The sequence below is a fragment of the Mesorhizobium jarvisii genome, assembly GCF_003601985.1.
GTDB lineage: Bacteria > Pseudomonadota > Alphaproteobacteria > Rhizobiales > Rhizobiaceae > Mesorhizobium > Mesorhizobium jarvisii.
The window spans coordinates 455,395-569,948 of sequence record NZ_QZXA01000002.1 but is presented as its reverse complement, the minus strand read 5'-3'; the positions used below and the strand labels follow the sequence as shown (position 1 = coordinate 569,948).

The following is a 114,554-nucleotide window of genomic DNA, read 5'->3' as shown; positions in this document are numbered from 1 at the left end:
CCGCCTGCGACCGCCACGGCACCGACGATTGCCGCGATGAACAGGCCACGGCGGCCAGACGACCTTGCCGCTTCCCGCTCGCCGAGACCCGGAACGGACATTGCCTCGTCCAGTTCAGGATCATAGTCGAGCTCATCGACGGTGAAATCGTCCGCCTGCGAGACCGGCTGGCTGCCGGGCAGACTGTCGAGGTCGAAGCCGTCGGCGGCGTCTGCATAGCCTGTGTTCGCTGCAGCACGGGCGGGCATTTCCGCCGGCCGCGCCGCATAGGTCCGCGCTTCCGGCTGAAGGGCCGGTTTGACCCCGCCATAACCCGGTTTGACCCCGTCATAACCCGGTTTGGGTTCTTCATATGCCGGCGCCTGATAGGCCGATTTGAATCCGCCATCAAAGGATTCATCGGCATAGGCAGCGCTGCTTGCGGGCGCGGCTGGAGCTGGCGCGACCTCCACCGAATTCATTTCCGTCAGCAGGCTGGCGAACTCTGCGTCGAGATCGTCATAGCCTGATGCGGCCGGTTCATCTTCCTCGAAATGCAGTTCCGGGATGTCGAGATCGTCCGCCAGCGCCACGACGCGCTCCGGCACATCCACCGTTTCGACATCGGGCATCTCTTCTTCGTAGTGCGAGGACGGTCGCGGCTGCGGCGCCGATACGGGCGCCGCCGCAACCGGCTCGGGCGCGCGATAGGGCGGCACCACAGCCGCCGCCGGGGCCATTTCAGGCGCGGTCGTCCTTGCCGTCATGGAAGCGGCCGGCTGCGCGGCGAATGCAGGCTGCTGGGGAACCGGTGTCACACGGCTCCACGAACGGGTCGGCTCGGTCGGCGCGGAGCGATCGGCCAGCCAATCGACGGAATCGGCCTGATCCTGCCGCCAAGCTGCCTCGTCGCGCGGATCGAGATTCTCGGCCAGGGCCGCGTCGAACGCATCATCGTCGAAATCGATGTCGCCATGATCGGCAGCGTCCGCGCCCAGCTCGTGACCCTGAAGCTCATCGACCAGCGGATCGTCGAGATCGGCATCGGCGGCGTGAGCCGCGCTGGAGGCATGCGTATCCTCGGTCGCATGTTCGTCGAGATCCCAGTCGAGATCGGCAGGCTCCTCGGCGGCCTTTGCCGGCGCGGGAACATACGACCGAACGGGAGCAGCGGCCGGCTGAGCCGCAACGGGTTGAGCGGCGACGGGCTCGGGCTCCTTGACCGACGGCAGCGTGCGCGCCGTCATGGCGCCCAGAAGCGCGTTCAACTCGTCTTCGAGGCTACGTTCGTCCGCCACGGGGGCCGGTGCCGGCTCAGCCATGATGGTTGCCGGAGCTGCCGGAGCTACCGGCTGGACCGCGGCAGCGGCAACCTCGGCGACCGGCTCTTCGGCAGGCTCGGCGAACGCGTTGTCCATGTTCCGATCGAAATCATCTTCCGAAACGGCTTCGGAGCCCGAGAACTCGTCCCTCGCATCCAAGGCATAAGAGGGCACTTCGAGCGCTTCCGCCGCGTCAAAGGCCACGGGCTCGTCCGCCTGGACGTCAAAATCCGTGTCGACATCCGCCATGGCGTCGTCGAAATGCCCCTCGAAATCCTCGTCGGCAATCGCCGGAGCTTCATTCGCGACGGCCAGCACCGGCTCCAGATAGTCGACCGCGGCCGCAGCCGCATGGGGCTGATCCGCCGAATGGTCGTCAAGCATCAGCTCGTCTTCGAGCGAAATCGCCACCGCGTCGTCGAATTCGTGCGCGCCGGCCGGCTCGACAGCCACCGGCATTTCCGCAACCGCATGCTGGGGCTCGACGGCTTCGTCCTCGATCTCAGCGGCATGGTCCTCGACGTGGAAATCCTGGTCAAGCGACGCGGCAAGCTCGTCTTCCATCGGCAGGTCGTCCTCGAAGGGCGAAACGTCTTCGAGCGAACTGGCAACGGCATTGTCGAAATCGGCGTCGAAGGCAGGCTCGACGGACGGCGCGGCTTCGGCATCGCCGGGGTGGGCATGGCTGGCGACGGGCCCATGCTCGTCGGCACCCGTGAGGTCCAGATGGAAATCGTCGTCGAGCGACAGCGCAAGTTCGTCGTCGGCCGCGTGTGTGGGGGCCGTTTCGAATGCCGGCTCATGAGCCTCGACAACCGGAGCGGCGACGCTGTCGCCAGCGTCGAACTCGCCCATCAATTCCTTTTCGAGGTCGATGTCGAAATCGTCCTCTTGCACGGGCTGACTGGTGGCAGCGGCCTGCGGCTCGACCCGCGCCTGCTGCTTGACTGGCTGGCGTGGGTCGAATCCCATGATCCTGGTCAGTTCCGCGAACGGATCATCGTCAGCGATGTCGTTGTTGTCGGCTACTCTCAGCTGGGTTCTGTCTGCCATTATTGTTCCCGAACTCGCACTCATTCGGACGCCATGGACGTCGCGCAGGGTTGGCCCTTACCAGCGCAATGTGGGCAAAAGGTGACAGGTTTTTTAGTCAAACCTAACGCATTTCGGTGGGCGCAGCGGCTCCGATCAACGTCAGGCCGGACGTCAGAACGTCCGAAACAGCCTGCACCAGCCCTAGTCTGGCATGCGTCAATTGTCGGTCGTTAACCTTAACAAAACGTAAGTCCGGATTATCCGTACCCCGGTTCCAGTGTCCGTGGAAACTGGAAGCCAGATCATAAAGGTAAAATGCCAGCCTATGCGGCTCCAGCGCAAGAGCCGCGGATTCGATCAGGCGTGGATATTCGGCGAGCTTGCGGATCAGGCCGATCTCGCCCTCGTCGGTCAGCGAAGCCGCCGCGGCAGCCAGGCTTTTGCGATCGAAATTCGCCTCGCCCAGTTGCTCGCTTGCCTGCCGGAACACCGAATGGCAGCGCGCCGAAGCGTACTGCACGTAAAACACCGGATTGTCCTTGGACTGTTCGGTGACTTTGGCGAAATCGAAATCCAGCGGCGCGTCATTCTTGCGGAACAGCATCATGAACCGCACCGCGTCACGGCCCACCTCTTCAATGACTTCCCGCGCCGTGACGAAATTCCCAGCCCTTTTTCCCATTCGCACCGGCTCGCCGTCGCGAAACAGCTTGACCAGATTGCAAAGCAGGACCGTGAGCTTCACCTTGCCGCCGGTAATCGCCCGCGCCAAGGCCTCGAGCCGCTTGACGTAGCCGCCATGGTCGGCGCCAAGCACGTAGATCAGGTCGACGAAGCCGCGATCGACCTTGTCCTTCAGATACGCCACGTCGGCGGCGAAATAGGTGAACGACCCGTCCGACTTGACCAGCGCCCGGTCCATGTCGTCGCCGACCGCCGTCGAGCGGAACAGCGTCTGCTCGCGATCTTCCCAATCGTCCGGCTTCTCGCCTTTGGGCGGCGGCAGCTTGCCCTTGTAGATATGTCCCTTCAGCGTCAGGTCGTTGATCGCCGAACGGATCTTCCTGGCATTGTCAGCGTGCAGCGTGCGTTCGGAGAAGAACACGTCGTGATGCACGTTGAGCAGCGCCAGGTCATCGCGGATCATCGCCATCATCGCGTCGATCGCGCGGTCCTTGACGATGGCGAGCGCCTCATCCTCCGGCATCTGGAGCAGGCCGCGGCCGAACTCTCTCGCCAGCGCCTGGCCGAGAGGAACCAGATAATCGCCGGGATAAAGGCCGGGCGGAATCTCGCCAATGTCGTCGCCGAGCGCCTCACGGTACCGCAGGATGACCGACCGGCCGAGCACGTCGATCTGTCCGCCGGCATCGTTGATGACATATTCCTTGGTCACGTCGTAACCGGCGAACGCCATCAGATTGGCCAGCGCATCGCCGACAACCGCGCCCCGGCAATGGCCGACATGCATCGGCCCAGTCGGGTTGGCCGAGACATATTCGACATTGGTTTTCCGGCCGGCGCCGATAGTCGAGCGGCCGTAATTGCGCCCCTCGCCCAGAAGCGCCGACAGATGCGCCTGCCAGAAGCCGTCCTTGAGCCGCAGATTGACAAAGCCGGGGCCGGCAACCTCGGCGGCGGCGACATCCTTGTCATCGCGCAACGCCAACGCCAGCCTTTCAGCCAGAGCGCGCGGGTTCTGGCCGGTGGGCTTGGCCAGCACCATCGCCGCATTGGTCGCGAGATCGCCATGGCTGGCGTCGCGCGGCGGTTCGACGGCAATGCGCGACAGGTCGGGCGAAACGCCGTCCTTGTCTTTCAGATCAAGCGCTTCGACAGCCTTTGTGACTCGCGCGGTGAAATCGGCGAAGATGTTCATGGGTACTGCTCTGGCGGTTTTAGGCGAATCCGGCTCGCTGGCCGGCAAAATCGCGCTCGCCCTAGCTCAAATCCGGGGTGCGGTCAAACAAACGCCTGTGTTCCTTGAGCGCATAGGTGTCGGTCATCCCTGCCAGGAAATCGGCGACGCTGCGCGCCTTGATGCGATCCTCGGCCCGGTCCAGCCCCTCGCGCCAGCCGTCCGGCATGGCGCGCGGGTCGGCGAAATAGACGTCGAACAGATCCCTGACGATCTGCTCGGCACCGGCGCGCACCCGCATCACCTCCTCGTGCCGGTAGAGGTGCTTGTAGAGAAACGCCTTCAGTTCCTTCTCGGCCGCGGCCATCCCAGCGGAAAAGCTCACCATCGTCTCGCCCGCCGCCCTCACCGCGTCGGCGCTGCGCGGCCCGACGCGTTCCAGATTTGCCGTCGCGGCAACGATGACATCCTCGACCATGGCGGTGATCTGCCGCCGCATCAGTTCGTGACCGGTGCGCACGTCATCGAGCCTGGGATAGCGTTGGCGCACGCCCTCGAGGATTTTCCCGGGCAGCGAGACGGTTTTCAGCATGTCCAGCGTCAGCAGCCCTGCCCGTAGCCCGTCATCGATGTCATGCGTGTTGTAGGCGATGTCGTCGGCGATCGCCGCGCACTGCGCCTCGATGCCGGCGAACCGGTCGAGTTCGAGATCCTGCAATTGCGAATAATCGCGGATCGCTTGCGGCACCGGCCCTTTCAGGCTTTTGCCAGTGCTGTCCATCAGCGGGCCATTGTGCTTGACTAGGCCCTCCAGCGTCTCCCAGGTCAGGTTCAGCCCGTCGAATTCGGCGTAGCGCGCCTCCAGCCTCGTCACGATGCGCAGCGACTGGGCGTTGTGATCAAAACCGCCCCAGGCCGCCATCTTGTCGTTCAGCGCGTCCTCGCCCGTATGACCGAAGGGCGTGTGGCCGAAATCATGCACCAGCGCCACCGCCTCGGCGAGATCCTCGTCGCCGCGCAGTGCCCGCGCCAGCGCACGCGCGATCTGCGCCACTTCGATCGAATGGGTCAGTCTTGTGCGGTAATGGTCGCCTTCATGGGCGATGAAGACTTGCGTCTTGTGCTTGAGCCGCCGGAACGCCGTGGAGTGGATGATGCGGTCGCGGTCGCGCTGGAACGGCGTGCGGGTCGGGCTCTCGACCTCGTCGAACAGCCGTCCGCGCGACTTCGCCGGATCTGTGGCATAGGCCGCGCGCGGCCGATAACCGAACCCGATGTCGCCCAACTCATTGGTCATGGCTGATGCTGCCGCAGTTGACTTGGCCCCTCGCGCTTCATACCTATCATGTGAAACCGAAAGCAAGGTGACGCCCATGGGCGCTGATGCCAAGACCGCGATGAAAGTCGACATGACCGAGGCCGCCGCCAGGCGGATCGCCAAGATTGTCTCTGGCGAGGCCGGCAAGACGGCGTTGCGCGTTTCCGTCGAAGGCGGCGGCTGCTCCGGATTTTCCTACAAATTCGATCTGGTCGACACGCGCAACGACGACGACGTCGCCGTCGAGAAGGACGGCGCGACCGTGCTGATCGACGATTTGTCGCTGGTCTATATGGGCGGCTCGGTGATCGATTTCGTCGACGATCTGATGGGCCAGTCCTTCCAGATCCGCAATCCGAACGCTGTCGCCTCCTGCGGCTGCGGCACGAGCTTCTCCGTCTAACGGCATGCCTGCCATCGGCGCGGTCCGTCAGGTCGCGCTGTCGGCCGGACGCGATCTTGATTCGACGCTGGCCTTCTGGCGTGACGTGCTCGGCATGGGCGTTCATGCCCGGTACGATCCGCCGGGCATTGCCTTCATCATGGCCGGCAATGTGAGGCTGCTGTTCACCGACGGCGTTCCGGCCGGCATAGTCTATCTCGACATTAGGGGCCTCGAAGCCTTCCACGCCAAGGCGAAAGCCGCGGGCGTCCCCTTCACCGCGCCACCGGGGCTCGTGCATCGCGATACCGAAGGCACCTTCGGACCGCCGGGGGAAAGCGAGTGGATGGCCTTCCTAAAGGACCCGGCAGGCAATACGATCGGCCTGGTCGAACGCCACCCGTCGCAGGAAGAATAAGGCCGCCATGAAAATCGTCACCTGGAACATCAACGGCGTTCGCGCCCGCATCGGCAATCTCACTCATTGGCTGACCGAGAGCGCGCCCGACATCGTCTGCTTGCAGGAGATCAAGACGGTCGACGAGCAGTTCCCGCGCGCCGAGATCGAGGCGCTTGGCTACAACGTCGAAACCCATGGCCAGAAAGGTTTCAACGGCGTGGCGCTGCTATCGAAACTGCGCTTTGACGAGGTCACCAGAGGCCTGCCGGGCGACGAGGCCGACGAACAGGCGCGCTTCATCGAAGGTGTGTTCTCGACCGACAAGGGCGCGTTGCGCGTCGCCTCGCTCTATCTGCCGAACGGCAATCCGATCGATGACGACAAAAAATTCCCCTACAAGCTGAACTGGATGGAGCGGCTGGAGCGCTGGGCCGAAGAGCGGCTGAGGCTGGAAGAGGCGCTTGTGCTGGCCGGCGACTACAACGTCATTCCCGAGCCGATCGACGCACGCTTTCCGGAAAACTGGCTGGGCGACGCGCTGTTCCAGCCGCAGACGCGGCAGGCCTTCCGCCGGCTGCTCAATCTCGGTTTCACCGAAGCGGTGCGCGCGGTCACCGATGCACCCGACACCTACACCTTCTGGGACTATCAGGCCGGCGCCTGGCAGAAGAACAACGGCATCCGCATCGACCATCTGCTGCTGTCGCCGGAAGCCGCCAACCGCTTCTCGTCGGCCTCGATCGAAAAGCATGTGCGCGCCTGGGAAAAACCGTCCGATCACGTGCCGGTGGCGATCGATCTCGCCCTGCAGCCGGCCTGACCGGGGTCCTTCTGCCGTCGATTTGTCTGGACGTTGTATCGCCACAAATCGGGCGCACGATGGACAATCATCATGGCGGCTGGGGTTCCCCATGACCATTCGATTTGTTGCTTGTCCGATCGGCTTGGCATTTGCCACGGCCGCCATGGTGCCTGCTTTCGCCGCCCCGGAATGTCTTGCCAATGGAAAGTCCTATCCGGTCGGCCAGGTCGCCTGCCTGACGGTTGCCGACCAGAGCCATCTGGCGCGCTGCGAGATGGTGCTCAACAACACATCCTGGACGAAGATCGGCGACAGCTGCCCCGGAAACACGATGGCGCCGCACCTGCACGTAACGCCGATCTCGACGCCCGCGCCCAGCATGGTGCCGACGGAGCCAACCGAGAATTGATTTTCTGACTGACTGATCTCCCCCTGTTGGAGGAGAACGGCAGACGACCTTATTGGTCTGCGTTGGTGGTGCCCTTGGTCAGGATGTCATCGGCCAGCGAAATCGCCGTGCGCCGGTCGGCCTCGCCGGCGGCAGCAAAAGCCTCTTCCTGCATGCCACGGATCCAGGGCTGATCGGCAGGGGACGCGCGCTCGAGTGCGGCGGTCATCATCGCCAGGCCGCGAACGATCTTGCCGCTCTGGAACAAGAGATGGCCAAGCGTCGCCTGCGCGCCGGCATGGCCCTTTTCGGCGGCGAGCTGGAACCAGCGCCCGGCCTGCTTGACGCTGGCCTTCACGCCGCCCTCGCCCTTCAGGAACATCTGCCCCATCTCGAACTGGGCGTTCGGGTTGCGGTAGTTGGCGGCGGCGCGCATGTAATATTCCTGTGCCGCCACCTCGTTCTCGGTGACCGGGCTGCCCGGAATGCCCTTGCGCAGATAATCGCCGAGCGCCACCAGCGCGTCGGAGACGTAGCTCTCTTCCGGCGAACCGGGCTCGACATCCTGGTCGACGATCTCGGAGAAGAACTTGAACGCCTCATAGTCGTCGCGCGCCACGCCGTCGCCCTCTGCATACATGCGGGCAAGTTTCCAGGTGGCGCCGATCTGGCCGTTTTCGGCGGCGTATTTATAGGCTTCGGCGGCCTGTTCCTTGTGGCCGTTCTTGTAGGCGGAGAAGCCGAACTGGAACACCGCCCAGGGGCTGGACTGCGGCTTCACGCCGGTCTTGTCGTCGAACACCTTGTCGTCAAAGGCCACAGCCTGGCCCACGGCGCCAAAGATCGCCGCAGCGACCAGTGCCGGAAGGACAGATGACCTCAACAACTCAGATATCCGCATAGCAGTGTGTTTCTTTCGCACCGCCCGGATGGGTGACCGCGCCATCTCTGGCCGACCCGACCGTCTGTGCGTATTTCCATATCGCGCCCGACTGGTAGTCGGTCGTGCGTGCCTTCCATGTCTTGGCCCGCGCCGCCAGTTCGCTATCCGACAGCGCCACTTCGATCGTGCCGTTCACGGCGTCGATCGAAATCACGTCACCATCCCGGATCAGGCCGATCGGGCCGCCCACCGCCGCTTCCGGTCCGACATGGCCGATGCAGAAGCCGCGCGTCGCGCCCGAGAAGCGGCCGTCGGTGATCAGCGCCACCTTGCCGCCCATGCCCTGGCCGTAGAGCGCTGCCGTCGTCGACAGCATCTCGCGCATGCCGGGACCGCCGCGCGGCCCTTCGTAGCGAATGACCAGAACCTCGCCTTCCCTGTAGTTGCGATGCGTCACCGCCTCGAAACATTCCTCTTCCGAATCGAAGCAGCGCGCCGGGCCGGAGAATTTCAACTCCGCCATGCCCGCGACCTTCACGATCGCGCCTTCGGGGGCAAGGTTTCCCTTCAAGCCCACGACGCCGCCGGTTTGGGTAATTGGTCTGTTGGCCGGGCGGACCACATCCTGGTGTTCATTCCAGGCAACGTGCTCCATGTTTTCGGCCAAAGTGCGGCCAGTGACCGTCAGGCAATCGCCGTGCAGATAGCCGTGGTCGAGCAACGTCCTCATCAACAGCGGAATGCCGCCGGCCTCGAACATGTCCTTGGCGACATATTTGCCGCCAGGCTTGAGGTCGGCGATGTAGGGCGTCTTCTCGAAAATCTTCGCGACATCGAAGAGATCGAATTTGATGCCTGCCTCATGTGCGATCGCCGGCAGATGCAGGGCAGCATTGGTCGAGCCGCCGGTGGCGGAAACCACGGTCGCCGCGTTCTCCAGCGCCTTCAGCGTGACGATGTCGCGCGGCCGGATGTTCTTGGCAATCAGCTCCATGATCTTTTCGCCGGAGGCGAAATTGAAGCGGTCGCGCATTTCGTAAGGCGCCGGCGCGCCGCAGGAATATGGCAGCGCCAGGCCGATCGCCTCGGCGACGGTCGCCATGGTGTTGGCGGTGAACTGGGCGCCGCAGGAACCGGCCGACGGACAGGCGGCTTGCTCGATCTCGAGCAGTTCGGCATCGCCGATCGTGCCGACCGAATGCTGGCCGACCGCCTCGAACACATCCTGCACGGTGATCTGGCGGCCGCGATAGCTGCCGGGCAGGATCGAACCGCCATAGATGAAGATCGACGGCACGTTGAGCCGCACCATGGCCATCATCATGCCGGGCAGCGACTTGTCGCAGCCGGCGAGGCCGACCAGCGCATCGTAGCAATGGCCGCGCATGGTGAGTTCGACCGAATCGGCGATGACCTCGCGCGACACCAGCGACGACTTCATGCCCTGGTGGCCCATGGCAATGCCGTCGGTGACGGTGATGGTGCAGAATTCGCGCGGCGTTCCATTGGCAGCGGCGACGCCCTTCTTGACCACTTGCGCCTGGCGCATCAACGAGATGTTGCAGGGGGCGGCTTCGTTCCAGCAGGAGGCAACGCCGACCAGCGGCTGCGCGATCTCGGCGGCGGAAAGCCCCATGGCATAGAGATAGGACCGGTGCGGCGCACGCGCCGGACCGACAGTCACATAGCGGCTAGGGAGCTTAGCCTTTGAAATGACCTTGGCGTCCATTCTCATCCTTGCCGCGGGCGGTGCGGCCTGCCCCATCGCCGAGCCTTTTGGCGCGTGTCCCGAGACAAGTTCGAGGTGCGCCGGGTTTATGGCGGGAAATGGGCAATTTGCCCGGCCTGACTTCTAGCGCAGGGGTTGTTCAGAAAGTGTTGCCAAAACGTCACAATCGCACGAGGCGGTCCCGGTGCGGCTTATATGCAACGCAGCTTGGATACCGGAATCACCGACGATGCCGGCCCAGACGAAAAAGGCCGGGCAATGCCCGGCCTTTTAAAAGGATTTTCAATATCTTAGAACTTGATCTTGAGACCCCCGGAAATCGCCGTGACGAGATCGTTGCCGAAGTCATAGCTGACGTCGGTGCCGGCCGGATAACCGTTCTCATCCGTGAGCACCCCTGAATGGCCGCTGGTCAGCACACCTATCGCGCCAGCCAGGCGAAGTTCGATGTTCGGTCGCGGCGTGTAGGCCACCCCGCCGCCCAACGTCCAGGTATCGCTCTGATCACCGTAACCATGCGACGTACCACGGTCCCATGAAATCTGCACGGCGCCGCTCCATTGCTCATTGAACTGATGACCAATGCCGCCGGTGACCGTCCAGCCATCACGGTACATCAAGTCGAGCGAGGTTAGCCTGACAGGGCTGGGGGAAACTGACGTACAGGGTGCGATACCTTTGCTTGCCGTTGAGCAGATCGGAATACTTTGCAGCACGCTCCAATTGACCCACTTGATCGAACCGAAAGCGAGCCAACCAGGAGCGATGCCTGATTGAAGCTTTAATTCCACGGAATCCGGCATCTTCGCCGAACCGTAAATGTCTGTCACAGCCGAAGAACCAGGAGGCAGGAAAGCCGCGATCGGAGCCAAGGATGTGGTATCGAGCGTGCCCGAAATGTTGTCGAGTTTGACCTGCGAATTGTAAACGAGACTGGCACGCAAAGCGATGTCGGGAATTTCGTAGGCGATACCGGCTCGCCATCCCCAGCCGTCTGCCTTCAGATCGACACGACCGACGAAATTGGCGGGGACAGGGAAGACGCCTGACAGGTCAGGAACACCGCCAATATAGCTTGTCTTGAAGCCGTAGACTTCTTGATAGAACGCGCCGCCGATGAAGCGAAGCTGGCCCTTGCCGACATCCATCTTGTAAGAGCAGGTGCCAGCGTAATTGTTGCTCTTGATGTTGGTTTCGATGTTGGAATACGAGCCGTTCCAAATACCCGGGCTCGAACTCGCCCCCCATGGCTGCGAGTAATCAAGCAGGCAGTCCACGCCGTGGCCGAGTGACGCCTTTACGCCAAAGTAAGGCACCCAATAGTCGTCCGTGTTGCGCGTCGAGCTATTGCCGCTAAGCGGGGCCGGGTTTCCCGACGTGTCGACCGCGTTCTTTAGTTTGCGGTGTGGTGAAACATAGGTCGCGTCAGTGTTCACGGTAAACGGCGCCGGATCGAACAGCAGATCGATGTCGTAGCCACCTCGTTCAATGCCGCCGGCATGCGCCCCGTTTATCGTGGTGCCGACCAAAGCAAGCGAAAAGCACCCCGCCCCCAGCAGTGCTTTCAGACGCAGATTGTACATGAATCGCCTCCCCGAATTCGAGCACGACCCAAGCAAAACCACTTGCACGGCTAACACAACAACGATTTCAAGAGGCGTACACGTACGTATTCAGCGATTGCGTTCTGCGTCGCGGTGTCGGGCGACATGAACCAAGTAAAATTGCCGATTTTCGAGTGCATCCCCATAAAAATCCGGAGAAAATCAGCCAAAACCGCGCAAAAAGGTGTCCTGAAGGCCAATCTGGGCGCTGTAGCATTATGGCAACATCGTGCCAAAAAAGCTTCCGTTTACGTCAAGAGCACCTTAGTTAAGCAACTGCTTTTGGAGCGACGGCGCACCCATGGGAGTCGGAGGCCGAAAAGAAAAGGCCGGGCAATGCCCGGCCTTTTCTCAACAAATCAAAGGCGTTACCACTTGATGCTGTAACCAGCCGAGAGTGCATAGCCCCAATCACCGTCCACGGAACGGTTGAAGCCATTTCGCGGGTCGGGGCTGCCAGGAACATAACTGTTGTTGTATTGGGTCTCGGAAACGGAGGCCAGATAGACTGCCGCTACACCCAGGCGCAATTCGCCACCCAACTTGTCCTTCATCGAAACACCCGTGCCGATCGTATAGCTGTCGCCAGTCAGGTCCCAACCAGTGCTAACGCCGCGGTCATAGGATGCAAAAACAGTCCCTGAGATCTGATCGTTGAACTTATGACCGATGCCGCCGGTGACCGTCCAACCGTCACGCCAGAAATACAGATTGCCGCTGTTCAACGCCAACGCCGGCACGTTCAGCATCAGCGTTTCCGTAACAGACCAATCCGTCCACTTCACGCTACCGTAGGCGAGCCAGCCCGGAGCGATACCAGTTTGCGCCTTGAATTCGACTGATTGGGGAAAGTTGGCTTCCCCCGTTGCTCCGCCGGGAAGAGCCCCTCCCAGAAAGCTTGCCGTACCGGAGGCATTGATGTCGACGCCAGAGCGGTACATCAATTGGGTGCGGAGCGCGATTTCCGGAATTTCATAAGCAATGCCGGCACGCCAACCGATATTGCTGTCATGCAGGCTGACGCCAAGGACGGGTATGCTTGTCCCCAAAGGAGCACCGGCAACGAGCCGGTAGTCGGTGACTTCGTTGTAGACGCCACCAATAAGCCAGATACGGCCTTTGCTGAGATCGAACTTCAACCCGCAAGTCGCACCATATTCATACATGGTGAAGTCTTCATTCAGCTTGCCGAGCGTGCCGCTCGAACGCGACCACGTCGCGTTACCGCCATATGATTGCGTGAGAGTGCCGGCACAGGAGAGACTGTCTGACAGCTTGAACTTAACGGCGGCCGATGGAATGGCGTAACTGTCCGCGTAGTTCTCCCCGACCAGATAGGGATTCATCGGGTTCACCGAATATTTCCGGGTCGGCGCGACATAGGTCACGCTGGTGCGCATATTGAAATTGCCGTCTTCAAAAAGAATATCGGTATCGGCGGTGCCGCGCGAAAAACCGCCAGCGTGCGCCGAGCCCATCAAAGTCAGCGAAAAGCACCCTGCCCCCAGCAGTGCTTTCAGACGCAAATTGTTCATGGATGTCCTCCCCGAATAACTAGTGCGTCAAGCTAGAGCCAATTCAGGTTAACGGTGCAATAACGAATTCGCGGGGCGTACATGTACATGCTCGCCAAAGGCATTTTCGACAAAATGCAGTTAGGTATCGCAAGGCCGAAAAACGGTCCTGCGCGTGCTTATCCGACCGAAAAATGAGGAAGATTCGTTTCAAGAGGCTCAAAAATAGCCATTTTCAGGGGCTTTCGGCCCCATTGTTACATTATGGCAACAATGGGGCTGAAACTTCCGTTTACGTCAAAATTAACGCAACGGAATGCCTACTTTCGAGGCAAAAGGATCGTCATTTTAGAGATGACTAAGGTCCAGCGAATCTATCCTCAACCGGCATCGCGAACCCTGGTCAACGCCACCGAGAGCTTGTCCTGCGCGTCGCGATATTCGGCGAGCTTTTCGCGCTCGGCGTCGACGATCTCGGCCGGGGCGCTGGCGACGAATCTTTCATTCGAAAGCTTCTTGTGCAGGCGCGCGATCTCCTCGGTCACCTTGGCCAGTTCCTTCTGCAGCCGGGCAGCCTCGGCGGAGAGATCGATCAGGCTGCCGAGCGGCAGGCAGATTGTCGCCTCGTTGAGGACGATCTGCGCCGCGCCCTTGGGAGCCGTGTCGGCCAACGAGATGTCGCCGACGCGGGCCAGCCGCTTGATCGCCGAGTCCTCGCGAACCAGCCGCTCGCGCGTCACATCATTGGCGCCGACCACGACCAGCGGCGCGATCGCCGCCGGCGGCACGTTCATCTCGGAACGCACCGAGCGGATGCCGGAGACCAGGTCGACCAGCCAGTTGATGTCGGCGGCGGCATCCGCGTCCTCGAAGTCGGGCGACGGCCAAGCGGCGTGACACAACAGCGAATCGCGCTCCTTGCCCTCGCCCGCCGTCTGCGCCCACAGCTCTTCCGTCATGAACGGCATCATCGGATGCAGGAGCTTGTAGATTTCGTCGAGCACGAAGGCGACGCAGGCGCGGCTCTCGGCCTTGGCCGCCTCGTCCGTGCCCATGAACACCGGCTTCAAGAGTTCCAGATACCAGTCGCAGAACAGGTTCCAGACGAAGCGGTAGGCAGATCCTGCCGCTTCGTTGAAGCGGTATGAAGTGATGCCGTCGGTGATCTCGCGCGCGGCCCGCGTCAACTCAGTCAGGATCCAGCGGTTGACCGCAAGCTTGGCATCATTCAGCCAGAAATCGTCGTTGCGCGCGACTTCGTTCATCTCGGCGAAGCGCGTCGCGTTCCACAGCTTGGTGCCGAAATTGCGGTAGCCGGCGATGCGCGCCGGGTCGAGCTTCACGTCGCGCCCTTGTGCCGCCATCACGGTCAAGGTGAAGCGCAACGCATCGGCGCCATATTCATCGATGAGGTCGAGCGGATCGATGACGTTGCCTTTCGACTTCGACATCTTGGCACCGTTCTTGTCGCGCACCAACGCGTGAACATAGACGGTGTGGAACGGCTCCTCGTCCATGAAATGCAAGCCCATCATCATCATGCGGGCAACCCAGAAGAAGATGATGTCGAAGCCGGTCACCAGCACGTCGGTCTGGTAATATGTCTTCAGCTCCGGCGTCTGGTCCGGCCAGCCCAAAGTCGAGAATGGCCACAGCGCCGAGGAGAACCAGGTGTCGAGCACATCCTCGTCGCGGTTCAGGATCTCGCCCGGCTGGAAGTTTTCCAGCTTGTCCTCGACCCAGGCCTTCCACGGGCCTTCGAGCGCCAGGTAATATTCGATCGCCGCGCTCAGCGCCTCTTCCTCGGTCTTCTCGACGAAGACGCGCCCATCCGGCCCGTACCAGGCCGGAATCTGATGGCCCCACCACAGCTGGCGCGAGATGCACCAGGGCTGGATGTTCTCCATCCAGTCGAAATAGGTCTTTTCCCAATTCTTCGGCACGAAGTTGGTACGGCCTTCGCGCACGGAGGCGATCGCCGGCTTGGCCAGTTCCGCCGCGTTGGCGTACCACTGCTCGGTCAGGAACGGCTCGATCGGCACGCCGCCGCGGTCGCCATGCGGCACGGCATGGCGATGTGGCTCGACCTTTTCCAGGAAGCCGCCTTCTTCCATCAGATCAACGATCTTCTTGCGCGCGACGAAACGGTCGAGCCCGTCAAGCTCGTCCCAGACGGCCTGGCGCTCCGGCGTCGCATCGAGACCGGCGAGGAAGTCTTCATTGTCCTTCAACTTGATGGCGGCTTCGATGGTCAGGATGTTGATCGCCGGCAGCTTGTGGCGCTTGCCGACCTCGAAGTCATTGAAATCATGCGCCGGCGTGATCTTGACCGCGCCCGAGCCCTTTTCGGGGTCTGAATACTCGTCCGCGACCACTGGGATTTTTCTGCCGACGATCGGCAGCACGACGTTCTTGCCGACCAGATGCCGGTACCGCTCGTCATCCGGATGCACCGCCACCGCCGTATCGCCCAGCATCGTTTCCGGGCGCGTGGTCGCGACCGTGATGAAGGTTTTCGGATTTTCCGGATCGAAGGTCTCGCCCTCCAAGGGATAGCGGAAGTGCCAGAGATTGCCGTTGACCTCGTGCTGCTCGACCTCGAGGTCGGAGATCGCGGTTAAAAGTCTCGGGTCCCAGTTCACAAGGCGCTTGTCCTTGTAGATCAGCCCTTCCTTGTAGAGGGTGACGAAGACTTCGAGCACGGCCTTGGACAGGCCTTCATCCATGGTGAAGCGCTCGCGCGACCAGTCGGCAGAGGCGCCGAGCCGCTTCAGCTGGTTGAAGATGGTGCCGCCGGATTCGGCCTTCCACTCCCACACTTTCTCGATGAACTGCTCGCGCGTCAGGTCGCGGCGGTGAATCTGCTTCTCCATCAGCTGCCGCTCGACCACCATCTGCGTGGCGATGCCGGCATGGTCCATGCCCGGCTGCCACAACACGTTCTTGCCGCGCATGCGCTCGAAGCGCACCAGAATGTCCTGCAGCGTGTTGTTGAGCGCATGGCCCATATGCAGCGAGCCGGTGACGTTGGGCGGCGGAATGACGATGGTGAAGGCTTCGGCCCCCTCTTCCGCCCCGGCGCCGGCGCGGAAGGCGTCCGCCTCTTCCCACACTTTGGCGATCTTCGGCTCGACGGTCTTTGCGTCGTAGGTCTTTTCAAGCATGGGGAAACGGTCCGCGCTGTCGGGATTTTGCTGGTTCGGTGTAAATCGGAAGGTCTTGGCCAAGTCAACCGCAAGGGCCGCCTCGGTTCACCAGAAGCAAATAGTCGCTCCCGCCCACATTTCAACGGAGGGTCGTGGCGCTCGGCACTCGCAGCTTGACCGCCGGGCGTCGTAGCCATACCGTGCGGACGCTGCAGTAGGGCGCATCGGCTTCCGGCCGGAGGGGCATTGCCCGCCTACGCCACCTCAACCCCGCAATGCGCCCATGCCGACCCTCGAACACCACAAGAAACAGGCCAAGCTCTATCTCAAATGGCACCGCGAGCGGTACTATCCCGTCGCCGCTGTGATTGGATGGCTCTTGCCGCGTTTTCACGATCTCAGCGACAGCCAGATCCTCGATCACGGCTTCAAGCTTGCCGATGCCCAGGAACTCGTCGCCAGAAAGTCAGGTTTCGAGAGCTGGCAGGCGCTGAAGGAAGGCCTTCAAACCGTGACCGATCATGCAGCAACAGACGCCGCGAAACCGCATCTCGCCTTTGCCGAGCCACAGCTGTTTGTCAGCGACATCGTAGCGGCCTGTAATTTCTATCGGCAAAAGCTCGGCTTCGAGACGCGCTTCACCTATGGCGAGCCGCCCTTCTACGCCCAAATCATCCGCGATGGCGCACGGCTCAACCTGCGCCATGTCGACAAGCCTCCACTCGCCGCCAATTCGACCGATGACCTACTGGCGGCGACGATCGTCGTCGACAACATCAAGGCCCTGTTTCTGGAGTGTCAGGCGGCCACGGCCCCGTTTCACCAGACATTGCGGACCGAACCCTGGGGCGCTCGCACGTTCATCGTCAAGGACCTCGACGGCAACCTCATCTGCTTCGCGACCAGCGCGGGCTGACCTCATCGACAAAAACGCCGCCTCACGGGCGGCGTTTCGAGAGTGATCGTTGGAGGAGATTACTGCGCGCCGCGCGCCACGCGCTCGATCTCCTCGCGCACCAGGCGCTCGACCAGCGTCGGCAGATTGTTGTCCAACCAGTCCTGCAGCATCGGCCGCAGCATCTCCTCGGCCATCTCGTCGAATGTCTTCTTGCTGCGGCTGGCAAAGGCATCGGACAACTCGCCGAAGGCCGCCGCGACCTGCCGGCCCGTGTGTTCGGAGAGGATTGCCGGGCGCGCCGCGGGCGCCTCATTTGCCCCCGCGCGCGCCTGGGCGTCGTCTGCCGGAGCCTCGTTTGAAGACGGCCGTTCGAACGCAGCCTCCACCACCGGTTCACTCGCCGGCGCTTCGGGCTGGGCGACCGGCTTGCGGATGCCCGGTATCGCTTTCGCCTGCTCTCCGACCGCCGCGATCTCGCGCCGCCAATCGGCAACGATGGCATCGCTTGTCGCGCTGGCCTGCGGGGCGGCCGGCGCTTCGGTCGCTGTGACGGGCGCCGGCTCCGCGGCGATCCTGGCGCTGACCTCGGCAAGCGTCATCGACGGCTTGAGCGGCACGGGATCGGCGCGCGTCTGCGATTCCATGCGCGCAATCACCGGCTCGGGCGACGGCGCCTGGACTTCCGCGAGCGCGACCGGCTTCCTGGTTTCGGGGGCAGCATGCAACTCGGCGCGAAAAGCATCGACATCGGCGGCGGGAGCCTCGCCCGGCGACGGCTCAAGATCCTGCCGCAGCTCTTCGGTCTCGCCCGGCTGCTTGCGACCGTTGTCGCTGTCCTCGATGATCCTCCTGATGGAAGCCAGTATCTCTTCCATGGAAGGTTCGCGCTGTGCGCTGCTTGCCGTTGCCATCGTCACATCCGCCGCCCTTGTGACCTGTTACTCTTCCGCTCCGGCAGAAGCCGGATTCGAATCATGGCGACAGCGTAACCGACGGATCGCTGCACGAGAATCCCCAATCTGGGGACATGTGGGATTTCAACAGATTAGAAGCAATTCCGGGAAAAGTGTGAAAACGGCTTTCCCGGGAAAGCGCATAGCGCTTTCCCTCGGGAATTGCGTCAATGCAAAGGAATAGAGCAGGAAACCAGAGCGGAACCGGTTTCAAGCCAGGTTCCGCTCAGACGGGCCCGACACAAGTCGAGCCTCAGGCGTTTAGCGGCCGTCCGGCGTACGCACGCCGATCCACTTGTCCTTGACAGCGTTGTAGTGCTCTTCGGGCTTGTACTTGGTAACCTGCAAGGCAAGCCGGTCGACCGACAGGCGACCCATCGCCGACAGGATGGCATAGCTCGCCACCACCACATCGTGTTCGGAATTGGCCTGGTTGATCTTGGCGGTGATGACGGCGGCCTGCGCGTTGAGGACGTCGAGCGTGGTCCTCTGGCCGACATTGCGCTCTTCGATGACGCCGTTCAGCGCCAGTTGCGCGGCGTCGATCACTTGCTTGTTGGCCGAGACGCTCTGCTGCGCGGCGGTGTATTGCGACCATGCGGTGGCAACGGCCTGGCGAACCTGGTCGCGGCTGACGTCGACCTGGATGCGGGCCTGGCCAAGCGATTCCTTGTTCTGCCGCACGACCGCCGAGGTCCGACCGCCCGAATAGATCGGAATGGTGAGCGTCGCACCGATATTGGCCGAGGTCGAATTGCCGTTGGAACCGGAAAGGTCGGGGATGGCGTTGCGGTAGTTTTCCGAAATGCCGGCCGACGCGGACAGCTGTGGCAACAGCGCGCCCTCCGCTGACTTCACCGAGAACGCCGCCGCGTCGACCAGATGCTGCGTAGCGAGAATGGCCGGGTGTTCATTAGCCCCGATCGCAATCGCCGCATCGAGGCTCGACGGCAGCAGCCTGCCCAACGGCGAAGCGGGCTTGAGCTTGCCCGGCTCGTCGCCGACGACCTGGTGGTAGGTCGCGGCACTGGCCAGCGCCTGCGCGCGGGCGGCACTCAGCGAGGCCACCGCCGAGGCACGCGACGCATCGGCCTGCGCGACATCGGTGCGCGTGCCCTCACCAACCTCGAAACGCGAGCGCGCGGCACGCGCCTGCTCGGTCAGGAACTGCAGGTTCTGCTCCGTCAGCACCGCGATCTGCCGATCCCGGATCACGTCCATATAGGCCGTGGCTGCGCTGAACAGCGTGTTCTCTTCGGTATTGCGCAGGCTCTCGACCGATGCCTTTACCTGGGCTTCAGCCGCCGCCACGTTGTTTTTCGTCTGAAAGCCGTCAAACAGCGACTGGTTGATCTGAATGCCGTAACCGCCACTCGTCAGCTTCGAATTACCGCCGCCATTTGCCTGGCGCGTGTTTGTATAATCGATGGAAGCCGATCCAGTAATCGTTGGGCGCCAGCCTGATTTGGCAATCGCCACGCCTTCGTCGGTGACGCGTACACCGGCGCGGGATGAATTCAGCGTGGAATTGTATTGATAAGCCTTGGCGAGCGCGCCTGTGATGGTTTCCGCCGAAGCGGTTAGTGGGGACAGCGCGGTCGCGGAGACGAGGACGGCGGCAAAAAAGCTCTTGGATACAGACGGCACGGGTATATCCCTCATTCGTTTCCCATGGGAACTACGCCGCTCCAGCTTCTCGTTAGAGCAGCCGGAGTGGCGTGTTTCATTCCCTGTCGCTCGGTCCCAAAGTGCCCCCAGTCTGGGATCGCAACGATTGTTCAAATGCAAGCGACCATGACAAAGCCTCTGCTGCAAGGCAAAATCATTCAGAATTCAAAAGCATGCTCACGTTCGAATCCAGGTAGTGGCTTAATTGCCGCATTAAATGCCCTTCTCCCGGTTACAACCCCCCCGGCCTTGAAAAAAAGTCGCGCAACGCCGGAATTGCCCCGCCCTTCGACCGCGACGAGTCGGCCGCCTTCGGCGAGCTGATCGAGCAACGACGCCGGCACTTTCTCGACGCTGCCGCCGATGAAGATGACGTCATAGGGTGCCTTGGCCGCATGACCCTGCGCCAGCGCGCCCTGGACCACGGTCACATTGCCGCAGCCAAGGCCGGAAAGCGTCGATGCCGCGGTTTGCGCCAGCGTCGAATCGCTTTCGAGCGCCACGACCGACCTCGCCAGCCGCGACAGGATGGCTGAGGCGTATCCGGTGCCACAGCCGACGTCGAGCGCCGAATCGGTCGCATTGATCTCGGCCAGCTGCATCAGCTTGGCCAGCGGCGATGCTTCCATCAGATAGCGCGCACCATCGGCGCCGTCGGCAATGCGGATGTCCTCGTCGATATAGGCGAGATCGCGCTGGCGGTCGGCAACGAAGACCTCGCGCGGCACGGTAAGCATGGCCTCCAGCAGCGGGGCGCTGGTCACGTCGGTGGTGCGAACCTGACCGTCGACCATCTTGACGCGAAGCTCGGAGAAATCAGCGCTCATGTTCCAACCAATCCGCTTGCCGCGCCAGAACCGCGGTTCATTTCGATGAGAACGTCAGGCTCCGGCGCTGAGCGCGCGGGAGCCCGGGTATTGGAGGCCTCGCCCGGAATCGAACCGGGGTGCAAGGATTTGCAGTCCTCTGCGTAACCACTCCGCCACGAGGCCTCGTTGCTCCCGGCGTTCCACCCGGTTCCAATAGGTTGCGGCGAAAATGGCGTCAAGCGGCCACCACGCATTCGGCGCGGTTTCCTCTGCAAGAATCCGACCCTCCACATCGATCGCCGTGGTCACAATGGGTCACGACGCATATTAGACGATCATTAAGTATACCAGGAGATCACGAGAAACTCCACGCCCCCCGCCACCGTTGAGAAACGAGGAGGATTTCGCCATGCGGCCGGCAACGCCCAACACCGGAACGAACGCCTGGGACGGCTTGTCGCGATCAGCATGCGAGGCGTTGCTGCGCCATGCCATCGACTGCCTGGCGATAGATGGCACCGCCAGGCTTTCGCCGCGGGACCGCGCGCGCCTGGCCTCGGCTGCCGCCGTTCTCAGGGAAATCCGCGAGGATTTGGGAAGAGGTGCGAACCGAAAAGCGGATTCGCCAAAATCCGAAACCCGAACAAGGGCATAACGCAGCGGAAGAACGGCATGGTCAAACGCCCGGTTTGGTGCCCGTCGTTCCATCCGGCCGACGCCGCCGCTCCCACCAGACGACGAAGCGACGCCGGTGGCGCCGCACCATGGCGAATTCATAGGAAAGCACCAGCAATCCGATCGGAACCATCCAGAAGCCAAGGATCGGCAGAAAGCCAAGAATGCCGCCGATGGTCAAGAGAATGCCGATCGTGATTCTGAGGCCGCGCGATTGCGGCATGGTGAATTCGCGGCCGAAAATCGAGATCTTTCGTGCCGGTATCCGGTTTTCGTCTGCTGCGGTCATCGCCAATGGCTGTCCATCTGGTCGCTCGAAAAAGCCTGTTTACGAAAGCCGCGACCGCCGTTTCGGTTCCGCGCCCATCGCCAAGACGGCTAATATGAGGGCGGACGCGGCCGATTGCGAGAAACCCGCCGCGCGAAAAAGTCTCGGAAAAAAGCGAAATGCTTCTTTGCAAAGGCGAAAGGTGTTTGCTATAGGCTGCGCCACTTGCTGAAGAGCATCCGTTCCCCGGTAGCTCAGTGGTAGAGCAACCGGCTGTTAACCGGTTGGTCGCTGGTTCGAATCCGGCCCGGGGAGCCAAACATTTTCAAACACTTAGGAATGATGCCTGCCTGAGCGCGAAATTGCGCTTTTGCCTTATGGGGCTACGTCTGGGCTACAATCGCCAATTTCCCCATCCCTTCCGGTCGTGATGTTGCTTTCGCACGCGTTCCTGCGCGACTATCCAACTTTCAATGAAAGGGGCTAGCGCGATGCCGTCCAAGGTTTGGAACGCTGTTGCGTCTGCGGCAGTTGGGGGCGTCGTCGGGATTGGCGGGACCGTCACCACCGGTGCTTTCGGATACCTCGACAATAACCGAGAGCTCGACATCGAGATGGTCAAAGTCGAGCTTTCGATTTTGGCAGGAGAAAACAAGGACACTTCCCTGCCAGGCCGAAAATTCGCCTAGCCGTTCGACTGCTCCGCATCGCGAACGTTCTAGGCGCCGCAGGGGACCGCGTCATAGACCAAGCAAAGCGGGAGATCGCCCAATGACCGCTCACGTCATAACGTTGGGACCTTTCGGTATGCCGGCGCGGATGAACCCGCCCGATGGCGCCAGTCAGTCGAGAAGCGTCTGAACAGCCTCCTAGAACGCGCCATGGGCCTGATTACGTCGTTCGTTCGCATGTTTCTCCTATATTAGCATTGCGGCATATACTTGCCATGCGGCGCCTAGAGCGGAGACCCAAATGGGCGGCTATAAGGCCTGGCATGATATTATTCACGACCATCAGGTCGAAAGTTTCGCTTCAGAGAACGGTTTGACTGCGGACCTGGTCTGGGAGTTGATCCTAAAACACGGTAACAGCCGCAAGGCCGTGATCAAAGCTGCTCAGGGCGCCCTCGAATCGGCCGGCGTCGAGTTCACCACCGAAAATGGCGGCGGCGCTGGGGTGAGGATCAGGAAGCCATGAGGTCTTCTTGATTGGAAACCCGCAATCGCAGAAGGCCCCGTTGGTGCTGTTTGTTGCCGGCCTGCGCGTTCCGCGATCGCACCATAGGCGCCGGCGGCAACCGCATATTAGCATGTCCTTGTGGCGGACATGTTTCCGCCTGGCCGGCGCCTTTTACCCCAACGCCCCCCGCCCAACGAGGCGTCGGCCCCCTTTCATCGTCGCTCGAAAGTCGGTTTCCAGTCGCGGCTCCGCTCCCGTTGCTGTCCCTCGTAGTCAGGAATGCAAGAACACCGGGCGCCGATCGCGGCCCGCGGCCTTGCAGTGCGAGCAGACGAACAGCCCGACAAGATCCTGATGCATTGAGCGGTGGCCGGGTTCAAGGCGGCCTGTGAGCGCTTGTATATCGAGTTTGGCCGATCGGCAGCACATGGAATGGCTGCAGTCGACGTAGACGCTTTCGCGTGCGGCAAGTGTATGGGCGAGAGTCTCGAGAGGCACGGCGATCTCCCTTGGGGGGCGCGGCAACCGGAGGATCATGTTTCTGATCTCGGTGACGATGGAAGCCGGCTTGCGCACGATTTGGAGAATCCCAGCCATCTATGGCATTGTATTTATTAACGCTAATATGAGGGGCGACCGACTTCGTGAGACATTCCGAAACCATCAGTTTTTGAAGCAGGAGCATGGCCGACACCAAACCGTCGCCCCCAACTGTGGAAATCAGCCAATCCCTAGGCGAGTGGGTTGTTAGGATCGTAACAACGGACGGCAACACCTATTCCAGAGCCTTCGAACGTGAGTCCGATGCCGTCGCTTTCGCTGTGAATCAGCGTTTGCATTTGGGATTGCAACTTCCGCCGCCTGACTAGTCGCCCTGAACTGGCACCTTGCTTAGGCCTTTGTCCTCCTGGACTGGCCCGGGTTCAGGAAGCCATCCCTTATCAGGTCCAACGCGTCGAGCGCGTCTTCATCCAACAAGTTTGTCAAGGGCACTCCACCCACGCGTACAACCTTGTTGTTGTCTATGTCGTAGACCTCCCAGAGCCCATCGCTGATTCTTCGGATTGCGTGCCGTCTCTCCATAAGGAGTCTCTAATAAACGAGTCACCGAAGCGCCAGCAAGAAAACTCGATCCAAAGAGTTAACGGTGGAAAACCATGCTCGCTTTGACAAGCTCCTGCGAATGACGCGCAAAGAGGCCGCGTCAGATCAAACTGGCAATCAGACGTTTCCAACAAGGCGAGTTCGCCGGCGCCATCATCTCAAATCGTCAACCACTTCCGAAAGTGAGCAAGGTTGAGTTTGTGGTCGAACGATGCTCGACCTTAAGGGCAAAGAGGATGGCGAAACATGCCGCTGGCCTGGCTACCAGCCCAAGCGAACTATCTGGGAAAGCTCGGCAATGTCGCCATAGATCATCGAACCCTTGACGAGAAAACATTTGTTACCGAGAACTTTGAAGAGTGGGCTCGACGCGGTGCAAGCCGGCCGGTCCTTGTCCTTGGCATCCGCATAGCCGATGCTGATGGCAAGGACAGCGATAGCAATGAGTGTCGTCTTGGTCATATTGGGCCACCCACCAGCGAGCCTCTGCAAAACATAGGACGTGAGCGTCTATTAGCACTTGCTCATATTAGCCTTCATCCATCAATCAAATGAAGCGGACCCGTCTTCGATCGCGCGCTAAAGGTAGATCAAAGCCGGCGGAGACGAGAGGGCAGCCCGGGGCGAGCGCTATAAAAATCGATGTTTCACCATTGCTTCCTAAGGAGCTTGCGATGGATCACGTGGGGGCCTAACAGCGAGGTCAATCTTTGCGTTGAAGTTGTCGAAGCCTGCGGAGCCATCCCACGGTGCCCCCTCACGCCATACCGACAATGCTCTGCGCATGGGCATGGAGATGTTGGGCGGCCCGCCGGTATTCGATCGCGTCGCCGCTGCAAACAACCAGGAACTGCGCCGCGAACTCGCGCGTATTTGTGGCCGGTTTGGCGAGCATGGCCTTCGCAATCTCCGATATGTCTTGATAGACGCGTTTCAGATCGCGGTCGGAAATGTCCAGGGAGATCGAATTCATCATTGCCTCCCAGCGCCGAAAACCCGCCAGGATGGGACTTTCGTTCGAGTTTGCGGCAAAAATCTCTTCCGGTGCAGCGGCCCCTATACGCGGAAAGGAGACCATCGTGCCTACCACCGTGCGTCTTGTCATTGCATCAAACATCAAGCCCGAACTCCTACGACTGAACGCAATTCTGTAGGGCCGGCGATCCGGTGGCACATTGTTCTGCGTCAAATTTCGGCAACGTCGAAAACCGGCATTGCCTCCGCAGAGCTTGAGGGAGGACTTCGGCTGGTGGGTTGAAGGAGCCAATTCATCGCAATGTCGCCCCGCTCCCGCTTGCGCGCGGTTGTCCGCCGCGCGATAGATGCCTCGGTTCAGGGAGGAATCATGCGCAAAATCCTGGTTTCGGTTCTGCTGGCCGCGGTTGCGCTTTACGCGAATTGCGCTCTGGCACTGGACAGCAGCAGCACGCCTGTCGTCGTCACCCCGCTCGCATCACGCACGACCACCGCTTCCGGCCAGCCGATCACGCTGCCGCAGAAGAACGTGCAGGTGCTGGTGTCGACCTATGACATCGCGCCGGGCGCGACCTTGCCGGTGCACCGGCACCCCTTCCCGCGCTATGCCTATGTCGAGGCCGGAACGCTGAAGGTCACCAATGTCGAGTCCGGCAACAGCAACACCTACAAAACAGGCGATTTCATCATCGAGATGATCGGCCAGTGGCATCAGGCCACGAACATCGGCGGTGGCCCGGTCAAGCTCCTTGTGATCGACCAGGTCGAGCAAGGCGCCAAGAACACGGAATTGCGGCAGTAGCCAAGCGTCATGCTCATGTGCCGAAAGGCGAGAGGCAACACGCCGCCCGCCTACCCGCTCCGTATCGGATAACCATCCTGCCCCCAGCGCAGGACCAGTGCTCAGCCCCAGCTGCCGACCATCTGTCGTGTCGTCGCATTCAGCCGGTTGAAGGCGTTGATCAGGGCGATCTGGACAACCAGCGCGGCAAGCGCCTTTTCATCATAGTGGCGGGCGGCTTCGTCCCAGACATCGTCCGGCACGGCGTCGGGCCGGTCGGCGAGCCTCGTGCCGGCCTCGGCCAGCGCCAGGGCCGCCCGTTCGGCGTCGGTGAAGTAGGGCGTCTCGCGCCATGCCGCCAGCGCAAAAATGCGCTCGTCCTTCTCGCCGGCCTTCTTCAGTTCGCGCGCGTGCATGTCGACGCAGAGGCTGCAGGCATTAATCTGGCTGGCGCGCAGATGAATGAGCTTGCGCGTCACATAGGGTATGTCGGCCGCCTCGGTCGACTTGTCCAACGCCAGCAGCGCCTGCAGGGCGCCTGGGATGAGCATCACGGGATTCTTGAGTCTGGCTTGCATGGTCTTCTCCTTTTTAGGCGTTTCGTCAGGACGTGTTTTGCCGAGCCCGGAAGCAGCGCATCCGGGATTTCAGCAGATGGAATTTCGGCTGCCGCCGCACGGCCAACGGTCAATCCATAACCGTATAGCTATGGGTTATTCATAACTACACAGTTATAAGACTGTCAAGCGGGGAAATGTGCGGCTGGTCCAAATGGCGGTGCGCCGTTCACGCTTTCGCGCCAGCCGCCCGGGTGCTAGGGCTTTGCGCAACATCATGGACTGGATCGCCCCTTGACCACGGAAACACACCCACCGCTGATCGAAATATGTGTCGAAGGCATCGATGGCCTGCTCGCCGCGCAGGCCGCCGGCGCCGACCGGGTCGAACTGTGCGCCAGCCTGGTCGAGGGCGGCATCACGCCGAGCCTCGGCACGGTGCGCGCGGCTCTCGACCAGGCGACCGTGCCGTTTCACGTCATGGTGCGGCCGCGCGGCGGCGATTTTCTCTACAGCGAGACCGAATACCGCTCGATGCTCGCCGATGTCGCGGCGCTGCGCGATCTCGGCGTGCCGGGCGTGGTGTTCGGCTGCCTGAACGCCGACGGCACCATCGACGAAGAGCGCATGAGCGAATTGACCGAGGCCGCCGGCTCCCTGAACGTCACCTGCCATCGTGCCTTCGACATGACACGCGATCCGGCCGAGGCGCTGGAAGCGCTGATCCGCTGCAAGGTCGGCCGCGTGCTGACCAGCGGCCAACGCGACACCGCGATCGAAGGCTTGTCGTTACTGGCGGATCTCGTGCGGCAGGCCGGCGACCGCATCATCATCCTCGGTTGCGGCGGGCTCGATCTCGGCAACATCGCCGAGGTGCGCCAAAGGACCGGACTGGCCGAAATGCACTTTGCAGCGCTGAAGGACGTGCCAAGCGCGATGCACTACCGCAATCCCAAGGTTGGCATGGGCGGCTCCGATCTCGATCGCGAATACCGCAACACAGTGACCGACACACCGCAGGTGGCGGCGACGATCGCGGCGGCCAAGGCATGACCGCCCCGATAGACCGCATAGCGCAAGGCGACGAAGGGGACGTACTGGCGCTCAACAACGAGCATGCCGCCGAACTGTCCTGGCTCGAAGCCGAGCGGCTGTCGTTCCTGCTCGGCGAGGCGTTCTACGCACGGCGCATCGGCGATCTCGAAGCCTTCATCATGACCTTCGACCAGGAAGCCAACTACGACAGCCCGAACTTCATCTGGTTCCGCGAACGCTACGAACGCTTCATCTATGTCGACCGCGTCGTCGTGGCGGCGCATGCAAGGGGCCGCGGCCATGCGCGCCGGCTCTATGAGGACCTGTTCGAACATGCCGAACGCGCCGGCCACACGCTGGTCACCTGCGAGGTCAACGCCGATCCGCCCAACCCCGTCTCGGATGCCTTCCACGCCGCGCTGGGCTTTACCGAGGTCGGCGAAGCGGTGATCCACGGTGGCAAGAAAGCGGTGCGTTATTACGTCAAGCAGATCGTCACCTGATTGCTGGCCGAATAAAGAAGATTCTCCTAATATAAGCGTTCCGCCAAAATGGAGGAACCGCGATGCCTAGCAACGTCTTCCGCTTCGACGAAAGCTGGGACATTCCCGAAGGCACGCCGCAGCAAGTGTGGGACGTGCTCTCCGACGCCGAATTGCTCCCGCTCTGGTGGGGCGAGGTCTACAAGGAAGTGGTTCCGCTCGACCGCAAGGGCAAGGCATCAGTCGGCTCGCGGGCAAGGGCACGGGCGCGCGGCGCCCTGCCCTATGAGCTGAACTTCATCATCGAGGCCGCCGAACTCGAGCCTGGCAGGCTGGTCGTCGTGAAAACCTTTGGCGACTTCGACGGGCTATGGCGGGCCGAACTGTCGCCGTCAGGCAGCGGCACCCATGTCCAACTGACCTGGCAGGTCACTGTCGAGAGGCCGATCCTCAAATTCCTGGCACCCCTGCTGCGGCCGGCCTTCGCCTGGAACCATCGCTGGACAACGCCGCGTGGCGAAGCCGGCCTGCGGCGCTATCTCAGGCTCGCAACAACAGTGCCTCGGCGCGATGACGCCTGAATCACCAGTTGCGGTTCAACCATTCACGCACCGGCCGCTCGATGAGGTAATAGCTGCAGAGCGCGCAGGCAAAGACCCCGGCCAGCATCGGCCACGGGCTGATGCCTTGTTCATAGACGAATTTGTAGAAGGGCTGCTGCCACAGATAGAGTGAGTATGACCACAGGCCCAACGTCGCCATGGGCCAGGACGAGAGCAATTTGGAAAAGATTGGCGTGCTGAAATCGAGCGCATTGACAGCCAGCGCCAGCAGCGGCACCGCAAGGAGATAGTGGATCGGCGTCGGCACCGGGTCCATGAACAGCAAAACCGCGACCGCCGCCGCTGCCAGGGCGACATAAGGCCCCTTCAGCACCGCCGGCAGGCGGCCTTCCGCCTTGAGCAGGCAGATCGAAGCCGAAAGCAGGATCGAAGCGATGTGCACATCGGTGCGCCAGTAGGTGGCCTCGTAGTCCAGCCTGAACACCCAGTACGACACCGCGCCATTGGCCATTGCGAGCAAGGCGAGCGTCACCAGCAAAGGAATGACGCGATTGCGTCTGGAGACGAGCGCGCTGATCAACGCCAGGATGATGTAGGCATGCTCCTCGACACAAAGCGACCAGATATGGTCGAGCGCTCCGGCGCGGGTGACGAGAATTCCGGCGTAATTGTAGGTGAATGTCAGCGCCGTCAGCGCGGCCTTCCATTTGAAGGCGATGAACGTGCCGGAGAGCGCGATCATGGTGACGATGACGAAGACCAGAAGCGCCGGGTAGATGCGCGAGAAGCGGCGCTTGAAGAACTTCTTCAGCGGGTAGCGTTCGATGAACAGGATCTCGGCCATCAGCCGGCCGCTGAGCACGAAGAAGAATTCGACGCCAAGCACGCCCAGATTGATTCCGGGCACCGGGAAAAAATGGCCGATCAGCACCAGGGCGATCGACAGGCCGCGCCAGCCGTCGAGATAGGCCAGTCTAGTCCTAGCCGATCGGTCGACGGCGGATCGGGACGGAACCATCTGGGTCGCGGTAATTTCGGACATGCCGATCCTTCGCATTGGCATGCGAAAGGGCACGGCGGTAAATATCCGAACCCGGCTCGCATTCCCGCCCCAACCCATACTGCAGTGCAATATAAGTTTGTGCAAGTGCGAGATTGGCGGCGATGCGGTTCCTTGGGCAGCAAACTGCCGGAAATGCTTCGAGCAAAAGACCAGTCGCGTGGCGAAATTCCTTCACGAGCCGCACGGCTACACACCATCGCGTACGAAAAAGGGGCCAAGATGGCCCCTTTGATGTCGGCAACCGATGCTGTCAGGCGTTGGCTGCCGCCACCGCGCGCTTGGCCATGACCGCGATCAAATTGGCGCGGTAGTCGGCGGAAGCGTGGATGTCGCTCATCAGGTTCTTCGCCGGCACTTTCACGCCGGCGAGAGACGCGGCGTCGAAGTTCTTCGCAAGGGCTGCCTCGATCTCCTTCGCGCGGAACACGCCGTCGTCACCGGCGCCGGTCACCGCAACGCTGACGCCGTCCTTGCCCTTGGCCACGAACACGCCGACGATTGCATAGCGAGAAGCGGGGTTGCGGAACTTTTCATAAGCCGCCTTGGCCGGCGCGGTGAAGGAGACCGCCGTGATGATCTCGCCATCCTTCAAGGCCGTTTCGAACAGCCCTTTGAAGAACTTGTCGGCCGATATCTCGCGCTTGTTGGTGACGATGGTGGCGCCCAATGCCAGAAGGGCCGCCGGATAGTCGGCCGCCGGATCGTTGTTGGCGATCGAACCGCCGATCGTGCCCTTGTAGCGCACCGCCGGGTCACCGATCAGCGACGCCAGATGGGCAATTGCCGGGCAGGCCTTCTTAAGCTTCTCGTCGTTGGAGACGTCGAAATGCGTGGTGGCCGCGCCGATGGTGACCGTCTTTCCCGACACCTTGACGCCCTGCATCTCCTTGATGCGCGACAGATCGACGAGATCGGAAGGAGCCGCCAGCCGCGTCTTCATGGCAGGTATCAGCGTCATGCCGCCGGACAGCAGTTTGGCGTCGCCGCTCTTCACCAGCTTGGCGGCATCCGCGACCGAGGCGGCGCGATGGTAGTTGACCGAATACATGGCTGTTCCTCCTCAGTGCTTCGCGGCGCGGATCGCGGCCCACACGGTGGGCGGCGAGGCGGGCATGGCGATATCGGCGATGCCGATGGCATCGGTGATGGCGTTGATCACCGCCGGCGGCGAGCCGATGGCGCCGGCCTCGCCGCAACCCTTGATGCCGAGCGGATTGCCCGGGCATGGCGTGTTCGAGGTCGAGACCTTGAACGACGGCAGGTCGCCCGCGCGCGGCATGGTGTAATCCATGTAGCTCGCGGTCAGCAGCTGTCCGCTGGCATCGTAGTGGGCGCCTTCCAGCAGCGCCTGGCCAATCCCTTGCGCGATGCCGCCATGCACCTGGCCCTCGACGATCATCGGATTGATGATGTTGCCGAAATCATCGGCGGCCACGAACTGGACGACCTCTGTCGTTCCGGTCTCCGGTTCGATCTCGACCTCGCAGATGTAGCAGCCCGCCGGGAAGGTGAAGTTCGACGGATCGTAGAAGGCCGTTTCCTTCAATCCGGGCTCCATCCCTGCCGGCAGATTGTGGGCGGTATAGGCGGCCAGCGCCACCTGGAACCACGGCACGTTCTTGTCGGTACCGGCAACCTTCAGCGCACCGTTCTCGATGACGATGTCGCCCTCGTCGGCTTCGAGCAAGTGGGCGGCGATCTTCTTGGCCTTGGCCTCGACCTTGTCGAGTGCCTTTGATATCGCCGACATGCCGACCGCGCCCGAGCGCGAACCGTAAGTGCCCATACCCATCTGCACCTTGTCGGTGTCGCCATGGACGATCGAAACCGAATCAATCGGCACGCCGAAACGCTGGTTGACCAGTTGCGCGAAGGTCGTCTCGTGGCCCTGGCCATGGCTGTGCGAGCCGGTCAGCACCTCGATCGTGCCGACGGCGTTGACGCGCACTTCGGCCGATTCCCAAAGGCCGACACCGGCGCCGAGCGAGCCGACCGCCGCCGACGGCGCGATGCCGCAGGCCTCGATGTAACAGCTCATGCCTATCCCGCGCAGCAGGCCCTTCTTGGCGGCCGCCGCCTTGCGTTTGGCAAAGCCGGCATAGTCCGAAGCTTTCATGGCCGCGTCGAGCGAGGCGCCGTAGTCGCCGGCGTCATAGTTCATGATCACCGGTGTCTGGTGCGGGAAGGAGGTGATGAAGTTCTTGCGCCGCAATTCGGCAGGCGACACGCCAAGCTCGCGCGCGGCCGCTTCCATCGTGCGTTCCAGGAGATAGGTGGCTTCCGGCCGCCCTGCCCCGCGATAGGCATCGACAGGCGCCGTGTTGGTATAGACCGTGCGCACATTGGCGTGGATGGCCGGAATGTCGTACTGGCCCGAAAGCAGCGTCGCGTAGAGATAGGTCGGCACGCAGGACGAGAACAGCGACATATAGGCGCCGAGATTGGCGATCGTGTCGACCTTCAGCCCGGTGATCCTGTTGTTCTTGTCGAAAGCCATTTCCACCGTCGAGACATGGTCGCGGCCATGCGCGTCGGAGAGAAAACTCTCGGTGCGGTCGGCGACCCATTTGACCGGCACGCCGGTTTTCTTGGAAGCCCACAGGCAGACGATCTCTTCGGGATAGATGTAGATCTTGGAGCCGAAGCCGCCGCCGACATCCGGCGCGATGACGCGCAGCTTGTTTTCCGGCGCGACATTGTAGAAGGCGCTCATCACCAGCCGCGCGACATGCGGGTTCTGCGAGGTCGTCCAGCAGGTGTAATGGTCCTCGGCCTTGTCGTAGTGGCCGAGAGCCGCGCGCGGCTCCATGGCATTCGGCACCAGCCGGTTGTTGACGATCTTCATGCGGGTGACATGCGCCGCTGCCTTGATCGCCGCGTCGGTCGCCTTGGCATCGCCGATCTCCCAGTCGAATATCAGATTGTTCTCGGCCTCGGCATGGATCTGCGGCGCGCCCTTTTCGAGCGCCTTGGTGGCTTCGACGACGGCCTTCAATTCCTTGTAGGTGATCTCGACCGCCTCTGCCGCATCACGGGCCTGCCCCTTGGTCTCGGCCACGACGACGACGACGGCGTCACCGACATAGCGCACCTTGTCGACGGCCAACGGCGACCAGGCGCCCATCTTCATCGGCGAACCGTCCTTGGAATGGATCATCCAGCCGCAGATGAGGTTGCCGATGCCATCGGCCTTGAGCTCCTTGCCGGTCAGCACGCCGATGACGCCGGGCATGGCTTGCGCTCGCTTGACGTCGATCTTCTTGATCTGCGCATGCGCGTGCGGGCTGCGCACGAAGGCGGCATGCTTCATGCCGGGAACCACCATGTCGTCGACATAGCGGCCGGCGCCGGTGATGAATCTTTTGTCTTCCTTGCGCGCGACCCGAGCGCCAACACCTTCAATGCCCATCAGAAATTCCTCCCGAGATTGTAGGGGAGCAGGTGAGTTGGGCAGTACGGCAAGTAGGGAAAAACTGGTTCCGGTTCCCTACTGCCTTACTGCCTACTGCCTACCGCTCGTTCACGCAGCTTGTTTCGCCTTGCCCTTGGCCCCTTTTGCCATCGTCTTCGATGCGGCGAGGATCGCCTTGACGATGTTGTGGTAGCCGGTGCAGCGGCAGATATTGCCTTCCAGTTCGGCTCGCACCGTCGCCTCGTCGAGGCCTTCGGGATGGCGGTTGATCATGTCGGTTGCCGCCATGATCATGCCAGGCGTGCAGAAACCGCATTGCAGGCCGTGATGTTCCTTGAAGGCGGCCTGCACGGGATGCAGGTCGGCGCCATTGGCGAGACCTTCGATCGTTACAATGCTCGAGCCGGACGCCTGTACCGCGAGCATGGTGCAGGACTTCACCGCCTTGCCGTCGACATGGACGACGCAGGCCCCGCATTGCGAGGTGTCGCAGCCGACATGCGTGCCGGTCAGGCCGAGATTCTCGCGCAGGAAGTGAACCAGCAGCGTTCGGTCCTCGGCGGCCCCGCTGACCCGCCTGCCGTTCACCATCAACGAAACGTCCGACATGAATCCTCCCTGGGTATCAACCTTGGTCATCACGCTGCCGACGCGCCGCTGGCACTTCGGCCATGCGTTATTCGTACACTGCACAACGCACAAAAAACAGCGCGACGGAAAAGGCGGATCATTGTACTTTCGGTCATGGCCAAGGTCGAAGGCGCATTCCCCTCGCCCCATTGCCAAAACGCCGATTGGAAGCAACAATATCCTTCGACGCCCGCGCGCCAGAAGCCTGTAAAAACAGCCGCGTATAAAAACAGCGTCGGAGGAAATGCGGGAGAACGCCGCTGACCAGTTCACGGACGCGCTACGCCTGCGGCTTGTCGGCGCTGACCACGGACGAGCCCGACCTGGATGCTTTCGCTCGCGCGGTGGCCAGCGAGGCCGCGGCAATCGACGCCGGCTTTGCCCTCGTGTTCTTCTCCCAGAGCCTTGTCGAGGCCGGCGCCCTGTCGCGAGCACTCTCGGCGCACGCGCCGGGGCTCCACCATGCCGGCTGCTCCACCGCCGGCGAGATCACGCCGCAGGGGCTAGAGGAAGGTCACATGCTGGCGATGCTGCTTCCCTCGGCGTCGTTCACCGCGGTCAGCGCCATGGTCGACAATCTATCCTCGTCGGGCATGGACAGGATCACCGGCGAGGTCGAGGCCCTGCGGCGCACGCTGCGCGTCCGGGTCGGCGGGGAGCGGACCAGGAACACCTTCGCGCTCTGCTTCATCGATGGGCTGTCCTATGCAGAGGAAGCGGTCAGTTCGGCCATCCACTGGGGCCTTGACGACATACCTCTGCTCGGTGGCTCGGCCGGCGACGATCTGAAATTCGAGACGACGCGGCTGATCTCGAACGGCAGGGTCACCTCGGACAGCGCCATCATCGTGCTGATCGCCACGGAAATTCCGTTCCACGTCTTCAAGACCGACAATTTCGTTCCGACCGACGAAAAACTGGTGGTCACGGCGTCCGATGCCGATCACCGCATCGTACGCGAGTTCAACGCCACCAATGCGGCGGAAGAATATGCCGCTTCCGTCGGTATCGTCCCGCAGACCCTGACGCCGCTGAGCTTCGCCTCGCACCCGGTGGTGGTGAAGGTGGGCGGTGAATATTACTGCCGCTCGATCCAGAGGATGCACGCCGACGGCTCGCTGTCGTTCTTCTGCGCCATAGACGACGGCGTCGTATTGTCGATCGCCCAGCCCAAGGACATGGTGGAATCGACACGCGCGGCCTTGCGCGAGGTCGAGGAGAGGCTTGGCGGCATCGACCTGATCCTCGGCTTCGACTGCGTGCTACGCCGGCTCGATGCGCGCAACCGGCAAGTTTTTCGTGACATTTCGGAACTCTACCGGGTCAACAATGTCGTCGGCTTCGGCACGTATGGCGAACAGTACCGGTCGATGCATTTGAACCAGACCTTCACCGGCATTGCCTTTGGCGAACGGCAAGCGGCGGAATAGGGGCCGCAGAGTAACAAGATGCCGCTCAAGGATATAAACGACCTCGAAAAGCTGAAGAAGATCAACGCCGCCCTGGTCAGCCGCGTCGAGCGCTCGATGGATCAGCAAGGCAATGCCTTCTCGCTGTTCCAGACCGCCATCTCGCTCGAGAACCGGGTGCGCACGCGCACCGAGGAACTGCACTCGACCTTGCGGCGGCTGGAACAGTCCAACATCGACCTCAGCGCCGCCAAGGAAAACGCCGAGTTCGCGAACCTGTCCAAGACGAGGTTCCTTGCCGCCGCCAGCCATGACGTGCTGCAGCCACTGAACGCGGCTCACCTGTCCGTCTCGGCGCTCGCCGAGGTGCAGACCAGCGACGAAGGCAGGAAACTGGTGCGGCAGGTCGAGCGCTCGCTGGAGACGATGGAGGACCTGCTGCGCACCCTGCTCGACATTTCCAAGCTCGATGCCGGCGTGGTGCACCCCGACATCGGCGACGTCAGCCTGGAGGCGCTGTTCTCGTCGCTGCGCTCGGATTTCCAGCCGGTCGCGGAAATGAAACGCCTGTCGCTGAAGTTCCGACCGGTCAACGCCGTGGTCCGCTCCGACCGCACCCTGCTGCGCCGCATCCTGCAGAACATCCTCTCCAACGCGCTGGGCTATACACGCTCGGGCGGCGTGCTCGTCGGCACCAGGCATCGCGGCGATACGATCCGCATCGATGTCGCCGATACCGGCTGCGGCATCCCCGAGGACCAGCGCGAGGCGGTGTTCGAGGAATTCCATCGCGGCACCTTGCCCGCCAATGCCGGGCTCGACGGCGGCGGCCTTGGGCTCGGGCTTGCCATCGTGCGCCGCATGGCCGGCGCGCTCGGCCACCCCGTGACCTTCTCGTCGAAGGTCGGGCGCGGCACGATCTTCCATATCGATGTCCCCGTCGGCATCGGTGCCCCCGCCGACGCGATCGCCAGCGCCACCGCCCTGGAGCGGTCACGCGGCTACGGCCTGTTCGGCACCAAGGTGCTGCTGGTCGAAAACGACGCGGAGGTGCTGCAGGCCATGACCTTCCTGCTCGAGCGCTGGCAGTGCCTGGTGCGGGCCGCGACCTCGACCGACGACGCGCTTGACCTGCTCGGCGACACCGACTGGGTGCCCGACATCGTCATTGCCGACCAGCATCTCGACGGCGGCGACCTCGGCACCGCCACCATATCGGAGGTCCGCGACTATCTCGGCCGCGCAGTGCCAGCGCTGATCGTCACCGCCGACAGTTCCGAAGCCGTCGCCAAGGCAGCGCGCGCCGACGGCATCGAACTGATGCGCAAACCACTGAAGCCGGCGCAACTGCGGGCACTCCTGGCGCATTTGCTGGCTTAGCTCCATACCCTCCCCACGAGGGGGAGGGTAAAAGCTCAAAACCCCGCCTGATCCCTGAAAAGCTCCGCATTGTCCAGCTTCGAGACCTCGATCACCGCTTGCGTGCGGCTGTAGACATTGAGCTTGCGCAATATCTCCGAGACATGCGCCTTGACCGTGGTCTCGCCCACCTGCAGCTCATACGCGATCTGCTTGTTGAGCAGGCCCTGGCGCAGCATTTGCAGCACGCGCAGCTGCTGCGGCGTCAGCTTGGACAGGCGCTGGACCATGTCGGCGCGATCGACGCTGTCGGCGTCGGCCGGCTGGCCTTCATAGGTTTCCGGCACATAGATCGCGCCGTCCATCACCGAGCGGATGGCGGCGGCAAGATCGCTCTTGCGCGCCGATTTCGGGATGAAGCCGGCGGCGCCATAGGACAGCGCCTCGGAAATGATCCGCGGCTCCTCATATCCCGACACGATTACCACCGGCAGGCGCGGATAGCGGGTCCTGAGTTGCAGCAGCCCGTCGAAGCCGTGCACGTCGGGCATGCTGAGGTCCAGCAGCGCAAGGTCGAAAGGCTTGGCGTCGGCCAGCAGATCGAGCGCCTCGGCGATCGAGCGCGCCTCGACCGTGTCGACCTCCGGATAGGCCATCTGCACGGCGCTGTGCAGCGCCTCGCGAAACAGCGGATGGTCGTCGATGATCAGGAACCGGGCGCGATCGTTGGGTACTGTCATGTGGCTCGTTCCGGTTTACCTGCCACACCATAGCCCCGCGACCATGGTCGGATTATTAGCAAATAGTCTATCGCCGGTTGATAGGCCGCTGCAAAGGTGATGGGAACCCTGAATTACTTACACGGCCCCGGCAAAGCCCATGCTTTATGAAAAGCGACGCCTTGCCCGGTTCCCGAAATCGGCCGAAGGTGCCGCCATCATCCCAATAGCCAACGCAGAGACCGCCATGACCGCCTTTGTCCTTCCCGTGCCGCCAACGCCTTCAGTCGCCATCAGCGGGTCGGCCGAGCGCTTTGCCGTGCGGCGGATTTTCTGCGTCGGCCGCAACTATGCGGCGCATGCGCGCGAGTTCGGCAATGACGAGCGCGATCCGCCCTTCTTCTTCACCAAGCCATCCGACGCCGTGGTCGATTCCGGCACCGTGATCCCCTACCCGCCGCTGACGGCCAATCTGCACCACGAAATCGAGCTGGTGGCCGCGATCGGAAAAACAGGCTTCCGCATTGCGCGTGAGCGGGCGCTGGACCACGTCTGGGGTTACGGCGTCGGCATCGACCTCACCCGCCGCGACCTCCAGGATGAGGCCAAGAAGGCGGCGCGGCCCTGGGACTGGTCTAAGGCCTTCGACCATTCCGCCCCTTGCGGCCCGCTGGTGCCCGCGCAGAAATCGGGGCACCCGACGAAGGGGCGTATCTGGCTTGCCGTAAACGGCGCGGTGAAACAGGATGCCGACCTTAGTGAACTGATCTGGCCGATAGCAGACATTGTCTCAATCTGCAGCGAAGCAGTCGAATTGCAAGCCGGCGACCTGATCTTCACCGGCACGCCCGCCGGCGTCGGCGCGGTCAAGCCCGGTGAGACGATGACCGGCGGCGTCGACGGCATCGGCACGATCGAAGTGACGATCGGCCAACCGCGGTCGTGAACGACAAAGCCATGAGCGACATCGTCCTGCACAATTATTACCGTTCCTCCACCTCCTACAGAGTGCGGATCGCGCTGGAGATGAAGGGGCTGAGCTATGACTACGTCCCGCACCATCTGCGCCATGGCGAGCATCTGGAACCGGCCTATCTCGCGGTCAACCCGCAGGGGCTGGTGCCGGCATTGGTGCTCGACGACGGCACGCTTTTGACGCAGTCGCTGGCGATCATCGAATATCTCGACGAGGTCCAGCCCACGCCGCCGCTGCTGCCGAAGGACTCGCTTGGCCGGGCGCGCGTGAGAATGCTGGCGCAGATGATCGCCTGCGACATCCACCCGGTGAACAATCTGCGGGTGCTGACCTCGCTGCGCACCTTGTTCGGCGCCGGCGACCAGGACATCACCAACTGGTTCCGCCACTGGGTGAACGAAGGCTTTCAGCCGCTTGAAAAGATCCTAGCGTCCTCACCTCAGACCGGAACATTCTGCCACGGCGAGGCGCCGGGGCTCGCCGATATTTGCCTGGCGGCACAGATCACCAGCAACGCCCGTTTCGGCGTCGACCTGACGCCCTACCCGACGATCACCCGCATCAACGCCGCCTGCATGGCGCTGCCGGCCTTCCAGAAGGCCGCGCCGCAGAACCAGATCGATGCGGAGTAAGGCCTACTGGCCAACGCGCAGCGTCAGTGCCCAGACCAGCAACGCCAGCAGGCCGATGCTGGCGCCCAGCACACAGACGCCGCTCCAGCCCATGGCGCCATAGGTCATGGTCGAGGCGATGGAGCCGAGCGCGCTGCCGAGCGAATAAAAGATCATGTAGCCGCCCACCAGGCGGCTGCGTGCATGAGGCCGGCGCGAAAAAATCAGGCTCTGATTGGTGACGTGGACGGCCTGGATCGCCAGATCCAGCATGACGATGCCGGCGACAAGCAGCCACAGCGACACGCCCATGAAGGCGATCGGCAGCCAGGCCCCCATCATCAAAAGCAGGCTGAGACCGGTGACTAGCTGGCCGCGCCCGCGATCGACGAGGCCGCCTGTCCAGCGAGCACCGAGAGCGCCGGCGACCCCGGCAAGGCCGAACAGCCCGATCTCGGTATGCGAGAGTGAAAATGGCGCGGCACTCAGCGGCAGCACCAGTGGCGCCCACAGCACGTTGAAGCTGGCGAAGATCAGCATGGCGAGCACCGCGCGCACACGCAGCAGCGGCTCCTGCACAAACAGCAGTACCACCGAGCCGAGCAGGCGCGGATAGGGCGTGCGTGGCCGCTCCGCCTCGTGGCGCGGCAGGATGAGGTAGAGTACCAGCGCCATGATGAGCGTCAGCGCCGCCGAGACCAGATAGACCCAGCGCCAGCCAGCGAAGTCGGCGACAACGCCGGCAACGAAGCGTGCAAGCAGGATGCCAAGGATGACGCCGCTGGTGACGGTGCCGACCGCCCGCCCCCGCTCGGACGGCACGGCGAGGTCGGCGGCGTAGGCCACCAGCACCTGAACCACAACGGCAAGCAGTCCGACGACAGCAAGGCCTGTCAGCAGCATTGCAGCGCTCGGTGCAATCCCGACAGCACTCAGCGCGACGGCGGACAGGACTGCCTGAACCGCGATCAGCTTGCGACGATCGAACAGGTCGCCCAGCGGCACGATGAAGAACAGGCCGAGCGCATAGCCGATCTGCGTGACCGTCACCACGATGCCGACCGAGGCGGGCGCGATGGCGAAATCATGCGCGATGGCATCGAGCAGCGGATGAGCGAAATAGACGTTGGCAACACTCAGGCCACAGGCAATGGCGAAGACCAGCGCCGTCATGCCGGACAGTCCCAGTGGTGACGCTGGTGTTGCCTGCAGCAGCCTGTCGGACCGCTCCGCTCCTGCTGCCACGCCGTTCACCACCTGCAGATTCATGTCGATCTCCACAATAGGTTTCAACTTGAAACCACTTGCTGGATAGGCAGAACAGTTTTATCTTGCAACCAGAATGATCTATCTGGACCAACGATTGCCATGGTGAAACGAACGAGCCACCACGAAGCGGATTGCCTGATCGCGCGGCCGCTAGACGCGATCGGCGACTGGTGGTCGCTGCTCATCGTGCGCGATGCCTTTGACGGCTTGCGCCGCTTCGGCGAGTTCCAGAAGAGCCTCGGCGTCGCCAAGAACATCCTGTCAGCGCGGCTGCGCAATCTGGTCGCACACGACATACTGGAAACGGTTCCCGCGCCCGACGGCAGCGCGCACCACGAATATGTGCTGACGCAAAAAGGGCGCGGCCTGTTCTATGTCCTGGTCGCCTTGCGGCAATGGGGCGAGACCTATTTCTCCGGACCGGGCGAGCCCTACACTTTCATGGTCGATACGCAGAGCGGCAGGCCGATCAGGCGCCTTGAGGTGCATGCCGAGGACGGGCGGCTGCTGGCGCCCGGCGACACAAGGCTCGCCGATTTCCGCGACCAGGAAAACGGCTGACCGCCCTGGCACGTTCGGTGGACTGGCCAGGCTGGCGGAATCGATTTCCGCTTGACCGGCCAGGGAATCGGCTATCGTTTCCCCAGAGCAATTCCAGGAAAAGTGTGATGCGGTTTTCCCACAGGGATTGCGTCAAAACAATGAGATAGATCGGTTCTTCGTTTCCATGAAACGAAGAACCGATCTATCGCGCAGGTGGAGTGACCGATGAAAGCCGTCGTCTTCGAGAAATTCGGCGAAGCGCCGACGATCCAGACCGTTCCCGATCCGAAGCCGGCCGCCGATGGCGTCGTCATCAAGGTCGAGGCGACGGGGCTCTGCCGCAGCGACTGGCATGGCTGGATGGGCCATGATGACGGCATCACCTTGCCGCACGTCCCGGGCCATGAGCTGGCGGGCGTCGTCGTCGCCGCCGGCAAGCAGGTCAGCCGCTGGAAGGCCGGCGACCGCGTGACGGTGCCGTTTGCCGTCGGTTGCGGCCGCTGCTTCGAATGCAGCTCGGGCAATCATCAGGTCTGCGAGCACCAGACGCAGCCCGGCTTCACCGGCTGGGGCTCGTTCGCCGAATATGTCGGCATCGAACATGCCGACACCAACCTCGTGCGCCTGCCCCAGGAGATGGAATACGCCACCGCCGCCAGCCTCGGCTGCCGTTTCGTCACCTCGTTTCGCGCCATTGTCGACCAAGGGCGAGTCAAGCCCGGCGAATGGGTGGCGGTGCATGGTTGTGGCGGCGTCGGCCTGTCGGCAATCATGATCGCCAGTTCGATGGGCGCCAATGTGATCGCCATCGACCTCACCGACGAGAAGCTGGAGTTCGCCAAAAAGATCGGCGCCGTCGCGACCATCAATGCGTCGACGACGCCGAATGTGGTCAAGGCGGTCAAGCAGATCACCAATGGCGGCGCGCATATGTCGATGGACGCGCTCGGCCACCCCACCACCTCGTTCAACTCGATCGCCAATCTGCGCCGGCGCGGCCGCCATGTGCAGGTCGGCCTGATGCTGGGCGAGCACGCCCGCCCGCAAGTGCCGATGGACAAGATCATCGCCTACGAACTCGAAATCCTCGGCAGCCACGGCATGCAGGCCTACCGCTACCAGGCGATGATGGACATGATCCACAACGGCAAGCTCAAGCCCGAACTGCTGGTCGGCAAGAAGATCAGCCTCGACGAGGCGCCCGCAGCGCTGATGGCGATGGGTGGCTTCGAGGGCATTGGTATCGGGGTGGTGACGAAGTTCTAGGCGCGGGGCTCGCTTCCCGAACTACCGCGCGAACTTCTTTGCGCCGAACACGCACGCCACCACGCCGAGCGTAACCACCACCATCAGCGGGCTGACCTGCTCGTGCAGCAGGCCCGCCGCGAGCGCCAGGCCGAAGAAGGGCTGCAGCAACTGCAACTGCCCCACCGCCGCAATGCCGCCTTGCGCCAGGCCGCGGTACCAGAAGACGAAGCCGATCAGCATGCTGAACAGCGAGACATAGGCGAGCCCGATCCAGGCGTGGGAGCCGATGTGGGCAAAGGATGGCGGCAGGGTCGCGAAACTCAGCACCAGCATGATCGGCAGCGACAACGTCAGCGCCCAGCAGATCACTTGCCAGCCGCCGAGCCTGCGCGACAGCGCGGCGCCCTCGGCATAGCCCAGGCCGCAAACGACGACGGCGGCGAGCATCAGGCCGTCGCCGACCGGCGAGGCGGTCACGCCCTGCGTCAGCGCGAAGCCGGCGACCAGCGCGCTGCCGATGCACGAAAACAACCAGAATGCCGGACGAGGACGATCGCCGCCGCGCAGCACACCGAAGATCGCGGTCGCCAGCGGCAGCAGGCCGATGAAGATGATGGAATGGGCCGAGGTGATGTGCTTGAGCGCCAAGGCGGTCAACAAGGGAAAGCCGACGACCACGCCCAGCGCCACGATCACCAGCGACACGAGATCGCCGCGCTGCGGACGTTTCTCCCGAAACAGCAGCAGCATCGCCAGCCCAAGCAGTCCGGCAATCGCGGCCCGGGCTGATGTCACGAAGGTCGGATCGAAATCCATGACCGCCACACGCGTCGCCGGCAGCGAGCCCGAGAAGATCAGCACGCCGATAAATCCGTTCACCCAGCCGCTCGCGGTCTTGTCCATTGCACGCTCCATTGCTTTCGCCCTCTATCGGGCGGATGCCCATGGCGCGGCTAGAGACAATGCGGTACAATTTCACGAAACTGTAATGGCATATTGAGCAGTACAGATGACTGACCTCGCCTTGGAAACTGATGGCGCGCGAACCTTGGGTACCCCCACTCTGGTCGAAAGCGTCATGGCGACCATTCGCCAGCGGATTGCCGCGCGCAGCCTGACACCGGGAGCCCGGTTGCCGTCGATCCGCGCCTTCGCCCAATCCATGCAGGTGTCCAAATCCACCGTGGTCGAAGCCTATGAGCGGCTCGTCGCCGAGGGCACGATCCGCTCCCGGCGGGGCTCGGGTTTCTATGCCGCCGGCTCGCTGGCGCCGCTGTCGCTGGCCGAGATCGGTCCCCGGCTCGACCGTGCCGTCGATCCGCTCTGGGTATCGCGCCAGTCGCTGGATGCCGGCGACGAGGTGTTGAAACCCGGCTGCGGCTGGCTGCCGGCCTCCTGGATGCCGCAGGCCGCGCTGCGGCGGGCACTGCGCACGGCAGCGCGCGCCGACGATGCCGCGCTTGCCGATTACGGCACGCCGCTTGGCCTGCCGCCGCTGCGGCAACTCTTGGCGCGGCGCATGGCCGGGCATGGCATCGAAGTCTCGCCTGAACAGATCATGCTGACGGACTCGGGCACGCAGGCCATCGACCTGTTGTGCCGGCTCCTGATCGAGCCCGGCGACACGGTGCTGGTCGACGACCCCTGCTATTTCAATTTCCACGCTTTGCTGCGCGCCCACCGCGCCAAGGTGGTCAGCGTTCCCTACACACCGTCTGGGCCAGATATCGAACTGTTCGCGAATGCGCTCGCCGAGCATCGGCCGCGCCTCTACATCACCAACGCCGCCATCCACAACCCGACCGGCGCGATCCTGTCGCCGGTCACCGCGCACCGCTTGCTGAAGCTCGCCGACCAGTCGCACCTGACCATTGTCGAGGACGACATCTTCGCCGATTTCGAACATGCCCCTGCCCCGAGGCTGGCGGCCTTCGATGGCCTGAACCGCGTCGTCCAGATCGGCAGTTTTACCAAGACGCTGTCGGCGTCGGTGCGCTGCGGCTTCATCGCAGCGCCCCGCGACTGGATCGAGGGCCTGACCGACCTCAAAATCGCCACGACCTTCGGCGGCGGACGGCTGGCCGCCGAACTGGTCCTGATGCTGCTGAAGGATGGCAGCTACCGCAAGCACATGGATCTGCTGCGCGCCAGGCTCGCGCGCGCCATGGCCGAGACCGTCGCCCGGCTGAGGGCGATCGGCATCACGCCGTGGATCGACCAGCCGGCCGGTCTGTTCCTGTGGTGCGGCCTGCCCGACGGCGTTGACGCGGCCGAAGTCGCCCGCCGGGCGCTCAGCGACAATGTCGTGCTGGCGCCCGGCAATGCGTTCAGCCTGTCCCGGACGGCCAGCCATTTCCTGCGCTTCAACGTCGCCCAGTGCGAAGACCAGCGCATCTTCAAGGTGCTCGAGGCGGCGATGGCGCGCTGATCTCAGCGACTTGCACAGACCTCCCGCACGCATTCGCGCAACCAGCGTTGCGCCGGGTCGGCATCGAGGCGCGGATGCCAGAGCATCGAAATGGTGACTTCCACCGTCGTGACCGGCAGCCGAAAACTGTACATGCCGGCGCGCGCGCCGGCCGTGTGCCGCTCGGGTACGCTTGCGATCAGCTCCGAGGCGCGCGCCATGGCGAGCGCGGCTGAGAAACCCGAGACCATGCACACCACCATCCGCTGCAAGCCAAGCCCGCCCAAAGCCTCGTCGATCGGCCCCTTCTCGCGGCCGCGCCGCGAAACGCTGATGTGCCGGCCAGCGGCGTATCGCTCGGGCGTCACCGTGCCCTTGCTCAGGGGATGGCCGGCTCGAACAGCGCCAATGAAGCGGTCGCGAAACAGCGCCTGGATGCGCACTTCTGGCCCGGTTTCGCCGGCAACGCCGATTTCCAGGTCGATCGCCGCGTCGCGTAGCGACATCACATCCTTGTCGGACTTCGGCGCGAAACGCAGCCGCACCTCTGGCGCTTCGGCCCCGATACGGGCGACCAGGCGAGGCCCGAACTCCTCGACGAAGCCTTCGTTGGTGCGCAGCGTGAAGACCCTGTCCAGGGTTGAGAGATCAAGCAATTCGGCGGGGCGCAGCAGCGCCTCAGCGTCCTGGACGACAGGACCGACCTGGCGGCGCAATTCCTCCGCGCGCGGCGTCGCCACCAGGCCGCGGCCGGCCCGCACCAGCAAAGGATCGCCCGTCGCCTCGCGCAGCCGCGCCAGCGTTCGGCTCATCGCCGAGGGACTGAGCCGCAGACGGCGCGCGGCGCGGGCCACGCTGCCTTCCGCCAGCAGCACGTCGAGAGCAAAGAGCAGATTGAGATCGGGTGTTGTCATCCGCGGATCGTAGCATGATGTGGCGTCTCATGCACTGATATGATGCAAATGCTGCGCCTTTCGCCATATCAGCCGAAAGACTAGATCTCCATCGGCTCCAGCTCCGGAGCGAACGGAAAGGAGATCGCCATGGCAGTCGCCGCGCAAAATCGGGACGGCATATCAGCCCCGCAAGAGAATCAATCGGTCGGCTGGGCGCTGGCAAGCCTGTCGCTCGCCACGCTGCTGTCGTCGCTCGGAACCAGCATTGCCAGTGTCGGGCTGCCCTCGCTGATGCAGACGTTCGGCGCGTCGTTCCAAGCCGTGCAATGGGTGGTCCTGGCCTATCTCCTCGCCATCACCACGCTGATCGTCAGCGCCGGGCGGCTGGCCGACATGTTCGGGCGCCGGCCGTTGCTGCTTGGCGGCATCGCGCTGTTCACATCGGCATCAGTGTTCTGCGGCCTGGCGCCGACGCTGTGGCTGCTGATTGCCGCACGCGCCATGCAGGGGCTTGGCGCGGCTCTGATGATGGCGCTGGCGTTGGCCTTTGTCGCGGAAACGGTGAGCAAGGAACGGACCGGCAGCGCCATGGGCCTGCTCGGCGCCATGTCGGCGATCGGCACGACGCTCGGCCCCTCGCTCGGCGGCCTGCTGATCGCCGGCCTCGGCTGGCGGGCGATCTTCCTGGTCAATGTGCCGCTGGGCCTGCTGACCTTCGCCCTCGCCTGGCGCGCCCTGCCCGCTCGCAACAACACATCTCAGGCCGCCCAAGGCAAGTTCGACGCGATGGGCACTGTCCTGCTGGCCCTGACGCTGGCCGCCTATGCCTTGGCCATGACGCTTGGCCGGGGCCATTTCGGTGCGCTCAACATCGGCCTGCTGGCCGCTACCGCTCTCGGCATCGGTCTATTCGCCGTCGCCCAGAAACGGGTGAAGAACCCATTGGTCCAACTCGCCAGCTTCCGGGATCAGCGGCTCAGCGCCAGCCTGGTCATGAGCCTGATCGTCGCCACGGTGATGATGGCGACCCTGGTGGTCGCGCCGTTCTATCTGTCGCGCGGACTAGGGCTCGATGCCGCGATGGTCGGCCTGGTGCTTTCGACCGGGCCGCTTGTGTCGGCCCTGTCGGCGCTGCTGGCCGGGCGGCTCTCCGATCGCTTTGGAGCCCACAGGATGATGGTCGCAGGCTTGCTCAGCCTCGCCACGGGCACATTCCTCCTGTCGCTTGCGCTGACCGGACTCGGCATTGCCAGCTATGCCGTTCCCATCACCGTCACCTGTTTCGGTTACGCCCTGTTCCAGACTTCCAACAATGCGGCCGTCATGAGCGGTATCGGCGCCGGCGAACGCGGCGTCATATCAGGCCTGCTCAATTTGTCGCGCAATCTCGGCCTCGTCACCGGCGCATCGGTGATGGGCGCCATATTCGCGGTTGCATCGGCCGGTGCCCGACAAGGAACAGGACAGGATGTTCTGAGTTCCGCCGCAGCCGCCCGTGGCATGCAGGTCACCTTCGAGACGGCAACGGCGCTGGCGCTGGTGGCATTGCTGCTCGCGCTGCTCTCGGCCCGTGTCGCAGGTCGCGTGGAGTCCGTAGTTTCATGAGGCACGATCTGCTTGGCGATGGAAGCGTAATGTCCGTCAGATGCCGCGCAGAGAATGTTTCGAAATTCGCTCTGGCGAATCATATGGTGGTGGTTTCGAGAACCGGAGCGCAGCGGACTTTTGGTCCGTGAGCACCGGAAGCGCAGAAAACGCCATCAGATGGCCGCCAGAGTAGAATTTCCAAGCAGGCTCTCAGGCCCCTGCCCGTTTGCGGCGCTCATAGAGCATGACCAGCGTTTCCGCCGTCAGCGCCGGCTTTTCCTCGCCTTCGATTTCGACGGTATTGGCTGCCTTCATCAGATATTGGCCGGGCCCCCTGTCTTCCATGGAAAGCAGGACCGTACGCAGCCTGATGCGGGCGCCGACCCTCACGGGCGCCAGGAAACGCACCTTGTCGAAGCCATAGTTGAAGGCGGCCTGGGTGTTTTCCGGCACGATGCCCATGCCGAGCGCCAGCGCGCCGATGATCGACAGCGTCAGATAGCCATGCGCGATCGTGGTGCGGAACGGGCTTTGTCGCCGCGCGCGTTCAGGGTCGACATGGATCCATTGGTGGTCGCCGGTGCATTCGGCGAACTGGTTGATACGGTCCTGATCGACCGTGGTCCATTCCGAGACGCCGAGCTCCTGCCCGGACATCGTTCTCAACTGCTCATAGGTCGGCGGCGTTTTAGGCCGTATTTCGTTCATTCCTGCTTTCCCGATCGCTTGCCGTGCCTCCGGACCACGAACGGATGGCCCCTGTCAATTCACCCCTTGTGAATCGGTTCCGTCGAACTCCGGCTGAACCGTGCCATGCCTTGCCGCGCAATGGCAGGCCGAATTCGGATTTTCGCACCTTCCAGGGGCGCCGACGCTTATAACGTGGCGCGAATGCAACTATGCGCAGGGTTGCGAAACTGCAAACCGGCATGTCCCGCCGAAGACGAAACGACAGGCCGCGGAAGCCTATTTCTGCCCGTAGCCGGCGCGGATTTCCTCCATCGCCTCCTTGATGCGTGCACGCAGGATTTCGATCGATTCGGTTCCGGATTTGCGAGCCAGTTCAGCCACTTCACCGGCATTCTTAAGCGCCGCCTCGAACGATTTCCGGGCAAACTCCGTCTGCTTGGTCATCAGTTCCTGCGGATTGCCCGGCGCGCGGTAGCTCTGCGCCATGTCGGCGATTTCGCGCAGTGTGTCCTGCAGCAGTTCACGCTGCCTCGACAACAGCGAGGTCGCGCCGGCGGCGCCGGCTCGCGCCGATTTCTCCAACGCTTCGAGGTTCTTGCGGTGATGGGCAAGGATCGCCTCGACATCGACATTGGGCACCTTCAGGTCGCGGCCGAACCTGCCGAACATGTCCATGAAGGAATCGGATTCCGGTTGTTTTGCCATGATGTCTCCCCTTAGCCGCAAATGCGGATACCCTCGCCGAGAGCATAGCACTCGGCTGCCGTGTGTCCATTTCGAAGACGGGCCTGACGATCAATGCGCATCAATTGACCGGGAGCAGCAGCTCGATCGTGTAGAGGACGATACCCGCCAGCCCGCCGATGATCATGCCGTTGAAGCGGATATATTGCAGGTCCCGGCCGATGTTCATCTCGATCAGCCGCGTCAGTTGCGCCAGGTCCCAGCGTTTGACCTGATCGGCGATGAATTTCGACACACCGCTCTTCTGGCTTTCGACGAAGGAGGCCAGCGCCACGACGAACCCCTGGTTCATGTCGGCCCGGATCTGCGCATCGCCGGCGAGATGGCGGCCGACCTCGACGAACATGTTGGCGAGATGCGCCCGGATCACCGAATTCGGCGCCTTGGCATCCTGCTCGATGAACAGGCTGAGGCTCTGCCACATGTCGCCGGCCAGCGCCCTGACTTCAGGTCGGGCGAGGAAATCATGCTTCATCTTCTCGGCACGCTTTGCATATTGCCTGGACGTCCGCAGTCGCTCGACGAAGCCTTGCGCAAAACGATCGAACTCGGCGCGCATCGGGTGGTCGGGATCGGCGCGCACCTCGTCGAGCAAGGAACCCGCCGAGGCGACGATCTTCTTCAGGAGATAGGCATCGGCCCTGAACAGGTTGAACAGCGACGGCAGCTCCTCGCGGATCTTCTCGCGCATCGTCGCCAGCGCCTGTTCGTCGTTGAGGAAGCGGCCGACCACCTTGATGAACTCGTCGAACAGTTTTTGATGACGGCGGTCATCGGTAAGCGCCGACAGCAGTTCCGCCGCCAGCGGCGCCAGCGGCACCTTTTCGATCTGCTCGAGCATGCGGCTGGTGACGAAGCCGCGCAGGCCGGACTGCTCGACCGCGGCAAGTGTCTGCGGCACCAGCCGAACGACGAAGCGCGACAGGCCGGCGGCGCGTTCGGCATCGGTCAGCCAATCGGCGACGAGTGCCGCAAAATCGACCTCGGCAAGCTTTTCCCGCACCGGCTCAGGCGCCAGGAAATTGGCCTCGATGAAGCGGCCGAGATTGTCGGCGATACGATTCTGGTTTTCCGGGATGATGGCGGTATGCGGGATCGGCAGCCCGAGCGGGCGCCTGAACAACGCCACCACCGCGTACCAGTCGGCAAGACCGCCAATGGTCGCCGCCTCGGCGAAGGCGGCGACGAACCCCAGCCACGGATAGGTGCTTTGGAACGACTTGGCCAAGGCGAACACCAGCACGCAAAGCCCCAGCGCCGCCGTGGCGATGAATTTGGTGCGGCGCAACGCCGAGAGCTTGACGGCCGCGTCAGCATCGAAACGGACAGGCGCCAGGGACGGAGCCGATTGTGACATGGATGAACTGCTCCTCGTCGATCTCTGGTCGACCTCTCGTCGATCTCAGGTCGACCTCAGGTCGACCCCGGGCCTATCTAGGGTTTCATCAGCCGGAATGCCCGTTGTGGCCGGTTTTCCCAGCGTTTTGCCGGGCTGCGCACATAAAGTTGACGAGAATATTCATCTATGATGCCTGGCTAGTCTGGAATTGTTCCAAGGTATAGGCCATATTCGGATCGAGGCCAGCGCGGCGAATCCGAAGCTCCGGGATCAGAGCCGCGGCGGCGAAGTTCAGGAATCCGGCGTGGTTGCACCGCGCCGGCGCGTAGTGAGGACGAAATGCGGCTTACACGCCAGACCAATTATGCCATGCGCATCCTGATGTACTGTGCCGCCAACAATGACCGGTTGAGCCGCATTCCCGAAATCGCGGCCGCCTATTCGGTGTCGGAACTGTTCCTGTTCAAGATCCTGCAGCCGCTGGTCGAGAATGGACTGGTCGAGACGGTGCGCGGCCGGAATGGCGGCGTCAGGCTTGGCCGCGCGGCTGAGGCGATCAGCCTCTTCGACGTCGTGCGCGTTACCGAGGAAAGCTTCGCCATGGCCGAATGCTTCGAGAACGATGCCGCCGAATGCCCGCTGGTCGACAGCTGCGCGCTGAATTCGGCGCTGCGCGAGGCCCTCAACGCCTTCTTCGCCGTGCTCGCCCGCTACACGATCGCGGACATGGTGGCGGCAAGGCCGAACGTGCGCAACCTGCTCGGCATCGACATGCTGGAGCGCCGCGCCCCGGCCGCGTGAGCAAGTCTCCCCGCGTCTGGGTAGGTCTGTTGAGATTCAGGTCAGGCCGAGTCGAGAACGGCGGGTTCCGAGAACCGGAACGGAGCGTACGTTTGGGGACGTGAGTACCGGAAGTGCACGAAACCGCCATTCGCAGGCCGGCCTCACCTGAATATCAATAGACCGCTGATTGAGGCAACACGAACGGCATGTTGCCGACCGGCAGCACGCCGACCCTGAGCCCGCAATCGAACACTTTTTCGATCAGCTCATCGCTCAGCACGTCCTGTGGTGAACCGGTGGCCACGAGCCGGCCGCGATGCATGACGAAGATCCGGTCGGCATACATGGCTGACAGATTGAGGTCGTGTAGGATGGCGACCACGCCCCCGCCCCTTTTGGCAAAATCACGGGCGATGTTCATGATGATCAGCTGATGCTTGATGTCGAGGCTGGAAACCGGCTCGTCGAGGAACAGGTAGCGCGGCTTGCCGTCGAGCACCGGCGCCCAGACCTGGCACAGCACGCGCGCAAGCTGGACGCGCTGCTGCTCGCCGCCCGAAAGCTCCTGGTAGAAACGTCCGGCAAAACCGTCGAGGTCAACGCGCGCCAGCGCCCGCTCCGGCAGCCGCGCATCCTCGCCCGGCAAGGCGCCGGAGCGCCCGCCGACAAGGCCAAGCTTGACCACCTCGCGCACGGTGAACGGGAAAGACAGCGTCGTCGCCTGCGGCAGCACCGCGCGATGCACCGCCATCTCGGCCGGCCTCATCGATGAAAGGTTATGGCCGTTGAGCGCGATGCGCCCGGTGTAGGCGAACTCGCCCGACAAAGCCTTCAGGAAGGTCGTCTTGCCCGAACCGTTAGGACCGACGATGGCCGCGACTTCGCCGGGCCGGGCGTCGAAATCGACACCGCCGACGATGCGCTTGCCGGCGATATCGACGGAAACATCCCTTGCCTCGATCATCAACGCCTCATAGGTCTCAGAGATCGACCACGCCGCGCTTGCGCAGCAGGATCCACAGGAAGAACGGCGCGCCCGCGATCGCGGTGACGATGCCGATCGGCAATTCGGCCGGCGCCACGACGGTTCGTGCAACGGCATCGGCCAACAGCAGCAGCGAGGCACCGAGCAGCGCCGAGGCAGGCAGCAGATAGCGATTGTCCGGACCGATCAGCAGCCGCAGCAGATGCGGCACGACGATGCCGACAAAGCCGATGCCGCCGCTGACCGCGACGGAGGCGCCGACCGCCGCCGAGACACCGATGATCGCCGTGTATTTCAGCCGCTGCACCGGTATGCCGAGATGGCCGGCGGTCGCCTCGCCCAGCGCCAGCGCATTGAGGCCGCGCGCCAGGAAAGGCATCGCCCCTAGCGCCAGTATAATGATCGGCCCGACTGAACCGATCTTCGCCCATGTCGCGCCGCCCAGCGATCCGAGTGACCAGAATGTCAGGTCGCGCAGCTGGCGATCGTCGGCCATGAAGATGAGGATGCCCGTCAACGCCATGGCAAGGGCTGCCAGCGCGATGCCGGCGAGCAGCATGGTGGCGACCGAGGTTTGGCCACGTCGCGTCGCGACCTGATAAAGCACCAGGGTCGAGGCAAGGCCACCGAAGAAAGCCGCCAGCGGCAGCGCAAGCGTACCGAGCAAGGCCGTCACCGGCGCCAGCACCGTGATGCCGAGCACGATGATGGCCACCGCGCCGAGGCTGGAGCCGGCGGAAACGCCGATCAGGCCGGGATCGGCCAGCGGATTGCGAAACAGCCCCTGCATGACGGCGCCCGAGACCGCGAGCGCCGCACCGACCAGCATGCCGAGGATGATGCGCGGCAAACGGATGTCGTAGATGATCAGGCTGTCACGGGTGCTCAGCGCCGCATCGCTCGGAATGGCCCCAAGCAGCCAGTCCCCGAGGACGCTGACGGCCGAAGCATCTGATGCCCCCGACGTGAGCGACAAAGATATGGCGGCCGCGAGCCCGAGGCACAGCAACAGGATGACGATGCGGGCGCGGCCCGAGCGGTCGCCTTCGGATGCATTCGCCATCACCTTCACCGGGCCGGCGATCGATTGATCGACCATGATCCGCCCGCTCAGTCCGTGACTTCAGCGCCATAGAGCGAGACGGCGAGGTCGTGAATGGCGTCGGCGGTGCGCGGCCCGAAGCCGAGCAGATAGCCGCCATCGATGCGGATCAGCTTGCGCGCGACCCCCGCCGGCGTCGAGGCAACAGACGGGTTGCCGAACAATTCGTCGTCCGACACTGGCGGCCCGGCATTGCTCATCATCAGGATCACGTCGGGCCTGGCGGTGATGATTGCCTCGTCGGACATCTGCTTGTAGCCGGAGAAACCGTCGACGGCGTTGACTCCGCCCGCCAGCTTGACCATGCCGTCGGCCGCGGTTTCGCTGCCGGCCGCCAGGATCTTGCCGCCCTGTACCGACAGCACGAACAGGATGCGCTTGCGCTCCTTGATCGACGCCGTCTGCTTTTCGGCTGATATCAGCTTGGCATCGAGTTCCTTGGCCAGCACCTCGGCCTTGGCATCGACGCCAAGCGCCTTGCCGACGATGCGGACCTTCTCGAGGATGCCCTCGTGGCTATAGTGCTCGGGCACCTCGATGAAGGGGATGCTGGCCTTCTTCAGCACGTCGACGGCTTCCTTGGGGCCACTGCCGTGCAGCGCCAGGATGCCGGTCGGATTGACCGACAGCACGCCTTCCGGCGACAGCGCGCGCATATAGCCGACATCGGGCAAGGCGAGCGCCGCTTTCGGATAATTGCTGGTGGAATCGCGCGCCACCAGATGTTTCTCCTCGCCAAGCGCATAGACGATTTCGGTGATCGAACCGCCTATGGCGGCGATCTTCGACGGATCGGAGAAGACCGAGACACCCTCGGCGGCGCCGGCCGGCTGCAGCGCGGCAACGGAAAGGCCGACGATCGGCGCAAGCATCGATAGGCGCATCGCCGGCAGGGTCGGGAAAAACCGCATCACACTGTTCCTCACGCTGCCGTCGGGCTCGGAATACGCGGCAGGTTCTCGGCCAGGAACCGCCAATCGTCGCGCTCGCTTTCGCCTTCATGGCGCTTGCCGAAGAACTGGATGATCATCTCGCCTTCGGCGCCAAAGACCTCGAGCGATGTGACATGGCCATCCTTGGTCGGCTTGCGCACCGCCCAGACTTCATGGATGTGGTCGGTGCGCAAATGCAGGTGGAAGGTTTCATCCAGCACATTGATCCACGGCCCCATCGGCTTGATCGACTTGACCGGTCCGGAATGGATCTGGATGCAGCCGCGGTTGCCGACGAAGCACATGATCGGCAGTTCGCCTTCGGCGGCGTGATGAAACATGGCGCGGACCGCGTCATTGTCGAGCAGCCAGGCATAGTCCGTTCCGATCATGCGCACCGCCTGACGGCGGCTGAGCTTGAGCGTTTTCAGCATGCCGAAGAACTGGTGCACGTCGGTCAGCCGGCTCCAGCGGTCGCGCAGATCGTCAAGGTTGGCGGTCGTCGCCGTGGCCTCGCCCTCATTATCGGAGGCATGCCCGGAGATGGCGATCGTCGGTTCCTGGTTGGACGATTCCAGCGAAGCGACCAGCTTCTGGTAGGCATAGAGGCTGGAGGCCGGCCGCAGATGCACCTTGTGCACCGCCTCGCCCGCCCCGTCGAAGAACTGCAGGCTGCGGCGGATCTCGTCGCCGTCGCGCTTCTCCACGGCAAAGCCATGCGCCCAGACCTTCGGGAAGACGCGCAGGTCGATATTCTCGCCAAGCACCATGGCATTGTGGTTGCCGGCAACGACCTTGTCGTAGACGCCAATCTTTTCGTGAACGGCGCTTTCGTTGCGGGTCAGCGCCATCACCTCGCCGACCGCCTCGAGCCCGGTCAAGAGGTCGTTGACGCGCGGTTCGATGCGAACGACGCCGTCGCCGCAATGCGCGGCGACCAACTCGGCTTCCGAAATGCCGAGTTGGGCGGCCAGGTCACGCTCCCGCGGTTTCGGATCTTCTGTCCGTGCCCGCCGGATTTCATGCGGGGCGGGTTTTACGCGCTGGTCCATGTCTTACCCCTACTGCCTTGCCTTACTTGTTGAGAATGAGCTTGCCCTGCCGGGTGATCTTCAGCCGGTAGAGTGCGCCATGATGCTCGATGCCGATCTCGTGCTCGCCCTGGAACAGCGTGTTGCTGGAGAGCGTTCGCACCGCCAGCGGGATCCGATCGAAGCGGCTGGAGGCATCATCGGAACGGCGGACGCGATAGCGAAAATCGTTGGGATTGTGCGTGTTCATCTGGGTCGATCCCTTTCCTGTGCCGGGCACCTGGCTAGGCGTTGCGAAATTGCCGATTCATTTCTTGACTTGAATAATCATGTTTACTAGTCAGTGCAATACCGGAGTAAACGAGTCAACATTTAAGACGCCGGACACGATGAAAAATGCCAGCGAGCCCCAGGCCAGCCAGCACGAAACCTGGAATCTGGAGTTGGGGCATGGGGTTTTTGAACTGGGAACTGCGCGGCCGGTCGGCGGCGAACGGTGTGGCGGCCTTGTTGGCGAGCGTGGCGGCGATCGCCCTATCGGCACCATCGGCGCATGCACAACAGGCAACGCAGCCGGCGGGCAAGCAGACGGATCAGTCGCAGCAGGCTGACCAGGAAAAAGCTGCCCCTGCGGGCGCAACGCTGCTCGACAAGATTTTGGTTATCAGCCGCACCGGCGAAACGGCGATCGAATCACTGGCCTCGGCCAGCCATGTCGACCAGGAGCAACTCGCCCGCCGCATGGCGACGACGCCGAACGAGATGCTGCTGGGTGTGCCCGGTGTCGCGACACAGGCCGACGCCAGACGCGTCAGCACCAGTATCAACATTCGCGGCCTCCAGGATTTCGGCCGCGTCGCGGTCATCGTCGATGGCGCACGCCAGGATTTCCAGCGTTCGGACCATGGCACCCAGTCGACCTTCTACATCGACCCCGAACTCGTCAAATCCGTCGATGTGATCCGTGGTCCGGTCGCCAACACCTATGGTTCGGGCGCCATCGGCGGCGTCATCTTCTTCGACACCAAGGACGCCGCGGACTTCCTCAAGCCGGCGGAAACATGGGGGGCTTCGGTAACCGGACGCTATGAGAGCAACGGCAAGGGCTGGACCACCAGCGCCACCGGCGCCTACCGTTTCAACGAGAACTGGGACACACTCGGCAACATCGTCTACCGCAACTACGACAACTACAAGGATGGCGGCGGCGACACCGTCAACGGCACCGGCTTCGACGTGCTGAGCGGCCTGCTCAAGACCAGCATCCGGCCGACCGAAAACAGCGAGTTGAAGCTGGGCTGGGTCGGCTCAAGCGACGGCTGGGACGAAACCAGCGGCGGCGTGCCGGTCAACGACGTCGACCTGAAGTCGAACACGTTCACCGCCCGTTACAACATCACGGACGAGGACAAGAGCTGGCTCGATCTCCACATCAACACCTCGTACAACAAGACCAATCTCGACCTGACCAGCCTTGTCCCGCAAAAACGGTTTGATCCCATAACGGGTCTTCCCACTGTCCTGCCGGCGGGGTCGCAATCGACTTTCGACGTCGGCACCACGGGTATCGACATCTGGAACACATCGCGCTTCGAAACAGGTGGCATCGCCCACGAATTGACCTATGGCGGCGACTGGGTCGGCGACGATGTGAAGACGGGCGGTACGGCCGGCGGCGACAGTTTCTACACGCCTTCGGGCAAGCGCAACGTGTCCGGCGCCTATGTCCAGGACAAGCTCACCTGGGACTGGCTCGAAGTCATCGCCGGACTGCGCTACGACAATTACAGCCTGAAGGACAGCACGCGTGAGACCTCGGGCGACCGGCTGTCGCCGCGCATCACCGTCGGCGTCTCGCCGTTCGAAAGCGCCGGCCTTGCCGGCCTGCAATTCTACGGCACCTACGCCGAAGGCTATCGGTCGCCGTCGCTGACGGAAACGCTGATCAGCGGCAACCACCCGGCGGGCGTCACCTTCCCGTTCCTGCCCAATCCCAATCTGCGGCCTGAGACCGGCAAGACGACTGAATTCGGCATCAACTACAGCCAGAACGACATCTTCGAACCCGGCGACGCGCTTCGCGTCAAGGCGGCCTACTTCCACAACAATGTCGATGACTATATCGATGGCGTGACCCTGTCGCCGTTCGCTCCAGGCAGCGGCTGCCCGTTCGGACCCGGCATTCCGATCTGCTTCCAGTATCAGAATTTCGCCCAGGCCAAGATCGACGGCTTTGAGCTGGAAGGCGTCTACGACGCCGGATGGGGCTATGCCGGGCTTTCGGCCTCGATCACCAATGGCCACACCATTTCCTACAAGGGTGTGGAAGCCGATCTCGCCACCATCCCGTCCTCCCAGGTCACCGCCCAGCTCGGGCTGCGCTTCCTCGAGGACAAGCTGACCGTTGGTGGTGAGGTTCAGTACAATGGCAAACCAAAGGGCAATGCGGTGGCCGAGGACTACAAGCTGGTCAATGCCTTCGCCACCTACCAGGCGACAGACAATCTGAAGGTCGATTTCCGCGCCGACAATCTGTTCGACGTCAAATACGCCAACCCGCTGAACGGCAGCACGACAGTCGCGGTCTATGAGCCGGGCATAACGCTGAAACTGGCGGCAACAATGCGATTTGGAGGCTGATGGCATGGCGAGCTTGACGACATCCCTTCGTCTGCTGCCCTCGACGTTGGCGATGTCGCTTGCGATGGTTCCGGCGTGGGCTGAAGGGGTCCGCGCCGGCCCCCGCGCTGACCCTGGAGCTCAATGCCGCGCAACCCTCCGACAAGGGCTGCCGGCTGACCTTCCTGGTCAACAACAATCTCGGTGCCGACCTCTCCAAGGCGGCTTTCGAGATCGCCCTGTTCAACGAGGCCGGCGTTGTCGACCGGCTGATCGTGCTCGATTTCAAGGACCTGACGGCAGGCAAGACCAAGGTGACCCGCTTTGATCTCGCCGGCACCGATTGCACCAAGGTCAGCCGCGTGCTGATCAACAGCGCGACCGAATGCGCAGGCGCCGGCGTCGAACCGGCCGCCTGCATGCGCAGGCTGAAGACGGACACCAAGACCGGCATCGCCTTCGGCGTCTGAGAACGGCTTTGGGACTGCACCCCGCATTCTCAGCAAATACCGTTGCCTGGCCGCTGGCCGGCCACGGATCGCTGACGCCGTGGGCAAACGATCTTGATTTGACTTTTGCCCGCTGGCCGCTGCAATTTCCGGCCCGCGACATGCAGGAAATCAGTCCCCTCCCCGACGCTGGCAGCGAGCTGGCGATAGCGCCGGCCGAGCCGCTTGCAGCCGCGCGGCCGGCGGCCCGATGGCCGATTGCCTTCGTCGTCTCCGGCCTGCTTCACGCCGCCATGGCGGCATTCTTTCTGATCTCGCCCGCCGGCACATTCGATTCCAGGAATGCGGAGCAACCGGAAGGCAGCGATCGCGCAGGCGACAAGGTGGCCGGCACCGCTTTGGACAAGGATCCAGCAGCGATCAATGTCACGCTGGAGCCAAAACCGCAGCCGACCAAACCGGAGCCGGCGGCCAGACCGGTGCCGCCGACAACACCCTCGCAGCCCGAGCGGGAAGCTGCAAAGCAAACTCCCCAACCCATCCCGGAAGCAGCCAAGCCGCCGCCCAAACCTTTGCCGGAAGCTGTCAAACAGCCTGCGGCAACACCGGACATACTGGTGGCGGCGACCCCGCACCCTGATGACCAGAGTGTGGCTGCCAGGGCCGAAACACCGGCACAGCCGAGCGTCCAGGCCGAGACCGCTGAGATGCCTGTCGCCGTTCCGGACCAACCGCCGATCCCCAGCGCTAGGCCAACTCCGGCCGCCGCCCCTGCAAAAGCAGCGGACGAGAAGCGCGGCACGGCAGATGGGCAGGATCGGCTGGCGCAGGCAGCCAGCAAGGGCAGAAGGCAGAACGAGGCGGGGGCCGCGACTGAGTCCAGCTACCGAAGCGACGTCATCAGCAAACTTGGCCGCGTCTATCGAGCAGTGCCGCCTTCGTTGCAAGCGACGGCGCGCAGCAACACCGTTGTCACCTTCGTCATCGGCCGGCAGGGCAACATCGATGAGCTGCGTGTCGTCGAAAGCTCGGGCTCGGCAACTTTCGACCAGATCGTGCTTGGTTTCGTTCGCAAGGCGGCCCCTTTCCCTCCGATCCCGCCAAAGGTCGGCAACAGTCTGGAATTCACCGGTGCGATCGGTCCGTTCTGAGAGCGGCTAACCCGCATCCTTCAATCGCAGCAGTCCACCAATTCAGAAAGGAACCCCATGTACATCGCCATGAACCGCTTCAAGGTGCAGAACGGCTCGGAAGCCGATTTCGAGGCCGTGTGGAAGAACCGCGATTCCAGCCTTGCCGAGATGAAGGGTTTTCGGGAATTCCATCTGCTGCGCGGCCCGGTCAACGAGACCGAAGGCTACACACTGTTTGCCTCGCACACGGTGTGGGCGAGCCAGGACGATTTCGTCGCCTGGACCAAGTCGGAGAATTTCCGCGCCGCGCACAGGAATGTCGGCACGACGAAGGTGCACTATCTCGGCCACCCGCAATTCGAGGGCTTTTCGGTCGTCGAGGGCGCCTGAGAATAGGCTGAACTAGGCCGCGGCAAGCAGGCTGGCATTGCCGCCCGCGGCCGTGGTGTCGACACAGACCGCGCGCTCATGGGCATAGGCGGCCGGGTTGAGCACCTCGCTGACCAGCGGCACGATCGGGCCGGTCCTATCGGCGATGACCTTGCGCACGATGCGCGCGGCCTCCGGCGTGCCCGAAAAAGCGACGACATCGACGCGCAGCGAGCGCGCCTCGACCGGATCGGGACGCCCATCGATAGCGGCGAGCGGCAAGCCCTTGCCGGTCAGCGCCGACAATGCGGCCGGCGCCCCTGGGGCAACGGCCAGCACCGCATTGCCGGCGGCGAGCGCCTGGATCGTCTGGGCAAGCAGCGTCTCGGCATCCGGCCCCAGGCACAACACGCGGCCGCGCGGCGACAGCGAGAGCGTGTTGGCCTCGCCGGTTGGCCCGGGCAGGTCGACCTGACCGAAATCGATGCCAGCAGCGGCGCCGATGGCAGCCGCGCCCTTGCCGCGCAAATGCTTCCTCAGGATGGCGATCCGGTCCGGGCGCGTCGACCAGCCGCCGAGGGCCGGATCGGGCAGATTGTCGGCCAGTTCGGTCGCCGTCACCTTGTGGCCATCGCCAACTTCCGTACCGGCTTCCGGCCCCTTGCGGAAGCGGCGCAGATAGTGCGGGCCGCCGGCCTTCGGCCCGGTGCCGGACAGCCCCTCGCCGCCAAAGGGCTGCGAGCCGACGACGGCGCCGATCTGGTTGCGGTTGACGTAGATGTTGCCGGCATGGATGCCGTCGACGAAATGCTGGACGCGGCCTTCGATGCGGGTATGCAGGCCGAACGTCAGGCCATAGCCCTTGCGGTTGATGGCGGCGATCACCGCGTCGATCTCATCGGCGTCGAAGCTGGCGACATGCAATACCGGCCCGAAGACTTCGCGCTCCATCTCCTCTATGCCTTTGACTCGGAAGACATGCGGCGCGACGAAGCGCCCGTCCTTCGGCGCCTCGAGCTTGGCGATCAGCCGGCCCTCGAGACCCTTCTTGGTGCAATAGTCACGGATAGAGGACTGCGCGTCATCGTCGATGACCGGACCGACATCGGTCGAAATCCGCCAGGGATCACCGATGTTGAGCGCTTCCATGGCGCCTTTCAGCATCTCCAGCATCTTCTTCTCGACGTCCTTCTGCACGTAGAGCACACGCAGCGCCGAACAGCGCTGGCCGGCACTCTGGAAGGCAGAGGCGAGGATGTCGCGCACCGCCTGCTCGGGCAACGCGGTGGAATCGACGATCATGGCGTTCAAACCGCCGGTCTCGGCGATCAGCATGGCGTCGGGTGCCGCGGTCTCGGCCAGCTGTTTCTCGATCAGCTTGGCGACCTCGGTCGAGCCGGTGAAGCAGACGCCGGCAATGCGTGGGTCGGCGGTCAGCGGCGCGCCCACCGACGGGCCATCGCCGGGCAGCAGCTGGATGATGTCTTCCGGCACGCCGGCCTCGCGCAGCAATTCGACGGCGCGGAAGGCGATCAGCGGTGTCTGTTCTGCCGGCTTGGCGATGACCGAATTGCCGGTAACGAGTGCTGCCGCGATCTGGCCGGTGAAGATGGCGAGCGGAAAATTCCACGGCGAAATGCAGACGATCGCGCCGCGCGCCTGCGTGCCGGTCTCGGCATTGGCCGCCTCGGCGGCGTAGTAGCGCAGGAAGTCGACCGCCTCGCGCACTTCCGCCACCCCGTCGGCCAGCGATTTGCCGGCCTCGCGGGTGGCGAGCGCGAAGAACTCGACCGCATTGGCTTCGTAGAGATCGGCTGCGCGGTTGAGGATGGCGGCGCGTTCGGCAACGGGACGCTTTGCCCAGGCCGGTTGCGCTTCCACAGCGATGCGCACGGCAATCGTAACCTGCTTGGCGGCGGCCTCGTGAACCGTTCCGACCACTTCATCGGGCTTGGCCGGATTGACGACCGGGCGTGGCTTGCCATAGCCGGCAGCCCGGGTGATCGGCTTGGCGTGCCAGCGGTCCGGCCCGGCGAACGCCGCCCTGGCCTTGTCGATGGCCGCCAGCGTCACCGTGTCGGTGATGTCAAAACCTTTCGAATTGCGGCGACCGACGCCAAAAATCTGAGAAGGCCGGGCAATCGCCGGATTGGCAGCAGGACCCTGGCTTTCCACCGTCTCGAGCGGATCGCGCGCGATGTCTTCCGGCTCGACATCCTCGTCAGTCAGCTGGTGCACGAAGGAGGAGTTGGCGCCATTTTCCAGCAGGCGGCGCACCAGATAGGCCAGAAGATCGGAATGCGCGCCGACCGGTGCATAGATGCGGCAGCGCGTGCCTTCGGCCTGGCGCACGGTCTCGTGCAGCGCCTCGCCCATGCCATGCAGGCGCTGGAATTCGAAGGAATCGCGGTTCGTGGCCATCGACAGGATGGCGGCGACGGTGTGGGCGTTGTGGGTGGCGAATTGCGGGTAGATGCGGTCGGTCATGCCAAGCAGTTTCTTCGCGCAAGCCATGTAGGAAACGTCGGTGTTGGCCTTGCGGGTGAAGACGGGATAGCCGGCAAGTCCGAGCGTCTGCGCTCGCTTGATCTCGGTGTCCCAGTAGGCGCCCTTGACCAGCCGCACCATGATTGTGCGGTCGTATTTCTTCGCCAGCGCGTAGAGCCAGTCGATGACGAAGGCCGCGCGTGGCCCGTACGCTTGCACCACCACACCAAAGCCGTTCCAGCCAGCGAGTTCCGGCTCGGCCAGCACGCGCTCGATGACATCCAGCGACAAATCGAGGCGGTCGGCCTCTTCTGCGTCGATGTTGAGACCCATGCGCGAATGCCTGGCTGCGAGTGCCAGCGACAACAGCCGCTCGGCCATGACCGGCAGCATCTCTTCCTTCTGCGCCACCTCGTAGCGCGGATGCAGCGCCGAGAGCTTCACCGAGATGCCGTGGTTCTGCCTGATGTCGGGACCGTTGGAGCCGGCATCGAGCGAGGAAATCGCGTCGGCATAGGCCTTGTGGTAGCGCAGCGCGTCGGCCTCGGTGCGGGCCGCCTCGCCCAGCATGTCGAAGGAATAGAGGTAGCCCTTCTGCGTCATCGGCCGGCCGCGCTTGACGGCTTCCGCGATGGTGCGGCCGAGCACGAACTGTTCGCCCATCTCGCGCATGGCGGCGGCCACCGCCTTGCGGATGACCGGCTCGCCCAGCCTGCGCACCATGGAGCGCAGCGTGCCTTCGATACCGCCCTCGCCCTCGTCGAGGACACGGCCGGTCAGCATCAGCGCCCAGGTCGAGGCGTTGACGAAGATCGAGCTCGATCCGCCGGAATGCGCCGACCAGTCATGCGGCGCGATCTTGTCGGCGATCAGATCGTCCATCGTCTCGGTGTCGGGCACGCGCAGCAACGCCTCGGCCAGGCACATCAGCGCCACGCCCTCCTTGGTGGAGAGGCCGTAGGCCGAGAGGAAAACCTCCATCAGCCGGGGATCGGACGAGCCGCGCACCGCCCGCACCAGATCGGCGGCTCGCGCTGAGATCGCATCGCGATCCCCAGCCGAAAGCCCTGTCGCCTCGGCCAGCCGCTTCACGGCCTCGTCTTCGTCGGGAAGATAGTTGGCGCGGATCTGCTGGCGGATGGTGTCGAGCGGCATGGCGGGTCCCGTGGAACGAGCATCAGGGAGCGGGCCGGCGGTCACCGGACCGAATGGCGCAAGCTAGCACAGGCGCGGATTTCAGTCGGTCCAAAGAAATCGACGAGATAGTCCGATCGATCTATCGTTGTGCCAGTTCCTTAGAGATTGTACTGTGATTTTGATGACAGAAGACCAATTGGACCGCATCGACCGAAACATCTTGTCGGCGCTGGCGGGCAATGGTCGGCTTTCCATGTCGGAACTCGCCGCCAAGGTCGGTCTTTCGAAGACGCCGGTGCAGGCGCGGGTCAAGCGGCTGGAGAAGGACGGATACATCAGGGGCTATCAGGCGATCATCGACCGTGAGCGCATGGGCGAAGGCCATGTCGCCTTCGTCCAGGTGAAACTGTCCGACACCCGTTCCGCCGCGCTCGACGCTTTCAACCGATCGGTGCAGGCCGTGCCGGAGATCGAGCAATGTCACATGATGGCGTCGAGCTTCGACTACCTGCTCAAGGTCCGCACCCGCGACATCGCTGCCTACCGCCGCGTGCTCGGCGAGCGCATCTCGGCGCTCCCCCATGTCGCCCAGACCTCGACCTTCGTGGCGATGGAGACGGTGAAGGATCGCTGACCGTGATCCCGAAAAGTCGATGCCGGTTTTCGGACAAGATGATGGTCAAACAAGAGCCTACTCCGACAGCGTCTTCAAAAACGCCACCAGCGCTGCGCGTTCGCGGTCCGACAGCTGCAGCGGGTGGATCTCGGTTGTCCCCTCCACGCTCGGCGCCGCCTTGGCGTAGTGCGCCACCACCTCGTCGAGCGACGAAAACTGCCCTGCATGCATATAGGGCGGCCGCGTGGCCACGCCGCGCAGCGACGGTGTCTTGTAAGCCCGGATCAGCTGCGGCCCATCCTTGACCATGAAGCGCAGTTCCCCGCAGGCGCTGACGTCCCCGTCGCGATAGGCGCCAAAACAGTTGAACGGATCGGCTTCGACCTGTGCCACCGCATCGACGCGCCCCCGGTCCGGCGGCAGGTCCGTGACGGGTGGCACGCCAGTGTTGTGAAAACCGTTGTCGGTGAAGCGCGGGCCATTGTGGCAGGTCACGCAATTGGCTTTGCCGATGAACAGTTTCAGCCCGAGGATTTCTTCCCGCGTGAAGACGGCATCGCTCTTCGGCTCGGCGCCGGTGGCAAGGTCCAGGGCAAAGCGATCGAAGCGCGTCTGCGCCGGCTCGATCGAGCGTTCGAAGGCCGCGATCGCCTTGCCGATATTGGCGTAAACGCGGTTGATGGCGTCGCGCTGCGCATCGCTCATCGCGTTCCAGGCAGCCCTTTCGGCATCGTTGCCAAGCGGGCTGGCATTCAGCGGAATGCCGGCAAAATCGGGCAGCGGCCCGAAAATGCGCTCATAGCGCTCGCCGAAGCGTGCCTTGATGTAGTGCGCGTAGGCAGTACGGTTTCCTGCCTGCTCCAGAGGGTTTTCCAGCGGCGTCAGCGCTTGTGCCCACAGGCTGTCGCGGCGGCCGTCCCAGAAGAACCACGGATCGCGCGCCACGCCGGCCAGTGGCATGGTGCGCCGGTTGGTATGGCCGACGCCGACCGCTTGCGGCAGGTCGTCCTGGAACTGGCGGTCTATCTTGTGGCAGGTCGAGCACGACACCGTGCCGTCGCGGCTCATGCCAAGATCGAAGAACAGCGTCGAGCCAAGGGCGGCGGCGGCCGGCACGTCGGCGAAGCGATTGGTGGTGTCGGGCTTCAGCGACGGCAGCGTGTTCAACGCCAGCAAGGCTATGGTCTTCTTCTCCGCGTCGGAAAAATCCGGCTTGCCGCAGCCGACGAGGATGACGGCGACCATCAGCGCCAGAAAGCAGAAAAGGCGCTTCATCGATCGCTCACAGCACCACGTTGAACAGCACTGTATCGGAGCCGGCGCCCGACGAGATGGCGAACCGAAGTTGCCACCAGCCGCTCATCGTGAATTTCAGCCCCTCGATGCGGTAGCGGCCATCGCCGAGATAGTCGGTCACCTGCGGGCTGGTCGGCAGGCCGTGATTGTGTTGCGGCATGCCGCCGGAGATGGCGATCGCGGCGCGCTCCACCGAAGCCCCCGTCTTTGTTTTCAGCGTCAGCAGCCAGGATTCCAGTTCGCCCTGCCGCACCACGCCCCGTTCCGGTACGAAGCTCGCCATGTACAGCCCGTTGTCGGTTTTCTTCGTCCGCGAGACATCCGGGCCGACCATCTGCGCCGATTGCGGCGCGGTCAGATAGACGACCGCAAGAACGCCGACCAGCAGAGCAGCCAGACCAAGACCCGCCAAGAGATAACGCCATATCGATGCCAAACCGGTTCCTCTTCTGCGGATAACGCTCGGCCGGGTGGATCGCGTCCCGCCAGCCTGTGGGAAAACGCTGTGGCGCAAAAAAGCCTGCTTGCCAAGCATGGCGCTGCCGCCGGCAAAAAGCTACAGCACCGAAATCACTGGAGGATTGCAGATGGCGGGAAACGGCGTCGCCTCGATCGGCGAATGCATGCTCGAACTGTCGGGCCAGACCGGCCCGAACTGGCGCATGGGTTTTGCCGGCGACACGTTCAACACGCTGTGGGCGCTGCATGCGCTGAGCGCAGACCGGCCGGCGACCTATGTCTCGGCCTTCGGCGACGACCCCTTCTCGCAAGGCCAGATCGGCTTCTTCGCCGAAAACGGCATCGGCATCGGCTCCAGTCCGATAATAGCTGGCGCTCGGCCCGGCCTCTATGCGATCACCTTGACCGGTGCCGAGCGCTCCTTCACCTACTGGCGCGGCGACGCCGCCGCCCGGCAGCTTGCCTCGGATCCCGCTGCACTGTCGAAAAACCTTGAAAATCAGGCACTTGTGTATTTTTCCGGAATCACTTTGGCAATTCTGGACGATGCCGCGCGCAAAACACTGCTAGCGGCCGTGACCAAGGCGCGTGCCGCTGGCTCGCTGATCGCCTTCGACCCCAATTACCGGCCACGGCTCTGGCGAACTCGCGAGGACGCGCAGGCGGCTATCGTCGAAGCGCTCGGCGTCACCGACATCGCGCTGCCAACCTTCCCCGACGAGCAGATGTTGTTTGAGGATGCGACGCCGCAAGCGACCGCCGAGCGGCTCCGGCAACGGGTCGGTGAAGTCGTCATCAAGAATGGCGAACAGCCGGCGCTCATTGCTGAAAACGGTACTCTTCGCGACGTGCCGGCGATCCATGTCGCGGCCGCCGTCGACACCACCGGCGCCGGCGATTCCTTCAATGGCGGCTATCTCGCGGCGCGACTTGCCGGCCATGGCCCGCGCGAAGCGGCAAGTCGGGCACATCGCGTTGCCGCTGCCGTGGTGCAGGTCCGCGGCGCCCTGGCGCCATTCGAGACGCTGCGGGCGGCGTTCGAAAACTAGCCGCCTGGAGACCTATGGAAGGCGGAAACGATATTCCGTCACATGGTGATAGATCGCGCCCGGCCATAGCGTCGCCTGCGGGAAATACGGCCGGTTCGGCGCATCCGGCCATATTTGCGGTTCCAGGCAGAAGGCGGAAAAAGCCTTGTAGTCGCGGCCTTCGAGCCCCTTGCGCGGCGTCACATACTGGCCGGTATAGAGCTGAACGCCAGGCTCCGTGGTCCAGACCTCCATCTCGACGCCGGAACTCGCCCCTTGCGTCCATGCCGCTTGCCGCAGCGGCCCGCGCGCCGCGGCGAGGCAGAAGTTCTGGTCGTAAGGCAGTTGCTCGCCCTCGGTCTCCATGCGCAGCGGCCGCGCCTGGCGGAAATCGAAGGGCGTGCCATCAACCGGCTTGACCACGCCGGTCGGGATCATGTCGCTGTCGACCGGCAGATAGGCGCCGGCGTTCAGCATCATCCTGTGGTCGAGAATGTCGCCGGCGCCGCCATCATCCAAGTTGAAATAGGAATGTTGGGTGAGATTGCACGGCGTCGGCTCCTCGCAGGTCGCCGTCAGCTCGACGCTCAGCGTGCCGGGGATTTTCAGCCGGTAGGTGCAGGTGACGTCGAGGGCGCCGGGAAAGCCCATCGCGCCGTCGGGATCGTGCAGCGTCAGCGTAACGAAGTCCCTGCCATGCAGCGAAACCGCCCACGGCCGGTGCGAATAGCCCTGCGAGCCGCCATGCAGCGTATGCTTGCCGAGGAAATTTTGCTCGGTCTGGTAGCGGGTGCCGTTAATGGTGAAGCGGCCGTCGCGGATGCGGTTGGCATAGCGGCCGACCACCGCGCCGAAGAAGGCGTTGTCGGCCTCGTAGGCTTCCAGCGTGTCGTAGCCGAGCACCAGCGGCGCATCATGGCCGGTTAGGCGCAAATCCTGGATGATGGCGCCGAGCCCGATGATGTTGGCGGTGAGGCCACCGCCCCTGATGGTGAAGCGGCGCACCGGCTCGCCTGCCTGCGTCGTGCCGAAAACCTCGCCGTCCTTCATTGCCATGCCCGCAAACGTCAGTTGATCCAAAGGATTTCGGCAGGTTTTCTCAACCCGAGGTCGACGGGCCAGGCCCGTCGACCTCGGGGATAAAGTATCAGAGGCCGAGGCCGCCGATACAGACATATTTGGTATCGAGGTAATCCTCGATGCCCTGATGTCCGCCTTCCTTGCCGAGGCCCGATTCCTTGACGCCGCCGAACGGCGCCTCCGGCGTGGTGATCAGGCCTTCATTGACACCGACCATGCCGTATTTCAGCCCCTCCATGACGCGGAAGGCGCGGCCGAGATCGCCGGTGTAGAAATAGCAGGCAAGGCCGAATTCGGTGTCGTTGGCGAGCGCGATGGCTTCCGCTTCGGTCTCGAACTTGAACACCGGGGCGACCGGGCCAAAGATCTCTTCCTTCATGAAGCGCATCTTGGGCGTCGCATTGGCGATCACCGTCGGCTGGAAGAACGAACCGCCGAGCGCATGACGCTTGCCGCCGGCGACGATCTTGCCGCCCTTGGCAGTGGCGTCGGCGATCAGCTCTTCCACCTTCTCGACCGCCTTCTCGTCGATCAGCGGTCCCTGCTGCACGCCTTCCTCGAGGCCGGAACCGACCTTCAGCCCGTTGCTGGCCGCAGCCAGCTTCTCGACGAACCTGTCATAGACGCCGGCCTGGACGAGGAAGCGGTTGGTGCAGACGCAGGTTTGGCCCGAATTGCGGTACTTGGCGGTGATGGCGCCGGCGACGGCACGGTCGATATCGGCGTCGTCGAAGACGATGAACGGCGCGTTGCCGCCAAGCTCCATCGACACCTTCTTCACGGTGACCGACGACTTCTGGATGAGAAGCTTGCCGACTTCGGTCGACCCGGTGAAAGTGATCTTCGACACCAGCGGATTGGCGCAGATCTCGTCGCCGATCTCGCTGGCCGAACCGGTCAGGATGTTGACGACGCCCTTGGGGAAGCCGACTTCCTCGGCAAGCGCGCCCCAGGCGAGGCCCGAGTAAGGTGTCTGCGAGGCGGGCTTCACCACGGCGGTGCAGCCGGCGGCGAGCGCCGGACCGAGCTTGCGGGCCAGCATCGAGGACGGGAAATTCCACGGCGTGATGGCGGCGATGACGCCGACCGGTTCCTTGGTCACCAGGATGCGGCGGTCCGCCCATGGCGAGGGCACGACGTCGCCATAGGTGCGGCGGCCTTCCTCGGCGAACCACAGAATGTAGGCCGCGGCCGAACCGATCTCGCCCTTCGATTCGAACAGTGACTTGCCCTGCTCGATGGTCAAGAGCTCGGCGAGCACGTCCTGATTGTCCATCATCGCGTCGTGCAGCTTGCGCAAGAGCTTCGAACGCTCGAGCGCGGTCGTCTTGCGCCAGGTCTTGAAGGCGGCGTCCGCGGCCTCGATGGCGCGGCGGGTCTCGGCCTTGCCCGACTTCGGCACGGTGCCGATCTTGAGGCCGGTGGCGGGGTTGTTGACGTCGACCGTCTGGCCGCTGTCGGCCTGCACCCATTCGCCGTTGATGAGATTGGCCTGCCGCATGAAATGGCTGGTTTTCTGAAGCATGGTCTATCCTCCGTTCGGCGCACTGACGGGCCGGTCTGTGAAATCTTCGGTGAGCGTGCGCCATGAATTGAAGCCGGCACGCCGGAGCCACTGCTCTTTACCTAGGGCAAGGCCCGCAAGCAATCGCAAGATGGCATATAGGGGTTGGGCCAGCCCAGGACGAGAGCAAGCTTTGCCGCCTCGCCTCGATTTGCGCATGGTCTAGCCGAAGACATGCAGGACAATCGTCAGCCAGAAAGCCGTGGTAACGGCGGCGGAGGCGGTGGCGATGGTCATCTGGTTCGATGCCAGCGCCTGGCCCGTGTTGAACTGTACCGCGATGAGATAGGAGTTGATGCCCGACGGCAGGGCCGCCACCACCACCGCCACCTTGGCGGTCAGGGGCGGCAGGCCGAGCAGCCAGACGAAGGCGAGAACCAGCGCCGGCATCAGGAACAATTTCAGCGCCGAAAGCGCCAGCGCCGGCCGGACATTGCCGGAGATGCCGAAGCGGCGCAGGCTGAGCCCCATGGCAAACAGCGCCACCGGCCCTGCCGTGTTGGCCAGCGCATCGACCAGCCGCATGACGAGGCTGGGCAGCGGCACGCCGCTCAGCCGCCATGCCAGGCCGAGGAGGATACCGATGATAAGCGGATTGATGAACATCCGCCGCAAGAAGCTGCGCAGCACCCGCTGCGGATGCACATGTTCGCCACCGCCCCGGCCGAACATCTCGAACAGCACGATCGAGGCCATCATCATGACCGGCAGGTGCACCGAGACCAGCAGCGACAGCACTTCGAAGCCGCTCGGGCCGAATATGCCAAGGATGAACGGAGCGCCCAGCAGCACGACATTGGAATAGGCCGACGACACGCCGCCGACGACACCGGCGCGCGCGTCGCGCCCGAATATCCGCGTGGTGACGAGATGGCCGGCGGCCCAGGTGATGGCCGCCGCCGTGAAATAAGCGCCCCACAACGGCCACGGCGCGACGCCGTGGAAATCGGCCTTCACCATGGTCTGGAACAGAAGCAGTGGCATCGCCACCGAGACCGCGAAATCCGATATCCCCTCGCCGCTCGCCGGTCTGAGATAGCCGGTCAACCCGGCGAGATAGCCGAGCGCGACCAGGCTGAAGACGAAAAGCACGGTTTCTGTAAGCAGAGACATTTTTCAGGGATAGGCGAGCCACGCGCGCGGCGCAATCGCGCCCGAATTTGATCATGGTAGGCTGGCAGCGTTATAGAGGGTTTGGAGTATCAGGGCGGGCACGAACGACAAATGACCTTTGTCGAAACCTCAGGACGCAACCTTCTTGCGCGTGTGTGGCTGACGGCTTTCGTCGCCGCGCTATTTTGTCTTGCCGCGACGGCGTTTGCATTGGCCGAGACGAAAAGCCTCAAGGGCGTGGCGCTGATCATCGGCCAGTCGAATTACCTGCACATCGCCGCCCTGCCCAACCCGGCCAATGACGCCCGCGACATGGCCAAGATGCTGACCGACCTCGGCTTCGACGCCCGCAACGTCACAGATCGCGATGCCGCCAAGCTGAAGCGCGACCTCGAACGTTTCGTCGAGGATGCCGAGGGAGCCGACGTCGCCTTCATCTATTACTCCGGCCACGGCATCGAGGCCGGCGGCGAGAATTATCTGGTTCCGGTCGATGCCGACATCTCGTCGCTGAGGGATGCCGATAACGCGCTGGTGCCGATTTCCGCCGTCATGGACGAGTTGAAAAAGACGGTGCCGGTGACGATCATGCTGCTCGATGCCTGCCGCACCAATCCGTTTCCGGCGGACGCTTTGGTGCGCCGGGCGCCGACCGCTTCCGCCGAGCCGATCGGCGCTGGCGGGCTGGAACCGGTGCGCGGCGCCAAGGCGCTTGCCAATGCGTCGGCGCAGGATGCGAGCCTGGGCACGGTGGTCGGCTTTGCCGCCGAACCGGGTCGCCCGGCGCTGGACGGAGCGGCCGGCGAAAACAGCCCCTATGCCGCCGCCCTGCTGCGCCACCTCGCGGCGATGAAAGGCACGGAGTTCGGCTCCGTCATGCGCATGGTGACCGAGGAAGTCTATCTCGACACCAAGGCCAAGCAGCGCCCCTGGGTCAACGAAAGCCTGCGCCGGCTGCTTTATTTCGGCATCGCGCCGCCGGAGCCGACCGGTGACGACGGGCTGATCACCGGCGAAAGGCGGCAGCTGCTCTTGACCATCTCCGACCTGCCCGACCCGAAGCGGGCGCAGGTGGAACTGGCCTCGCTGCAGGACGGCGTGCCGCTCGACGCGCTCTATGGCGTGCTGAGGGCGCTGGGCACGGACAAGATCCCCGAGGATCCGACCGACCTGCAGAACGTGCTCGACGCCCAGGCCGAGCGCCTGAAGAAGATGATGTCCGAGCGCGCGGCACTGCGCACCGACGATCCCGAGATCAAGCGGCTGGTTGCCTCGGCCGACAAGGCCATCGGCCAGGGAGCGATGGTGACGGCGCGCAAATTCCTCGACGATGCGGTCGGCAGGGTCGAGCAGAACAGCGGTGCGGTCGACGAGGCCGAGGAACTGGTCAGGCAGAAGCGCATCGCCGACGCCGCCATCTATGCCAAGCGCGCCGACGCCGCAGCGCTGGTCTTCGACTACAAATCCGCCGCCAACGACTATGCCAAGGCCTTCTCGCTGGTCGAGAAATGGGACGACAAGCTGCGCTGGAACTACAAGAATCAGGAAGCCGAGGCACTCAACGCCCACGGTTCCGCCACCGGCGATCTCGATGCACTGCAGCACGCGATCGAAGCCTATCACGTTATCCTGAACTTCATTCCCAATGGCGAGCAGAACAAGGATTGGGCCATCACCCGCAACAACATGGCGGTGGTGCTGCAGACCATCGGCGAGCGCGAGACCGAGACCGCGCATTTGGAAGAAGCCGCGCAGATCTTCCGCGATTCGCTCGTCGTCTTCGAGCGCGAGAAGGACGACCCCAACTGGGCGGCGGCGCAAAACAACCTCGCCAATGTCCTCTTGAAGATCGGCGAACGCGAGAGCGACCCGAAGCGGCTCAATGAGGCAGTGGCGGCGATGCGCGCCACGTTGGAAAAGCGCCCGCGCGACAAGCTGCCGCTCGACTGGGCCGCTTCGCAGAACAATCTCGGCCTCGCGCTCTATGCGCTCTCCCAGCGCGAACCCGCCGGCGAGCATCTGAAGGACGCCGAAGCCGCCTACCGGCTGGCGCTTGAAGAGTACACGCGCGAGAAAGCCCCCGTGGAATGGGCGATGGTCGAGAACAATCTCGGCAACACGCTGGTGACGCTTGGCATCCAGCTCAACGACAAGGCCAAGATCAACGAGGCGGCCGATGCCTTCCGCGCCGCGCTGAAGGTGCGAACCCGTGAGACCTTCCCGGTCTCCTGGGCGACCAGCCGGCTCAACCTCGGCAACGCGCTGAGCGGCGTCGCCCGCTTCGACATGGGCACCGACACGCTCGAAGATGCCGCCGCGGCCTATGACGATGCGTTGACGGTGTTTACCCGGCAGCGCTTCCCGATGGACTGGGCGTCGGCGCAGAACAATCTCGGCTCGATCTACCAGACGCTTGGCCAGCGGACCCGCGACGCGGCCAGGCTCGAACAGTCGGTGGCAGCATTCCAGGCGGCGCGGCAGGTCTATGTCAGGCGGAAATTCCCGCAGGATTGGGCCATGAGCTACTACAATCTCGGCAACACGCTGCAATTGCTTGGCGGCGTGACGGACAAGCCCGAGCACTACAGGGAGGCAGTCGACGCCTACAGCAATGCGTTGCGCGAGTACAAGCGCGAGACAAACCCGCGGCAATGGGCGCTGGCCCAGGCCGGCCTCGGCTCGACGCTGCACTGGCTCAGCATGAGCAATGCCGATCCCAAAATCCTGCGGGATTCGATCGCCGCGCGGCGGGCAGCACTCGAAGTGCTGACCATCGAGACCGCACCCGTCGACTGGGCCAACGCCCAGAACGGCATCGGCATGAGCCTGCTCAATCTCGGCAATATCGAACGGACCGGAAAATATCTCGACGAGGCCGAGGCGGCTTTCACGGCAACGCTGAAGGTCTTCACCAGGGAAAGCCAGCCCCTGCAGTGGGCCTTCGAGCAGAACAATCTCGGCGACATCCACTGGAACCGCGCCAGCTATGGCGGCGGCAAGGCCGAGTATCTCAGGGCTATCGCGTTCTTCGAGAATGCCAAGCAGGGCTTTACCGAAGCCGGCTACACCGTCCCCATCCCGCTTACCGACCAGAAGATCGATCTGGTGAAGAAGCAGATCGCCAAAAAGTGAGGCTGGGACGTCTGCAACGCCCGCTTGTCTTTGTGCCGGGGTTCCGATCCCTATATGCGAATGACCGGAACCCGATGACGGGCTCCTGAAGGACTGCGATGATCCGATTTGCCCTGGCCCTGTTGCTGTTCGTCGTTCCCGTCGCGGCCCATGCCACGGATGCCGGCTGGGCGCTGCTGCGCGATGGCGGCCATGTCGTGCTGCTGCGCCATGCCATGGTCACCGGCACCTCCGACCCCGCCAATTTCGACATCGACAGCTGCGCCACCCAGATCAATCTGTCGGCGCGCGGCAAGCAGCAGGCGAGCAAGATCGGCGCCTTGTTTGCCGCCCGCGCCGCGCCGATCGAACGCGTGCTGTCCAGCCGCTACTGCCGCTGCCTCGACACCGCGCGTATCGCCTTCGAGGCCGAACCGGAACTGTTCGCCCCGCTCGATCTCCTGAAGGGCGACGATGCGCAGAAGGCAGCACAGATCGCCGCCATCATGAAGGAAATCCGCGCCTATTCCGGCTCCGACAATCTGGTCATGGTCACCCATCTGGAAGACATCGTGGCGCTGACCGGTGTTTCCCCGCGCGAAGGCGAAGCCGTGGTGGTCGAGCCGCAAGGCGACGGTCTGCGCGTGCTCGGCCGCGTCACCTTCTAACGAACCGATCCGCGCCTCCAACGTTGGATGCGAGTGTTGCCGAAATACCACTGCTGAACGAAGCCACGAATTGGCCGCAACAATGCCGCTTGCGACAACCCGTCGCAGGCTCTATAGCCGCGCTCCCGGTCACGAGAACCGAAGTGAGCACAACGGTTGGAGCTTTCGTCTCCGCCCGTGCAGGCGGCATTGCCGCCCTGTATACGGCGCCGCTTTGGGGATTGGGATCGCGGATGTAGCTCAGTCTGGGAGAGCGCCGGATTTGGATCCGGAGGTCGCAGGTTCGAATCCTGCTGTCTGCACCACGGATAGCTCAGTTTGGTTAGAGCATCAGATTGTTAATCTGACTGTCGAAGGTTCGATTCCTTCTCCAACGGCCTGATAAGCCGACACCTTTGGGTGGTGTTATCCAGAAAACGGTCCGGGAACCGGAATGCTGAAGACCTGACGGACGGCCGAAGCCTTCGGGCCAAGGCCGTTTCGAAAGGTCCGACGCCATCGGCTCGCGGCCAGGTCCGCGGTGATGGTCAAGGCGCATCGTCGCCGGCAAGGGAGGCTTCGGCCTCCGGCGCCCGCTTCGCTGCCCCGCGATCCGCTCCCGAGGGCCCGCCACGGATCGATGCCACCGGTCCCCGGATCATTCGTGCCGGAAGACGATGTGAAACGAGAAACGAAGGGAAGATCGACGCATGAGTTGACGCCTCGCATGGGGCCATGCCCGACAGGAGTAATACAATGACTGTTCTCGACAAGGTTCTTGGACGCGAGCGCGTCCTCGTAAGGGAAAACGAACGTGCCCTCACCCTCCACAAGGGTGAGATCAAGGCCGTCCTGATGCCGGGCGAGCACTGGCTCGCCAACCGGCGCGGGAGCCTGGAAGTGTCAAGGCACGATCTGAAGAACCCGGAATTCGTTTCGGCATACGAGAAGGCGTTGTTCGACAAGCTCCCGGATGTGGCCGCGCGTCATTTCACCGTCGTTCGCACCGGGCGCACGGATGTCGCCATCATCGAGCGTGACGGCAATCTGCATGCCGTGCTGGCGCCGGACCGCAAGCTGGTGCTGTGGACGGATGCCGGGCCGTGGACGGTGGCCGTGATCGACGCGTCGGCCGATCTCGCCATCGATCCGGCGGTCATGCGCCGGCTCGGCCAGGCCCGGAAGGCGGAGTTGATGTCGGTCCATCCGGTCGTCGATGGCCAGGCGGGGCTGCTGTTCGTCGACGGTGTCCTGGTGCGGACGCTTGCCGCGGGCGTGCATGGCTTCTGGAACGTCGGACGCATGGTGCAGGTGAAGGTCGTCGACCTCAAGCGCCAGTCGCTCGATGTCGCCGGGCAGGAAGTGCTGACCAAGGATCGCGTGACGATCCGCGTCAACATCGCCGCCGAATACCGGGTCGTTGACCCGGTCAAGGCGGTGAGCGCCGTGAAGGACTTCTCCGAGGCCCTTTATCGCGCCCTGCAATACGCCTTCCGCAAGACGCTGGGCGCGCTGACGCTCGACCAGATCCTTGAAAAGAAGGTGACGGTCGACGAGGAAGCCGCTGCCAAGGTCCGTGCCGACATGGCCGAGATCGGCGTCGAGGTCAGCGATATCGCGCTCAAGGATGTGATCCTGCCGGGCGAGATGCGCGAGATCCTCAACCAGGTGGTTTCGGCCGAAAAGCAGGCCGAGGCCAACATCATCCGCCGCCGCGAGGAGACGAACGCCACGCGTTCCCTCCTCAACACGGCCAGGGTGATGGCGGAGAACCCGGTGATGCTGCGGCTGAAGGAGCTCGAGGCTCTGGAAACCATCGCCGGCAAGGTCGAGCGGCTGACCGTCCACAACGGAACGGGCGGGCTGCTGAACGACCTGGTCAAGCTCCGTGACAGCTGATGCATGTCGCCCAAAAATGGTTTCCGGTTTTGGGAAAACGACATGCATCGAAACCGAGACTAACCTGACGTAATGGGAAGGGCCGCCGGGTTGACCGGCGGCCCTTCTTGCGTTTCTTGGGCACGCTTCCCATCTGCGCCCGGACTATCAGGCCTTTTCCTGCCGGGAAAAACCGATTAGACAGCGCCCAAACAGGATGCGGACAGATTCCGCCCGCAAAGAAGGAAAAGCCCTTGTCCACCACGTTCGACAAAGTCGCCAAGATCATTGCCGACACCAGCGAGATCGATATCGACACCATCACGCCCGAGAGCCACACGATCGACGATCTCGGCATCGACAGCCTCGATTTCCTCGACATCGTCTTTGCCATCGACAAGGAATTCGGCATCAAGGTGCCGTTGGAAAAGTGGACCCAGGAAGTCAATGACGGCAAGGCTTCGACCGACGACTACTTCGTCATGAAGAACCTGTGCGCCAAGATCGACGCGCTGGTCGCCGCCAAGACCGCCTGACATCAGTTGAGCGCGCAACCTTGACGCGCTTTGCCGCCTGACCCACAAAGCCGCCCATGAGTAGCCCCCGCGACGTCGTCATCACTGGTATCGGCCTTGTCTCCTCGCTGGGAGAAGGCCCTGACGCCCACTGGCAGAAGCTCGCGCAACCGGGCCTGCAGCCGGTGCTCGAAGCCGCGCGCTTCGCGCCCTATACCGTTCATCCGCTGCCGGAGATCGACTGGAACCTGCAGATCGCCAAGCGCGGCGACCAGCGGCAGATGGAGACATGGCAACGGCTCGGCACCTATGCCGCCGGCCTTGCGCTCGATGACGCCGGTATCAAGGGCAATGACGAGCTCTGCGCGACCATGGACATGGTGGTGGCCGCCGGTGGCGGCGAGCGCGACGAGGCGGTCGATGCCGCCATCCTTGCCGCTTCGGAAAGCCGCAACGACCGCGACGTGTTGCTCAACGAGAAGCTGACCACCGAATTGCGGCCGACCTTGTTCCTGGCGCAGCTTTCCAACCTGCTCGCCGGCAACATCTCCATCGTCCATAAGGTGACGGGCTCCTCGCGCACCTTCATGGGCGAGGAAGGCGCAGGTGTTTCCGCCGTCGAGACGGCCGCTGCCCGCATCCGCTCGGGCCAGTCCACACATGTCCTGGTCGGCGGCGCGTTCCAGACCGAACATTCCGACATGCTGCTCGGCTACGAGCTTGCCGGCTATCTGCATCGCGGCCCCTGGAAGCCTGTCTGGCAAAGGCAGGGTGCCGAGGGTGGCGGCGTGGTCTCCGGCTCCGGCGGCGCCTTCCTGGTGCTGGAACAGCGTGAACACGCGGAAAGCCGTGGGCGCAAAATCTATGCCGAGCTCGGACCGGTCGTCTCCGGCCGGGCCAGGCGGTCGCGTGGAGAACTCGACGCCGAAATCGCCGGCTTGCTGAGCCGGGCGGCGCTGCCGAACGGCAAGCTGCTGGCGCTTTCGGGTGCCTCGGGCGCGCATGCGGCAACATCAGCCGAGAAAACAGCGCTCGATGCCGTCGGGACAATTGCCGCACGCGGCTTCTCGACGCTGACCGGGCACATGAAGGAAGCGCAGTTTCCGTTCGCCGTGGCGCTTGCCGCACTCGCCGTCGACCGCAAGGCCGCCTACCCCGTCTTTGACGCCGCAGCCGAGAAGCCGTTCGAAGGCATTCCCGCAAGCGTCCTTGCAACGGCGATCGGCTATCACCAATTCGAGGGCATGGCGCTGGTCAAGTCGGCGTAAGGCGGCGCCAGCCATGTTGCAGAGATGAACCGCTCGAGGGCTTCCCGATGACCAATTTCAGAGATCACATGGGCAGACCCATCGTCGCCGTCACCGGCATCGGCGTGGTGACTTCGCTTGGCGTCGGCAAGGCTGACAATTGGGCGGCGCTGACCTCGGGCAAGTCGGGCATCCACCCGATCACCCGCTTTCCGGTCGACCACCTCAACACCCGCATTTCTGGTATGGTCGACTTCCTGGACTCAAGCGCGAAGGGCGCCAGCCCCCTCACCTACGAGCTGGCCGAAACCGCCGCGCATGAAGCCGTGGCCGAATCCGGCCTCGATTCCAGTGATTTCGGCGGTCCCCTCTTCCTCGCCTCGCCGCCCGTCGAGCTCGACTGGCACGAACGCTTCTCGCTCTACAATTCCGACAAACAGGACGCCGGCGCCGAAAGGCTGCTGCGGGTGGCGCGCGGATTGAAGGAACTCGACATCTTCGAGACCACCCAGTTCGGCTCGATCGCCGACAGGCTCGCCGACCGGTTCGGCACGCGTGGTCTGCCGATCACGCTGTCGACCGCCTGCGCCTCGGGCGCCACCGCCATCCAGCTCGGCGTCGAGGCGATCCGCCGCGGCGAATGCGACCGGGCGCTGTCGATCGGCGCCGACGGCTCGGCGACCGCCGAGGCGCTGATCCGCTTCTCGCTGCTGTCGGCGCTGTCGACCCACAATGACATCCCGGAAAAGGCGTCAAAACCGTTCTCCAAGGACCGCGATGGTTTTGTCCTCGCCGAAGGTTCGGGCGCGCTGGTGCTGGAATCACTGGAGGCAGCCCTTGCCCGTGGCGCCACGGTTCTCGGCATTCTGCGCGGCTGCGGCGAAAAGGCCGATGATTTCCACCGCACCCGCTCCAAGCCCGACGGTTCGCCGGCAATCGCGGCGGTTCGCGCCGCCCTTGCGGATGCCGGCCTCGGCAAGGACGAGATCGACTACGTCAACGCCCATGGCACCTCGACGCCGGAAAACGACAAGATGGAGCATCTGTCGCTGTCGACCGTGTTCGGCGAGCGCATCGGCTCGATGCCGGTCTCGTCGAACAAGTCGATGATCGGCCACACACTATCCGCGGCGGGCGCCGTCGAGGCGGCGTTCTCGCTGATGACGATGCGCGAAAGCGTCATTCCGCCGACCATCAACTACGACAATCCCGACCCGGCGATCGTGCTCGACGTGGTGCCGAACAAGAAGCGCAATGCCGAGGTTCGCAGCGTTCTGTCGAACTCCTTCGGCTTCGGCGGCCAGAACACTTGCCTTGTCATGGCGCGGGAACCGGTCTAAGCGAGCCACTTCCGCTCGAACAGAACCGACAGGCCTTATGCGCGCACTGCAACTTATAGAGGACCGCCGTCTTGAGACGGTGGACCTGCCGCCTCCCCCGCCACCCGCACTCGGCGAAGTCACGCTGCGCATCAAGGCGGTGGCGCTGAACCATATCGACGTCTGGGGCTGGCGCGGCATGGCCTTCGCCAAGCGCAAGCTGCCGCTGGTCGTCGGCGCCGAAGCCTCCGGCGAGGTCGAGGCGGTCGGTCCCGGCGTGTCCAGCCTGCTGCCCGGACAATTGGTGTCGATCTACGGCGCGCGCACCTGCGGCCTTTGCCGCGCCTGCCGCGAAGGCCGCGACAATCTCTGTGAACATGTTTCCGGCGTCCACGGCTTCCATCTCGACGGTTTTGCCCAGGAGAAGATCAACCTGCCGGCGCGCCTGCTGGTCCCCGCTCCGCCCGGCGTGAGCGACATCGGCGCCGCGGTGGCCCCCGTCACCTTCGGCACGGTCGAGCACATGCTGTTCGACAATGCGAGACTGCAGCCCGGCGAAACCATCCTCGTCCATGCCGGCGGCTCCGGCATTGGTTCGGCGGCCATCCAGCTGGCGAAGCGGATGGGCTGCACCATCATCACCACGGTCGGTTCCAACGACAAGATCGACAAGGCCAAGGCGCTCGGCGCCGACCACGTCATCAACTACCGCGAAGACCGCTTCGAGGGCGTCGTGCGCAAGCTGACCAAGAAGAAGGGCGTCGATGTCGTCTTCGAACATGTCGGCGCCGACACCTTTGCCGGCTCGATGCTGTGCCTGAAGCGCGGCGGCCGCCTGGTGACCTGCGGCTCGACATCAGGCGTGTCGACGCAAATCAACCTGATGCAGCTCTTCCAGCAGCAATTGAAGCTGCTCGGCTCCTTCGGCTGCCGCATGGAGAACATGGCCAACGCCATGCAGAAAATGGCGGCGGGACAGGTCGCGCCGGTCATCGACACCGAAGTCGGCTTCGACGATATCGACGCCGCGCTGAAGCGCATGGAAGGCCGCGACGTTTTCGGCAAGATCATCCTGCGCGTCGCCTGAGGCCTTGACTTCGGTGCTCAAGAAGTTTCGCCGCGATCTCAGGTTTCGCTATGGCAGGCAGCTGCGCCAGCTGAACTACTGGCTGGTTGCCCGCGCGGCGATGATCATCATTTCGGTGCTGCGCCTGCTGCCGGTCGACAGCGCGCTGAATTTCGCCGACCGCGTCGCGCGCTTCATTGGTCCCAGGGTCGGACGCCACCAGGTCGCCATCGACAATCTGCGCAAGGCCTATCCGGAAAAGAGCGAGGACGAAATCCAGGCCATCGCCTCCGATATGTGGGGCAACATGGCCCGCCTTGCCGCCGAATACATCTTCCTCGACGCCCTGTTCGACTATGACCCGGCCGCCAGCAAGCCCGGCCGCGTCGAGGTCAAGGGAATAGAGCACTTCGTCGAGATCGCCGCGGAGAAGCAGCCGCACATCGTCTTCACCGGCCATCTCGGCAATTTCGAGCTGCTGCCGGTGGCGGCGGCGACCTTCGGCATGAACATCACGGCGCTGTTTCGTCCGCCGAACAACCCCTACCTTGCCGACTACATCCTTTCGACGCGGCGCTCGACCATGGGGGCGCTGCTGCCGTCGATGGCCGGCGCCTCGTTCGCATTGGCCGGAGTGCTGGAAAACGGCGGCAATATCGGCGTCCTTGTCGACCAGAAATTCTCCAACGGCCTGGACACGACCTTCTTCGGCCGCCCCTGCCAGAGCAACCGTGTGCTGGGCACGCTTGCCCGTCACTATGATTGCGACGTCTACCCGGCGCGTTGCATCAGATTGCCAGGCAACCGCTTCCGCCTCGAGATCGAGGACAAACTGGTCTTGCCGCGCACCGCCGATGGCAGCGTCGACGTCCACGCCACCACCCAGATGCTGAACGACGTGGTCGAGCGCTGGGTGCGCGAGGATCCCGGCCAATGGATGTGGTTCCACAAAAGGTGGGAGATCAGCAACTCGCGGCGTAAAAAGCAGCCGCAGGCAAAGGCCCCGGCCGCGAACAGTTGATCTCGTCCGCAGCAGTGTTTGCCGCTTCCATTTCCGGCACTCATGGGCCTGCGATCCAGACATTCGTAACGTTACTGGTCAGGGAATCTTAAACGACCAGGGCGCACATACCCCAGGAGATGTTCATCGACTGGGATGGAACCCGTGGCATGACGAATATCGAAATGCCGCGCCTGTATCGGGATGGCCTCGAGGATCGCTCCTTCGGCCGTCTTAGCCGGGCGTGGTCCCATCTCCGCCAGCATGGCCTGCTGGAGCCGATAAGGCTCATCCGCCAGCATGGGCTCGGCACAAGCCTTGGCTTTGTCCAGCGCAACATCAGGCATATGCTCGCCGACCGTCTCGCCCGGAAATGGGATCGCCGGCACGGCGTCGATACGGCCGGCTCGATCCAGCTCGGCGCCCTCAATATCGTCGGCCCGCACCGCGCCATGGGCAATGAAGCCGTCTGCACATCGCCCAGAACCTTCGACTTCATCATGAAGTCGCTGCCCCGCGATCTCCACAACCATACGTTCATCGACATCGGCTCCGGAAAGTCGCGAACCCTGCTGCTGGCCTCGCGATATCCGTTCGCCGAGATCATCGGCGTGGAGTTCGCACGCGAACTGGTCGACATCGCCCGCAGCAACATCGAGCGTTTCTACGACCCGACGCAAAAATGCCGGGCGCTCAGCGTCGTTGAGGCGGATGCGGCGGCCTACGATTTTCCGCAAGTGCCCCTGGTGGTCTATTTCTACAATCCCTTTTCGAAGGACGTCTTCGATATCGTCCTGAAGAATCTCGTGTTGTCGCTCGAACGCCACCCGCGCGATTGCTTCATCATCTATGGCAGCTCGAGCCATCGCGCCATCGACTGGGCAAGGCCCACCATCCGCGAAACCGATAATTTCCGGGAATTGTCCGTGCCGGCCATGCCCAGCTTCCTCGATGCGGTCCGCACCATCGACTATGCGGTCTTCCAGGTTCAGGCAGCAGCGTAACGTCTGTCTTTGGTTCTCTGAATGAACCGCGCGACGGTGCGCGCGGCAAACGGCGTGCCGGCGGTGAACCGCATCAGCGGGCCGAAACTGCCGACCGCGCTCGCGCCGACGAAATGCAGGCCTGGGATGCTGGATTCGAACCCGGCGGAAAGCAGCGGCAACCCGTCCCGGCGGGCAATCGCGGCAAGCATGGCGGGCGCGAACAGACCGAGCTTGGCAATATCGATCCGGTAACCCGTGCCGAGCAGGACGTGATCGAAGGTGGCGGCATCCTTCTCGAAACGCAGTTCGATGCCATTGTCCTTGGCGGATGCACCGATGATCCTGCTGCCGGCCCTGATCTCTATCCCATCGAAGTCCGGCTTCAGCCAGCCCGTCGCGCCGGCGCCGAGGCTGCGCCTGTTGAGCCCGGCACGGGCTGGCTCCGGGAACCGATGCACGAAACCTGGGACCTCGACCAGCCAGGAAATCGGGAACGGGCCGACCCTGGACGGCGATGCGAGCCGCTCCGACAGGAAGTCGCGCAGGCTCCAGTTCTGCTTTCCCGACAGCGCCCGATAGCCCAGCCAATGGACGTCGCCATGGCAGATGAGTTCGACATCGGCCCCGTTTCGTTTGAGCAGAACGGCGGATTCGCAGGCGCTTTGCCCACGTCCGATGACGGCAACGTGCTTGCCGCGGAAGGCCTCATAACCAGTATGTTCACTGGCATGGCTGACCAGTTCTTTTGGGATGCCGTTGAAGACAGCGGGGATCAGTTGCTGGTTCATCAGGCCGGTGGCAACGACGACGCGGCGCACCTTGACGGCAGTGCCCTCGGCTAGCGCCAGACGAAATCCTCCGTTCGCCTTCTCGACGCGGTCCACCTTGCGCGTGTCCAGATCCGGAACCGTCTGGGCCTGGATCCACAATCCATAGTCGACGAAGTTTTCGAGCAGCAGCGGTTCGCGGGGCGAGATTCCGAGGACCTTTGCATAGGAATCGAGCGAGAGCGGACCTTTGGTGTGGCCGATATAGGTCGCGTGCCAGGGCGAGCGCAGCCTCATGCCTCTCGGCATATGGTCGCGCCAGAAGGACATCGCGCCGCCAAGCGTGAGCGTATCGACACCTGCTCCCTTGAGGGCGGAAGCGACGGCCAGTCCAAAAGGACCGGCACCGATCACGGCCACCTCGCAGTCGGTCCTGGGCGTGAAAACGGTCATATCAGCGGTCTCGCCTGTCTGTTTCTGCAGCCGTGGAACTCACTCCGTCACGCCGCCGTCCTAAACATTTCCCGGTTAAGATTGCGGAAAGTATCCGTCGCGTCAGCACTCTCCAGCCAGTCAACGGCACGTCGATCAGGCCCGGCATCGGGTCATTCTCCTGGAATGTCGCCCATGCCCGTACTTCTGTGAATGAGCTGAAATAGGCGCGTTTTGCCAACCGGCCGCTCGAGATCAGCTTGCCGGCCGCCACAATATCCCGAACCAGATACATCCACGACGTGGCGGGCCGCGCTGAAGCTGTCCTTACCGTCTGGCCCGATTTGATCGCCCAAAGCATGGCGCCGAGGTCGACGCCGGCGGCGGCGCCTAGCCCAAACCATGTCCACGGCCGTGGATTGACGTCGAGCACCTTCATCGAGCCATCGCGCGCATCGCGCTTGAATTCGACCTCCACCAGTCCGTGATGCGCGATCGATCCAAGCAGCCGGCGCGCGGCGTCGATCAATTGCGGTTCGTCGACTACCTCCACGAAGGTGCTGGTGTAGCCGAAATCGACCGGATATTGCCGCGTGCGGCGGGCGGTGAATTCCGCCACCGGCGCGCCCTCGTTCCAGAGCGCTGCGTAAGAGAACTGGCCCTCGCCTCCGCCCGGTATCATTTCCTGAATGACGACGTTCTCGCTGCCGATCTCGTCGGCAGCCCAGATATAGGCTGTCAAAAACGCTGCTTTGTCATTGGCGAGAACGGCCTTGGCACGCGCAAAACGGCTGCGCCCGCCCATGTTCGGCTTCAGGATCACGGGAAAGCGGAGTTCGGCTGCCTCTGCCTGATCGAGCGAACTGATCTCATAGGTCAGCGGAACGGCAAGGCCCATTTCGCCCGCCCGGCGATACAGCAGCGGCTTCTCGCAGACCCATTTCAATTGCTGCCAAGGCGGCAGCGCCACGTCGAACGCGGCGGACAACTGGTCGATCGACTGCGATACGAAGCGAACTTCTGGATCGCCGCCGGCGATCAGCAGAAAACCGCCCAGCCCATGAACCTTGGCCAGATCGAGCAGGAAGGCGACGGCACCACCGTCGTCGGGGCCGGGCCACGTCATTGTCCGCTGGGCATATCGCGAAAAGCTGGGCAACGGCGTGTCGTTGCTCACCAGCCAAACAGGCACTTTTTGAGCGCCGAAGCTTCTGGCCAGCGCCAGCGTCCCGTGCGCCCCGCCAAGAATGAGCGCCCCGGCGGGCCGGCTGGGAAGACGATCGTCCATCTGTGACTGGGGATGCATCTGTCAATTCCAGCAAACGGCACGCAATGGCAGCTTTCCCGGCGAACCGATTGATCAGCCGGCAATATTTAAGCTACCCCTAATAATTCAAACCGCCCGATACTGCCGATTGTCCTCAGCCAGACATTGGCATGGAAAGCACACCCCTTATCCCTCGGCAATAGCCGTCCTTCTCGGAACAGGGTAAACCTTGGCCGATTGTTGATGCCGTCAGTAAAAAGTCTCGCGCCGGGCTCCGCCCGGCAACGAGATTTGGGCGTGCGGTTAGTTCGTCACGACGATGCGCGTGTTGCCGAAGCCCACTTCCCGCACCATGGAATAGAAGGTCGCGGCATTGGCCGTGTGCAGCCGCACGCAGCCATGCGAGGCCGGACGGCCGAGTTGCCTGACGGCGCCTGTCCCATGGATGGCATAGCCGCCATGGAAGAACACCGAATAAGGCATCGGCGACATCTCGTATTTGCGCGAATACCACATGCGTGCGGTCCGCTGCGGCCGATAGGTGCCACGCGGCGTGAAATAGCCCGGACGGGCAGTCGATACGACCCAGCGATAAACCTCCGACCCATACCGCACCGTCATCGTCTGTGACGACACGTCGATATTTGCTTCCAACATCGCCGCGTAACTAGCGGACGGCGTACCAAACAGCGCGGTTGCCAACATCGCCGCTGCTACGAGAAAGAACTTCTTCATGCGATCAAACCCCTTTGATTGCCCCTTGCCGTCTTGCCATCACGTTGTTTTTCACCTTTTTAATGGCGGTGAACGAATAGCACACACTCCTTGATCAATTTGCCAATCCGAAGCAGCGAATTTGAACGATTTCCCGCGATAGTTGCCACCACGACACGCCGCACCGGCTTGATTGCCGGCGGGCTTGCAATGCAACGTCGTTCGTTGCTCAACTCTCCTGATGAACAAGCGACTCCTTCAAGCAATCGACGACAGGCGCGACGATGTCGTCGCGCTGACCGCTGACCTGATCCGGTTTCCGACCATCAATCCGCCCGGCGAAGCCTACCGGCCATGTGCGGAATTTATCGGCACGCGGCTGAAGAAGCGTGGTTTTGAAACCGAATTCATCCGCGCCGAAGGCACGCCCGGCGACACCGATCGCTACCCACGCGTCAATGTCGTGGCCCGCTTCGATGGCCGGTCACCCGGCGCCTGCGTCCACTTCAACTCGCATATCGACGTCGTGGAGGCCGGCGACGGCTGGACAGTCGATCCCTTTGCCGGCGTCGTCAGGGACGGCAGGGTCTATGGACGCGGCGCCTGCGACATGAAGGGCGGCCTGGCCGCGTCGATCATCGCCGCCGAAGCCTTCATGGAGGTCTATCCCGACTTTCCCGGCGCCATCGAGGTATCCGGCACGGTCGACGAGGAGTCCGGCGGCTTTGGCGGTGTCGCGCATCTGGCCAGGCTCGGCTATTTCTCCAAACCCAGGGTCGACCACGTCATCATCCCCGAGCCGCTGAACAAGGACCGCATCTGCCTTGGCCATCGCGGCGTCTGGTGGGCCGAGATCGAGACCAAGGGCGAGATCGCGCATGGCTCGATGCCGTTTCTCGGCGACAATGCGGTGCGCCATATGGGCGCCGTGCTGCAGGCTTTCGAGGACGAACTGTTCCCGGCGCTCGACCGCAAGATGACGCGCATGCCGGTGGTGCCCGAAGGCGCCAGGCGCTCGACCATGAACATCAATTCCATCCATGGCGGCCAGACCGAGGATTTCCGGCCTGGCCTGCCCTCGCCCAACGTGCCCGATTCCTGCCGGCTGACCATCGACCGCCGCTTCCTGCTCGAGGAGGACCTCGCCACGGTCAAAGGCGAAGTGACCGGTATTCTCGAGCGGCTGAAGCGCGAGCGCAAAAAGTTCGACTACGAGATCCGCGACCTGATGGAAGTGCTGCCGCTGATGACCGAGCGCGACGCGCCGGTGGTACAGGCGGTGGCGCAAGGCATTCATGCGATCTTCGACCGCGAGCCCGACTACGTCATTTCGCCCGGCACCTACGACCAGAAGCACATTGCCCGCATCGGCCATATCTACGACTGCATCGCCTATGGCCCCGGCATTCTCGATCTCGCCCACCGGCCGGACGAGTGGGTCGGCATAGAGGACATGATGGAATCGGCCAAGGTGATGGCGATCGGCCTCAACGTGCTGCTGCGCGGCACGACCGGATGACCGGCCCGCGGCGCAAAAACATTTCTCCTGGCGCGGCGCGACAGCACGAAACGCAATTTACTCCCGCGCGAAATCACGCTTCTATCCCCGGGCTTGAGCATTTGAGCACATGGGGAGTTCAGCGATGAAACTTTGGAAGACCCTTCTGGCCGCTGCCGTGCTGGCGGTCGCAACCGCCACTTCGGCGTTTGCCGCCCGAACCGATCTCGTCATTGGCATTCCGCTTGAACCCCCGCATCTCGACCCGACGGCGGGAGCGGCCGCGGCAATCAGGGAGGTCACCTACGCCAACGTGTTCGAGGGCCTGACCCGGATCGGCCCCAATGGCGAAGTCTTGCCGGATCTCGCCGAAAGCTGGACCATTTCCGATGACGGCAAGGTTTATACCTTCAAGCTGCACAGCGGCGTGAAATTCCACGACGGCGCCGATTTCAGCGCCGAAGACGTGAAGTTCTCGCTCGACCGTGCCCGCGCGGAAAACTCCGTCAACGCGCAAAAGCAGCTCTTTGCCGCCATCGACAAGGTCGACGTGGTCGACCCCGCCACCGTGAAGGTGACGCTGACCCACCCGCAAGGCTCGTTCCTCTACAATATGGGCTGGGGCGACGCGGTGATCGTGTCGCCGAAATCCGCCGACACCAACAAGGAAAAACCTGTTGGCACCGGCCCCTTCAAGTTCGGCAACTGGGCCAAGGGTTCATCGATCACCCTGCTCAAATCGGATCACTACTGGGGCGCCCCTGTCTTCCTCGAAAAGGTCGAGTTCCGCATCGTTCCCGATGCCGCGGCGGCAGTGCCGGCCCTGCTTTCCGGCGACATCCAGGCCTTCCCCTTCTTCGATCCCGACAGCGTCTCCCAGGTCAAGGATGATCCGCGCTTCAAGGTGGTGGTGGGCGCGACCGAAGGCGAGACCATCCTGTCGATCAACAACAAGAAGCCGCCCTTCGACAAATTGCAGGTCAGGCAGGCGATTTCCTATGCGCTCGACCGCAAGGCGATCATCGACGGCGCATCGGCCGGGCTCGGCCTGCCGATCGGCTCGCATATGTCGCCGGCCAACAAATACTATGTCGACCTCACCGGCCGCTATCCGCACGACGTGGCCAAGGCCAAGGAACTGCTGAAGGAAGCGGGACTGGAGAACGGCTTCAAGGCCACGTTGAAGCTGCCGCCGACGACCTATGCGCGGCTCGGCGGCGAGATCATCGCCTCGCAGCTCCGCGATGTCGGCATCAACCTCGAGATCATCCCCGTCGAGTGGGCGCAGTGGCTGGACCAGGTGTTCACCAAGAAGGACTACGACCTGACCATCGTGTCCCATACCGAGCCGAATGACATCGATATCTATTCGCGCAAGGACTACTACTTCAATTACGCCAACCCTGCCTTCAACAAGGTGATCGCTGATCTGGAACTGACGTCCGACGAGGCCAAACGCAAGGAACTGTATGCCCAGGCGCAGAAGATCCTGGCCGACGATGCCGTGGTCGGTTTCCTCTACGAACTGCCCAAGGTCGGAGTCTGGGACGCCAAGCTGCTAGGGTTGTGGGAAAGCGCACCGATCCCCGCCAACGACCTGACCAAGGTGAAGTGGAGCGAGTGAGGTTCGTTTCGTCATCCTAGGGCGAAGCAGGCGCGCAGCGACTGCGCAGACCCTAGGATCCATTCCGTGACTTACGAGCGCCCCCGCGGTGCAGAATCTGGGAGACGTGGCAGTGGAAACAGGGAGGCGCGAGGCTGGTTCTGGACCGTCGCGCTCTTCGACCTCTGTCACGGAATGGATCCTGGGGTCTACGCGACGGAGCTTCGCTCCTGCTTCGTCCCAGGATGACGACACCTCTGTCGTCCCGTGTCCATGACCGCCTACCTCCTCAAGCGCCTCGCCATCTCGCTTGCCACGCTGGTGCTGGCCTCCATCGTGGTGTTCGCCGTGCTGGAAATCCTGCCGGGCGACCCGGCGCGGCTGATGCTCGGCATGAACGCCAGCGCCGACCAGGTCGAACTCTTGCGCAACCAGATGGGCCTTAATGCGCCTCTCCTCTTGCGTTACCTGCACTGGGTCGGCGGCCTGCTCAGCCTCGATTTCGGCCGCTCCTATACTTATTCGGTGCCGGTCATCGATCTCGTGCGTGAACGGCTTGCCGTGTCGCTGCCGCTGGCGCTGATCGCGCTTGCGCTCTCCACGGTCATCGCCATTCCGGTCGGCCTGTTTTCCGCCAGCCGGCGCGGCCGGGCCGGCGATACGATTTCCATGGGCGCGGCCCAGCTTGGCGTCGCCGTGCCCAATTTCTGGTTCGCGCTGATGCTGATCTATGTCTTCGCCGTCTGGCTGCGGCTGGTGCCGGCCGGCGGCTTTCCCGGCTGGAGCCCCGGCATATGGCCGGCGCTGAAATCGCTGCTGCTGCCGGCGGTGGCGCTGGCCTTGCCGCAGGCAGCCATCCTGGCGCGCGTCACCCGCTCGGCACTGATCGAGGTGCTGAACGAGGACTATATCCGCACCGCCCGCGCCAAGGGCCTGCCCTACCGCGCCGTTCTCTGGCGGCACGCGCTGCGCAACGCCATGATCCCGGTCCTGACCATTCTTGGCCTCCAATTCGCCTTCCTGCTCGCCGGCACCATCATCATCGAGAATGTTTTTTATCTCCCCGGCCTCGGCCGACTGGTGTTCCAGGCCATCACCCAACGCGACCTGATCGTCGTCGAAAGCGTCGTCATGCTGCTGGTCGCCGCCGTCATAGCCGTCAACCTCGTCGTCGACCTTTCCTATGCGGTGGTCGATCCCCGCCTGAGAGGCCGGCAATGACCCTGCACATCGACATCCCTGAAGAGACACTCAGTGGCATTCTGGCCAAGGCGTTCCGGAACACGGCTTTCGTCACCGGCTTCGTCATCACCGTGCTGATCCTGGCGATGGCTGTCATCTCCTATGTCTGGACGCCCTACGATGTGACGAAGCTGGTCATAGCCGATAAGACGCAAGGTTCCTCGCTGGCACATTGGTTCGGCACCGACCACTTCGGCCGCGACATCCTGTCGATGATCATGGTCGGCGCCCGCAATTCGATCGCCGTGGCGCTGGTCGCGGTCGGCATCGGCATGGGCGTCGGCGTGCCGCTCGGCGCTTTTGCGGCCGCGCGCGGCGGCCTCGTCGACGAGGCGCTGATGCGCGTCAACGACCTCGTCTTTGCTTTCCCTGCGCTGCTGTCGGCCATCATGATTACCGCCATCTTCGGGCCGGGCGCCGTCAACGCCATCATCGCCATCGGCATCTTCAACATCCCGGTCTTTGCCCGCGTCGCCCGCGCCGGAGCGCTGGCCATCTGGCCGCGCGAATTCATCCTGGCCGCGCGCGCCGCAGGAAAAAGCGGCACGCAGATATCGATCGAACATGTGCTGCCCAACATCGCCACGCTGCTCCTGGTGCAAGGCACCATCCAGTTCGCGCTGGGCATCCTCGCCGAAGCCGGGCTTTCCTATCTCGGCCTCGGCGCGCAGCCGCCAATGCCGAGTTGGGGCCGCATGCTCTTCGACGCCCAGACCCGCATGGTGGTGGCGCCATGGATGGCGATCTTTCCCGGCATGGCGATCGTCATCACCGTGCTCGGGCTCAATCTCCTGGGCGACGGCATCGCCGACATTCTCGACCCGAGATCGCGGCGGCAGCGATGAGCCTGCTGGAAATCGACAACCTGTCGCTCACCATCGGCGACACGCAAATCCTGAAAGACATGGAGCTTTCCGTCGCCCCCGGTGAAGTGATGGGGCTGGTCGGCGAATCCGGCTCCGGCAAATCGATGACGGCGCTGACGGTGATGCGGCTTTTGCCCCATGCCGCGCGCGCCACCGGGCGCGTGACATTCGACGGCATCGACATCCTCGCAGCAACCGAGGATCAGATGTGCGCGCTGCGCGGTGACGACATCGGCATGGTGTTCCAGGAGCCGATGACGGCGCTCAACCCCGTCAAGACCATCGGCGAGCAGGTCGCCGAAGGCATACGCTGGCACACCAAGGCCACACGCGCCGCGGCTGAAGAGCGGGCGCGAAAAATGCTCGACCGCGTTGGCCTGCCGCAAGCAAGATTCCCGATGTCGCGCTACCCGCACGAACTGTCGGGCGGCCAGCGCCAGCGCGTCGTCATCGCCATCGCCTGCGCGCTGAAGCCGAAGCTCTTGATCGCCGACGAGCCGACAACGGCGCTCGACGTGGTGCTGCAGGCGCAGATCCTCGACCTCCTGCGCGACCTCGTCGCCGAGAGCCGCATGGGACTGCTCCTGATCTCGCACGATCTCGCGGTGGTGACCGAGATGGCCGACCGCATCACCATCCTACGCCGCGGCGAGGTGATGGAAGCCGGCGACACCGCCCGCACGCTGTCCGAACAGCTCCATCCCTACACACGCCAGCTGGCGCAGGCTTCGATGCATGTGCCAGCACGCGCCAGTACGCATGACGCAAGCCAAAGCAAGCCTCTGCTCCAGGTCGAAAGCGTGACCCGCGATTATCCCGGGCGGCGCACCTCCCTGTTCAAACGGGCTGCCTCTATTCGCGCCGTCGACAATGTCTCCCTGTCGATGCAGCCGGGCCAGTCGGTGGCACTGGTCGGCCGCTCCGGCTGCGGTAAGTCAACGCTCGCCCGCATGATCCTGGCACTGGACAAGCCTAGTTCGGGCACGATCCGGTTTCGCGGCGAGGCCGTCACCGGCAAGAGCGAGGCCGAGTTGAAACCCGCCCGGCGCGACATGCAGGTTGTCTTCCAGGATCCGTACGGCTCCTTCGATCCGCGCCAGAAGGTCGAGAAACTGGTCGCGGAGCCCTTGCATGTGCTGGACAAGAAGCCGACGCGGGCCGAGCGCCGCGAGATGGTGGCGCACGCACTGCACGAGGTCGGCCTCGATCAGCGCGACATGGACAAATACCCGCACGAATTTTCCGGCGGCCAGCGGCAGCGCCTGTCGATCGCCCGCGCCATCATCACCCGCCCCAAGCTGGTCGTCGCCGACGAGCCGGTCTCGGCGCTCGACGTTTCGATTCGCGCCCAGATTCTCGACCTGTTCGCCGAACTCAACCAGAAGCTCGGCATCGCCTACCTCTTCATCACCCATGACCTGACCGTTGCGCGGGCCATCACGGACGAGGTGCTGGTCATGCATGACGGCAGGATCGTCGAGCGCGGCAAGACGAGCGAAGTGCTCGATCATCCGCACTCCGAGGCCGCCAGGGCGCTGGTCGCAGCCGCGCCAGACCTGCACCGGGCAATTGCTCGGCGGATGCAAGAGCAAGGGTGAGTGGCGTGAAAGAACCTACTCTTCCGGCTTCACCACATCGACAGGGCTGATGTCGAGCAGGTCGAGCGTGCGGCGCAAGAGGCGCACTTCGCTCTCGGCCAGCTGCGAATCCGCCTTGGCGATCTCTGCCATATGCTGGGCCAATTGCTTGCGCCGTTCCACGTCGAGATCGCGAAACAGCGCGATCGCCTGCGAGCCGTTGGTCTCGTAGCCGAACTCGTTGAGATATTCGATGACGGCGTCGATACTGGTTTCCTGAATGCCGAAAGCGTCCTTGCAGATGCGCCGGAAGGCAACCATCTCGCTCTCGCTGACCGTCCCGTCGGCCAGGATCATGCGGAACAGCATTAGCAGTTCGGCCGACAGGACAGGATCGTCGGCGACCTTGCGCACGCCCGGGTCGCCGTCGAAGATGGAGCGTATCTGGTCCAGCAATGCGAATGCCATCAGGGGCCTCTTTCCGGGTTAACCAAATCCAAGCGCATTGCGCTTGGATAGAGGTAGCGCGGAATCGGCCTTGCGCAAACAGGGCTGTCGTGGTCGAACGCCGTTATCCCGCCGACCGGACGTCTCCGTACATCAGATGATCGACCTCACCACCCAGACAATCATCATGCTCGCCTTCGCCGCCTTCGCGGCGGGCTTTGTCGATTCGATTGCCGGCGGCGGTGGGCTGATCACCATTCCGGCACTTTTGCTTGCCGGCTTCTCGCCGGTCGAAGCGCTTGGAACCAACAAGCTGCAAGGCATGTTCGGCTCCGGCTCGGCCACCATCCACTATGCCTCCAAGGGCCATGTCGACCTGCGTCGGCAGTTGCCGTCGGCGCTGCTGGCGGCTGCAGGCGGTGTCATTGGCGCCTTGCTGGCCACCATCGTTCCGGGCGATCTTCTGCGCGCCCTGCTGCCGCTGGTGCTGATCGCCATTGCGCTCTATTTCGCGCTCAAGCCCAACATGAACGATGTCGACCGGGCCGAGCGCCTGTCGCCCTTCCTGTTCGGGCTGACCCTGGTGCCGGCAATCGGCTTCTATGACGGCTTGTTCGGCCCCGGCGCCGGCTCCTTCTATATGCTGGCCTTCGTCGCCCTTGCCGGCTACGGCGTGCTTAAGGCGACGGCGCACACCAAGCTGCTCAACTTCGCCTCCAACATCGGCGGCTTCATCGTCTTCGCCGCCGTCGGTGTCATCTCCTGGAAAATCGGCCTGATGATGGGCGTTGCCCAGTTCCTCGGTGCTCGCGTCGGTGCAAGCCTCGCCATGCGCATCGGCGCCAGACTGATCAAGCCGCTGCTGGTGATCGTCTGCCTGGCGCTGGCCGTAAAGCTGCTGGCCGATCCGGCCAACCCGCTGCGTGTGATGATTGGTGTGTGATCACGCGCCTGTTACTATGGCGCTGTTCGAATCATGTTGGAGGAGCCACACATGAATCTCAGCGCGCCTACCCAGATCGTTTTCATAATTTCCCTGGTCATCGCCATCATCGGCATTCTTGCCGCCCTTGGCGTTCTTGCATTTATCCCGCTCGCATCGGTGTGGATCGTTCTCATTGCCTACATCGTGCTCGCCGCCGGCTGCCTGATGCGCGGCGCCTGACAAGTTTCCCTTGAAGTGGGGACAGAGAGCGCCCGGCCAAAAGCCGGGCGCTTTTGATTCTGACCAACGGCTGATAGATTTGTCCGGCGGAAGGATGGCCGATGCCGATCGAGATGCAGCACCGGAAGGAACAGGATTGCTCAATCGCGGGGCGCTTCGAGATGCGCCGGCGCCTTCCTGATCCTGCACTTGACGGCATTGTGTCAGATATTTGTGGCTATCGCGAAACAGCGGCAGGCCACTTCCGCAACGTCGAATACGCTTCGCTCACCGTGCCTTTGGTGTTCAGTTTCGCCGAGCCCTTTGCCATCGGCCTCGGCAAGGCGCCCGACGACAATGACCGCTTCGCCAGTTTCGCAGCCGGGCTTTTTGCCGGACCGGTGATGATCGAATCCTTCGGCACCGCCTGCTGCATACAGGTCAACTTTACGCCGCTTGGGGCGCGCCGTTTCTTCCGCTTGCCGATGAGCGAACTGACCGACAGCATGGTAGTCCTCGACGACGTGCTGGGCGCCGAGGGCATGGCGCTGCGTGAACAGCTCGGCAATGCGCCGGACTGGGCGTCGCGTTTCGACCTTGCGGAAGCATTCGTCACCGCCCGGCTTGAGCGCGCCGCCGAAACGCCACTGGAAATCGCCTGGGCCTATGACCGCATCATCGCCTCCGGCGGCCGGGCCCGCATTTCCGCCATCGCCGAAAAACTGGGCTGGAGCCGAAAGCATCTCGCCGGCAGCTTTTCCAATGCGATCGGCATCGGCCCGAAGACATTGTCGCGCATCGTCCGCTTCAACCGGGCGCTTGGCCTGTCACGGCAGCAGACCGCCGATTGGGCCGATATCGCCGCCGATTGCGGCTATGCCGACCAGGCGCATCTGGTGCGCGAGTTCCGCGACCTTGCCGGCGAGACGCCGACGGCGCTCTCGGTCAGGTAACATTTCTTCAAGACGCTGGAGCGGCCTTCGAACAGAGTGGGTTATCGACCGACCCAGATCAAGGAGGTTCCCATGCCCATCACCACCGAAGCCCCGCGCCTTTACCCTGCCCTGCGCTACAAAAACGCGGCAAAAATGATTGACTGGCTCTGCGACGCCTTCGGCTTCAGCGTCCGTGCCCGCTATGGCGAAGGCGATGTCGTGCACCATGCCGAACTGGTCTTTGGTGCCTCCATGATCATGCTGGGCAGCGCACGCGACGACGATTACGGCAAGATGGTCGGCGAACCCGGCACCGGCGGCGGCAAGTCGATCTATGTCGCCGTCGACGACGCCGATGCCGCCTATGCCAAGGCCAGGAACGCCGGCGCCACGATCGTCCAGGAACTGACCGACCGCGACTATGGCAGCCGCGAGTTCATCTGCCGCGATCCGGAAGGCAGCGTCTGGTCGTTCGGCACCTACTGGCCGAAGGCGGGGGAGAAGGCGTGAGCTGGCCTGAGGCGTGCCGAGATTCAGGTCAGGCCGAGCCGACAAATGACTGATACCGAGAACCGGAGCGGAGCGTACTCAAGTAGGTGAGCACCGGAAGCACAGGAAACCGGCATTTGCAGGCCGGCCTCACCTGAATATCGGCACGCCTCACCGAGCCAGGCCGAAGATCGCGTCGCAGTCGAGGTGGCTCTCCAGCTCGGCCGCGACGTCGTCTAGCGCCCGTTCGACGTCGGCGCGGTAGTCGATGCCGGCGCCCTTTATGCCGAGGCTTTCGAGGAATTTTCCGCGAAAAGCGTCGGCGCCGAACAGGCCGTGCATATAGGTGCCTGACACCTTGCCATCAGCGGAGATCGCACCGTCTGCAACGCCGTTGATGATCGCCGACGGCCGCATCGTGTCCGGGCCGGAGGTGCGGCCGAGATGGATTTCGTAGCCTTCGAGCGGCAGGTCGAATTGGACCGAGCGGGCGCTGACATTGCGCACCGTCTTCTCCGGCTCCATCACCGTTTCGATATCGAGCAGGCCAAGCCCTTCGGCCTCGGTGACACTGCCTTCGATGCCGTCGGGATCGCGCACCCTGCGACCAAGCATCTGAAAGCCGCCGCAAATGCCGACGACATGGCCGCCGCGCTTGCGATGCGCGGCAAGATCCCGGTCCCAGCCATTCTCGCGGAATCTAATGAGATCGCCGATCGTCGATTTGGAGCCGGGAATGACCACCAGCCCGGCGTCGGCCGGCAGCGGCTTGCCCGGCGGCACGAACACCACCTCGACCTGCGGTTCGGCCTTGAGCGGGTCGAGATCGTCGAAATTGGCGATGCGGCCAAGCATCGGCACCGCCACCTTCAGCGCCCGCGCCTCGCCGGATGCCAGCCGCTCCAGCACCACCGAATCCTCCGAAGGCAGCCGCGCCGCCGCCTTGAGCCACGGCACGACACCAAAGCAGCGCCAGCCGGTGAATTTCTCGATCGCCTTGAGGCCGTCATCGAACAGCGAGACATCGCCGCGGAACTTGTTGATGAGGTAGCCGACGATCATGCGGCGGTCTTCTTCCGGCAGGATCAGATGCGTGCCCGCGACCGAGGCGATGACGCCGCCGCGATCGATGTCGCCGACCAGCACAACCGGCACATCGGCACGCGTGGCAAAGCCCATATTGGCGATGTCGCGGCTTCTGAGGTTGATTTCGGCCGGCGAACCGGCGCCCTCGACGATGACCAGATCGGCGCCCTCGCCGACCTTGCCCCAGGAGTCCAGCACGGCGTCCATCAATCGGGCCTTCAGCGCCTGGTAATCGCGCGCGCGCGCCTCGCCGAACACCTTGCCTTGCACGATGACCTGCGCGCCGATATCGGTCTGCGGCTTGAGCAGAACCGGATTCATGTGCACCGATGGCGCAACGCCGCAAGCGATCGCCTGCAGCCACTGCGCGCGGCCGATCTCGCCGCCGCTTTTGCTGGTGTCGCCGGGAATGTCGGCGACCGCGGCGTTGTTCGACATGTTCTGCGGCTTGAACGGCCGCACCTTGAGCCCGCGCTTCTTCGCGGCGCGGCACAGGCCGGCGACCAGCACCGTCTTGCCGACATCCGAACCCGTGCCTTGCAGCATGATCGCCCTGGCCATCAGCTTCGGCCCTGCGTGGCGGTTCCGGTGATCGTGGATTTCTGCGCCAGCGGCCCGCCGCGCCAGATGTAGAGCGCCAGAAGCGGCTCTTTGCCGGTTCGCATCGCGTGGTTGACATTCGAGGCGTGGTGGACGACCTCGCCCGCCTCCCGCACGCGAAAACTGCCCTCGCCCATGCGCCATTCCGTACCGCCCGTCAGCGGAATGTAGATCTCCTCGGCGACATGATGATGGTCGGGGTAGACGATCTCCGGCCCAAGGATCAGCAGGCCGGCGGCCACTTCGTCATTGGCAAAAAGGCCGCGCGTGCCGAACACTTCCAGCCAGCCATAATTGTCGATGAAGGCCTTGCCGAAATCCGTCTCGGTGTACGTCTGCCCCCAGTGCAATCCGTTGCGATGCTCCACCAGCCATTGCACCAACGCTTTCGCAGCAGGTGGCGCCAGCTCGGCGGCACGGTCGAGATGGCGCACGCAGCTGATCCTATGCGGCTCCAGCGCGCGGGCCGGCATATCCCAGCCGATGCTGGCCACGGCGTCGCGCACCAGGGCATTGTCCACGCAAGCGAGATAGGCGTGGAATTGCCGAAGCAGCTCATCGAATTTTGTCGTCACATCTCGCTCCGGACATGCATTGGTGCACAGCCGCTCCGCAGCGGGTCGGGTTGCGCGGCGGCATCATTGGTCTAGATTGATGCGCGCGCAAAGCCAAAAACGACAGGCCAGCGGGCTAGCTGGCATATAGGGAGAGAACGCCATGGACGCCGCGGTCGATGCGAGCACCAGCCAGTTCGAACTCAACGAGGAACAGCGCGCCATCCAGGAGATGGCGCAGGCCTTCGCCGCCGACCGCGTCGCGCCGAATGCGCTCGACTGGGATCGCAGGAAGCATTTCCCGGCCGATGTGATCCGCGAGACCGGGCCGCTCGGCCTCGGTGGCATCTATGTCAGGGACGATGTCGGCGGCTCGGCGCTCGGCCGCCTCGACGCTGTGCTGATCTTCGAGGCGCTGTCGCATGCCGATCCGGGCTTTTCGTCCTTCATCTCGATCCACAATATGGTGGCCTCGATGATCGACCGCTTCGGCAACGACGAGCAGCGCCAGCGCTTCCTGCCGAAGCTCACCTCGATGGAATGGCTGGCCAGCTACTGCCTGACCGAGCCGGGCTCCGGATCGGACGCCGCGGCGCTGAAGACACGCGCGGCGAAGAGCGGCGGCGACTATGTCCTCAACGGCGCCAAACAATTCATCTCGGGCGCTGGCGACAGCGACGTCTATGCCGTCATGGTGCGCACCGGCGCCGACGGGCCGAAAGGCATTTCCACCATCGTGGTGCCGAAAGATGCGCCCGGCCTTTCCTTCGGCGCCAACGAGCACAAGATGGGCTGGCACATGCAGTCGACCCGCCAGGTCATCTTCGAGGACTGCAAGGTGCCGGCGGAAAACCTCCTGTCGGGTGAAGGCGCGGGCTTCGGCATCGCCATGGCCGGGCTCGATGGCGGCCGGCTGAACATCGCCGCCTGTTCGCTGGGCGGCGCCCAGTCTGCGCTCGACAAGGCGCTGTCCTACACCGCCGAGCGCAAGGCCTTCGGCTCGAAGATCAATCAATTCCAGGCGCTGCAGTTCAGGCTGGCGGACATGGAGACCGAGCTGCAGGCAGCGCGCATCTTCCTCTATGCCGCCGCCTCCAAGCTCGACCGCAAGGCGCCGGATGCCGGTAAATGGTCGGCCATGGCCAAGCGCTTCGTCACCGACACCGGCTTCAACGTCGCCAACAATGCACTGCAGCTGCTCGGCGGCTACGGCTATCTGCACGACTACGGCATCGAGAAGCTGGTGCGCGACCTCAGGGTGCACCAGATCCTCGAAGGCACCAACGAGATCATGCGCGTCATCATCGCGCGTGCGCTGATTGGTCGCTGAAGCCAGCAAACTCCGGGAGTGAGACAATGACGACGATCGCCTTCATCGGTCTTGGCAACATGGGCAACCCGATGGCCGCCAACCTTGTCAAGGCTGGGCATGCGGTAAACGGTTTCGACCTAGTGCCGGAAAACCTGACAGTGGCAAAAGAACATGGCGTGACGATCATGGCCAATGCCTTGGCGGCGGTGAAGGACGCTGATGTGGTCATCACCATGCTCCCTGCCGGCAAGCACGTGCTGTCGGTCTACGAGGACATCGCGCCAGGGGCCAAAAAAGGTGCGCTGTTCATCGATTCCTCGACGATCGACGTCGAGTCGGCGCGCAAGGCGCATGCGATTGCCGCCAGACACGGCCTGCTCTCCATCGACGCGCCCGTTTCGGGCGGCACCGGCGGGGCGGCGGCCGGCACGCTGACTTTCATGGCCGGCGGCTCGCAAGACGCCTTCGCCGCCGCCGAGCCGGCCCTGAAGCCGATGGCCGGGCGCATCGTTCATTGCGGCGGCGACGGCGCCGGCCAGGCGGCGAAGATCTGCAACAACATGATCCTCGGCATTTCGATGATCGGCGTCGCCGAGGCCTTCGTGCTGGCCGAAAAGCTCGGCCTGTCGCATCAGGCGCTGTTCGAGGTCGCCTCGACCTCTTCGGGCCAATGCTGGTCCTTGACCACCTATTGTCCGGTGCCCGGCCCGGTGCCGACCTCGCCCGCCAACAGGGATTACAGACCGGGCTTTGCCGCTGCCCTTATGCTGAAAGACCTGAAATTGTCGCAGGTAGCCGCACAGAGCGCGGGCGCGGTGACCCCGCTTGGCGCCGAGGCAGCGCAGCTCTACGCCCTGTTCAACGCCCAGGGGCATGGCGGCGCCGATTTCTCCGGCATAATTAATTTTCTCAGGGGTAACCTAGCGTAACCAACGGATTTGATGGGTTTTTTCCGGATCATCCCGCCAGAAGAACCGCAAATTTAGATTTGCTTAAGCTCTCGATAACTCTGCGGTAACGATGTCGCTATAAAACGGACTGCGAGGCGGACATATCGCATCCGCCCGGCGCTCCGGATCAGGTCTCGCGTACCGGAGCCCGTAAGTTTCGCCAAGTGTTTGCGTAGCGAAACGCCATGCGTATCTGGCAAAGCCGCGTTCCCGATGGAGCGCGGTTTTTGCATTTCTGCCGCGCTCACTCAAGGCTCATGTCTATATTCCAATCGCCGCATTCGGGATTGGCACATGATCTTCGTTGGTCAGCACGATCGGCGTGTCCACTCCATCAACCCTGACCACGAGCAGGCGGATGCTCCACGTGCCGGCATTGCGGACCATATGGGAAAACACGGTGGCTTTGCCCTTGGCGCCGTGGACGGGAATGCTGAACTGGGCGTCGCCCGTTCCATTCGCACTGACGTTGAGATGGCCGCCGACCCAGAAATTGTCGGTCACGCCGTCGCCAATGGCCGCCTTGACCCGGGTATCGGCACGCACGGCGTCCATGGTCATGTGGTAGGCGTCACTGCCTTTGAACATGAAGGGGATGCTGCCGACCGCCGTCGCACAGCCCCCGATACTGAGCACCCAGATAGCAAGGCCGGCGATTGCCCAGTTGCGCTGCGTCTTGCGGAACTGCTCCGCGTCGCGCCAGGCCCGGTTCTGCCAGGCCCAGCGGCTGCCGCGTGCACCGAGCACGAAGATCATGACGAGATTGACGACCGGGATCAGTGCCAGCAGTGCGATCAAAGTGCTATTGCCGATGCCCCAGATCCAGTTGAGGAAGAAGGCGCCCCAGTTCCAACGGTCGAGCTCGGCCGGGATTTCAGCCGGCTGGTTGAGCGGTTGTCCGGCCATGATGTCCCCCATCGGTGCGTATGCCGATTGGTTCTAGACCATGATTTCGACAATGCGCAAAATCAAAGTTCGGCAGGGTCTATTTCAAGCCTTTGACGACAGCCGGCGAAAATTCGCCTTCACCGCGCGGCTGGCGGGCTTGAGCGCGGCGCTGATCGACAATTCGGCCGCGACGCCGTTGAACAGCGACGGCGTGCGACCGGAAAGGAGTTCCGGCCAGAATCGCGATGCCGACTGCAGGAAGGACATTTGCGCCGCGAACGCGCCCTCGGCGATTGCCGCGGTCTTCTCGTTCACCGCACGCGCGCTTTCGGTGCCCCAGGGCTGGCTGCTGCCGGCGTCCATCGCCATCAACGGCAGGCGCATCATCGCCACCATCGGCGCCAACATCAGGTCAGCGCCGATGCTGGCCGCTTCTTGCGCGCGTCGGCTCTTGCCGGTTTTTCTCATGGAAATGAACCCCTTGCTACAGCCGGATGGCTGCCGCCCCACACACTACGCGCGGAGGGTGAAGTTTGTTCCCCATGGAGGCAGTATGTTTCTCGAGGGCGGGAGTTCCCCTGAAGAAACGCCCGGTCGAGGTTCGCCTTACCGCTTGCGCAGATCGGCCTGCGCCAGATCCAGCGCCTTGCCGATCCGCTCGCAGGCCATGTCGATCGTGTCGCGGGTCCAGATCAGCGGCGGCGACAGGATCATGGTGTCGCCAGTGGCGCGCAGCATCATGCCATTGGCGATGGCATGGTCACGCACCGTCACCGCGGCACTTCCCGACGGCAGGAACCGCTCCTTGGTCGCTTTGTCCTTGACGATCTCGATCGCGCCCATCAGGCCGATCGAACGCACCTCGCCGACCAGGTCATGCCCGGCGATGCGCTCCTGCAAGGCCTTGGCGAAATAAGGCCCGGTGTCGTTCCTGACGCGCTCGACCAGGCCTTCCTGCTCGATGATCTCGAGGTTTTTCAAGGCCACGGCGCAGGCCACCGGATGCCCGGAATAGGTGTAGCCGTGGTTGAACTCGCCGCCCTTCTCGACCAGCGTCGAGGTGATGCGGTCGCCGACCAGCAGCGCCGACAGCGGCTGATAGCCCGAGGTCAGCGCCTTGGCCGTGGTGATGGTGTCCGGTTCGATGCCGAAGGTCTGGGCCGCGAACCACTCGCCGGTGCGACCATAGCCGGTGATGACCTCGTCCAGCATCAAAAGCACATCATATTTGCGGCAGATGCGCTGCACTTCGGGCCAGTAGCTCGCCGGCGGGATCTTGACGCCGCCCGCGCCCATCACCGGCTCGCCGATAAAGGCCGCGACCTTGTCGGCGCCGGCCTCGAGGATAGCGTCCTCGACCGATTTGGCCGCGCGCAGGCCGAAATCATGATCGCTCTCGCCCGGCAGCGCCAGCCCATAGGCATAGGGCATCATCACATGCACGATGTTGGGCACAGCCCCGTTGAGCTGCTTGTGCATGGCATCCATGCCGCCGAGCGACGTGGCGGCGATGGTCGAGCCGTGATAGGCCATTTTGCGCGAGATGATGCGGTTCTTCTCCGGCTTGCCCTCGATCACCCAGTAGTGGCGTACAAGACGCAAGGCGGTGTCGTTGGCTTCCGAGCCGGAGGAGCCGTAGAACACCTGGTTGACGTTCTTCGGCGCGATCTCGGCCAGCTTCTTGGACAACAGCACCGGCGTCGGCGTCGAGCATTTGAAGAAGGAATTGTAGTAAGGCAGCTCCTTCATCTGGGCGTAGGCGGCCTCGGCGAGTTCGTCGCGGCCATAGCCGATGTTGACGCACCACAGGCCGGCCATGCCGTCGAGCAATTCCAACCCTTCGGAATCGTAGATGAACGGGCCATTGGCGTGGGTGATGATGCGCGAACCCGCTTCACGCAATTCCTTGTGGTCGGTGAAAGGATGGAGATGGTGCGCGGCGTCGATCTGCTGAAGCTGCTTCAGCGAATAATTCTGATAGGTCATGTCTGATTCTTTCCTCTGGATTCAGTCCGGCAGGCGCCGGGGCGAATGCATCAGAGGCTGGCGGGCGGCGAATAACCGATGCGGGCGCACAGCCGCAAAAGCTCCGCGCGCAGCGTGCGCGGTGACGGTGTCACCGCGACCCCGAACGTGCAGACAAAGGTCATAGCAGGAGCCATGCAGGGCACCTTAGAGCAAAGGCTGGCCGAGGTGAACCACCCTTTGCTTGGCCCATGGCCGATTCTAAGCCTTGGCGCTCAGTGCCCGCTGCAGGAAGACATATTTCATCGCCGTCTGCGCCGCCTGCGGCCGGCGATCGCCACGTCCGCCATGCCCGCCTTCGGTCTCTTCAAAGAAGAGTGTCCCGGCGTGGCCGGCCTCCAGCAGGCGTGCCGCCATCTTGCGGGCATGGCCGGGATGGACGCGGTCGTCGGCGGTCGAGGTCGTCAGCAGCACCGGCGGATAGGCGGCACCCACCCTGACATGCTGGTAGGGCGAATAGGCAGACAGCCACCTGGCGTCTTCCGGCTTCGACGGATCGCCATACTCGGCCATCCATGAGGCGCCGGGCGGCAATTCGGTGTAGCGCAGCATGTCGAGCAGCGGCACCTCGATGATGACGGCGCCAAAGAGTTCCGGGCGCTGCGTCAGTGAAACGCCGGTCAGCAGGCCGCCATTCGAGCCACCTTGGATGCCGAGCGAGCTTGCCGTCGCGATGCCGCGCCTGACGACGTCCTCGGCCACCGCGGCGAAGTCGTCAAAACCGTTCTGGCGATTGCCTTTCAGCGCCGCCTGGTGCCAGGCGGGCCCGAACTCGCCGCCACCGCGAATGCAGGCCTGCACATAGGCATTGCCCTTCTCCAGCCACAGCCTGCCGCGCACGCCGGCATAGCCCGGCAAGAGCGGCACTTCGAAGCCGCCATAACCGTAGAGCAGCGTAGGCACCGGCCCTTTCTGGTCACGGCGCCGGACGACGAAGTATGGGATCATCGTGCCGTCCTTCGAGCGCGCCTCGAACTGTTCCGAGATCAGCGGCGCGGCATCGAAGCGCGCCGGCTGCGACTTCACCGTGGCAAGCGTCTCGCCGTCGTCATCCGACCAGATGATCGAGCTCGGCGTCAGGAAATCCGTGAAGGAGAAGGACACGCTGGAGCCGAAGCGCTCGGCATGGCTGATGCCGATAGTGCCGTTCTCAGGCAACGCGGCCGGCTTCAGCGACCAGGCGCCATTCTTGCGCTCGCAGACGAGAACCTTGCCGCGCACGTTGTCCATCAGGCTGACGAACAGCCGGTCCTGCGTTCTGGCGAGCCCGGCGATGGACACGCGATGCGCCGGCGCCAGCAAGGTTTCGATGGCGCCGAAACCGCCGCTTTCGATCCAGTGCGCGAAATCGAGCGAATAGAGCCCGTCCGGTTTGCACACCGTGCCATCCGGTGCCATCCATGGCGTGCGCACCCCGAACACCAGCTGGTCCTTGAAAAGCGATGTGTCGGTGGCGTCGTCGGGCAGCGGAATGCGCCTGTTTTCGCCAGATGGGAGATGCAGGAAACTGTGCGACGCGAAGAAATTGATAGCCCGCGCCAGGAACACGTGACGCTTCTCGCCGTCGAACTCGACGCCGGCTCCTGCGGCGAGATCGTCTTTCTGCGCCTCGAAGATCGGCGTCGCCTCTTCCAGCGCCGTGCCGCGTTTCCAGAGCTTGATCACACGCGGGTAGCCGGACTCGGTCTTGTCGGATTCCTCGAACGCCGCCGAGACGATGACCGTGTCCTTGTCCAGCCAGCCGAAACCCGACTTGGAAGCCGGCGCACGGAACCCGCCCTCGATGAACAATCTGGTTTCGATGTCGAATTCGCGCATCTCGCTGGCGTCGCCGCCGTCCGGCGACATCGACAGCAGGCAGCGGCTGAAGTCCGGATAGAGCCGGCTGGCACCGCTGAACACCCATTTTATCCCCTCCTTCGCCGCAAGCTCGTCGAAGTCGATGATCGTTTCCCAGACCGGCTTCTCGGTCTTGTAGGAAGCGACTGTCGTGCGGCGCCACAGGCCGAGCGCATTGGTCTTGTCCTGCCAGAAATTATAGACGTGGCCGGCTACTGCCGCGCCGACGGCGATGTTGTCCTCGGCCGTCATCAGGTCGAGTGCCGTCTGGAACGACGCCTGATACGAAGGATCGCCCTGCAATTCGCCAACCGCGATCTCGTTCTGGCCATGCACCCAGTCGAGCGACTGTTTGCTGGTCCTGTCCTCCAGCCAGAGGAAGGGGTCCGCGGTATCGGCTTCTGGCTTGGCGATGGGCTTGGTCATGGAATCTCCAAATAGGCAATGCTTGGGCATGCAACATCGACATGCCGCGTCCGATATTCAAGAGTTGCAGCCAAGGATTTAGGCCTTCGCGCGACCAGCGAGGCTCGCGACCGTCAGGGCCAGGCACATGAGGCAAAGCGTGATCGGCAGGCCTCTCGCACCCAGTATATCCATGGCGCTGCCGGCCAGCGGCGGCACGGCTATGCCGCCGACGCCCCACATCAGCGAGAAGGCGGCGTTGCCGGCGACCAGGGTCGAGCCGGTGAAACGCTCGCCCAGCTCGATGATCGACATCGTGTAGATGCCGTAGGAGACCGCTCCCCAGACGAAGATCATCGGCCAGATCAGCGGCGTTTCGATGAGAAGCGGCAGCAACACGCATCCGAGCACGGTCAAGGAAACACAGGCGAGCCGCACCAGGCGTGCGGTCAGCCTCTCCGCCAGCAGGCCGAGCGGCACCTGCATGGCAATGTTGCCGGCGATCATCATCGACAGCAGCGCCGACATGCGGGCTTCCGCGATACCATAGTGGTTGCCATAGACCGGCAGCAAGGCCAGCGCCCCCTGTTCGAAACCCGCGGCCACGATGACCGCCAACAGAAGCAGCCACGCCATCGGTACGAAGCCCAGAACGGAAACCCGATGCCCGGCCTCGTCCACCTTCGGCAGGCGCGGCAGCACCGACGCCAGGCACATGCCGCATAGCACGAAGGCACAAATACCGACGAGGAAGGGCGGCCATCCCTGCGTACCGACGGCGAGCAGGCAGAGCGGGCCGGCCGCGAAGCCGGCCGAAATGATCGTCGAATAGACGCCCATGATGCGCCCGCGCCTGGCCGGCGGCGCAAGGGCAATCACCCAGATCTCGCTCAAGACGTATAGCGGGTTGGTCACCACGCCGATCAGGAAGCGCAGCGGAAACCACAGATAGACATTCTGCGTCCAGCCGATCAGCGCCAGCACCACGGCCGAGAGCGCGGCGCAAGTAAGCGCCGTGCGCCCCGCCCCGAACCGCCGCGCAAGCCCCGGGATCAGCGGCGACGAGACGATGAAGCCGATCGGCGTCATCGCCGCCGACAGGCCGATCATCGCCGGCGAGACGCCCTGGCGCTGCAGGATGAAGCTCAGCAGCGGATAGGACAGCCCCTGCGCGATGGCGAACACCGAGACGGTCGCGATCACGCCGGTGATCGCCGCCCATTGCATTCCTTCGCCAGTTTTCGAATCCGCCGCGGCCATGGTCCTACCGTTGGTGCCCGGCAGGATTACCGGCTCGGCCAAACAGCGGTAAGCCCCGCCAGCGGAAAGCGCTTGCTCCAGCCAGATCCATGTCAGGAGGCTCGGCGTTGCGAGGAGCGGAACAAGGCGAAGGCGACCAGAGCCGCATCGAGACCGAAGATCACCACGGGCAGGCCCAGCGGGCCGATGCCTTGCATCAGCAGGCCGGCGCCCGGCGGGCCGACAATGCCGCCAACGCCCCACAGCAGGGCGAAGGCCGCATTGCCGGTGACGAGCAGCGTGCCCTTGAAGCGGCTGCCGAGTTCGACCAATGCCATCGTATAGACGCCGTAGCCCACCGCGCCCATCACCAGCAGCACGCCCCAGATCAGCGGCGTGGTGATCAGCAGCGGCAGCAGCGCCGCGCAGATTGCCGTCGCCACCGCGCAGGCTACGATCATCGGGCGGCCACCGAACCGTTCCGCCAGCAGGCCGAGCGGGATCTGCAGCAGGATGTTGCCGAGCGACAGTGCCATCACCAGCGCGGCGAGCACGGCTTCCGGCAGGCCATAGCCGGTGCCGAAGACCGGGACCAGCGCATAGGTGCTCTGCTGGACGGCGGCCGAGACCAGCACGGCCAGCAGCAGCGCCGGCGCCAGCCGGGCGAAGCCGACAAAGCTGCCGGCTGGCTGCCCGTCATCCTCGAACCCGGTAAGCTTCGAGGAGACAAGGCGCAGGATGACCGCGCAAAGCACGAAGCCACCGATGCCGACCCTGAAGGGTGCCCAGCCCGACGTGCCGACGAAGGTCAGGGTGAAGGGCCCCGCCGCATAACCGGCGCCCATCAGCGTGTTGAACACGCCCATCACCCGGCCGCGCCGCGAAGGCGGCGCTAGCGACAGCGCCCAGACCTCGCCGAGGATATAGAGCGGATTGATGACGACCCCGATGATGAAGCGGATGATGTACCAGGCCATCCAGTTCTGCAGATAGCCGATGCCGAGGAAACACAGCGCGCCGATCAGCGAGCAGCCGACCGCCAGGTTGCGCGCACCGACCAGCCGCACCGCCGCCGGCACGAACGAGGCCGACAGGATCAGGCCGAGCGGCATCATCGCCGCCGACAGGCCGATCAGCCCGGGCGACATGCCTTGCTTCTGCATCAAAAGCGTGAACAGCGGTGAGCTCAGCCCTTGCGCGGCGCCGAACATGGCAAGTGCCGCGGTGACGCCGGCGAGCGCTGCCCACTGCGTCCCCGCTTCGCCTTCGCTCGAGCTGGTTGCGACCATTCCATCATTCCATGTGAGGTGCCGGCTGACCTCCCTGCCGGCAAGGCCCACCAGCTACGGGTTCAATTCGGGGAAAGAAAGGGCCGGTAAGCTAAATCCGCTTGCGCCAACAGCGCGGTGATCAGGCGATGCCGCGGCCACACAGCTGCCGTTCCGGCATGTCGCTTCCCTCGCCCTAGTGGTCGCCGCCTCCGCAATGGCCGGCGGGCCGCCGGTCCATTATGCCGCCCGCTATTCGCATCCTACGAGGACCATCATGACCGCCGCCGTAAACCCCTTAGAACCGGCCCTGGCACCCGACCGTGCCCGCCGTGGCGGCCGCGCCGGAAAGCGCGCCGGAGGCTCGGCCGCGTTCGAGCAACCGGCTTTCCGCCAGCTGAAAAACCCGCTGGCGCCGACCAGGCTGGTGTCGGAAGACGAGCTGGAATCGATCCACCTCGCCTCCTTGCGCGTGCTCAGGGAAATCGGCGTCGACGTCCTGCACGACGAAGCCCGCCGCATCATGAAGGCGCATGGCGCCGATGTGCGCGAAGGCTCGGAGCGCGTGCGCTTCGACAGCGACATGATCCTCGAACTCATCTCGCACTGCCCGTCGGAATTCACCATCCATGCCCGCAACCCTGCGCATAGTGTGCGCTTTGGCGGCGACAATCTGATCATCTCGATGATGGCGTCGGCGCCGAACTGCTCCGACATCGATCGAGGCCGCCGACCCGGCAACCAGGCCGACTACCGCAATTTCCTGCGCCTGGCGCAGATGCACAACATCCTGAACTGCACCGGCGGCTATCCGGTCGAGCCGACCGATATCCATCCGTCGGTGCGCCACCTCGAATGCATCCGCGACCTCGCCACGCTGACCGACAAGGTGTTTCACATCTATTCGCTCGGCAAGGAGCGCAATGTCGACGGCATCGAGATCGCCAGGATCGCGCGCGGCATCAGCCACGAGCAACTGCTCGAGGAGCCGTCCGTCTTCACCATCATCAACACCAATTCGCCGCTCAAGCTCGACGTGCCGATGATGGAAGGTATCATCCAGATGTCGAGCAAGGGCCAGGTCGTTGTCGTCACGCCCTTCACCCTGTCGGGCGCCATGGCGCCGGTCACCATCGCTGGCGCGCTGGTGCAGCAGAATGCCGAGGCGCTGTCCGGCATCGCCTTTGCCCAGATGGTGCGCAGGGGCGCGCCTGTCGGCTATGGCGGCTTCACTTCCAATGTCGACATGAAGTCCGGCTCACCGGCCTTCGGCACGCCCGAATATATGAAGGCGCAGCTTGTCGGCGGCCAGCTTGCCCGCCGCTATAACATCCCCTACCGCACCTCCAACACCTGCGCCGCCAACACGGTCGACGCGCAGGCGGCCTATGAGAGCGTGTTCTCGCTGTGGGGCGCCATCCAGGGCGGCGGCAATCTGATGATGCATGCCGCCGGCTGGCTCGAGGGCGGCCTGCGCTGCTCCTACGAGAAAACCATTCTCGACATCGACCTGTTGCAGATGGTGGCCGAATTCCTCACCCCGCTCGACCTGTCAGAGGAGGCGCTCGGCTTCGACGCCATCCAGTCGGTTGGCCCCGGCGGCCATTTCTTCGGCACCCAGCATACGCAGGACCGCTACAAGACCGCCTTCTATTCGCCGATCATTTCCGATTGGCGCAATTTCGAGACCTGGGCGGAAGCTGGCTCGCCAACGGCGATGGAGAAGGCCAACAAGGTCTGGAAGGAACGGCTGGCATCCTATGAAGAGCCCTACATGGATCCGGCGATCCGCGAGGAACTCAACGACTTCGTCCAGAAGCGCACGGCCGAAGGCGGCGCGCCGACCGATTTTTGATCGTGCATGGCGGGCGTCGTGACCGCCAGCGACCGAAACCTCTGATTCAATTTACGCAAAAACGGACCTATCTTCATGAAATCCCATGTAAAAGCGGTTGTCATCGGCGGCGGTGTCGTCGGCTGCTCGGTGCTCTATCACCTGGCCAAGGCCGGCTGGACCGACATCATGCTGATCGAGCGTTCGGAGCTGACCTCCGGCTCGTCCTGGCACGCGGCCGGCGGTTTCCACACGCTGAACGGCGACCCCAACGTCGCCAAGCTGCAGGCCTACACCGTGCAGCTCTACAAGGAGATCGAGGAAATCTCGGGCCAGTCCTGCTCGCTGCACCTGACCGGCGGCGTGATGATGGCCGATACGCCGGAGCGCATGGACTTCCTGCGGCTGGCCCACGCCAAGGGCCGCTATCTCGGCATGGACACCGAGCTGATCACACCGTCCGAAGCCAAGGCGATGTTCCCGCTGATGGATGAGAAGAACTTCGTCGGCGCCATGTGGGATCCAGTCGAAGGCCATCTCGACCCGTCCGGCACCACCATCGCCTATTCCAAGGCGGCGAAGAAACTCGGTGCCGAGATCGTGCTGCGCAACCGCGTCGTCGATCTCACGCAGCAGCCCGACGGCACCTGGAACGTCGTCACCGAACAGGGCACGGTCCACGCCGAGCATGTCGTCAATTGCGGCGGCCTGTGGGCGCGTGAGATCGGCCGCATGGTCGGCGTCGAACTGCCTGTGCTGGCCATGGAGCACATGTATCTCCTGACCGAGCCGATGCCGGAGGTCGAGGAGTTCAACAAGTCGACCGGCCGCGAGATGATCGGCGTGCTCGACTTCAAGGGTGAGATCTACACCCGCCAGGAGCGCAACGGCATCCTGCTCGGCACCTATGAGAAAGCCTGCAAGCCATGGTCGCCGGTCAACACACCCTGGGATTTCGGCCATGAACTGCTGCCGCCCGATCTCGACCGCATCGCGCCGTCGCTGGAAATCGGCTTCAAGCACTTCCCCGGCATCGAGAAGGCCGGCATCAAGCAGATCATCAACGGCCCCTTCACCTTCGCGCTCGACGGCAACCCCCTGGTCGGTCCGGTGCAGGGCCTGACCAATTTCTGGTGCGCCTGCGCCGTCATGGCCGGCTTCAGCCAGGGCGGCGGCGTCGGCCTCGCTCTGTCGAACTGGATGGTGCATGGCGATCCCGGCTTCGACGTCTGGGGCATGGATGTCGCCCGCTTCGGCGAATGGGCCGGTCTGCGCTACACCAACGCCAAGGTGCGCGAAAACTATTCGCGCCGCTTCTCGATCCGCTTCCCCAATGAGGAACTGCCGGCCGCACGCCCGGCGCAGACGACCCCACTCTACGACACCATGCTCGCCAACAACGCCGTCATGGGCGACTCGTGGGGCCTTGAAACCCCGCTCTGGTTCGCGCCGAAGGGCAAGGAGCCCAGGGATATCGTCTCGTTCCACCGCTCCAATGATTTCGGCCCGATCGGCGAGGAAGTGCGCGCCACGCGCGAGCGCGTCGGCGTCACCGAAATCGCCAACTTCGCCAAATACGAAGTGTCGGGACCGGGCGCGGAAGAGTTCCTCAACCGACTTATGACCAACCGCATGCCGAAGACCGGCCGCATCGTGCTAACCCCGATGATCAACGAATTCGGCAAGCTGATCGGCGACTTCACCATCGCCAAGGCCGGCGAAGACCGCTTCATGATCTGGGGCTCTTCGGCCGCGCAGAAATACCACATGCGCTGGTTCGAGAAGCACCTGCCGAAAGACGGTTCGGTGCGCATCCATCGCTTCGACCAGACGCTGGTCGGCCTGTCGATCGCCGGACCAAAGTCACGAGACCTCTTGCAGAAGCTGGTCGATGTCGACATCTCGACCAAAGCCTTCCGCTTCATGGATTTCCGCGAGATGGCGGTCGGCGGCGCCCCCTGCATGGTCAACCGCATCACCTACACCGGCGATCTCGGCTACGAGATCTGGATGGCGCCGGCCTACCAGCGCCTGGTCTATAAGGCGATCAAGGATGCCGGCGAGGAATTCGGCCTGGTCGATTTCGGCATGCGCGCCCTGCTCTCAATGCGCCTGGAAAAGAACTTCCCGACCTGGTTCCGCGAGCTGCGGCCGATCTACGGACCATTCGAAGGCTCGATGGACCGCTTCATCAAGCTCGAGAAGAACGATTTCATCGGCCGCGAAGCCGCTGCCAAGGAACAGGCGGAAGGCCCGAAACTGCGCCGCGTCTCCTTCATCGTCGACGCCGCCGATGCCGACGTCATGGGCGACGAGCCGATCTGGGCCAAGGTCAGCAAGGATTTTGGCACGGTGGAAAAGCCGCATGGCTATGGCGCGCCGCGCTTCGACGACAAGGGCGAGGAAGTGCGCGGCTCCAAGGCTGCCGAAGGGGCTTCCGCCGTGCGCGGCATCGTCGATGGCGACTGGCGCGTGGTCGGCTGGGTGACGTCGGGCGGCTATGCCCACTATGTCCAGAAGTCGATGGCGCAGGGCTACGTTCCTGCGGCACTCGCTGAGGACGAAAGTGCCGGCCTGTTCGAGATCGAGATCCTCGGACACCGTCGCCCGGCGCGCATCAATGTCGAGGCGCCTTTCGACCCGAGCGGCGAGAAGATGCGGACCTGAGGTTCAGCCATGGACGGCGCGGCGCCAAAAGGCGGCTTCGGCCGCCATCGCAAGATCATGCCGTTCGAGCCTGGCTCGATCGAGGAATTGCGTGAAGGCTCCCGCCAGAAGGCGGCGTCGCTCAACCAGCATGTGCTGGGCTATGGCGCGCAGGCTGAAGCAGAATGGGCGGCGGCAGGCATTGCCGCCCCCGATCTTCCGGCGATGCGCAAATACCGGCTGGAGCGCATCCGCGCCGAGCTGACGCGGCGCGGCTATGCCGGCGCCCTGCTCTACGACCCCGTCAACATCCGTTACGCCACCGACTCGACCAACATGCAGCTGTGGGTGGCGCACAATCCGACGCGGCATTGCTTCGTCGCCACCGAAGGCCCTGTGGTGCTGTTCGACTATTTCTCCTGCGAGCATCTGTCCGACCATTCCGGCGTCGTCGACGAAGTGCGCCCGGCTGTCTCGTGGATGTATCTCTACAGCGGCGAACTCACGGAGCAAAAGGTCCGCCGCTGGGCCGCCGGCATTGCCGATCTGGTGAGGGAACATGGCGGCGGCAACAGCCGCATCGCGGTCGATCACATCAATCCAGAAGGCGTCGAGGAACTCGCCCGTCTCGGCATCTCCATCGGCAATGGCGAAGCGGTGATGGAGAATGCCCGGCTGATCAAATCACCGGACGAAATCCTCGCCATGCGCCGCACCATTGTCGCCTGCGAGGCGGCGATGGGCGAGATGGAACAGGCTCTGCAGCCCGGCATTTCCGAGAACGAACTGTGGGCCGAGCTGCACCGCGGCAACATTGCGCGCGGCGGCGAATGGATCGAAACGCGGCTACTGACGTCCGGCCCGCGCACCAATCCGTGGTTCCAGGAGTGCTCGTCGCGCATCATCGAGGCCGGCGACCTCGTTGCCTTTGACACCGACCTGATCGGCCCATACGGCTTCTGCGCAGACCTGTCGCGCACCTGGCTGTGCGGCGATGCCAAGCCGAGCAATGAGCAGCGCGACCTGTTCCGCATCGCCGCCGACCAGATCGAGCACAACACGCAGTTGATGCAGCCGGGCATCTCGTTTCGCGACCTTGTCGAGCGCTCGGCGGTGCCGCCGGGAGACTGCTTCTCGACCCGCTACGGCGTGCTCTACCACGGCGTCGGCCTGGCTGACGAATACCCCACGCTGCCGCATGCCAGCGACTGGACGCCGGATACGCCGGACGGCGTGATCGAACCCGGCATGGTGCTGTGCGTGGAAAGCTATATCGGCAGGCTTGGCGGGCGCGAAGGCGTCAAGATCGAGGAGCAGATCCTGATCACCGAGACCGGCAATGAGCAGCTTTCAACCTACCCGTTGGATGCGAGGCTGCTCGCTTAGGCTGGCAAGGGCTTCGCGCATTGCCCAGACTGTCTTTTCCGGCGTCGTCCTGGCGGTGATGAAGGGCAAGCCCTTGCGCCGCGCCGTCCAGCCGACGATCGCCACCTTGCGTGCCGCCGGTTCGAAACGCTGCGCCAGCGCCCAGCTTTCGCAGTCGATTGCTGCGACATCTGCCCTGCCCTCGGCAACAGTAACGATCGAAGCGCGATGACCGCCGCTTTCGCTGCGCGAGGAAAAGATATCGAGGCTTTCGCCGGCCGCCTGCAGATCACGCGTCAGCCCGATCATGCCCGACATGGAATCCAGGCTGTTGAAGGTGAAGCGCTTGCCACGGAACAGGTCGAGCGGCAGCAAGGCCTTGCCGTCCGCGGGCGAGCGAGCTTCCGGCCCCTCGCCCGTCCGCATCACCAGCGCGCTGGAATAGAGTTCGCCCTGCCCGCCCTCATAGGCGTCATAGCTTGGCTGGCCGATCACTTGCACATGGCTGGACAGACCGAGTTCCATCGGCCCCCAGCAGGTCTGCGCGAACAGCAGCGCCGGATGCAGCCAGAGCTTGTGATAATCGAGTTCGCCCGGCGGCAATGTCGAAGGATCCGGCGCGATCAGCGCCCCTTGGGCATCATGGATGCCGCCCGGCACCGGCGGCAGATCGCCATTGCTGCGCGCGATGGCTTGCGGCGCGTCGATGCCCTTTTGCCGGAAGGCATCGCGCAATTGCCCCCATTGCGCGTCGACCTCGCCGCGCACTTCGGGCCAGTCATACATGGGCAATGCCGCAACCAGTTCGCTCATGCCGATATCAAATCATCACGTCTGTAAAAAGGACCACAAAAACGCGGCGTCCAATCAGAATTGGCCGACACGAGGGATGCCGCGAATTATTCCTTGGGCGGCTCGGCGGGCACCGGCGCCGTGCCGAGTCCATTGATGTTGCGTGCCCGGATGCGCGGCTTGAACGCCCGGCCGTGCTCAGGCGCACGCCGCAGCACCGGATGCACGATCGGCTCCTTAGCCTTGAAGGCATAGGCTTTGATCAGCGCGAAATAGTTCGGATAGGCATAGCCATTGTTCATCCGCAGCCACTCGTCACGGCGCTCGCGAAACAGTTTCGGCAGCTTGTACCAGGCCACCGTAGGCGTCTTGTGATGGACGAAGTGAAGATTGTTGTTGAGGAACAGGAACGACAGCGGCGAGCGCTCGATGATCACCGTGCGGCCTTCCGGATGTTCGGACCACTGATGCTCGGCAAAGGTGCGGATCGCGATCAGCGACTGGCCGAGCCAGACCGGCGCCAGAATGTAGAGCCACAGCGGAATGCCGAAGCCGAACTGCACGATCGGCGCCACGATGGCGAGGCCGATCGCATGCAGCAGCCAAGCCTTGCGGATCGCCTTGTCGCCGGCCATCATCTGCTTGAAATCGTCGATGAAGAAGCCGATGCAAGACAGCCACGGGCCAAGGAAGAAACGGCCGGCCATGGTGTTGTTGATCTTGAGCAGGAACTTCATCGTCGGCGGCAAATCGTCGTGCTGCCACAGCGCCTGATAGTAGCTTTCGGGATCGTCGAGCGGATCGGTCAGCCGCTCGTCGGCATGGTGGCGCAGGTGAAGCGTCTTGAAGCGGCGGAACGGCCAGACCAGACCGATCGGCAGGAAGACGAAGGCCTCGTTGATCAGCGCGCTGCGCGTCGGATGGCCATGCAGCACTTCGTGCATGATCGACGACTGCAGTGCGAGAATGAAGCCAAGGAGAGCGAGGGCCACGATGGGATGGGAAGGCCAGAGCAGGAAACCGGTTGCAAGCCACGTTCCGTAACAGAAGAAAGCGAGAACCGCAGTCGGCCACTCGATGGCCGGTGTGTTGCGTCGCTTGATGCTCTTGCCTGTCATGCTATCGACCACTGCCCCTCAGTCGTCGGAACCCCAACTGGTTCCTGACAGCATAGTGTCAGGAGAAGCGATTCCACTCAACGCGACAAAGTATACAAAATGTTGCGATTGCGCATTTTTGACTGCACATGTTACACATTGTAAACACGCTTAGGGATTCATTTACGCCTGAGGCACCTCGGTGGACGGTTTCGGCGCAAATTTTTCCTCAAGATTCGGAGAAGCGGACGATGGACAAACGCGATCTGTCAGCAATTTTCCGGGAGCGTCTGAAGCTGCTCCTGACACGATCCGACCTCAATCAGTCGGCCTTCGCGTCAGCAGTCGGCATCGACCGCTCGGCGTTGTCGCAGCTGATGTCGGGCGCCTCGACGCGCTTGCCGCGCGCCGAAACGCTGCTCAACATCGCCGCCGAATTCAAAGTGTCGCTGGACTGGCTGCTCGGCCTCAGCCAGGACGAAGGCGTCACCGGCGAAATTCGCGAAAGCCTG

At 63.4% G+C, this 114,554-nt stretch carries 102 protein-coding genes, 4 tRNA genes and 1 pseudogene (2 of these 107 only partly in view); 54 read left to right on the top strand and 53 right to left on the bottom strand.

Going from position 1 to position 114,554, the window contains the following annotated elements:
• From D3242_RS06525 to D3242_RS06515, 3 genes are all read right to left on the bottom strand, one after another.
• Positions 1-2,354 carry the 5' portion of an SPOR domain-containing protein gene (locus tag D3242_RS06525; RefSeq protein WP_064984140.1) on the bottom strand. The gene continues 1,081 nt to the left of window position 1, outside the view, so 2,354 of the gene's 3,435 nt are visible here — the first part of the coding sequence; it begins with the start codon at positions 2,352-2,354; its stop codon lies beyond the left edge, outside the window.
• Between the two features lie 103 nt (positions 2,355-2,457).
• The gene (gene argS / locus D3242_RS06520) at positions 2,458-4,215 is read right to left on the bottom strand and encodes an arginine--tRNA ligase (RefSeq protein ID WP_064984138.1); all 1,758 of its coding nucleotides are present in this window, start codon (positions 4,213-4,215) and stop codon (positions 2,458-2,460) included.
• 61 nt (positions 4,216-4,276) lie between these two features.
• Positions 4,277-5,491 (bottom strand): deoxyguanosinetriphosphate triphosphohydrolase, encoded by a 1,215-nt coding sequence (locus D3242_RS06515; RefSeq protein WP_019858568.1) that lies wholly within the window; start codon positions 5,489-5,491, stop codon positions 4,277-4,279.
• A 76-nt stretch (positions 5,492-5,567) separates the two neighbouring features.
• Here D3242_RS06515 and erpA point away from each other — a divergent pair, with 76 nt between their 5' ends.
• The 4 genes from erpA (at position 5,568) to D3242_RS06495 (ending at position 7,505) form a co-directional block, all read left to right on the top strand.
• The gene (gene erpA, locus D3242_RS06510; protein WP_038647252.1) at positions 5,568-5,915 is read left to right on the top strand and encodes an iron-sulfur cluster insertion protein ErpA; all 348 of its coding nucleotides are present in this window, start codon (positions 5,568-5,570) and stop codon (positions 5,913-5,915) included.
• Positions 5,916-5,919: 4 nt separating this feature from the next.
• Positions 5,920-6,312 carry a VOC family protein gene (locus D3242_RS06505; protein WP_064984136.1) on the top strand — a complete coding sequence of 131 codons (393 nt, stop codon included), beginning with the start codon at positions 5,920-5,922 and terminating at the stop codon, positions 6,310-6,312.
• Positions 6,313-6,319: 7 nt separating this feature from the next.
• Entirely contained in the window at positions 6,320-7,114 is a 795-nt protein-coding gene (xth, locus tag D3242_RS06500; protein WP_019858572.1) for an exodeoxyribonuclease III, read from the top strand.
• A gap of 91 nt (positions 7,115-7,205) precedes the next feature.
• Positions 7,206-7,505: a hypothetical protein gene (locus D3242_RS06495; protein WP_064984135.1), complete on the top strand. Its 300-nt coding sequence runs from the start codon at positions 7,206-7,208 to the stop codon at positions 7,503-7,505.
• A gap of 49 nt (positions 7,506-7,554) precedes the next feature.
• On the opposite strand, the gene D3242_RS06490 is transcribed toward D3242_RS06495, so the two are convergent.
• The 5 genes from D3242_RS06490 to D3242_RS06470 all read right to left on the bottom strand — a co-directional run bounded on the left by D3242_RS06490 (position 7,555) and on the right by D3242_RS06470 (position 16,378).
• Entirely contained in the window at positions 7,555-8,385 is an 831-nt protein-coding gene (locus tag D3242_RS06490) for a tetratricopeptide repeat protein (protein WP_019858575.1), read from the bottom strand.
• Positions 8,372-10,096 (bottom strand): dihydroxy-acid dehydratase, encoded by a 1,725-nt coding sequence (ilvD, locus tag D3242_RS06485; protein WP_027046917.1) that lies wholly within the window; start codon positions 10,094-10,096, stop codon positions 8,372-8,374. The genes D3242_RS06490 and ilvD overlap by 14 nt, the downstream gene beginning before the upstream one ends.
• Positions 10,097-10,386: 290 nt before the next feature.
• The gene (locus D3242_RS06480) at positions 10,387-11,679 is read right to left on the bottom strand and encodes an OmpP1/FadL family transporter (RefSeq protein WP_064984132.1); all 1,293 of its coding nucleotides are present in this window, start codon (positions 11,677-11,679) and stop codon (positions 10,387-10,389) included.
• A 389-nt stretch (positions 11,680-12,068) separates the two neighbouring features.
• A complete protein-coding gene (locus D3242_RS06475; protein ID WP_019858578.1) occupies positions 12,069-13,235 on the bottom strand; it encodes an outer membrane protein transport protein in 1,167 nt (388 codons plus the stop codon).
• Between the two features lie 359 nt (positions 13,236-13,594).
• Positions 13,595-16,378 (bottom strand): valine--tRNA ligase, encoded by a 2,784-nt coding sequence (locus tag D3242_RS06470; RefSeq protein WP_038647259.1) that lies wholly within the window; start codon positions 16,376-16,378, stop codon positions 13,595-13,597.
• Between the two features lie 265 nt (positions 16,379-16,643).
• On the opposite strand from D3242_RS06470, the gene D3242_RS06465 reads away from it, so the two are divergent.
• Positions 16,644-17,276 (top strand): bleomycin resistance protein, encoded by a 633-nt coding sequence (locus D3242_RS06465; RefSeq protein ID WP_019858581.1) that lies wholly within the window; start codon positions 16,644-16,646, stop codon positions 17,274-17,276.
• Between the two features lie 59 nt (positions 17,277-17,335).
• On the opposite strand, the gene D3242_RS06460 is transcribed toward D3242_RS06465, so the two are convergent.
• The 5 genes from D3242_RS06460 to D3242_RS06440 form a co-directional block, all read right to left on the bottom strand.
• Complete coding sequence (locus D3242_RS06460) at positions 17,336-18,169, bottom strand: PopZ family protein (RefSeq protein WP_064984130.1); 834 nt, start codon at positions 18,167-18,169, stop codon at positions 17,336-17,338.
• A 303-nt stretch (positions 18,170-18,472) separates the two neighbouring features.
• The gene (locus tag D3242_RS06455) at positions 18,473-19,858 is read right to left on the bottom strand and encodes a TolC family outer membrane protein (protein ID WP_027046920.1); all 1,386 of its coding nucleotides are present in this window, start codon (positions 19,856-19,858) and stop codon (positions 18,473-18,475) included.
• Positions 19,859-20,037: 179 nt separating this feature from the next.
• Complete coding sequence (locus tag D3242_RS06450) at positions 20,038-20,706, bottom strand: protein-L-isoaspartate O-methyltransferase family protein (protein WP_019858585.1); 669 nt, start codon at positions 20,704-20,706, stop codon at positions 20,038-20,040.
• A 91-nt stretch (positions 20,707-20,797) separates the two neighbouring features.
• Positions 20,798-20,871: transfer RNA gene (locus tag D3242_RS06445), tRNA-Cys, on the bottom strand.
• Between the two features lie 493 nt (positions 20,872-21,364).
• Positions 21,365-21,652: a hypothetical protein gene (locus D3242_RS06440; RefSeq protein WP_019858587.1), complete on the bottom strand. Its 288-nt coding sequence runs from the start codon at positions 21,650-21,652 to the stop codon at positions 21,365-21,367.
• A gap of 222 nt (positions 21,653-21,874) precedes the next feature.
• On the opposite strand from D3242_RS06440, the gene D3242_RS06435 reads away from it, so the two are divergent.
• The 3 genes from D3242_RS06435 (at position 21,875) to D3242_RS06425 (ending at position 22,828) form a co-directional block, all read left to right on the top strand.
• Positions 21,875-21,949 (top strand) — tRNA-Asn (locus D3242_RS06435).
• 173 nt (positions 21,950-22,122) lie between these two features.
• Positions 22,123-22,320 (top strand): hypothetical protein, encoded by a 198-nt coding sequence (locus tag D3242_RS06430; protein ID WP_147377453.1) that lies wholly within the window; start codon positions 22,123-22,125, stop codon positions 22,318-22,320.
• Between the two features lie 283 nt (positions 22,321-22,603).
• Positions 22,604-22,828 (top strand): hypothetical protein, encoded by a 225-nt coding sequence (locus D3242_RS06425; RefSeq protein ID WP_038647287.1) that lies wholly within the window; start codon positions 22,604-22,606, stop codon positions 22,826-22,828.
• A 255-nt stretch (positions 22,829-23,083) separates the two neighbouring features.
• Here the strand turns inward: D3242_RS06425 and D3242_RS06420 are convergent, their stop codons facing one another.
• Complete coding sequence (locus D3242_RS06420) at positions 23,084-23,407, bottom strand: hypothetical protein (RefSeq protein ID WP_038647289.1); 324 nt, start codon at positions 23,405-23,407, stop codon at positions 23,084-23,086.
• Between the two features lie 753 nt (positions 23,408-24,160).
• On the opposite strand from D3242_RS06420, the gene D3242_RS33785 reads away from it, so the two are divergent.
• Positions 24,161-24,469 (top strand): hypothetical protein, encoded by a 309-nt coding sequence (locus D3242_RS33785; protein WP_171880381.1) that lies wholly within the window; start codon positions 24,161-24,163, stop codon positions 24,467-24,469.
• Positions 24,470-24,671: 202 nt separating this feature from the next.
• Here the strand turns inward: D3242_RS33785 and D3242_RS33260 are convergent, their stop codons facing one another.
• A complete protein-coding gene (locus D3242_RS33260) occupies positions 24,672-25,031 on the bottom strand; it encodes a hypothetical protein (protein ID WP_147377452.1) in 360 nt (119 codons plus the stop codon).
• A gap of 228 nt (positions 25,032-25,259) precedes the next feature.
• Here D3242_RS33260 and D3242_RS06400 point away from each other — a divergent pair, with 228 nt between their 5' ends.
• Positions 25,260-25,691 (top strand): cupin domain-containing protein, encoded by a 432-nt coding sequence (locus tag D3242_RS06400; RefSeq protein ID WP_064984123.1) that lies wholly within the window; start codon positions 25,260-25,262, stop codon positions 25,689-25,691.
• Between the two features lie 101 nt (positions 25,692-25,792).
• Here D3242_RS06400 and D3242_RS06395 read toward each other — a convergent pair whose 3' ends face one another.
• Entirely contained in the window at positions 25,793-26,248 is a 456-nt protein-coding gene (locus D3242_RS06395) for a carboxymuconolactone decarboxylase family protein (protein WP_019858596.1), read from the bottom strand.
• A gap of 273 nt (positions 26,249-26,521) precedes the next feature.
• On the opposite strand from D3242_RS06395, the gene D3242_RS06390 reads away from it, so the two are divergent.
• The 3 genes from D3242_RS06390 (at position 26,522) to D3242_RS06380 (ending at position 28,325) form a co-directional block, all read left to right on the top strand.
• Positions 26,522-27,280 carry a copper homeostasis protein CutC gene (locus D3242_RS06390; protein WP_038647295.1) on the top strand — a complete coding sequence of 253 codons (759 nt, stop codon included), beginning with the start codon at positions 26,522-26,524 and terminating at the stop codon, positions 27,278-27,280.
• On the top strand, positions 27,277-27,765 hold the full coding sequence (locus D3242_RS06385; RefSeq protein WP_064984121.1) for a GNAT family N-acetyltransferase: 489 nt from the start codon (positions 27,277-27,279) through the stop codon (positions 27,763-27,765). Before D3242_RS06390 ends, D3242_RS06385 begins: the two co-directional genes overlap by 4 nt.
• A gap of 62 nt (positions 27,766-27,827) precedes the next feature.
• Positions 27,828-28,325, top strand: coding sequence for an SRPBCC family protein (locus tag D3242_RS06380; protein ID WP_064984119.1), 498 nt, complete (start codon positions 27,828-27,830; stop codon positions 28,323-28,325).
• 1 nt (position 28,326) lies between these two features.
• Here the strand turns inward: D3242_RS06380 and D3242_RS06375 are convergent, their stop codons facing one another.
• From D3242_RS06375 to D3242_RS06360, 4 genes are all read right to left on the bottom strand, one after another.
• Entirely contained in the window at positions 28,327-29,349 is a 1,023-nt protein-coding gene (locus D3242_RS06375; protein WP_064984337.1) for an acyltransferase family protein, read from the bottom strand.
• 271 nt (positions 29,350-29,620) lie between these two features.
• Positions 29,621-30,418: an FAD binding domain-containing protein gene (locus tag D3242_RS06370; RefSeq protein ID WP_064984117.1), complete on the bottom strand. Its 798-nt coding sequence runs from the start codon at positions 30,416-30,418 to the stop codon at positions 29,621-29,623.
• Between the two features lie 12 nt (positions 30,419-30,430).
• Positions 30,431-32,779: a xanthine dehydrogenase family protein molybdopterin-binding subunit gene (locus D3242_RS06365; protein ID WP_064984115.1), complete on the bottom strand. Its 2,349-nt coding sequence runs from the start codon at positions 32,777-32,779 to the stop codon at positions 30,431-30,433.
• Between the two features lie 111 nt (positions 32,780-32,890).
• A complete protein-coding gene (locus tag D3242_RS06360; protein ID WP_064984114.1) occupies positions 32,891-33,391 on the bottom strand; it encodes a (2Fe-2S)-binding protein in 501 nt (166 codons plus the stop codon).
• A gap of 314 nt (positions 33,392-33,705) precedes the next feature.
• On the opposite strand from D3242_RS06360, the gene D3242_RS06355 reads away from it, so the two are divergent.
• Together D3242_RS06355 and D3242_RS06350 are read left to right on the top strand one after the other, a co-directional pair.
• Entirely contained in the window at positions 33,706-34,842 is a 1,137-nt protein-coding gene (locus D3242_RS06355; RefSeq protein ID WP_064984113.1) for an FIST signal transduction protein, read from the top strand.
• Positions 34,843-34,860: 18 nt separating this feature from the next.
• Positions 34,861-36,201, top strand: coding sequence for an ATP-binding response regulator (locus D3242_RS06350; RefSeq protein WP_064984111.1), 1,341 nt, complete (start codon positions 34,861-34,863; stop codon positions 36,199-36,201).
• A 35-nt stretch (positions 36,202-36,236) separates the two neighbouring features.
• Here the strand turns inward: D3242_RS06350 and D3242_RS06345 are convergent, their stop codons facing one another.
• On the bottom strand, positions 36,237-36,920 hold the full coding sequence (locus tag D3242_RS06345) for a response regulator (protein WP_064984109.1): 684 nt from the start codon (positions 36,918-36,920) through the stop codon (positions 36,237-36,239).
• A gap of 226 nt (positions 36,921-37,146) precedes the next feature.
• Here D3242_RS06345 and D3242_RS06340 point away from each other — a divergent pair, with 226 nt between their 5' ends.
• A complete protein-coding gene (locus D3242_RS06340; RefSeq protein WP_064984333.1) occupies positions 37,147-37,845 on the top strand; it encodes a fumarylacetoacetate hydrolase family protein in 699 nt (232 codons plus the stop codon).
• Between the two features lie 11 nt (positions 37,846-37,856).
• The gene (gene maiA, locus D3242_RS06335; RefSeq protein ID WP_064984329.1) at positions 37,857-38,507 is read left to right on the top strand and encodes a maleylacetoacetate isomerase; all 651 of its coding nucleotides are present in this window, start codon (positions 37,857-37,859) and stop codon (positions 38,505-38,507) included.
• A 3-nt stretch (positions 38,508-38,510) separates the two neighbouring features.
• On the opposite strand, the gene D3242_RS06330 is transcribed toward maiA, so the two are convergent.
• Entirely contained in the window at positions 38,511-39,755 is a 1,245-nt protein-coding gene (locus D3242_RS06330) for an MFS transporter (RefSeq protein WP_019858609.1), read from the bottom strand.
• A 99-nt stretch (positions 39,756-39,854) separates the two neighbouring features.
• On the opposite strand from D3242_RS06330, the gene D3242_RS06325 reads away from it, so the two are divergent.
• Both D3242_RS06325 and D3242_RS06320 read left to right on the top strand, forming a co-directional pair.
• On the top strand, positions 39,855-40,316 hold the full coding sequence (locus D3242_RS06325) for a winged helix-turn-helix transcriptional regulator (RefSeq protein WP_081296092.1): 462 nt from the start codon (positions 39,855-39,857) through the stop codon (positions 40,314-40,316).
• A gap of 207 nt (positions 40,317-40,523) precedes the next feature.
• A complete protein-coding gene (locus tag D3242_RS06320) occupies positions 40,524-41,564 on the top strand; it encodes a zinc-dependent alcohol dehydrogenase family protein (RefSeq protein WP_064984105.1) in 1,041 nt (346 codons plus the stop codon).
• Between the two features lie 21 nt (positions 41,565-41,585).
• Here the strand turns inward: D3242_RS06320 and D3242_RS06315 are convergent, their stop codons facing one another.
• Positions 41,586-42,449 carry a DMT family transporter gene (locus D3242_RS06315; protein ID WP_064984103.1) on the bottom strand — a complete coding sequence of 288 codons (864 nt, stop codon included), beginning with the start codon at positions 42,447-42,449 and terminating at the stop codon, positions 41,586-41,588.
• A 106-nt stretch (positions 42,450-42,555) separates the two neighbouring features.
• Between D3242_RS06315 and D3242_RS06310 the strand changes: the two genes are divergently transcribed.
• Positions 42,556-43,974 (top strand): aminotransferase-like domain-containing protein, encoded by a 1,419-nt coding sequence (locus tag D3242_RS06310; RefSeq protein WP_064984100.1) that lies wholly within the window; start codon positions 42,556-42,558, stop codon positions 43,972-43,974.
• Between the two features lie 2 nt (positions 43,975-43,976).
• Here D3242_RS06310 and D3242_RS06305 read toward each other — a convergent pair whose 3' ends face one another.
• Positions 43,977-44,867: a LysR family transcriptional regulator gene (locus D3242_RS06305; protein ID WP_064984098.1), complete on the bottom strand. Its 891-nt coding sequence runs from the start codon at positions 44,865-44,867 to the stop codon at positions 43,977-43,979.
• Positions 44,868-44,996: 129 nt separating this feature from the next.
• Between D3242_RS06305 and D3242_RS06300 the strand changes: the two genes are divergently transcribed.
• Positions 44,997-46,454, top strand: a complete 1,458-nt coding sequence (locus tag D3242_RS06300; protein WP_064984096.1) for an MFS transporter — start codon at positions 44,997-44,999, stop codon at positions 46,452-46,454.
• Between the two features lie 192 nt (positions 46,455-46,646).
• Here the strand turns inward: D3242_RS06300 and D3242_RS06295 are convergent, their stop codons facing one another.
• The 3 genes from D3242_RS06295 to D3242_RS06285 form a co-directional block, all read right to left on the bottom strand.
• Positions 46,647-47,144, bottom strand: a complete 498-nt coding sequence (locus tag D3242_RS06295) for a MaoC family dehydratase (RefSeq protein ID WP_019858617.1) — start codon at positions 47,142-47,144, stop codon at positions 46,647-46,649.
• Between the two features lie 258 nt (positions 47,145-47,402).
• Entirely contained in the window at positions 47,403-47,831 is a 429-nt protein-coding gene (locus D3242_RS06290) for a phasin family protein (protein WP_027046931.1), read from the bottom strand.
• Positions 47,832-47,931: 100 nt separating this feature from the next.
• Entirely contained in the window at positions 47,932-49,227 is a 1,296-nt protein-coding gene (locus D3242_RS06285) for a DUF445 domain-containing protein (RefSeq protein ID WP_019858620.1), read from the bottom strand.
• A gap of 321 nt (positions 49,228-49,548) precedes the next feature.
• Here D3242_RS06285 and rirA point away from each other — a divergent pair, with 321 nt between their 5' ends.
• Entirely contained in the window at positions 49,549-50,010 is a 462-nt protein-coding gene (rirA, locus tag D3242_RS06280) for an iron-responsive transcriptional regulator RirA (RefSeq protein ID WP_019858621.1), read from the top strand.
• A 154-nt stretch (positions 50,011-50,164) separates the two neighbouring features.
• On the opposite strand, the gene D3242_RS06275 is transcribed toward rirA, so the two are convergent.
• Genes D3242_RS06275 through hemP form a run of 5 tightly spaced genes read right to left on the bottom strand, consistent with a single transcriptional unit; the run spans position 50,165 to position 54,292 of the window.
• Positions 50,165-50,956, bottom strand: a complete 792-nt coding sequence (locus D3242_RS06275) for a heme ABC transporter ATP-binding protein (protein WP_064984094.1) — start codon at positions 50,954-50,956, stop codon at positions 50,165-50,167.
• A gap of 16 nt (positions 50,957-50,972) precedes the next feature.
• On the bottom strand, positions 50,973-52,076 hold the full coding sequence (locus D3242_RS06270; RefSeq protein WP_019858624.1) for a FecCD family ABC transporter permease: 1,104 nt from the start codon (positions 52,074-52,076) through the stop codon (positions 50,973-50,975).
• A gap of 11 nt (positions 52,077-52,087) precedes the next feature.
• Complete coding sequence (locus tag D3242_RS06265; protein WP_064984092.1) at positions 52,088-52,990, bottom strand: heme/hemin ABC transporter substrate-binding protein; 903 nt, start codon at positions 52,988-52,990, stop codon at positions 52,088-52,090.
• 11 nt (positions 52,991-53,001) lie between these two features.
• The gene (locus D3242_RS06260) at positions 53,002-54,063 is read right to left on the bottom strand and encodes a hemin-degrading factor (protein ID WP_064984090.1); all 1,062 of its coding nucleotides are present in this window, start codon (positions 54,061-54,063) and stop codon (positions 53,002-53,004) included.
• A gap of 22 nt (positions 54,064-54,085) precedes the next feature.
• Entirely contained in the window at positions 54,086-54,292 is a 207-nt protein-coding gene (gene hemP, locus D3242_RS06255; protein WP_038647321.1) for a hemin uptake protein HemP, read from the bottom strand.
• A 200-nt stretch (positions 54,293-54,492) separates the two neighbouring features.
• Here hemP and D3242_RS06250 point away from each other — a divergent pair, with 200 nt between their 5' ends.
• The 4 genes and pseudogenes from D3242_RS06250 (at position 54,493) to hmuQ (ending at position 58,633) form a co-directional block, all read left to right on the top strand.
• The gene (locus D3242_RS06250; protein ID WP_081296091.1) at positions 54,493-56,682 is read left to right on the top strand and encodes a TonB-dependent hemoglobin/transferrin/lactoferrin family receptor; all 2,190 of its coding nucleotides are present in this window, start codon (positions 54,493-54,495) and stop codon (positions 56,680-56,682) included.
• A gap of 4 nt (positions 56,683-56,686) precedes the next feature.
• A pseudogene (locus tag D3242_RS06245) lies at positions 56,687-57,131 on the top strand (hypothetical protein).
• Positions 57,132-57,271: 140 nt separating this feature from the next.
• Positions 57,272-58,261, top strand: a complete 990-nt coding sequence (locus tag D3242_RS06240) for an energy transducer TonB family protein (protein WP_064984328.1) — start codon at positions 57,272-57,274, stop codon at positions 58,259-58,261.
• Positions 58,262-58,318: 57 nt separating this feature from the next.
• Entirely contained in the window at positions 58,319-58,633 is a 315-nt protein-coding gene (hmuQ, locus tag D3242_RS06235) for a heme-degrading protein HmuQ (RefSeq protein WP_019858631.1), read from the top strand.
• A 12-nt stretch (positions 58,634-58,645) separates the two neighbouring features.
• Here the strand turns inward: hmuQ and putA are convergent, their stop codons facing one another.
• Positions 58,646-62,254 carry a bifunctional proline dehydrogenase/L-glutamate gamma-semialdehyde dehydrogenase PutA gene (putA, locus tag D3242_RS06230; protein ID WP_064984086.1) on the bottom strand — a complete coding sequence of 1,203 codons (3,609 nt, stop codon included), beginning with the start codon at positions 62,252-62,254 and terminating at the stop codon, positions 58,646-58,648.
• A 163-nt stretch (positions 62,255-62,417) separates the two neighbouring features.
• Between putA and D3242_RS06225 the strand changes: the two genes are divergently transcribed.
• Positions 62,418-62,870, top strand: coding sequence for an Lrp/AsnC family transcriptional regulator (locus D3242_RS06225; RefSeq protein ID WP_027046935.1), 453 nt, complete (start codon positions 62,418-62,420; stop codon positions 62,868-62,870).
• 57 nt (positions 62,871-62,927) lie between these two features.
• On the opposite strand, the gene D3242_RS06220 is transcribed toward D3242_RS06225, so the two are convergent.
• Positions 62,928-64,127: a cytochrome-c peroxidase gene (locus D3242_RS06220; protein WP_064984084.1), complete on the bottom strand. Its 1,200-nt coding sequence runs from the start codon at positions 64,125-64,127 to the stop codon at positions 62,928-62,930.
• A 7-nt stretch (positions 64,128-64,134) separates the two neighbouring features.
• Complete coding sequence (locus D3242_RS06215; RefSeq protein ID WP_027046936.1) at positions 64,135-64,584, bottom strand: FixH family protein; 450 nt, start codon at positions 64,582-64,584, stop codon at positions 64,135-64,137.
• Between the two features lie 151 nt (positions 64,585-64,735).
• On the opposite strand from D3242_RS06215, the gene D3242_RS06210 reads away from it, so the two are divergent.
• Positions 64,736-65,656, top strand: coding sequence for a sugar kinase (locus D3242_RS06210; RefSeq protein ID WP_064984327.1), 921 nt, complete (start codon positions 64,736-64,738; stop codon positions 65,654-65,656).
• Positions 65,657-65,668: 12 nt separating this feature from the next.
• Here the strand turns inward: D3242_RS06210 and D3242_RS06205 are convergent, their stop codons facing one another.
• From D3242_RS06205 to D3242_RS06195, 3 genes are all read right to left on the bottom strand, one after another.
• A complete protein-coding gene (locus D3242_RS06205; RefSeq protein ID WP_019858637.1) occupies positions 65,669-66,691 on the bottom strand; it encodes an aldose epimerase family protein in 1,023 nt (340 codons plus the stop codon).
• A gap of 91 nt (positions 66,692-66,782) precedes the next feature.
• Positions 66,783-68,240, bottom strand: a complete 1,458-nt coding sequence (locus D3242_RS06200; protein WP_038647332.1) for an NAD-dependent succinate-semialdehyde dehydrogenase — start codon at positions 68,238-68,240, stop codon at positions 66,783-66,785.
• Between the two features lie 201 nt (positions 68,241-68,441).
• Positions 68,442-69,392, bottom strand: a complete 951-nt coding sequence (locus tag D3242_RS06195) for an AEC family transporter (protein ID WP_064984082.1) — start codon at positions 69,390-69,392, stop codon at positions 68,442-68,444.
• 111 nt (positions 69,393-69,503) lie between these two features.
• On the opposite strand from D3242_RS06195, the gene D3242_RS06190 reads away from it, so the two are divergent.
• The 11 genes from D3242_RS06190 to D3242_RS06140 all read left to right on the top strand — a co-directional run bounded on the left by D3242_RS06190 (position 69,504) and on the right by D3242_RS06140 (position 81,179).
• Positions 69,504-72,524, top strand: a complete 3,021-nt coding sequence (locus D3242_RS06190; protein WP_064984081.1) for a caspase family protein — start codon at positions 69,504-69,506, stop codon at positions 72,522-72,524.
• Between the two features lie 98 nt (positions 72,525-72,622).
• The gene (locus D3242_RS06185) at positions 72,623-73,171 is read left to right on the top strand and encodes a histidine phosphatase family protein (protein ID WP_019858642.1); all 549 of its coding nucleotides are present in this window, start codon (positions 72,623-72,625) and stop codon (positions 73,169-73,171) included.
• Between the two features lie 229 nt (positions 73,172-73,400).
• Positions 73,401-73,476: transfer RNA gene (locus D3242_RS06180), tRNA-OTHER, on the top strand.
• A 1-nt stretch (position 73,477) separates the two neighbouring features.
• Positions 73,478-73,545: transfer RNA gene (locus tag D3242_RS06175), tRNA-Asn, on the top strand.
• Positions 73,546-73,906: 361 nt separating this feature from the next.
• A complete protein-coding gene (locus D3242_RS06170; RefSeq protein ID WP_064984080.1) occupies positions 73,907-75,049 on the top strand; it encodes a slipin family protein in 1,143 nt (380 codons plus the stop codon).
• A gap of 233 nt (positions 75,050-75,282) precedes the next feature.
• Entirely contained in the window at positions 75,283-75,564 is a 282-nt protein-coding gene (locus tag D3242_RS06165; RefSeq protein WP_010909964.1) for an acyl carrier protein, read from the top strand.
• Between the two features lie 56 nt (positions 75,565-75,620).
• Positions 75,621-76,811, top strand: coding sequence for a beta-ketoacyl-ACP synthase (locus D3242_RS06160; RefSeq protein ID WP_019858644.1), 1,191 nt, complete (start codon positions 75,621-75,623; stop codon positions 76,809-76,811).
• A 47-nt stretch (positions 76,812-76,858) separates the two neighbouring features.
• Entirely contained in the window at positions 76,859-78,130 is a 1,272-nt protein-coding gene (locus D3242_RS06155) for a beta-ketoacyl-ACP synthase (protein WP_027046938.1), read from the top strand.
• A 37-nt stretch (positions 78,131-78,167) separates the two neighbouring features.
• Positions 78,168-79,196 (top strand): zinc-binding dehydrogenase, encoded by a 1,029-nt coding sequence (locus tag D3242_RS06150; protein WP_019858646.1) that lies wholly within the window; start codon positions 78,168-78,170, stop codon positions 79,194-79,196.
• Positions 79,197-79,209: 13 nt separating this feature from the next.
• On the top strand, positions 79,210-80,196 hold the full coding sequence (locus D3242_RS06145; RefSeq protein ID WP_064984325.1) for a lipid A biosynthesis lauroyl acyltransferase: 987 nt from the start codon (positions 79,210-79,212) through the stop codon (positions 80,194-80,196).
• 149 nt (positions 80,197-80,345) lie between these two features.
• Positions 80,346-81,179: a class I SAM-dependent methyltransferase gene (locus D3242_RS06140; RefSeq protein ID WP_064984324.1), complete on the top strand. Its 834-nt coding sequence runs from the start codon at positions 80,346-80,348 to the stop codon at positions 81,177-81,179.
• On the opposite strand, the gene D3242_RS06135 is transcribed toward D3242_RS06140, so the two are convergent.
• The 3 genes from D3242_RS06135 to D3242_RS06125 form a co-directional block, all read right to left on the bottom strand.
• The gene (locus D3242_RS06135) at positions 81,164-82,381 is read right to left on the bottom strand and encodes an NAD(P)-binding domain-containing protein (protein WP_064984078.1); all 1,218 of its coding nucleotides are present in this window, start codon (positions 82,379-82,381) and stop codon (positions 81,164-81,166) included. The genes D3242_RS06140 and D3242_RS06135 overlap by 16 nt on opposite strands.
• Before the next feature lies 1 nt (position 82,382).
• The gene (locus D3242_RS06130; protein ID WP_223217720.1) at positions 82,383-83,648 is read right to left on the bottom strand and encodes a carboxylate--amine ligase; all 1,266 of its coding nucleotides are present in this window, start codon (positions 83,646-83,648) and stop codon (positions 82,383-82,385) included.
• Positions 83,649-83,930: 282 nt separating this feature from the next.
• Positions 83,931-84,362, bottom strand: coding sequence for a L,D-transpeptidase (locus D3242_RS06125; RefSeq protein WP_019858653.1), 432 nt, complete (start codon positions 84,360-84,362; stop codon positions 83,931-83,933).
• A gap of 220 nt (positions 84,363-84,582) precedes the next feature.
• Between D3242_RS06125 and D3242_RS06120 the strand changes: the two genes are divergently transcribed.
• From D3242_RS06120 to D3242_RS06100, 5 genes are all read left to right on the top strand, one after another.
• Positions 84,583-85,860: an acetylornithine deacetylase/succinyl-diaminopimelate desuccinylase family protein gene (locus tag D3242_RS06120; RefSeq protein ID WP_064984075.1), complete on the top strand. Its 1,278-nt coding sequence runs from the start codon at positions 84,583-84,585 to the stop codon at positions 85,858-85,860.
• Positions 85,861-85,984: 124 nt separating this feature from the next.
• Complete coding sequence (locus tag D3242_RS06115; protein WP_064984073.1) at positions 85,985-87,463, top strand: ABC transporter substrate-binding protein; 1,479 nt, start codon at positions 85,985-85,987, stop codon at positions 87,461-87,463.
• A 252-nt stretch (positions 87,464-87,715) separates the two neighbouring features.
• Entirely contained in the window at positions 87,716-88,663 is a 948-nt protein-coding gene (locus tag D3242_RS06110; RefSeq protein WP_064984071.1) for an ABC transporter permease, read from the top strand.
• Positions 88,660-89,529, top strand: a complete 870-nt coding sequence (locus tag D3242_RS06105; protein WP_064984069.1) for an ABC transporter permease — start codon at positions 88,660-88,662, stop codon at positions 89,527-89,529. The genes D3242_RS06110 and D3242_RS06105 overlap by 4 nt, the downstream gene beginning before the upstream one ends.
• The gene (locus D3242_RS06100; RefSeq protein WP_064984067.1) at positions 89,526-91,148 is read left to right on the top strand and encodes an ABC transporter ATP-binding protein; all 1,623 of its coding nucleotides are present in this window, start codon (positions 89,526-89,528) and stop codon (positions 91,146-91,148) included. Before D3242_RS06105 ends, D3242_RS06100 begins: the two co-directional genes overlap by 4 nt.
• Before the next feature lie 15 nt (positions 91,149-91,163).
• Here the strand turns inward: D3242_RS06100 and D3242_RS06095 are convergent, their stop codons facing one another.
• The gene (locus D3242_RS06095; RefSeq protein WP_027046940.1) at positions 91,164-91,595 is read right to left on the bottom strand and encodes a TerB family tellurite resistance protein; all 432 of its coding nucleotides are present in this window, start codon (positions 91,593-91,595) and stop codon (positions 91,164-91,166) included.
• A gap of 136 nt (positions 91,596-91,731) precedes the next feature.
• Here D3242_RS06095 and D3242_RS06090 point away from each other — a divergent pair, with 136 nt between their 5' ends.
• The 4 genes from D3242_RS06090 to D3242_RS06075 all read left to right on the top strand — a co-directional run bounded on the left by D3242_RS06090 (position 91,732) and on the right by D3242_RS06075 (position 94,163).
• The gene (locus D3242_RS06090) at positions 91,732-92,517 is read left to right on the top strand and encodes a TSUP family transporter (RefSeq protein ID WP_019858660.1); all 786 of its coding nucleotides are present in this window, start codon (positions 91,732-91,734) and stop codon (positions 92,515-92,517) included.
• A gap of 51 nt (positions 92,518-92,568) precedes the next feature.
• Positions 92,569-92,739: a hypothetical protein gene (locus tag D3242_RS06085; protein WP_080511798.1), complete on the top strand. Its 171-nt coding sequence runs from the start codon at positions 92,569-92,571 to the stop codon at positions 92,737-92,739.
• Between the two features lie 101 nt (positions 92,740-92,840).
• Complete coding sequence (locus tag D3242_RS06080) at positions 92,841-93,671, top strand: helix-turn-helix domain-containing protein (protein ID WP_064984065.1); 831 nt, start codon at positions 92,841-92,843, stop codon at positions 93,669-93,671.
• A gap of 72 nt (positions 93,672-93,743) precedes the next feature.
• A complete protein-coding gene (locus D3242_RS06075) occupies positions 93,744-94,163 on the top strand; it encodes a VOC family protein (protein WP_064984322.1) in 420 nt (139 codons plus the stop codon).
• A 150-nt stretch (positions 94,164-94,313) separates the two neighbouring features.
• Here the strand turns inward: D3242_RS06075 and D3242_RS06070 are convergent, their stop codons facing one another.
• Together D3242_RS06070 and D3242_RS06065 are read right to left on the bottom strand one after the other, a co-directional pair.
• The gene (locus D3242_RS06070; protein WP_064984064.1) at positions 94,314-95,789 is read right to left on the bottom strand and encodes a cobyric acid synthase; all 1,476 of its coding nucleotides are present in this window, start codon (positions 95,787-95,789) and stop codon (positions 94,314-94,316) included.
• On the bottom strand, positions 95,789-96,403 hold the full coding sequence (locus tag D3242_RS06065; RefSeq protein WP_064984062.1) for a dimethylsulfonioproprionate lyase family protein: 615 nt from the start codon (positions 96,401-96,403) through the stop codon (positions 95,789-95,791). Before D3242_RS06065 ends, D3242_RS06070 begins: the two co-directional genes overlap by 1 nt.
• Positions 96,404-96,545: 142 nt before the next feature.
• On the opposite strand from D3242_RS06065, the gene D3242_RS06060 reads away from it, so the two are divergent.
• On the top strand, positions 96,546-97,712 hold the full coding sequence (locus tag D3242_RS06060; RefSeq protein ID WP_019858667.1) for an isobutyryl-CoA dehydrogenase: 1,167 nt from the start codon (positions 96,546-96,548) through the stop codon (positions 97,710-97,712).
• Between the two features lie 26 nt (positions 97,713-97,738).
• Complete coding sequence (mmsB, locus tag D3242_RS06055; protein ID WP_064984060.1) at positions 97,739-98,623, top strand: 3-hydroxyisobutyrate dehydrogenase; 885 nt, start codon at positions 97,739-97,741, stop codon at positions 98,621-98,623.
• Positions 98,624-98,905: 282 nt separating this feature from the next.
• Here the strand turns inward: mmsB and D3242_RS06050 are convergent, their stop codons facing one another.
• The 7 genes from D3242_RS06050 to D3242_RS06020 all read right to left on the bottom strand — a co-directional run bounded on the left by D3242_RS06050 (position 98,906) and on the right by D3242_RS06020 (position 106,329).
• On the bottom strand, positions 98,906-99,550 hold the full coding sequence (locus D3242_RS06050) for a cytochrome c oxidase assembly factor Coa1 family protein (protein ID WP_064984320.1): 645 nt from the start codon (positions 99,548-99,550) through the stop codon (positions 98,906-98,908).
• Between the two features lie 84 nt (positions 99,551-99,634).
• The gene (locus D3242_RS06045; protein ID WP_027046943.1) at positions 99,635-100,000 is read right to left on the bottom strand and encodes a hypothetical protein; all 366 of its coding nucleotides are present in this window, start codon (positions 99,998-100,000) and stop codon (positions 99,635-99,637) included.
• Between the two features lie 138 nt (positions 100,001-100,138).
• Positions 100,139-101,518, bottom strand: a complete 1,380-nt coding sequence (locus D3242_RS06040; protein WP_064984058.1) for an aspartate aminotransferase family protein — start codon at positions 101,516-101,518, stop codon at positions 100,139-100,141.
• 50 nt (positions 101,519-101,568) lie between these two features.
• Positions 101,569-101,694, bottom strand: a complete 126-nt coding sequence (locus tag D3242_RS06035) for a capsid protein (protein ID WP_081293941.1) — start codon at positions 101,692-101,694, stop codon at positions 101,569-101,571.
• Between the two features lie 64 nt (positions 101,695-101,758).
• Complete coding sequence (locus tag D3242_RS06030; RefSeq protein WP_064984053.1) at positions 101,759-103,822, bottom strand: prolyl oligopeptidase family serine peptidase; 2,064 nt, start codon at positions 103,820-103,822, stop codon at positions 101,759-101,761.
• Positions 103,823-103,900: 78 nt separating this feature from the next.
• Positions 103,901-105,061, bottom strand: coding sequence for an MFS transporter (locus tag D3242_RS06025; protein WP_064984051.1), 1,161 nt, complete (start codon positions 105,059-105,061; stop codon positions 103,901-103,903).
• 92 nt (positions 105,062-105,153) lie between these two features.
• Complete coding sequence (locus D3242_RS06020; RefSeq protein ID WP_064984049.1) at positions 105,154-106,329, bottom strand: MFS transporter; 1,176 nt, start codon at positions 106,327-106,329, stop codon at positions 105,154-105,156.
• A 256-nt stretch (positions 106,330-106,585) separates the two neighbouring features.
• On the opposite strand from D3242_RS06020, the gene D3242_RS06015 reads away from it, so the two are divergent.
• From D3242_RS06015 to D3242_RS06005, 3 genes are all read left to right on the top strand, one after another.
• Complete coding sequence (locus D3242_RS06015) at positions 106,586-108,163, top strand: trimethylamine methyltransferase family protein (RefSeq protein WP_064984319.1); 1,578 nt, start codon at positions 106,586-106,588, stop codon at positions 108,161-108,163.
• 75 nt (positions 108,164-108,238) lie between these two features.
• On the top strand, positions 108,239-110,809 hold the full coding sequence (locus D3242_RS06010) for a GcvT family protein (RefSeq protein WP_064984048.1): 2,571 nt from the start codon (positions 108,239-108,241) through the stop codon (positions 110,807-110,809).
• A gap of 9 nt (positions 110,810-110,818) precedes the next feature.
• Positions 110,819-112,174, top strand: a complete 1,356-nt coding sequence (locus D3242_RS06005) for a M24 family metallopeptidase (RefSeq protein ID WP_064984046.1) — start codon at positions 110,819-110,821, stop codon at positions 112,172-112,174.
• Here D3242_RS06005 and D3242_RS06000 read toward each other — a convergent pair.
• Positions 112,139-112,966 carry a phosphate/phosphite/phosphonate ABC transporter substrate-binding protein gene (locus D3242_RS06000; protein ID WP_019858681.1) on the bottom strand — a complete coding sequence of 276 codons (828 nt, stop codon included), beginning with the start codon at positions 112,964-112,966 and terminating at the stop codon, positions 112,139-112,141. The two genes, D3242_RS06005 and D3242_RS06000, sit on opposite strands and share 36 nt — an antisense overlap.
• 86 nt (positions 112,967-113,052) lie before the next feature.
• On the bottom strand, positions 113,053-114,063 hold the full coding sequence (locus D3242_RS05995; RefSeq protein WP_064984044.1) for a fatty acid desaturase: 1,011 nt from the start codon (positions 114,061-114,063) through the stop codon (positions 113,053-113,055).
• 230 nt (positions 114,064-114,293) lie between these two features.
• Here D3242_RS05995 and D3242_RS05990 point away from each other — a divergent pair, with 230 nt between their 5' ends.
• Positions 114,294-114,554: the beginning of a helix-turn-helix domain-containing protein gene (locus D3242_RS05990; RefSeq protein WP_064984043.1), read on the top strand. 597 nt of this gene lie beyond the right edge of the window; 261 of the gene's 858 nt are visible here — the first part of the coding sequence; its start codon is at positions 114,294-114,296; its stop codon lies beyond the right edge, outside the window.

Coding starts and splice junctions, on each gene's coding strand:
- argS (WP_064984138.1), bottom strand. CDS start 4,215: ATGAACATCTTCGCCGATTTCACCGCGCGAGTCACAAAGGCTGTCGAA.
- D3242_RS06515 (WP_019858568.1), bottom strand. CDS start 5,491: ATGACCAATGAGTTGGGCGACATCGGGTTCGGTTATCGGCCGCGCGCG.
- erpA (WP_038647252.1), top strand. CDS start 5,568: ATGGGCGCTGATGCCAAGACCGCGATGAAAGTCGACATGACCGAGGCC.
- D3242_RS06505 (WP_064984136.1), top strand. CDS start 5,920: ATGCCTGCCATCGGCGCGGTCCGTCAGGTCGCGCTGTCGGCCGGACGC.
- xth (WP_019858572.1), top strand. CDS start 6,320: ATGAAAATCGTCACCTGGAACATCAACGGCGTTCGCGCCCGCATCGGC.
- D3242_RS06495 (WP_064984135.1), top strand. CDS start 7,206: ATGACCATTCGATTTGTTGCTTGTCCGATCGGCTTGGCATTTGCCACG.
- D3242_RS06490 (WP_019858575.1), bottom strand. CDS start 8,385: ATGCGGATATCTGAGTTGTTGAGGTCATCTGTCCTTCCGGCACTGGTC.
- ilvD (WP_027046917.1), bottom strand. CDS start 10,096: ATGGACGCCAAGGTCATTTCAAAGGCTAAGCTCCCTAGCCGCTATGTG.
- D3242_RS06480 (WP_064984132.1), bottom strand. CDS start 11,679: ATGTACAATCTGCGTCTGAAAGCACTGCTGGGGGCGGGGTGCTTTTCG.
- D3242_RS06475 (WP_019858578.1), bottom strand. CDS start 13,235: ATGAACAATTTGCGTCTGAAAGCACTGCTGGGGGCAGGGTGCTTTTCG.
- D3242_RS06470 (WP_038647259.1), bottom strand. CDS start 16,378: ATGCTTGAAAAGACCTACGACGCAAAGACCGTCGAGCCGAAGATCGCC.
- D3242_RS06465 (WP_019858581.1), top strand. CDS start 16,644: ATGCCGACCCTCGAACACCACAAGAAACAGGCCAAGCTCTATCTCAAA.
- D3242_RS06460 (WP_064984130.1), bottom strand. CDS start 18,169: ATGGCAACGGCAAGCAGCGCACAGCGCGAACCTTCCATGGAAGAGATA.
- D3242_RS06450 (WP_019858585.1), bottom strand. CDS start 20,706: ATGAGCGCTGATTTCTCCGAGCTTCGCGTCAAGATGGTCGACGGTCAG.
- D3242_RS06440 (WP_019858587.1), bottom strand. CDS start 21,652: ATGACCGCAGCAGACGAAAACCGGATACCGGCACGAAAGATCTCGATT.
- D3242_RS06430 (WP_147377453.1), top strand. CDS start 22,123: ATGCCGTCCAAGGTTTGGAACGCTGTTGCGTCTGCGGCAGTTGGGGGC.
- D3242_RS06425 (WP_038647287.1), top strand. CDS start 22,604: ATGGGCGGCTATAAGGCCTGGCATGATATTATTCACGACCATCAGGTC.
- D3242_RS06420 (WP_038647289.1), bottom strand. CDS start 23,407: ATGGCTGGGATTCTCCAAATCGTGCGCAAGCCGGCTTCCATCGTCACC.
- D3242_RS33785 (WP_171880381.1), top strand. CDS start 24,161: ATGCCGCTGGCCTGGCTACCAGCCCAAGCGAACTATCTGGGAAAGCTC.
- D3242_RS33260 (WP_147377452.1), bottom strand. CDS start 25,031: ATGTTTGATGCAATGACAAGACGCACGGTGGTAGGCACGATGGTCTCC.
- D3242_RS06400 (WP_064984123.1), top strand. CDS start 25,260: ATGCGCAAAATCCTGGTTTCGGTTCTGCTGGCCGCGGTTGCGCTTTAC.
- D3242_RS06395 (WP_019858596.1), bottom strand. CDS start 26,248: ATGCAAGCCAGACTCAAGAATCCCGTGATGCTCATCCCAGGCGCCCTG.
- D3242_RS06385 (WP_064984121.1), top strand. CDS start 27,277: ATGACCGCCCCGATAGACCGCATAGCGCAAGGCGACGAAGGGGACGTA.
- D3242_RS06380 (WP_064984119.1), top strand. CDS start 27,828: ATGCCTAGCAACGTCTTCCGCTTCGACGAAAGCTGGGACATTCCCGAA.
- D3242_RS06375 (WP_064984337.1), bottom strand. CDS start 29,349: ATGTCCGAAATTACCGCGACCCAGATGGTTCCGTCCCGATCCGCCGTC.
- D3242_RS06370 (WP_064984117.1), bottom strand. CDS start 30,418: ATGTATTCGGTCAACTACCATCGCGCCGCCTCGGTCGCGGATGCCGCC.
- D3242_RS06365 (WP_064984115.1), bottom strand. CDS start 32,779: ATGGGCATTGAAGGTGTTGGCGCTCGGGTCGCGCGCAAGGAAGACAAA.
- D3242_RS06360 (WP_064984114.1), bottom strand. CDS start 33,391: ATGTCGGACGTTTCGTTGATGGTGAACGGCAGGCGGGTCAGCGGGGCC.
- D3242_RS06350 (WP_064984111.1), top strand. CDS start 34,861: ATGCCGCTCAAGGATATAAACGACCTCGAAAAGCTGAAGAAGATCAAC.
- D3242_RS06345 (WP_064984109.1), bottom strand. CDS start 36,920: ATGACAGTACCCAACGATCGCGCCCGGTTCCTGATCATCGACGACCAT.
- D3242_RS06340 (WP_064984333.1), top strand. CDS start 37,147: ATGACCGCCTTTGTCCTTCCCGTGCCGCCAACGCCTTCAGTCGCCATC.
- maiA (WP_064984329.1), top strand. CDS start 37,857: ATGAGCGACATCGTCCTGCACAATTATTACCGTTCCTCCACCTCCTAC.
- D3242_RS06330 (WP_019858609.1), bottom strand. CDS start 39,755: ATGAATCTGCAGGTGGTGAACGGCGTGGCAGCAGGAGCGGAGCGGTCC.
- D3242_RS06325 (WP_081296092.1), top strand. CDS start 39,855: ATGGTGAAACGAACGAGCCACCACGAAGCGGATTGCCTGATCGCGCGG.
- D3242_RS06320 (WP_064984105.1), top strand. CDS start 40,524: ATGAAAGCCGTCGTCTTCGAGAAATTCGGCGAAGCGCCGACGATCCAG.
- D3242_RS06315 (WP_064984103.1), bottom strand. CDS start 42,449: ATGGACAAGACCGCGAGCGGCTGGGTGAACGGATTTATCGGCGTGCTG.
- D3242_RS06310 (WP_064984100.1), top strand. CDS start 42,556: ATGACTGACCTCGCCTTGGAAACTGATGGCGCGCGAACCTTGGGTACC.
- D3242_RS06305 (WP_064984098.1), bottom strand. CDS start 44,867: ATGACAACACCCGATCTCAATCTGCTCTTTGCTCTCGACGTGCTGCTG.
- D3242_RS06300 (WP_064984096.1), top strand. CDS start 44,997: ATGGCAGTCGCCGCGCAAAATCGGGACGGCATATCAGCCCCGCAAGAG.
- D3242_RS06295 (WP_019858617.1), bottom strand. CDS start 47,144: ATGAACGAAATACGGCCTAAAACGCCGCCGACCTATGAGCAGTTGAGA.
- D3242_RS06290 (WP_027046931.1), bottom strand. CDS start 47,831: ATGGCAAAACAACCGGAATCCGATTCCTTCATGGACATGTTCGGCAGG.
- D3242_RS06285 (WP_019858620.1), bottom strand. CDS start 49,227: ATGTCACAATCGGCTCCGTCCCTGGCGCCTGTCCGTTTCGATGCTGAC.
- rirA (WP_019858621.1), top strand. CDS start 49,549: ATGCGGCTTACACGCCAGACCAATTATGCCATGCGCATCCTGATGTAC.
- D3242_RS06275 (WP_064984094.1), bottom strand. CDS start 50,956: ATGATCGAGGCAAGGGATGTTTCCGTCGATATCGCCGGCAAGCGCATC.
- D3242_RS06270 (WP_019858624.1), bottom strand. CDS start 52,076: ATGGTCGATCAATCGATCGCCGGCCCGGTGAAGGTGATGGCGAATGCA.
- D3242_RS06265 (WP_064984092.1), bottom strand. CDS start 52,990: ATGCGGTTTTTCCCGACCCTGCCGGCGATGCGCCTATCGATGCTTGCG.
- D3242_RS06260 (WP_064984090.1), bottom strand. CDS start 54,063: ATGGACCAGCGCGTAAAACCCGCCCCGCATGAAATCCGGCGGGCACGG.
- hemP (WP_038647321.1), bottom strand. CDS start 54,292: ATGAACACGCACAATCCCAACGATTTTCGCTATCGCGTCCGCCGTTCC.
- D3242_RS06250 (WP_081296091.1), top strand. CDS start 54,493: ATGGGGTTTTTGAACTGGGAACTGCGCGGCCGGTCGGCGGCGAACGGT.
- D3242_RS06240 (WP_064984328.1), top strand. CDS start 57,272: ATGCAGGAAATCAGTCCCCTCCCCGACGCTGGCAGCGAGCTGGCGATA.
- hmuQ (WP_019858631.1), top strand. CDS start 58,319: ATGTACATCGCCATGAACCGCTTCAAGGTGCAGAACGGCTCGGAAGCC.
- putA (WP_064984086.1), bottom strand. CDS start 62,254: ATGCCGCTCGACACCATCCGCCAGCAGATCCGCGCCAACTATCTTCCC.
- D3242_RS06225 (WP_027046935.1), top strand. CDS start 62,418: ATGACAGAAGACCAATTGGACCGCATCGACCGAAACATCTTGTCGGCG.
- D3242_RS06220 (WP_064984084.1), bottom strand. CDS start 64,127: ATGAAGCGCCTTTTCTGCTTTCTGGCGCTGATGGTCGCCGTCATCCTC.
- D3242_RS06210 (WP_064984327.1), top strand. CDS start 64,736: ATGGCGGGAAACGGCGTCGCCTCGATCGGCGAATGCATGCTCGAACTG.
- D3242_RS06205 (WP_019858637.1), bottom strand. CDS start 66,691: ATGGCAATGAAGGACGGCGAGGTTTTCGGCACGACGCAGGCAGGCGAG.
- D3242_RS06200 (WP_038647332.1), bottom strand. CDS start 68,240: ATGCTTCAGAAAACCAGCCATTTCATGCGGCAGGCCAATCTCATCAAC.
- D3242_RS06195 (WP_064984082.1), bottom strand. CDS start 69,392: ATGTCTCTGCTTACAGAAACCGTGCTTTTCGTCTTCAGCCTGGTCGCG.
- D3242_RS06190 (WP_064984081.1), top strand. CDS start 69,504: ATGACCTTTGTCGAAACCTCAGGACGCAACCTTCTTGCGCGTGTGTGG.
- D3242_RS06185 (WP_019858642.1), top strand. CDS start 72,623: ATGATCCGATTTGCCCTGGCCCTGTTGCTGTTCGTCGTTCCCGTCGCG.
- D3242_RS06170 (WP_064984080.1), top strand. CDS start 73,907: ATGACTGTTCTCGACAAGGTTCTTGGACGCGAGCGCGTCCTCGTAAGG.
- D3242_RS06160 (WP_019858644.1), top strand. CDS start 75,621: ATGAGTAGCCCCCGCGACGTCGTCATCACTGGTATCGGCCTTGTCTCC.
- D3242_RS06155 (WP_027046938.1), top strand. CDS start 76,859: ATGACCAATTTCAGAGATCACATGGGCAGACCCATCGTCGCCGTCACC.
- D3242_RS06150 (WP_019858646.1), top strand. CDS start 78,168: ATGCGCGCACTGCAACTTATAGAGGACCGCCGTCTTGAGACGGTGGAC.
- D3242_RS06140 (WP_064984324.1), top strand. CDS start 80,346: ATGACGAATATCGAAATGCCGCGCCTGTATCGGGATGGCCTCGAGGAT.
- D3242_RS06135 (WP_064984078.1), bottom strand. CDS start 82,381: ATGACCGTTTTCACGCCCAGGACCGACTGCGAGGTGGCCGTGATCGGT.
- D3242_RS06130 (WP_223217720.1), bottom strand. CDS start 83,648: ATGGACGATCGTCTTCCCAGCCGGCCCGCCGGGGCGCTCATTCTTGGC.
- D3242_RS06125 (WP_019858653.1), bottom strand. CDS start 84,362: ATGAAGAAGTTCTTTCTCGTAGCAGCGGCGATGTTGGCAACCGCGCTG.
- D3242_RS06120 (WP_064984075.1), top strand. CDS start 84,583: ATGAACAAGCGACTCCTTCAAGCAATCGACGACAGGCGCGACGATGTC.
- D3242_RS06115 (WP_064984073.1), top strand. CDS start 85,985: ATGAAACTTTGGAAGACCCTTCTGGCCGCTGCCGTGCTGGCGGTCGCA.
- D3242_RS06110 (WP_064984071.1), top strand. CDS start 87,716: ATGACCGCCTACCTCCTCAAGCGCCTCGCCATCTCGCTTGCCACGCTG.
- D3242_RS06105 (WP_064984069.1), top strand. CDS start 88,660: ATGACCCTGCACATCGACATCCCTGAAGAGACACTCAGTGGCATTCTG.
- D3242_RS06100 (WP_064984067.1), top strand. CDS start 89,526: ATGAGCCTGCTGGAAATCGACAACCTGTCGCTCACCATCGGCGACACG.
- D3242_RS06095 (WP_027046940.1), bottom strand. CDS start 91,595: ATGGCATTCGCATTGCTGGACCAGATACGCTCCATCTTCGACGGCGAC.
- D3242_RS06090 (WP_019858660.1), top strand. CDS start 91,732: ATGATCGACCTCACCACCCAGACAATCATCATGCTCGCCTTCGCCGCC.
- D3242_RS06085 (WP_080511798.1), top strand. CDS start 92,569: ATGAATCTCAGCGCGCCTACCCAGATCGTTTTCATAATTTCCCTGGTC.
- D3242_RS06080 (WP_064984065.1), top strand. CDS start 92,841: ATGCCGATCGAGATGCAGCACCGGAAGGAACAGGATTGCTCAATCGCG.
- D3242_RS06075 (WP_064984322.1), top strand. CDS start 93,744: ATGCCCATCACCACCGAAGCCCCGCGCCTTTACCCTGCCCTGCGCTAC.
- D3242_RS06070 (WP_064984064.1), bottom strand. CDS start 95,789: ATGGCCAGGGCGATCATGCTGCAAGGCACGGGTTCGGATGTCGGCAAG.
- D3242_RS06060 (WP_019858667.1), top strand. CDS start 96,546: ATGGACGCCGCGGTCGATGCGAGCACCAGCCAGTTCGAACTCAACGAG.
- mmsB (WP_064984060.1), top strand. CDS start 97,739: ATGACGACGATCGCCTTCATCGGTCTTGGCAACATGGGCAACCCGATG.
- D3242_RS06050 (WP_064984320.1), bottom strand. CDS start 99,550: ATGGCCGGACAACCGCTCAACCAGCCGGCTGAAATCCCGGCCGAGCTC.
- D3242_RS06045 (WP_027046943.1), bottom strand. CDS start 100,000: ATGAGAAAAACCGGCAAGAGCCGACGCGCGCAAGAAGCGGCCAGCATC.
- D3242_RS06040 (WP_064984058.1), bottom strand. CDS start 101,518: ATGACCTATCAGAATTATTCGCTGAAGCAGCTTCAGCAGATCGACGCC.
- D3242_RS06035 (WP_081293941.1), bottom strand. CDS start 101,694: ATGGCTCCTGCTATGACCTTTGTCTGCACGTTCGGGGTCGCGGTGACA.
- D3242_RS06030 (WP_064984053.1), bottom strand. CDS start 103,822: ATGACCAAGCCCATCGCCAAGCCAGAAGCCGATACCGCGGACCCCTTC.
- D3242_RS06025 (WP_064984051.1), bottom strand. CDS start 105,061: ATGGCCGCGGCGGATTCGAAAACTGGCGAAGGAATGCAATGGGCGGCG.
- D3242_RS06020 (WP_064984049.1), bottom strand. CDS start 106,329: ATGGTCGCAACCAGCTCGAGCGAAGGCGAAGCGGGGACGCAGTGGGCA.
- D3242_RS06015 (WP_064984319.1), top strand. CDS start 106,586: ATGACCGCCGCCGTAAACCCCTTAGAACCGGCCCTGGCACCCGACCGT.
- D3242_RS06010 (WP_064984048.1), top strand. CDS start 108,239: ATGAAATCCCATGTAAAAGCGGTTGTCATCGGCGGCGGTGTCGTCGGC.
- D3242_RS06005 (WP_064984046.1), top strand. CDS start 110,819: ATGGACGGCGCGGCGCCAAAAGGCGGCTTCGGCCGCCATCGCAAGATC.
- D3242_RS06000 (WP_019858681.1), bottom strand. CDS start 112,966: ATGAGCGAACTGGTTGCGGCATTGCCCATGTATGACTGGCCCGAAGTG.
- D3242_RS05995 (WP_064984044.1), bottom strand. CDS start 114,063: ATGACAGGCAAGAGCATCAAGCGACGCAACACACCGGCCATCGAGTGG.